This is a genomic window from Streptomyces sp. NPDC003038 (genome assembly GCF_040611115.1).
Classification (GTDB): domain Bacteria; phylum Actinomycetota; class Actinomycetes; order Streptomycetales; family Streptomycetaceae; genus Streptomyces.
Window position 1 is genome coordinate 57,672 of the sequence record NZ_JBEXNN010000003.1, and the last position, 115,343, is coordinate 173,014.

Here is a 115,343-nt window from a genome sequence, read left to right on the forward strand (position 1 = left end):
GCCAGGCGCTGCGCACCATGCCGCTCGCCGACCCGGCCGCGGACCGCGCGGCGGCCGCGCCCCGGACCGCGTTGGAAGCCCGGCTGGTGTCCGTCTGGGAGGAGGTCCTCGGGACCGCGCCGGTCGGGATCGACGACGACTTCTTCGGGCTGGGCGGCGACTCGCTGACCGCCGTGCGCCTGGCGGCAGCGTGCCGCTCCCGCCTGGGGCTCGCCGTACGCCAGCGGACCGTGTTCCAGGCGCACACGGTGGCGGCCCTGGCCGCGGCGATCGAGCGGGAGGACGCCGACCGCGCGCCGGCCGGCGGAGCAGGAGAGCCGGCCTTCCCGGCATGGCCTCGGGACGCTTCCGGGGGCGGCTCCCAGGGCCGGGTCTCGCCCGCCTCCTTCGCCCAGCAGCAGATGTGGCTCCTGCACAAGCTCGCCCCTGCTTCGCCCCGCTTCCACGAGCCGGTGGTCCTGCGGCTGACGGGGACGCTCGATCAGCAGGCCCTCCGTACGGCGCTGAGCGCCCTGCAGGCCCGCCACGGCGCCCTGCGCACCGTGTTCGCGACCGAGGACGGCCGTCCGGTCCAGGTGCTGCGGGAGCCGGATCCGCTCGGACCGGAGCTCGATGCCGTCGACCTCGAGGGCAGCCCCGACGACGAGGTGTCCGCCGCGGTGGCGGAGCTGGTCCGCAGGCCGTTCGACCTGGTCCACGGCCCCCTGATGCGGGCCGCCCTGATCCGCCGCGCCCCGGCCGAACACCTGTTGGTCCTGACCTTCCACCACATCGTCTTCGACGGCGCCTCGATGGAGATCCTGTACGACGAACTCGGCACCCTCTACGGGTCCGCGCTCGCCGGACGGCCGGCTCAGCTCCCCCCGGTGGCGGTGGAGTACGCCGACTTCGCACGGTGGCAGCAGCTCCAGGCGCACGGGCAGGGCTACGACGAGCAGTTGGCCTACTGGCGCAAACAGTTGTCCGGTGCCCCGGCGACCACCCGGCTCCCCTTCACCGGGCCCGGCGGAACGGCCCGTACCCGGCGGGGGGCATCCGTCGCGTTCGGCGTGCCGACCGCACTGACGGTGCGTCTGCGCCGGATCGCCTCGGGTGAGCAGGCCACCCTCTTCATGGTGCTGCTCAGCGCGTTCTACGAGCAGATCCACCGCGCCTCGGGCGCCCGCGACCTGGTGGTGGGCACCTTGACCTCGGGCCGGGACCGGCCAGAACTGGCCGACGTGGTAGGGATGTTCGTCAATACGGTGTGCCTGCGGACCGCCGTCGCGCCCGGGGCGCGGTTCCGGGACGTGCTGGCGGAGACGCGGCGCAGCGTCCAGGAGGCGCTGACCCATCAGGACGTACCGTTCGAGCGCATGGTCGAGGAGCTCAGGCCGGCGCGCGAAGCCGGCCACACCCTGCTGTTCCAGCTGCTGTTCACCTTCGGCAGCACGCCCTCACGGGCGCCCGAGATGCCGGGACTGCACACCGCCGTCGAGACGTGCGAGACCGGCACGGCCAAGTTCGATGTGGCGCTGGCCCTGGACGAAGACGGGCAGGGGGGTCTGACGGGCCGTCTGGAGTACGACCTCGACCTGTTCGACGCGCAGGGGGCCGAGGCGCTGGCGCAGGACTATCTGCGGCTGCTGGAGTCGGTCGCGGCGGACCCCGACCACCCGGTGGGTGACGCGTGAGGGCCCGGCCCGGCGTGATCCGCCGGACCGGCCCCGCTTCAGCCCGCCGGAGCGTCCAGGGGCAGGCGCCGCGTCAGGTGGTGCACCAGCGCGGCCTCGTGTTCGCGCAGGTAGAAGTGGCCGCCGGAGAAGGTCACGACCTCGGAGCCGGCCTCGGTCACCTCGGCCCAGGTGTCCAGTTCCGCGACCGGGCAGGCCGGGTCGTCCTCACCGCCGTACGCGGTGATCGGCACGGCGAGACGCACGGGCGGCCGGGCCGGGTCGTAACCGTCCAGCAGCGTGTAGTCCGCGCGGAGCGCGGGCAGCAGCAGTTCCCTCATCTCGGGGTGGTCGTAGACCTCGGCATCGGCTCCGGAGAGCCTGCGCACGAGCGCGACCAGCGCGTCGTCGTCCAGCGCCCGGGTGCCGCGACCGGCGTAACTGCGGTGGGGCGCGCCCCGGCCGGAGACCAGCAACTGCCGGACACAGTCGCCGGTTTCCTGCTGGATCCGGACCGCGACCTCGTACGCGACGGCGGAGCCCATGCTGTGCCCGAAGAACACCATCGGAGGTCCGAGGTAGGCCTTGAGGGCGATGGTGACCGCGTCCGCCAGCTCGGTCATGGATGTGAGGCAGGGTTCGGCGAATCGATTCTGCCGACCGGGATACTGCACGGCCAGCACCTCGACCCCGGCCGGCATCCGGGCGGGCCATCCGAAGTAGCTGTGGGCGGTGCCTCCCGCGTGCGGGAAGCACACCAGGCGCAGGCGGGGCCGGTCGACGGGGCGCCGCTGGAACCACGGGTCGGACGTGTCCAGCACCGGACGACGCGCCACAACCATGACCACTCCGTTTCCGGCCGCACCAACGCACCGCCCCCGGGGGACAGCTGCACGGCCACCTGTCCGATCAGCGGATTCACCCTACCAACCGGCGACTTTTCAGCTCAGCCGCACTTGTGGAGCACCTCATGACCATCGCGCCGTCCCCCGTCCCGATTCCCTGCACCGACATCGACCAGAGCCGGCTCTACGACCTCTACACGACGGTGCCGACCGCGGCCGAGTACGAGGAGACGATCCGGCTGGAGGAACGCTGGATCAACCCGCTCGCCGAGGGCTACCGCCGGACCGCCCCGCAGTTCGCCTCGCACACGGAGCTGCTGCGGGAGCTGTCGGCGTTCCTGTCCCGCGAGGGGATGACGGCCTCCGACAACCACCGCTTCCTCGCCGAGGAGGCGACGCTCGATCAGTTCAAGGTTGTGGTCGGCGAGTTCGCCAAGGACGGTCTCACCGAGTCCCTCAACCTCCTGCCCGTGGTTCCGCGGCTCCCGTACCGGGCCGGGATGGCGGTGTTCCGGGTGATGGTGGACGAACTGGGCTGCGGCAACGACGACATGGCCCACTCGGAGCTCTACCGCGAGCTGCTGCGGGAGCTGGAGATGCCCACGGACGTGGAGGCGTACCGCGAGGGCTACAGCCCGCAGAGCCACGCGTACGTCAACATGTTCCACTGGCTGGCCTCCCGCGCCCCCTCCCCGGAGTACTTCCTCGGCGGGTACGCCTACTTCGAGGCCAGTGTGCTGTACGGGTTCCGCAGCTTCGCCCAGGCGGCCCGTCGGCTCGGGCTCACCTCCGGGAAGTACTACACGGAGCACCTCTACATCGACACCTACCACAGCAAGCAGATGCGGGTGGCGATCCGGGAGACGGGCGCGGCCCGGGAACTCGACCTGGCGAAGGTGTGGGCGGGCGTCGAACTGACCAGTGCCATCGTCGGTGATGCGACCGAGACCGCGATCTCCCTGGCCCGGAAGGCGGGTTCGGCATGAGCGCGCCCATCTCTGCCGCGGAGCCGGACGGCTCCCCTTCCGTCCGGCAGGTGAGCGAGGACCTCGTCCTGGTGGCGATGGGAGGCCGGCGGCTGCTGGTCTCGGCCACCTGCCCCCACCGGCAGGGGCGGCTGCTCTTCGGCCACCTCGACGAGGACAGGATGCAGATCCGCTGTCCGCTGCACCACTCGTCCTTCGCTCTGGAGGACGGCCGCCGCGTGGCCGGTCCGGCCTGTGATGCGCTGCGGATCGTCGCGGAGCTCGGAGCCGGCGAGCCGGTCCCCTCCCCCGACCGGCTGCGGCTGCTGGAACGGGGTCCCGGTGCCGACGCCGAGTGAGGACCGGACCCTCACCGGCCGGTCGGCCGGTGAGCGTTCGGTCCGCCCGCTCCGGCCGGCCGGGGGCCGGTCAGCCCGTCGGAGCTTCGTCCTCCGCGGCCAGCTCCTTGGCGAGCACCTCACGAAGTTCCGTGTAGGTCGGGGCCAGCCGCCGCAGCCCCGCCTCGAGGGCGGCATCGTCCTCGGTGATCAGCGGGAGCTGCAGGGCACCGAGGATCCGGGCCTGCCGGGTCAGCACCTCGGCCGGGCCGGCGTATCCCAGCCCCGCCAGGCAGACGGCCGCGTCGGACAACCGCCGCGCCCCGGCCCGTACGGAGAACCGCGCCATCACGCCCCGGATGTCCTCGTCCAGCCCCTGGGCCACGAGATCGGCGAGACGCTCCAGACCGGCGCCGCCGCCGAGGGAGTCGGGGGACATCCCGGCGGCCCCGCTCTCGCACGCCTCCAGCAGCCGCACGGCACGGGGCAGCGAGGCGCGCAGTGCCTGCGCCGCCGAGGTGTCGCGGGTCCGCGTGAACCGGGAACGCAGGACAAACGGCCGTTCCACATAGTCGATTTCCTCGGCGCGCCATGCCGTCAGGAAGTCGGACATCGGCAGCGTCGCCCACGGGTGGCCGTGCGGATCGTGGAAGACGACGGTGTCCGCGTCGACCTCCACGACCAGGACGTAGTGGTCGGCGCCGACCGCGGTGCCGGACCCGGGCTCCTGCCACAGCAGGCCCATCTCCAACGGGCCCACCAGGACGGGCCCTTCAGCCACCGCTTCCCGGAGCCGGTCCTCCGCGTCGGCGGCCGTGTCGCCGTCACTGCGCAGGCACTCGAAGCCGAGCAGGTCGAGCGCCGCGGTGAGCCCGATCTCCGGATCCCAGCCGAACGGATCGAAGAACGGCAGGGTCCCATTGATGAGCTGGAAGCCGAAGGGTGACCCGGTGAGCACCTCCAGCACCCCCGAACCCGGCGAATCCGGGCCCAGAGCCATCGAGAGCGAATCGGAAAAGCAGTAAGGACCGGAGCCGGTGTAGGGGAACAACAGAACCTCATTACTCACGACGGGACTGCGGCAACGCACCCACTCTAAGTGCCTTTCGACGGGAGCCGCCCTAGCCGGGGGCCCTCCCGTCGCCCCCCAGTCAGCTCAGAGACACGCCCCCATCTGAAGGGACATGAACGTGCACGCTTTCATCATGGCCGGCGGCAAAGGCATCAGGCTCCGGCCGTACACCACGGCCCTGCCCAAACCGCTCGTTCCCATCGGCGACCAGCACGCGATCCTGGAGATCGTGATGCGCCAGCTGGCCGCTTCAGGATTCCGCAAGGTCACCCTCGCCATAGGGCACCTGGGCCACATCATCCGCGCCTACGTCGGCGACGGCACCCAGTGGGGGCTGGACGTCGAGTACGCGGTCGAGGAGAGTCCGCTCGGCACTCTCGGCCCCCTCGTGATGATGAAGGACCGACTTCCGGAGCACTTCCTCGTCATGAACGGCGACATCCTGACCTCGCTGGACTACCGGGCGGTCCTGACGACCCACCGCGCCGGGAACGCACCGCTGACCATCGCCACCCACCCGCGCCAGGTCAGCATCGACTTCGGGGTGCTGACAACCACCGACGGCCAGGTCACGGAGTTCCGGGAGAAGCCGAAGCTGGCCTACCAGGTGTCGATGGGGGTCTACGGCCTCAGCCGCGCGACGCTCGACCCGTACACCCCCGGCCTCCCGCTCGGTTTCGACGAGCTGGTCCTCGATCTCCTGGAGCGCGGCACACCCCCGACGTCGTACGAGTTCGACGGCTACTGGATGGACATCGGCCGCCCCGAGGAGTACGACCAGGCCAACACCGAGTTCCCGGCCTACCGGGACATGCTGCTGGGCAACTGAGCCACGCGCGCTCCGCGCCGGACGGCTCCACCTGCGGACTGCGGCTTTCCGGCCCGGCACACCGCCCCTCCCCCACACGACAGGGGTGGAGCGCCGGGCCCCTCGGCCGTCGGCCGTCCTCATCCGTGCCCGGCAGACCTCGCAGACAACGGCGGCAACGCCCGCACCGGCGCCGCCATCAGGCAGGACGTGGCCCGCTCAGATGCAGGGCGGCCGCCTGCCTCCGCTGGATCGAGCCGCTGCGCGAGCAGACCGGTGACAGCACCACCCGCCCTGACCGAGCCCGGTCTGCCCGTGTCACTCCGGATCGTTCCGGATGCCTTGCCCGACGCTCCCACCACTACTTTGTCGACGGCGTCCGCCAGTCCGACCACTCGGGAGCCCGGGGAGCAGTGATGCCGACGACCGCCACCACCGACCGGCCAACCGCCACCGTACTCAGGCATCAGGAGCGCGAGGTGCTCTCCGCGGTCGGCTGCGGCCTGCGGGACGACGAGATCGCCGCCGCCCTCGCCATCCCCGAGGACGCCGTGGCCGAACACCTCGCGCGGATCCTCGTGAAGCTCGGTCTGCGCGACCGGGCCGCCGCCATCGTCCACGCCTTCGACTGCGGCCTGGTCGTCCCCGGACGTGGCCCCCGTACGCGGCCGGTGAGGCCGGTGCTGCGGATTGCCGCCGGCCGAGCGGCCGGACCGAAGGTACAGATTTCCGTGCTCGGGCCGCTGCGGGCATGGCAGGACGGGCGGCCCCTGAACCTGGGGCATCTGCGCCAGCAGGCCGTACTGGCGGCGCTGACCCTGTGCGCGGGGCGGACGCGCAGCCAGCGGGAACTGCTCGACGGCGTATGGGGGTTGGAGCCGCCGCTCGGGAACGTGGTGCCGGTGTACATCTACCGATTGCGCAAGGCCCTGCGCATCGGGGACAGCCCGGACTCGGTCATTGAGCACGACCGGCGTGGATACCGGCTGGTCTCCGGCGCAGTCGACGTGGACGTGGCACGCCTGGAGGAACTGGTCACCGAGATCGGGACGGCGGATCGAGCAGGCGACCCGGCAGAGGCGATCCGCCTGTGTTCCCAGGCACTGGACCTGTTTCGCGGGGAGCTCCTGGCCGGCCTGCCCGGGCCGCTCGCCGAACTGGAACGGCTGCGGCTCACGGAGCGCAGGATCGCCATCGTGCAGCGGAAGTCGGAGTGCCGTCTGCGGCTGGGCCAGTGCTCCGAAGCAATCGCCGAGCTGTTCGCCTTGTCCGCCGCCCACCCCCTGAACGAGCCGGTAGCCGCGATGCTGATGCGCGCGCTGTACCGTAGCGGCCGACAGGCCGACGCGTTGACCGTGTTCGACCGCGCCCGCCGCCGTCTGGCCGACGACCTGGGGGTTTCTCCGAGCCGGATGCTGCGGCGGACGCACCAGATGATTCTGCGCGGGGACGAAGCGGGCCTCGGCCTCACCAGCGCCACCCAGTGACCGGACCGGCGCCGGGTCTGCGCGGCGTGGAAGAGAACGATGGCGCATCGATGAGGCGTTCTCACGGTGTCCCCAAGCGGCACGGACGCCTCACCACCTGCCAGCGGCCGGTTGGTCTTGGCCGATGACAGATGGCGAGGGACTCGGCTACGCACCCAGCCGACTGGTTCCCGTGACTACGCGGGGTACCAGGCGCCGTTGTACCACTGCTCGTTGGCGCTGGCGTTGTGGTGATCCATGTTGAAGTCCTCGGGGTAGTTCCTCACGTGATTGTTCGGGTAGGTCCAGATGCCGGCGGACTCGTCACAGACGTAGTCCCAGTGGCAGATCGTCTTGACCGGCACGTTGCCGAAGAACCTGTCGGCGCCGGCGAGCGGAGCACCGACGAAACCGCCGAACGGCACTGCTCCGCCGTTGGCTCCGGGAGGGCCCTGGCGCTTGGGGTCCGCGATGAGAATGGCGTTGACGTTGCCGAACGTCTGCCAGTTCTCCGTGACCCAGGTGTGTACCACCGCGGCACCCAAGGAGTACCCGCCCATCTTGACGTGCTGGCCCGGGCACGCGGCGCGTTGGTCGCGGACCAGCCGGTTCAGCTCATTGACGCCTGCCCGGGCGCTCGCACCGTTGGGAATTTGGGTGGGGTACCCGACGTGCTGCTGGATGTTGCCGTAGAAGCCGTCGTTGTTCCACGAGCTGCCCGTGCCACCGACGACGATCGTGTAGGTGCCCTCGCACGAAGCCGCTGCTTGCGCTGGGGACTCCTGTGCCACTGAAAGCCCGGCTGTCAGCAGAAGTCCGCCTAACGCAGCCGCGATCCTTTTTACTCGCATTCAATCCTCCCGATGTAGTTGGCCTACGCGTCCGCATTCCGTCGAGGTATGCGGTCGGCCGAGGTCACCAGACGACAGTGGCAGCGGTCGATGACATCTCGATGAAACCCGCAGGGCGGGGCAGAGTGAGCCCGCACGGTCACGTTCACCGAGTCCGGTCAGGAGGCGAAGGACCTTTCCAGCCTCGGAATCAGGTCCCGGAGATCCTGTTCCCAGCAGCCGGCGTTGTGGCCGCCGTTGCATTGGGTGCCCCAGGCGGAACCGTCGCCGTAGTTGACGTAGTAGTAGGGCATGCCCAGAGCGTCCATCCGGGCCTTGACGTTCTTGGCCGCACCTTCGAGCCAGAACTCCGCTTCGAGGGGCGAGCCGCCTCCGTTGCCCACATAGATGGAGACACCGACTCCGGCGAGTCTGTCCATGTGCTGTGACGGGTCGACCTGGTTCCACCGCCAGTCGACGTTGAAGACAGGGTAGGGCGAGCCGAACAGGGCGTCACTGTCCACAGCGGGCTTGTAGGGGGAGTCGTTGGGGTCACAGGCTCCGGATGCCGAGCCGCAGATCACTCCCGTCGCGTCGACGAGGGAGGCGACGACGGCCAGCCGTAGGTCCATGGAGTTGACCGACAGATCGATGTCTCCTGACAGGGAGGCGGTCTGGCTGAACAGGTCGGGACGGACCTGGGCGTAGTGGAAGGCCCCGAACCCACCCATGGAGACGCCGGCGACGGCCCTGGCCTTCTTGGTGGCGATGGTCCGCAGGTTGGCGTCGATGAACGGAATCACCTGCTTGAGGTGGAAGTTCTCCCAGTTCTGGGCACCGAGCTGAGTCTTCTGGTTGAGCCAGTTGGCATACCAGCCCCGAGCGCCGCCGTCCGGAATGACGGTGATCATCGAGTCCGACATGGTCAGCGCCGGATAAGTCTGCTGGACCGGGTCGTCAGGTGAACCGTGCAGGAAGTACAGCACCGGGTAACGTCGGCCGGGGTCGTCGTAGTAGCCGCTCGGCAGAATGATTTTGATGTGCTGCTCGCCCGCGACCTCGGGCGTGGTCACCGTGATGTAGAAGTTGGTGGGACTGCCTTTCGCCGTGTCGACCTGGGTCAGGCCGAATCCGTTCGCCATCGGTGGCGGCGCGGGGCCGTCAGCGGCCTGTGCCGAACCTGCCGGCGTAACCATGGCCACAGCGGCGACCATCCATGCCACCACCAGTCGCCACCCATTCGATGTCTTTATCACAGCCTGCCCCCTCGTGAGCGTATGCGTTGCGCAGCGCGGAACATATCGGGAAGCGATGAAATACCGGTGAATGAGCACGCCGGAGACCGTCATTGAGGTTCCTGCGTGCCCACACGTCAATCTCAGCCCAGGACCTTGACCTCCAATGCCGGTGAGGCCGCGATGTCATCCTCGGTGAACCGTTCGGTCACCCACTGGCCTGCCGAGAACAGCTTCGTCTGATCGGCGTAGTGCGGCGAATTCGGGTTGGCCGACTGGGAGTAGGCCAGTACGGAGGAGGCCTGTGGCGGGCCGTCGGCGGTGAACCGCACCTGCTGGATGAAACTCGACCCGAAGACGATGTCCAGCTTGCCGTCGACCTGGCCAGGAGTGATCACGTTCAGCACGCCCAGTTCGGAGATCGAGCCGTGGATCGGGATCTGTTCACCGCCACGGGTGATCTTCTGGATATCCGACAGTGGCGCGTTCAGCGGAATGCCCGCCTTGCGCAGGGCGAGAACCGCCCGGCCGAACGCGTCACGGACAGCGGAGCTTCCGGAGTCCAGCGAGTTGGGCGTGTGCACCGGGTCCTTGGGGTCGAAGGGAACCCGCCACGGCAGTTTCTCGATCCCCCGTCCACCGAGCAGGAAGGCCCAGTAGTTCGCGAAGAGCCAGGATCCCCGGCTGTTCGCTGTGTAATCGTGGTCCTTCCAGGCGGCCAGGATCGGACACGCCTCCCCCACGTTGACCAGATTGCCGTCCACCAGGACGAGGCCGAAGGGGACGCTCTGGCACATCGTCACCGTGGCGTTGAGGGCCAGGTCGGCCGCCCTGCTGTTGTCGGCGAACAGCAACTGCCCCATGCTCTCCGGCGTGAAGCCCTTGCCCGGCAAGCCGTCGGTGCCGTTGATCCGGTTCTGCGCGGTCAGGATCAACTCCTGGGTACGCAGCGATCGGGGCGCCGCGGTATCGCCCATCACCCTGGGGAAGGACAGCGGCTGCTCGGGATTGGCCAACCAGGCGCTGTCGTTGGCGTTGCCCACGAAGTCGGACCGGATCAGGCGTGGCTGCTCGTGTGGGTCCAGCAGCCCTGGCGCGACCGCGTCCGGGTCATTGGGCCAGTCGCACTCGCCGCGCTTGCCGTCGAGGATGGAGATCGGCGGCACGTTCGGCAGCCGTAGCGACTGGTTGAACAGCAGCTGACCGGTCTGGGTGAGGCACGACCGCGCGTGCTCGTCGGTGATGTTCGGGGTGGCCTGGATGTCCGCGTACAGCGCGTTGCCCTTGCGGTCGGAGGCGACGGTGTTGAAGAAGGGGACGCCTAGCGTGGTCTCCAGGATGTTGACCACGTCGTTGACGTCCTTGGCCTGATCGAGGTGGAACCATGTGTTCAACGCCCGCAGGTTGTCCATGTTCACGTCGCGTACCGCGTGCGCGCTGACCACCCAAGGCAAGGGGACGCCCTGCAGTGATGTGGTGATCGGGCCGTAACGGGTGGACCACAACGTCCTGGTGACCTTGCCGATGGAGCCGTCCGCGTTCAGCACGTCGACACCGACCTGCTGCGAGGTCATCCGCTGCCAGGTGCCGTCCACCAGGTACGTGGTCGGGTTCAGCGGATCCACCTGCACGTCGAACAGCTCGAACGGAGCTACCGTGGCGATCGTGTGGCTCCAGGCGACGTCGTTGTTGTGCCCGATGTTCACGGCGGGGAATCCGAGCAGGCTGGCCCCGGAGACATTGACTTCCCCCGGGATCGTCAGCTGGCTCTGCCACATGCGGTTCTTGCCCTGCCACGGAAAGTGCGGGTTGGCCAGCAGCATGCTGGTGCCGCCCGACACGCCCTGCGAACCGACCGCCAACGCGTTGCTGCCCATGCTCTGTTGACGGCTCGCAGCCATCGCGTCGCGGACTTTCGCCGCGGTATCCGCGGCTGAGGACGCCGGCGGCGCGGCGGCCGACGCCCCCGGGGGTGCGGCGTTCACCAGACCGTCCAGCAGCGCATCGGCGCTGCCCATGATGATCTCGGCGTGGGCGTGCCGGTAGACGTCCAGCTCCGTGATCGGGCGAACCCAGACGGCTCCGCGGCAGGCCGGGTCGGAGATGTTGTTCACGCCCGTCTCGGCCAGGTACCTGTTGTATCCCTGGACATAGCCGCGAATGGCGTTTTTGACGTCCGGCTCCGGCCCGTTGGGGGCGGGCTGGTCGAGCAGCCGCTCCACCACCCGGTTGTCCTTGATCCGCTGGAAGTACAGGTCGCTGTTGAGATTGGTGGTGGTGTTCTGGTGCTCGCCGGGGCTCGCCTTGCCCTCGGCCCCCAGATGGCGGGACCTCTGGGCGTTGACCATCAGATAGGTGTCCGCCAAGGTGCAGATGTTGTCCTTGGCCGCGGCGTATCCGTAGCCCGTGCCCAGTCCCTCCCAGTCGGAGGCGATGATGTGCGGGATTCCGTACTCGGTGTAACGGATCGTCGGCTTGTCCGGCCCCTGTTCGGCGGCAGGTGACCCGGTGGCCGGTGAGCCGGCAGCAGGTGAGCCGGTGGCCGCCATCGTGCTCATCACCGCCACCGCGGCCATGACCGCCATCGGCAGCCTCGCTCTGAATCTCCTCCGCGCCATCGAGCCGTCCTTCCCCTGTGCTACAGGCCTTGGTCTGAACGCGGCCACGCTAAGGAGGACCGATGAAATCCCGGTGATGCCGCCGGGCGCCGGCTCTGCCAGAGAGCTGAGCACTTCGACGAGTACGGGTACGAGTACGGGTCCACGGGTCTCCTCGTTCCGCCCCGTCGGCCGCCGTCGGCGCGGCCTCGACGTTCGCTGCCTCGACATCAGAGCGGCCCGACACGACGGCACCTGGTATGGCACACGTCACAGCTCCCGTCCTGTTGTGGTGTCTTGACCGACGGTCAGGTGATCATGGGGACGGGTCCGTGCGTTTGCTGATCAACCGCACGAAAGGGGGGACCTTCACTCGGGTGTGCCCCTGTGCCGTTCTCGGCCGCCCATCACGACTGAAGAAGGACCTTCATGACGACGAAATCGAGACTGCTCCGTGCGGCCGCCGCCCCGGCGCTGGCCGCCGCTCTCCTGGCGTCCACCGCCCCGTCCGCCTCGGCGGTCGACCCGCAGCCGGTCTACGGCGAGCTGGCGAGCAACGGCACGTTCGCCGCCGGCACCACCGGCTGGTGGTCCTACGGAGCCACCATGGCCTCCACCGGCGGGGCGATGGTCGCGACCGTCGGCGCCGGGACGGGCAACTTGTGGGACGCCATGGTCGGCCAGGACAACATCCGGCTCCGCCCCGGCGTCAAGTACACGCTGTCCTTCGACGCCAAGGCCTCCTCGGCCGCGAAGATGCGCGCGACCGCGCAGCTCGGGGACGCACCCCACACCGCGGCGCTGGACCGGACCCTCGACCTGACGACCGCTTCCAAGCGCTTCACCTGGACGTTCACCTCCGGGATCGACACCACGACCGGTGCGGTCACCTTCCAGTTCGGCGGCCAGCCGGTGAAGACGGACGTCGTCATCGACAACGTCTCGCTGACCACCTCCACCGCCCGCGAGGGCTTCTACGTCGACCCCGCCAACAACGCGGCGACCTGGGTCAAGAACAACCTGGGCGACGCCCGGGCCGCGAAGATAAAGGCCGCCATCGCGGACCACAACACCGTGAAGTGGTTCGGGGACTGGGACGCCGACGGCAACGCCGCGACCGGAATCCAGACCGAGGTGTCCAACTACGTCGGCGCCGCCGCGGCGCAGGGCCGCGTGCCGGTCCTGGTCGCCTACAACATCCCGGGCCGGGACTGCGGCGGAGCCTCCTCCGGCGGCGCCGGTTCCCCGGATCTGTACAAGGCGTGGATCAGCAAGGTCGCCCAGGGCATCGCGGGCCGCCCGGCGATCGTCGTACTGGAGCCGGACGCGGTGGCCCAGGCCTCCGACGACGCCTGCATGAAGGGCGCCGCCGAGCAGCGCTTCGACATGCTCTGGTACGCCACTCAGCACCTGCAGCAGCAGGGCAAGTTCGTGCAGACGTACCTGGACGCGGGCAACGCCACCTGGACGCTCGGCCCGGACCTGAGCGGCACGCAGGGCATCGGCCTCAAGAAGATGGCGTACCTGCTCAACCGCTCCGGTGTCTCCATGACCCGCGGCGTTTCGGTCAACGTGTCCAACTTCGACGACAGCGTCGTCTCCGACGACTACGCCAAGCGACTGACCGCCCAGCTCAAGACCGACTTCGGCCTGACCACCCGTTGGGTAGTCGACACGTCCCGCAACGGCAACGGCGGCTACGTCGTCCCGGGCTCGCCGAGCAGCGGCCACGTCGGGTTCTGCAACCCGCCCAAGCGCAAGCTGGGCGTGACCTCCCGTGCCGGTAGCGCCGGCGGGGCGGAATACCAGTTGTGGATCAAGAACCCGGGTGACTCGGACGGCAACTCCTCGCAGTGCCCGGCGGGCTCCCCGTCGGCCGGCACGTTCTCCCCGCAGCTGGCCGAGGCGCTGATCGACGGCCGCTGAGCGGTCGGCCGGCCACCCGGCCGTCTCGGGGCCGACGCCTGCGCCCTGTGCTGCCATTGCACCTCAGTGGAGGGCCGGTCGAGGCTGGAACGTCGGAGGGGCCCCGGTGCGGTACGGCACCGGGGCCCCGAACGACGTGGGGCACGCCGGCCAGGAGAGTCGACCGCGCCTTGCGCTCAGGCGTCGCCCTGGAGCCGGTCGCGCTGGATCCGGCAGGCCAGGGCGCGCCGCACGGAAGCTGACGCGGTGGCGGTGGCGGTTCCTCGGGTGAGGACCCGCGAAAATGACCTCCTCGTCGGTACGTCAGCGGTGGTCGGGGTCAGTTGGGGGTGATCCAGGTGCCCTTGGCGGGGTTCCAGTGGATCGTGGCGTTCTGGAACTGCTGGGCCTTGCCGCCGGCCTCGTCCATCTCATCGGTCACCGCATAGCCCAGGACCCGTTCGTGACCGGCCGAATGGAACGCCTCGTAGATCGCTCCGTGCACCACATGCGCACCCGTCTGCGGCGACCACAGGAACAACCCCCGCTCGAAGAACTGATAACGCCCCCGCGTCCCGTTCGGCGCCTGCGCACCCTCGGCCTCGTCCATCGTCGGAAAACCCCAACGACGCTCCGCATCCGTCGCCCAGAACGCGGTCAGGATGTCACCGTGAATCGCATGAGCCACATCCGGACGCCAGATGACGATCCCGTTCTGGAACCCCTGGAAGCGCCCGCCCAGCGAGGAGTCGCGCTCCCCCGACACCGGCCAGCCCAGCACGCCGCCCGGGCCGCCCATGCTGTCGTACTTCGCCCTGATCGCGCCGTACGGCATCAGGTCGTCGAGATGGTTGTACCGGCGGGGTGAGAACCCGCGGAGCCCGTCGCTCCACACCCGCTCCTCCGCCACCTGCCCGAAGTCGTACTCCTCGCGCACCACCGGCTGCGTGTGGGCCGGGTCCGCCCACCGGACGAACAGCGCCACATGGTCGGTGCCGCCCGAGTCACGCAACAGGGCGTCACCGGGCTGCAGGTCGTTCGCGGGGATGTCGGAGGTGACGTTCCACAGGTCCCAGGTGGTCAGGGACGAGTTCAGATGCCAGGCCATCGACACGAAGCCCGAGCAGTCCGGGCGATAGCAGCCGAACTGGTTGCGGTGACAGCCGCTCTGGCTGTACGGCACCCGCTCGGCGATCCACGACCATGCGCGGTCCATCACCTCGCCCCGCCCGATCGGCCCGCCCGGCTCCGACGCTCTCGCGGCCGGCGCCGCCGACATCGTGAGGGCGATGGCCGCCAGCATCAGTGTCAGCGCCCCGATCACACGCTGAAGGATCAGCGATCTCATGGCTGTCTCCCGGTCAGTTGGGGGTGATCCAGGTGCCCTTGGCGGGGTTCCAGTGGATCGTGGCGTTCTGGAACTGCTGGGCCTTGCCGCCGGCCTCGTCCACCTCATCGGTCACCGCATAGCCCAGGACCCGTTCATGACCGGCCGAATGGAACGCCTCGTAGATCGCTCCGTGCACCACATGCGCACCCGTCTGCGGCGACCACAGGAACAACCCCCGCTCGAAGAACTGATAACGCCCCCGCGTCCCGTTCGGCGCCTGCGCACCCTCGGCCTCGTCCATCGTCGGAAAACCCCAACGACGCTCCGCATCCGTCGCCCAGAACGCGGTCAGGATGTCACCGTGAATCGCATGAGCCACATCCGGACGCCAGATGACGATCCCGTGCTGGAACAGCTGGAAACGCCCGCCCAGCGACGCGTCCTCCTCGGCGCGGACCGGCCAGCCGAGCGCCCCGCCCGGACCGCCCAGGCCGTCGTACTTGGCCCCGATCGCGCCGTACGGCCGGAAGGCCTCGTCCCGCTGCGCCCGCGCGACGCCCTCCGCCTGGTCGTACCGGTCCGGATAGGCGGAGCGCTGCACGGCCTGGGCGAGCTGCCCGGGGGTGCTGCCCTCCATGTCGGGCTCCATCTGCTGGGCCACCTCGAAGAACTTGTTCGCCGCGTAGTCGACGTCGAGGATCTGATCGGGCGTGCCCCAGCCCTGCGAGGGCCGCTGCTGGAAGACGCCGAGCGAGTCCCGGTCCCCGCAATCCAGGTTGTTCATCCGGGACTCGACCCAGCCCGTCTCGAAGCCGGCGAGCATCACCTTGTCGGACACGCCCCGCCGCTGGCCGACCTCGTAGACTTTGCGTGTCACCGCGATGTCCCGCTCCGCAGGGACATGGCAGTACGTCTCGGCGGTCGCGGTGTGTCCGAGGGGACCGGGCACGTCGTTCGCGCTCTGAGCCCATGCCGGTCGTCCCAGGACGGACACCGCAGTCATGACGAGCAGGACCACTGTTCTGAATCTCGCGCGTCGTGCGGCTAAGCCATGCACAGGCTGCTCCTTCGCATCGGGGATCACCGTGTGGGTGAAGGGGTTTGCCGGAAGGGGGATCCGCCCACGGAGGTTTCAGAGCGCGGTCCGTGGACCAACGGTCCGCAAGGTAGTCGTGGGGGCGCCGGCCACGGCATCCGGAACGATCCGGAGTGACAGCGCTCGGTGGTCCCCGATGGGTCTCCTCCTGCTCCCTTGAGTCCCTTGACCTCCCGCCACCCGCCGGCCGCCTGAGCGCGCCGGCCGGGTCCGCCGTGACGAGCACGGTGCACGCCGTGCGGTGTCACACCCTGCGTGGCCGTCTCACCGTGCGGGTGTGGGACGCGGGCAGTCCGGGACCGCCGGGCGGTCCTTCGTGCGTACGGCGGGCAGCCAGGCCGTGGGCCGGGCGGAGCCCTGCGGCAGACGGACGCGGAACCACTCGGCGGACTGCGTGTCCGCCTCGTCGATGATGGGGGTCCCCTGGGGCAGCCGGCAGTCGACGGCGAGGACATCGCCGTGCCACACCCGTGTGGGTACGACGTTGTCGCTGGTGTAGAGCTGCAAGGGGTCGATCGCCAGGCCGAGACTGCACTTCGGATCCCGGTCCGCACGGTCCCTGCACCGCTGCTCGGCGTTGAACACCTGGATCCGGCCGGCAGCATCGGCCGGCGTGCCGGCCGATGCCGAGTCGCCGGGCGGGGCGGAGGCGCCGTCGCGCACGGCGTACGACCAGATCGCCGCGGACGCCCCGCACACCGCGACGGCCATGAGGACCGTGCGGGTCCTTCTTCGCCGACGTGCCGGTGGATGCCCGGCCGCATGGCCGGACGGACGGCCGGAAACGGTCTGCGCGACCTCTGCGGGGGCCTCGGGGGGCTCCGTTTCCGTGGCCTGCCGGGCGGTGATGCGCGCCAGCAGACTGTCGGCCGTGTGCGCGGCGCGCGCGGCGTGAGTCGGGGCCAGGCAGTCGGCGGCCAGCGCACGCCAGAACGGCGGTACCGCGTTGTCCATGCGCAGCAGTGCGCGCCCCTCGGCGTACTCCTGTGCCGCGGCACCGCGCGACCCGGGCGTGGCGCCGGGAAACGGTGAGGCGCCGGAGGCGAACACCTCGTGGATCATGATGCCGAGGGCCCAGATGTCGGCGCTCGGCCGGACCTGCACGCCGTGCTCGCCGAGCGGGGCCCTCCAGCGCTCGGGCGGGAGGTAGTCCAACGTGCCCATCGGGAGCGCGTACCCGTGGGTGCCGTGCGTGCCGGTCAGTTCTGTGGCCAGTCCGAAGTCGGAGAGCTTGACCGAACCGTCCGCCATGAGCAGGATGTTGTCCGGCTTGAGGTCGCCGTGCACCCAGCCACTGCGGTGCAGATGTACCAGGCCCTCGCAGATCTCGGTGAACAGCCGGGCGCCTTCGGCTTCCGTCGCTCCCGCGTCGAGCCGAGTCCGCAGACTGCACTCGGCCCGCTCCATGACCAGCACGATCGCCCCGTCCAGGAACGGGTGGTCCGGGTCGCTGAGCACGACGGAGTCCAGCAGGCGGATCAGCCTCGGGTGGCAGGACCGGCGGCCGAGCTCCACCTCACGCCGGGCGGTTTCCGCGACCTTGCGGGCCTGGCGCGGTGCGAGCTCGGCGGTGGGCAGGAACTTCAGCGCGACGTCTTCCGGCCCCGCCGTCCGGTCCGGACCGCTCGTGTGGTCGCCGGCCGGGCGTCCCGCATAGACCGTCGCCCAGCCTCCGGCCCCGATCGGCTCGGTGACCTCCCAGCCGCCGACGCGGTAGCCGCGCGGGAGCAGTTCGGTGCGATCACTTCCGGATGTGTCGGCCGGGCCGTGCACCGTCTCCTCCTCCGGTCCGCCGGCCGCACCGGTGCGTGCCGCCGCTTTCCGTAGGTCCGCGCCTCATCCGGCCGTCCGCTCCCGTGTGCCCGCCGCGGCCCGGGGCGGCAGCAGGGCGAGATGCTCCTCCCGTACGAGCCCGAACCGCAGCACGAGTCCCACGATCGTCTCCCGCTTGCCGTTGCGGCGGGCTTCTCTGCGGGGTCCGTGCTCCGCCGGAGCGCTGATCCGCATCTTCTCTTCGGCCAGGTAGTCGATGTGCGAGCTGACCGCCCGGGCCGTCAGCCGGCCGCAGGCGGCGTGGCCCCTGAGCCGCTCGACTATCTGGGGCGTGGTCGGCACCGCGACCGACGACTCGTCACGCAGCCGCGGTTCGCAGAGCGCGACCAGCACCAGGAAATAGATGGCCGTCTCGTCCATGGAGTACGCGGTGACGGTGCGGCTTCCCCACGGGCCTCCCACGCCGTCCGGGTCCAGGTAGACGTGGTCGGGCGCGAACACTTGGAAGGCGACCGTGGTGTTGCCGCGGGTGGGCAGCACGACCCGGGAGAACTCGAAGGGGATGGGCGCTCCGGCTCGTCGCGGCGGCACCCTCAGGTACTCCCCCGCTCCTTCCGGGTTCTCCACCAGATAGCTCTGGGTCGTACTGTGGTTGCTGAGCTGCCAATGGTCGTCCGTCACCCGGATCTCCCCCGCCAGCCGGGAGATCGCCGCGTCGACGAGGCGGAGTTCGACCGGCGTCGTCGCAGAGCCCCGCCCGAAACGCGCCACTTCCCCGGGGCCGAGCCGGAGCGTCACCGCCTCACCGCACGGCTCCCCTCCGACGTCGCCCGTGCCCTGCGGCAGATGGATCACTACCCCGCTCACTGCCCCCTCCTCGCCCCCGTGTCACCCGTCCCCCCGCACACTCGAACGTTACACATTCCGCCTCGGGGGCCACGGCTCGGCTTTGGCCGTTTTCGGAGCGGGCACCGCGGTCCGCCGCCGACGCGGACCGCCGGTGGATCGCGGACGGAACACCGGTCCCCGTGGGCGCGCGCACCGCGGGAGCCCCCTCCCGCTCGGAGCTGGCCGACGCCGCACCTGGCGGGAATCCGATCTCTCCCGTACGGAGCGCGGGCGGCGGGAGTCACGGCGATCGCGCTCGGCGTCCACCGGGGCGTCCGCCTCTCGCGACAGCCCTTAGCCGGGTCGGCGGGCCGGGGGTACCTATCAACTCACAGGTTCTGCGGCGGCCCCGGGCACGGTTTCCTCTTCCCCGTCGGTAAACGCCTTCGGGAAGGGGTCCTCCCATGTGGAGGAGATGGAAGGCCGTCGTCATGGTCGCCCGCGCGGGGACGGTCGAGAAGTCCGCCGTGGCCGCGCACGCGAACGAATCGGCTCGGGAGGGACGTACGGCCCGGTGGCGGGTGGAGCCGAACGCTCCCGCCGCCGGGCAGGCCAACGTGGCCCGTACCGGCGCCGGGGTGACGCCCGCGCGCAGCGACCCGGCGGCGCGGGGGCCCGCCGGGCCGCCGGGCCATCTGACGGGCAACGCCACGGGGGGCGTGACCACGCGATGCTGATCACCGCCCGGCGGACCTGGATCTCCGCCTCACTCGCCGCCTGCGGCGCGCTGCTGGCCGTGGCCGCCTGGACCGGGCTGCCGGCGGACGGCGCCCACCGGCAGCCCCCGGTGCGTGCGGCCGACACCGCCGAGCTGGACCTGCTCCACACCGCCGGACAGCTGCTCGTACAGGACTGCATGCGGGCGCAGGGGTTCTCGTACTGGCCCGTTCCGCGCCTGCCGCATCCCGACTTCCGGGAGTTCCCGTACGGGGTGGACGACGTGGCCTGGGCGCGCAGCCACGGGTACGGGCGCCAGATCGAGCGGCGCCTGGACGAGGAGGCGCGGTCCGGCCCGCGCGGGCAGTACGAAGACGGGCTCTCCCCGGAGCGCCGGGAGGCCATGGGCGTGGCCCTCGTGGGGCCCGAACCGAAGGGACTGGAGGTCAAGAGCCCCCTGGGCGGCACGCTGAGCCACAGCGACCGCGGCTGTATCACCGAATCGTGGCGGCGGCTCTACGGGGACGTGCGGCTCTGGTACCGGTCCAGCGAGACGGTGAACCAGCTCGCGGCGGTGCGCACGAGCCGCGTCAACCAGGACCCCGCTTTCCGCACGGCGCTGGCCGCGTGGAACGAGTGCGTCGGCCGGCGCGGCTTCCCGGCCGCCGGCCATCCGCTCCGGCAGCGCGAGGAGCAGCTGCGGCGGACCGGCGCGGCCGCCGAGGCCCAAGACGTCCCGATGGCCACCGCCGAGGCCGAGTGCGCCCGCTCGACCGGCCTCGCCGACACCGCGCAGGACCTGCACCGGCGCCATTCGGACCGTGTCCAGGCCGAGAACCGGGCCGCCTTCGACGCCATGCGGCGGATGCAGCTGGCGGCCCTGCCCACAGCTCGCGATGTGGTCGCCCGGCACTGACGGGAACTGACATCGCGTACCGCCGATCGGCGGTGAACCACGCACAGCACACTGGGAGGGAAAGAAATGAACAAGCTCAGGACGGTCCTCGCGGGCCTCGCGATCGCCGGTGCGACGGTGGTGGCGGTTCCGACCGCGGCGCAGGCCGACGGCGGCTGCGGCTACACGAACTTCTGCGCCTACTCGGACGACCACAACTACCTGTACCAGAACGCCGGCAACTCCTCTTCGTGGCCGTCCCAGGTCAAGAACAAGGTCGACTGGGTCCACAACAACGGTTCCGCCGGCGGCCGCGACGACGTCAACATCTACTGGGGTGACAACAACACCGGTGCCTACGCCTGCATCGGCTACGGCACCGCGTGGAACCTGCGCACCAACACCCACACGTTCAACTGGACCCGCAACGGCGACACGCGGGGCCATGGGGAGCGGGTCCACGACAACTCCGCCTCGCACCGGTGGGTGTACTCCTGCGGCAACGGCACCTGGTAGAGCACCACTCCAGTGGCGCACCGGCCCTCAGCACCGGTGCGCCATTGGCGCGTTCCCCCGTATTGATCGCGTACCGACAAGTGGTACCGTGCGCCCGGTAAACGGGCACTGGGGGAACGGGCATGACGGTCGTTGTGCATGTGCCGGCGGGCGTGGGAGCCGAGCCGGTCAGTCTTGAGCTGGGGCCAGGGGAGTCGGCGCGCTTCGGTCGCGGGGCGCCGGGCACACCCGTGGACCTGGTGCTCGACGACCCGGCGGTGCCGCGGCTGGCCGGCGAGATCCGGGCGACCGAGGACCACTGGCAGCTGAGCAACTTCAGCGCGACGCGAAGCTATCTCGTCGAGAACCCGGAGGGCGCGGGCGAGTACGTGCGCGTCGCGGCCCGCCGGATCGGCGCCCCCGTGCCGTTCGAGTTCGCCCGGGTCGTACTGCCGACGCGCGCCCCGCAGGGGATGTCTTTCCAGGTCTTCGCCCCCTCGCACAGTTACGGCGAGGCGGCCGACCTCGCCCGGCTCGGTGGGGCGGCGACCCTCGTGGCCTACTCCCTGGACGAGTCGGCCACGTACTTCCTGGTCCTGGTGGCCCTGTGCGAGCCCCGGCTGCGCGACCTGCCGGCCGCGGCCGTCCCCACCACCCCCCAGGTCACCGCGAGGCTGCGCCCGCACCCCGCCTGCCGGGAACTGACCGAGCAGGCCGTGAACTTCCACATCGACTACCTCGCGCGGAACAAGCTGCGGCTCAAGAGCAAGGACGACGACCCGGGGCGGAGGCTCGAAGGGCGGCGTGAGGCGCTGGTGTCGCTCGCACTGCGCTTCGGGCTCGTACGCGAGGACCACCTGGCCGTGCTGCCGCCCCGTTCGGCCGTCACGGGCGCGGGGGCGTCATGAACCCCGCCGGCCCGACGGAGGTACCCGCCGGCTACCGGGTGGGCGACTGGGAGGTCACCGAGCCGATCGCGGAGGGCAGCTGGGGCAGCGTGTACGCGGCCCGCCACCGCGGCCCCGCCGGGGCGGGGCGGCCCGCCGAGGCCGCCCTGAAGTTCCTCTCCACCGCGGGGCTCGCCCCGCGCCAGGCCCGGCAGCTGGCCGAGACGGCGCAGCGCGAGGTCGCGTTCAGCCGGGAGGCCTCACACCCGCACCTGATCCGCGTGTACGAGACGATCGAGGTCCGGGACAGTACCCATCCGGGACTCGACGGCGCCCTCGTCCTGGTGATGGAACGGGCCGAGCGCAGCCTGCTCGACCTCCTGCACGCCGCTGAGGGAACGGCGGCGGGCCCCGTGCCGGACGCCGGCACGCTGCTCACGCAGATGTGCGAGGCCCTCGTCCACCTGCACGCCTCCGGCTGGGTACACGGCGACCTCAAGCCGGGCAACGTCCTGCTGATGCCCGACGGATCGGTGCGCCTCGCGGACTTCGGGCTCGCCACCCGACTCGACGGAACCCACGGCTACGCACCGCCCATGGGCTCCCCCGACTACCTGCCGCCCGAGCGCAGCACGGAACCGCTCAGCGAGCGCGGCATCGCCATCCGGCCGAGCCTCGACGTCTGGGCCCTGGGCGTGACCGCCCACCAGGTGCTCACCGGCGGGCGGCTGCCGTTCCCGGGAGCCACGGCCGCCGCCCGCGCCGCCGCCCTGTACGAGTACGGCGCCGGTCGCGCGGAGCTGAGGCTCAGCCCGGAACTCCCGTACGACTGGCGCCCGATCGTCGAGGACTGCCTCAGCGTGGACCCGGCGCGCAGGGACCGCCACACCGTCCAGACCCTGCTGCCGCGGATCAGGGCGGCGGCCGCCTCCGACCCGGGCGCCCGCACCCCGCGGCGGCGGCGCCAAAGGCGCGTGCTCCTCGCGTCGGCGGGCGTGGTCACCGCCGCTGCCGGGGCGCTCGGTTACGCCTTCCTGTGGCCGCCCCCCTCGGAGCCCGCCAGTTCCCCGGGTGTCGTCATCCACGTGTTCAACGTGGAGAAGGGCTGCCTCGGCAACACCGAACGGCTTTCCAACTGCCGGCTGGGGCTGGCGCGTGACCCCTGGCTGCCCTACGTCCCGGACAACGTGGTCGCCAGGCGCGTCTGGCACGGCGACGCCCTGGTCGCCGACTGCGTGGCGTACGGCGCCACACGCGTCGCCGACGAGAACGGCGTCAGCTCGCCGAACTGGTACCGCGTCAGGGTCTCGGAGGACGGCGGGAACGACGAGTACGGCTGGCTGTCCGCGACGCGCACCCAGGACGTCCCGGCCGTCCCGGAGTGCAAGCGGCCGGCCCCGGGAGCCTCCCCGACCCCGGAACCGTCGCCTTCCGGCGGGTGAGCGAGGCCGCAGGGAGCCGGGACCGGCACCTTCGCCTCGCCGGTCACCCAGCGTGCGAGACGCTCCCGCATCTCCCACCGCTCCCGCCGCTACGGTGGACCAGGTCGGAGGGGAGGCCGCAGCCCCCGGCGTCACCGCATGCATGGCCCCGGCGAGCCGCGGGAAGAAGCATGCGCAGGACAGCAGCCGGCCGTCCTCCCTGGTGGGCACGGCCGTGCGCTGAGCGCCACGAGGCACATGGAGGGCGCCGTGAACTCGCCGGTACACCCCGACCCGGGCGACATCGCGTCTCCGCGACGCGGCGGCAGAGGGGCTCGGTCGGGCCCCTGGCAGGACTTCGAGGAGGTGCGGGAACAGATGAGCCGCCTCCTGGAGCAGGCCGGCCGGCGGGCGAAACGAGCCGCCGCGCGGGCGGCGCCGGATCTCGCCGACGGGCGGCCTCGGCAGTCGCCCGGCTGAGGGAAGGAGACGACCGTGGTGCTCGTGGCAGCGGATGTGCCCGGTGCGCCGTGCTGGCTCAGTCTGATGGCACGTGACCTGGAGGCTGCCGAGCGCTTCTACGGGGCGGTCCTTGGCTGGACCTTCCAGCGCGGCGCTTTCGCGCGGGCCTTCACCGTGGCCGAGCGGGACGGCGTACCCGTGGCCGGCATCGGGGCCATGGCCGTGGAGCTGGCCGTACCCGTCGCGTGGACGGTCTATTTCGCCGTCGAGGACGCCGACGCCGCCGTGGCCGGGATCCGCGCCCGCGGGGGCACCGTGGGGGTGGGCCCGGTCTCCTACCCGCCCCGCGGCCGGGCCGCCCTCGCGACCGACCCCGGGGGCGCGGCCTTCGCCGTCTGGGAGGGCGGGATCCTGTCCGAGTGGCGTGTCGGCGAGGGCGGCGAGGCACCCGCCTGGCTGGAGCTGCACACCAGGAACGCCTTCGACGCGGCCGTCTTCTACGGCGAGGTACTGCAGTGGGCGGCGGGGGACGCCGGGTGCTGCGAGGCCTCCTACGAGGAGGACCAGGTCGTTCTGCGGCGCGCCGGTGAAGCCGTCGCCCGCCTGAACAGCGGCCCGGTCGAGGCGGCAGCGGAAAAGCCGCAGCTGCGCCCCCGGTGGCTGGTGCACTTCAAGGTCCCCGACCTGGAACGGGCGAAGGCCGCGGCGGTCGCGCACGGTGGCAGCATCGCGCCGGGGGCCGAATGGGGCGCCCGGCAGCAGGTGACCGTGCGGGACCCCGAGGGAGGCCTGTTCACGCTCGACCAGTCGTCCGAAGCCGACGCCTGACGGCGGCACCCCGGTGTGGTGGCCCGTGCAGGGCACCACCCGACGCAGGCCGAGGCGCGGGCGCAGACCGAAGCCCGGACGCGGGCGCAGGACCCGGCGCGGACCCAGGCCCGAGGCGCAGGCCCGAGGTGCGGGCTGAGCGGGGTCGGCTCGCGCCCGCCTCGCGGCCTCACCCTCCGTCGTGGTGGCCCGGCCCTTCCCAGCGTCCGACCCCGGCTATGAGCAAGCCGGCGAGGTCACCGACCACCACATCGGCGCCGTGCGTGTACAGGCGCGCTGCCCGCTCATGACTGCCCTCGCGGTTGACGCCGGCCACCAGCGCGAATCCGCCGCGCCGTGCGGCCTCCACCCCGGACGGCGCCTCCTGCGCCACCGCCGCCTGCTCGGGCGGTACGTGCAACCTCCTTGCGCCCTCGACGAACAGCGCCGGCTGCGGCGTGCCCGCCCACCGCCCCCGAATCGTCTCCGCGCCGTCCACGACCGTGTCGAAGAGACCGTGGATCCCGGCCGTGACCAGCAGGTCCGTCGCATGCCGGGAGGCGGAGACGGCGGCGCACTTGACCCCCTGGGCGCGCAGGGCGGCCAGTACGGGCCGCACGTCCGGGAAGGCCCGGACCGGCCGCCGGCCGAGCGCGTCGAGGAACGCCTGCTCCTCGGCCGCGGCGATGGCCCACACCGTGCCGCGGCCCGGCTCGTCCTCCGGCCGGCCCTCGGGCAGGCGCAGGCCCCGGGAGTCGAGGAAGGCGGCCACCGCGTCGGACAGGGCTCTGCCGTCGACCAGGCTCACGTACTCCTTCACCGCGTCGAACGGGCGGCGCTGCCACGTGCTGGACCGGGACGCGGGGAGCGCTTCGAGGCAGGCGTCAAGGGCGGCCTTCCAGGCGGCGGCGTGGAGGCCCGCCGAGTCGGTCAGCACTCCGTCGGTGTCGAGGACGACCGCCCTCAGCCCGGAGGCGCCGGACGCGTCCCTCTTCGCCTCCGGCGCGGCCGACCGCGGCAGGTCACCCTCGTGCGCTGCAGGTCTCGTCATCGTGGGTCGTGTCCGGGCGGATGATGACGACGGGGCAGGAGGCGTGCAGGGCGCATTGCTGGCTGACCGATCCCAGCAGCAGGCGGGCGAAGCCTCCCCGCCCCCTGCTGCCCACCACCAGCAGCTCGGCGTCGGACGAGGCCGAGCAGTACTTTGGCGGCGTGCCCCCGCACCACGTGCTCGGTCAGCGGCACCTCGCCGACCTGGACGAGCACGCTCCGGATCTCGTCGGCCAGAGTCTGTCGGGCCTGCGCCTCGTCGAAGTCGGCGTCCACCGCGGGGGCGGACCAGCCCACGCCTCCGGGCACGTCGTAGGCCGCAACCGCGTCCACCGTCGCCCCCATGAGCCGTGCCTGGCGCACGGCCCACCGCAACGCCTCGTACGAGGCCGGCGACCCGTCCACGCCCACCACGACGCGGGAGGTGTGACCACCACTGGGATTCATGACTCTGTCCACTATGACGAAGGACTTACGACGCGCTTGCCCGCAGGAGCTCGGCTCCAAACCCGGAAAAACAGAGAACCGCCCCCGGCAATCAAGCCGGGGGCGGTTCCATTCACTTACCGCTATACGACTTCCATTTCGAAACCGTATAGCTCCCTTACATTTCTTGCCATTTCCTGGCCTCCGGTCCTGGGGATCATCGACTCCCACCACCTTCGCCCTCCAGGAACGGCGAACCCTCCATGGAGAATCTGCTTGAACTCATCGTCAAGCCGGTGGACCTCGGCCGTGAACCAGTCGGATTCCGGAGTAAGCCGCACCACCGGATCGTCGATTACGGACTGCAGGAAGCCCCGGATCGAGATCTCATCCCAATACTCGAACAGGGTCGCTTCATACCCGTCCCGGCAGTCCTCGACGAACTCTGACCACGCCTCGATCGCCCGATGCGGGGTGGCGGGGCTGCGACGCCCCGACCTTTCGAAAATCGCCCGATATCTGTCCAGGAAAAGCATGGAGTACCTCCACAGCAGCAGTCGATCATTTATCCTTCATGGTCCACCGACGGAAGTACGACAATCCCTCCTCCGGCCGGAAGAACGTCGAAATACTCCCCCCGGTATTGAGGTACCCATAATATCCGGTCGACGGATCAAATCGATGCATACCCCCAGCTGCGGTTCGAACGGTTATCGAACCGTCAGGGCCGTCCCCGTCCATGAAGTCCCGCGCGGCTTCCCGATAGGCTTTGCGCCCGCCCATGGTGTCAAACTCCGGCATGTCCACTTCATGCGCCCTGGGTTCGCGCTGCTTGCCCTTCTTGCGGCGCACGTCGACGCCCTTGACGTGCTTGGCGTAGTGATCGTTCATCGACTGGGTCGAATTGAAGTCCGGCCTCTTGTCGCAGTTGTGAACCAGGACCGGTGTGGCACCCGCCAGTGCGTAGTACGTGTGGTGGGTGGCAACCGTGAGGTTGTGAACCCGCTTCTGCTGAGTCCATGCCCTGACCGCGGTCACCTGCACCCGCGTACCGGAGGAAGTCTGCAGCCACTCGCCGGCCTTTAGCTCCGAAGCCGTGAGCCACTCGCCCAGGGCCGGAACCCAGAAGGGGTGGCCGTCGGTCGCGGTGACGGTCTCGGTGGCACTGCCCTTGTCGCCGTCCGTGTCGACGGTGACCTCCACCAGGTTCTTCTGGCCCTCACCGATGATCTTTGCGACCACCGGCTCTGCCGTGGTGGTACCGGTTTCCGCGTCAGTCGAGACGACCTCGTCGCCGATCGCCACTTCCTCGATCGGCTTCGTGGAGCCGTCCGCGAGCAGCACCTGTGTGCCCGGCACGAAGCTGTTGCAGGCCTCGCCCTTCTCGGGCTCCTTCTTCGCGGCCTTCTTCGGCTCCTCCGACTTCTTGGCCTTGCCGCCCTTGTCCGCCTTCTTGGCCTTGGCCGCGGACGCCTTGGCCTGCCTTGCGGCGGTCGCTGCCGCTTCGTCGGCCTTCTTGGCCGCGGCGGCTGCCGCCTCTTGCGCGGCTCTTCGGGCCGCCGCCGCCTCCTCCTCCAGTTTTCTCGCGCGTTCGGCGGCTTCCTCTATCTGGCGCTTCCACTCCGCCAGGTCCTCGGCGTACTTGGCCATCGCCTGCTGGTAGCGCTGGGCGCGCGCGATGATGTCCCGCGCGAGGGTCAGCTTGCTCATCCAGCTGTTGAAGGCGTCCCAGGCCCGGTCGAGGGCCTTCAGGATGCGCTTGGCGCGTCCCGCGAACGGAAGTGCCGCATCCAGCGCGAGGCTGGCGCATGCACCGAAGGAACCGCCGAGGCAGTCGCGGATGTCGTTGTAGCCGGAGGCGTCCTTCAGGATGCCCATGGCTATATCGAGCGCGACGTCCAGGGCGCTGCGGCCGTTGGCCCAGTTCGCCCAAGCCAGTTCGGCGTCGGTGAAGTCCTTGATGGGCATCACCGGCGGCGCGATCGACAGCCCGCTGGGGTCACTGAAGGTGACCGGCGAGTTGTTGGCGTAGGCGTACGGGTTCATCTGCTTCGGCTCGTTGTAGTCGACGATGGGGTCGACCGACATGAACCGTCCGGTGGCCGGGTCGTACTCGCGCGCGCCCAGGTGTACCAGGCCCGTCGAGTCGTCCATCTCCCCGCCGACGAAGCCCTTCTTACCGGGCCACACCGACGGAGCCGCACCGCGCGCCTCGCCGAAGGGAGTGAACTTGCGCCGCGTCACCGCTTGAGTAGAGGCGTCCACGGCGGTGGTCGCCGTGCCGTTGTTGTCACCCAGCAGGTAGGACGTGGAGATCACGCCGCCCTTGGCGGTGCGTACCATCGTCGGCCCGGCGGGGTGGGAGTAGTACCGGTTGCTCTCGAACGTGCCGGCGGTCGTGAGCTTGACCTCCGTGCCCGGCAGATAGAGCGTGGTGCCCGATGGGTCTCGCTTGATCAGGCGATTGCCCCCAGCGTCGTACAGGAACTCCGTCGACTTGGCGCCCTCGGTCACCTTGGCCAGGTGGCCCTCGAGGTCCCACTCCAGGGTCTGGGTGTTGCCCTGGATGGTCCGGGTCTGGGTGTTGCCGACCTCGTCGTAGGTGTACGACTCGGTCCGCGAGCCGCCGGGGCCCGAAGTGTCGACCTTGGTCAGCTGGTTGGCGGCAGGCTGGCCCGGAGTGCCGTAGCCGTAGCTGCGGATCACGTTCTTCGTGAGGTCACCGGTGGGTGAGTGCTGAACCTCCTTGGTACGGTTTCCGGCCGCGTCGAAGCTGTACGACGACCAGTACGGGTTCGGTCCGCCCACCTTCGGGGTGGAACCGGGCCCAGCGGCGCCCGGCTTGGCTGCGCAGTCGTCAGTGGCCGTCCACGCGTCGCTCATGCGGCGCAGATAGTCGTAGGCGAAGCACTGCGTGTCGGTGGTGCCGGTGGCTTCCGGACCCTCCTTGTCGGTGATCTTGAGGATGTTGCCGACGGTGTCGTAGTCGTACGACGTGTCGTTGATCCGGCCCGGCGCCGTTTCCCGGTCGTTGACCGTGCGGGTGATGCGGCGGGTCTGCTCGTCGTAGAAATTGGTGGTGTACAGCTGGGAACCGGCCGGTCCCGTTTGCGTGCGCAGCACGTCGCCCATCGGCGAGTAGTCGACCTTGGCCACGAACGACTTCCCCGCGACACCCATGATCGTGGGAAGCTCGTAGTGGTTGTACGTCATCGTGACGCGCTCACTGGGCAGTCCGCCCACCGCGGGCTGCGACGCCCATGCCGTCAGGCCGGTGTTGGGCCGGTAGCCTGCGGAGAAGCTGTACGTGCCGCCGAGCGCTCCCTCGGACGGCGGGACGGTCACCGTCGTGCCGGTAGGTCGGTACTCGGCGTCATAGCCGGTTACCGCCTGGGTGTAAGCGTTGCCGTTCACGTAGCGCGTCGAGGAGACCGGCAGGCCCAGGGCCCCCGGCAGGGTGTCGAACACCGTCTCGGTGAGCTTGGGGCCGGTGAGGGAACCTTCGTGAGCCGCCGTGACGCGGCCCAGCACGTCGTACGCGAACGCGAGCGTCTTGCCGCGCGCGTCGGAGACCGACTCCAGTCGATCGCCCTTGCCGTAGGCCTTGGTCGAGGTTCCCTTCTCCGGGTCCGAGCTCTTGATCTGGCGGCCGCGGATGTCGTACTCGAAGGACCAGGTGTCACCGGCCTCGCTGACGACCGACTGAAGCTGGCCGCGACGGTTGTAGCTGTAACGGGTCGTGTCGTACGCGCCCGTCGGCGAATCCGAGCGGAAGAAGCGCAGCTCGGTCTTGCGCCCCTGGCCGTCGAGGAACGCCTGCGTGGGCGTCTCTCCGGTCGGCGGGTCCACCGTGATGGAGTCGCCGCCGTATCGGCTGGTGGTGCGCGAGGTCTCCTCTCCGAACTTGCGGGAGATCTGAGCCGTCGACCGGCCGGAGCCGTCGTACTCGGTGAGGGTCGAGGCCGGGACCTCGTTGTCCTTCGGGCCCCACTGGACGCCGGAGGGAGCACCCGCCGTGTAGTAGGCGCCGTTGCTCTTCCAGACCTGGCCGAGGCTGTTGTAGAAGGTGTCGGAGATGATCCGGCCGCTGCCGAGCGCCTCCATCTGGGTCTGACGGATGCGCAGGCTGCTGTCGAAGATCTCGTAGTTGCTGCGGTAGGTGCCGTCGTCGAGCAGGCTCTTGGTCGAGATGACCACGGGCCCGTCGGGCCGGACGTCGTAACCGAATTCGGCATCCGGTGACTTGGTCGTCGGGTCACGGTCGGGCGACCACGCCTTGGCCAGTCGGCCCAGCGCGTCGTACTGCATGACGGTGCGGCGGCCGTTGGCGTCCTGCTTGGCGAGGATCGAGCCGCGCCCCCGGTCGGTCTCGACCGTCTCGGCGTGGCCGAGCGGGTTGGTCGTGACCACCTTGGTGACGAGTTGTCCCGCGGCCGGGGTGTAGTCGACCTTGGTGATCTTGCCGAAGACATCGGTCGTGGTCTTGGGACGGCCGTAGGCGTCGAAGGTCACCGAGCCGTCGGAGGTGTAGACCGGCAGGCCGTTGGTGTAGCCCGACAGCGACTCCGTACGGGTCACATTGCCGACCGCGTCGTAGAACAGCCTGGCGTCGGACATGACGTCTTCAGGACGCTTGAGGTCCGTCGCGTCGCATGCCTTGCCGACGCTCTCGATCCTCTTCTGCCGGCCGATGATCCACTGCGTCTCGTCCGAGTCGTACTCGAACCGGGTGCAGCTGTCGTCCTTCGGGTCGGCGACGTCACCGAGGTCCGAGACGTGCTGCGCGAGACCGCGCGTGTCGAAGGCGGTGTTCTGCGCCGTGCGCCGCCAGCCCCGGTTGTCCGACAGCAGGATGCGGGACGACACGTTCGTCGTACCCCGGACGTACGACTGCAGCGGCTCGATGCCCTCGCGGGCCCGGGTCGCCGTGGGGCCGTGCAGCCACGGTACGTAGGTGGTGGCCGCTTCGAGCTGGCCGCCTTCGCCGTTGTAGGCGAGTACCTCGCGGGTCTGGCCCGCGAAGAGGCGGTGGTCGGCGAGTTCCTTGCCCTCGGAGTCCTTGACCTTGACCGTGCGCTTGCCGCCCGAGGGTGCCAGGCGGGCGCCGTCCATGCCGCGGAAGAACAGCGTCTCCGTCATGGAGCGCTTGTCCGGAGCGGCGCCGATCAGCGTCCGTACCCGTTCGTAGCCGCGCCATTGCGACCACGTGCGGGTGTTCGGCCGCATCATCTCGGACTCGTCGTCGTACGCCCACGCGGGCGTACCCAGGTACTGGTACTCGGTGACCCGCGTCGGCGAGTTGCCGTTGCGGTCCTCCTCGGAGACCTGGTCGACGATGTGCTTGTGGAACCAGTCGGTGACGTAGAGCTTCTTCTCGCGCTCCGGGTCGTTCGGGTCCGGTATCTCGTTGATGACCGGGTAGCAGCGCAGGGTGTTCGCCTCGTGCGAGACGGGCATCACGCGCGGGTCGGCGGCCCGGCACTGCGGGTCGCGGTAGTGCACGTTGACCGTTGACCCGGTCTCGGTGTCGATCGCCTCGATGCGGTAGCGCAGGTACGGCGGCTTGCCGTCGCCCATGCCGTCCACACGGTTGGGGAGCTGCTTGCCGCGGAACTTCACCGGCGGCAGGGTGATCGGCGTACCGTTCTTGCCCGTGTGCTGGATGGCCGCGAGCCACAGCGGGTAGTCGGTGCCGTCGCCGGTCATCGGGAAGTCCTGGGTCAGCTTCCAGGTGTCCACCGGCTGGTGGGCGGTGCCGTTCCAGACCTTCGTGGTGACTTCGGTCAGCCGCTTGCGGGAGAAGAAGGTCGGGGTGAACCGCGCCTTGCATTCCTCGCCGGCCGCGCACAGCTGGTCCCCGGGGGTGTCCGGCCACATCTTGGCGATGTTCCAGTCGACCTCGGGCTTGAGCTTGTCCTCCGCGCAGTCGAACTCCGCCGTCTTCAGGCAGCGTTCCGCGACGGTGAAGTCCACCTCGGAGGGGGCGCTGGCGAAGAGGTTGTCCTTGCGCAGGCCGTAGGAGATGTGGTCGAGCCAGCCGGCGCGGTCGTAGGCGCGGTTGGTGGAACCACCGGCGATCTTGTAGTTCGAGCCGTAGTGGTTGACCTCCTTGTTGTACCAGTAGGTCATCGCGTTGCCGCGCGGGTCCACGACGTAGTCGAGGTTCCACCGGTAGACCTGGTCACAGACGGAGTTCGCGAAGTCCCCGGCCTTGAAGCAGTCCTCACCCGGGTGGTTGTCGTACACCGGCACCTTCAGGGCCGAGTTGGTCAGCGGCTTGCCCGCCGACCAGCCCGGCACCTTGTTCAGGCCGAAGTGGAACTGGATGCCCTGGGCGGTGGTCATCCGCCAGTGCTCGCCGGTCTTGTCGCCGTTGTCCGCGCCCGACAGCAGCTCCACGCGGGAGCCGTCGTCCTGCTGCGGACGCCACTTGCCCGTGGTGTCGTCGCGCACCAGCGCCGTCGATCCGCCGTTGAGGGACATCGTGACGGCGGAGACGCTGTGGCAGAGGTCGCCGGTGTCGTCCTTGGGGTTGTTGAACCCCGAGCCTTCCTTCTTGTCCTGGCTGCAGGGGACGAACGAGCGCTCGATGAAGTTCGAGGCCAGGTCCCAGCCGTCGCCGACCCAGGAGGTCTGCTGCGAGGAGGCCGAGGTACGGCCGTCGATCTGGGCGCTGGAGTAGCCGAGCGCCAGCGACGGGCTCGGACCGCCGAGGGAGGCCGGGATCTCCAGCGGGTACGACCAGGAGAAGTCACCGGCGGAGCCGCCGGCCTGCCATGAGCCCGTCGGGCTGAGCGACGTCGCCTTGAACGTGCCGTTGGCACCGTCCGCGGTCGGAGCGGCGGCCAGCACCATCGACGGCGCCGGGGTGGCCGAGGCCAGCATCATCGGCTGGGCCCCGCTCGGGGCCGACTTCGCGAACGATCCGGCCGGCGCCGCCGTCCGGGGCGCGGCGGGTGCCTCGACGGTCGCCGTCAGCCGGCCCGTCTGCGCGTCGTTCTTCGTGGTGACCGGGGTGCCGGTACGGCACTCCGGGCGCTCGGGGGTGGTCAGCGCACACGCCGGCAGGGCGGTGAAGCGCAGGCGCGAACCCCAACTGCCGCCATAGGCGTTCTTGAAGGCGTTGTAGTCGAGTTCGACCGACACGGGCGCGTTCGCGGAGCGGCTCGTGTCGGTCTGCTTGACGGAGAGCAGGAGGCCGCCGGGTATACCGGCCTTGTCCGCCGCCTTGCGGTCGAACAGGTCGACCTTGACCTTGACCTTGTCGCCCGCCGGAGCGTCCGCACCGGGCGCGCCCTGTGCGGCCTTGGCCTGCGGCTGCGCCTGGGACTTGGCCTGCGGGTTGGCCTGGGCGGCCGAGGCCACCCGTACGGGCAGCGCCCCCGCCTTGGCCCCGTTGTCGGCCGGAGCCGCCGGGCCCGTCGCGGGCGAGGCCAGCAGCGCGGACCGGTTGGCGGGGGAACCGGTGGAGGCCGGGGCAGGCACCTCGACCTCGGCCGAACCGGCCGCCGGCCAGGAGACCTTGGGTGGGGCGACCCACTTGTTGCGTTGGGACTCACCGGGGCCGGGGGCGGGCTTGCCGGTGACCGGCTTGCCTCCGACCTTCGTCAGTCGTTGAAGACCGGGCCGCTTCGAACCCTCGTCGGCGGCACTCGCGGGTGGCGAGTTCAGGACCGTGACGACGAGGGTGACGGCGAGTGCTGGAATCGGCCACCGCCAGGCGCGTCTGCGACGCGTGCTCCTAGCGTACCAATGGGTATTTAGCAAATGGGATCCCGTGAAATCTCACGCGTGAAATCAAGATACACGCTCTCGAACAACTCGGCCGAAAGTTAACAGTCAGGGTTCGACTTTCACGTGTCCGGATCGCGTGCGCGTTATTTTTACCGGATAAATGCGAGCAATACGGACATAAAGCAACGATAAAGCGGAGCTATTTGCTCCGGTTATTCATTTCACGGCCATTCCCCATGAGAAGCTCGGCCGGTCTGATCCAGAACCGACTTCAAGGAACACATCCGTGAGACCACCCTTGGCGCGGTACAGCGCCATTGATCCGCCCCGCCGCACCGCGTCCGTGCTGGTCACAGCCCTGGCGCTAACCGTGGGCCTCGTCGGGGTCGCTCCCGCCGCCGCGGCCGGACAGACCGATACCTCACCCGGGCGCGAAACCGCTGCCGTGCAGAGTGAGGCCAATAAAGCCACCTCCGAGGCGAAGCGGACCGGCAAGGCCGTCGAGATCGTCGGACGGCGCACCGAAACGGAAGACGTATGGGCCAATCCGGACGGGACGCTGACCGCCAATCGCGCTCTGGTTCCCATCCGGGTCCGCAAAAACGGAATACTCATTCCGGTCGACGCCACTCTTCAGCGAACGCAGGACGGCCGGCTGGCCCCGAAGGCGACGCAGATCGGCCTGGCCTTCTCCGGCGGTGGCGACGCGCCGCTCGCCGTCCTGTCGGAGAACGGCCGAGACGTTTCGCTGTCCTGGCCGCACCCCCTCCCCGAGCCCACGCTGGAAGGCAACAGCGCGGTGTACCCGGAGGTCCTTCCCGGTGTCGACCTGCGCGTCTCGGCCGGCGTCGACAGCTTCTCCCACGCTCTGATCGTCAAGACGCGTGAAGCCGCGGCCAACCCCGCGCTGAACAGCCTCGACTTCGGGCTGAAGGCCAAGGGGCTCACCGTACGCACCGAGTCCGACGGACAGTTGCGCGCCGTCGACCCGTCCGGCCAGACCGTCTTCGGCGCCGCGAAGCCGCAGATGTGGGACGCGGGTGGCGAGAAGGCGCAGGCCGCCCCCTCCGGCCCGGTGGAGAAGTCGCAGCGCTCCTTCAGCGCGGCCGCCACCGACACCGCCACCGCCTCGACCCCCGGGGCGGCGGTCGAGGGCATCACCGCCGGCGCCAAGCAGGCGGACCTCGGTGTCAAGCTCGCCGGGACGACGCTCACCCTGACCCCGGACCAGAACCTGCTCAGGGGCCCGGGGACCACGTACCCCGTCATCATCGACCCCACCTGGGACGCCTGGAAGCAAGCCTGGACGATCGCGTACAAGCACAACGCGTTCCCGTCCTCGGCGGGCACGAACTACTGGAACGGCGGCACCCTCAGCAAGGACGCCCGCGTCGGCTGCGCCAAGGACGCCGCCAACGGAAACGCCGTCATCTGCGCCAAGACCTTCTTCCAGGTCGGCATGAAGGACTACTGGGGCAAGCAGATCCTGGAGTCCACGCTCCGCATCAAGCAGAAGTCGGCGGGCTCCTGGAGCTGCAACTCCGGTGACGTCCAGGTCTGGGACACCGGCGCCATCACCACCGCCACGACGTGGAACGACCAGCCGTCGTGGAACCGCCTGGTCGACGCCACCGGTCAGTCCTACGGCGGGCGCAACTGCCCCGGCGACGGCGACCTGATCGAGATGAACGTGAAGTCGGCCGTCGCCACGGCCGCCCAGCGGCACTGGCCGAACTGGACCTTCGGTCTCAAGGCCGCCAAGGACACCGTCGACGTCTCCTGGCGCAAGTTCGACCCGAACAGCGCCCGGATCTCGATCAAGTTCAACACGACGCCCGACAAGCCCACGGAGCGCTCCACCGACCCGTCCGTGCCCTGCGCCGGCGGCGTGATCGGAACGACCGACCGGATCGTGCTGCGGGCCCGCGTCAGGGACAAGGAGGACACCACCCTCTACGCCGAGTTCCACTACTGGAAGGACGGCACGTCCCCGCCCGTGGTGACGAAGGTGAAGGCCACCAGCGGCAACATAGCCCAGCTGCCGATACCCGCCGCCGCGCTGAACGGCACGTACCGGTGGGACGTCCGCACCCATGACAACGTCGGTCCCGCGAGCGGCTGGGCCGGGCAGTGCGTGTTCACGATCGACCGGACCCGGCCCGACCGGACACCGTTGGTGAAGTCGGTGCAGTTCCCCGAGAACGAGGACGACCCGGCCAAGACGGGCTTCGCGCGCACGGAGGGAACCTTCAACCTGAGCGCCAACGGGGTGGCCGACGTCACCGCCTTCGAGTGGTGGACCGACTCCGACCCGAAGGTCAACAAGGTCGCTCCCACCACCGTGGGCGGCTCCAAGGACATCACGTACAAGCCGTCGACGGCCGGGCCGCAGCGCCTGTTCGTCCGCAGCCTCGACGCCTCCGGAAACCGCTCGAACCTCAAGGAATACCTCTTCTACGCCAAGCGCCTCGCGACCCGTGACAAGCACGGCGACCTCAACGGCGACGGCACAGTCGACATCTGGAGCATCGACCCGGGCGCGGGCACGCTGTGGATGCACCCGGGCAAGGGCGACGGCTCGTTCGACCTGTCCAGGCAGCTCGACCAGGGTTCCTTCGCCGACGCCTCGGGGCTGACGCACCGCGGCAGCTGGAACGAGGACTACTACGAGGACCTCCTCGTCCTTCGTCCGAGCCCGGACAACTCCCGCAAGAACCTGTACGTCTACCCGAACAAGGGTGACGGTGATCTGGAGAGCGCCGACGCCAACCGGATCGAACTCCAGGTGGGCAACACCGAGGTGGACGACCACTGGTCCAACGCGGACCAAGTGCTGGCCATCGGCAGCGTCAACGACGACACCGGCGACGGCCGGATCGACGACGCCGACCAGCCGGACCTCCTGGTGAAGACCGGCCAGCAGTTGTGGCTCTACCTCGGGTCCGCCATCGGGTTCCTCGACACGATCAGCGAGCCCATCCTGCTCGGCAACGCCGACTGGCAGAACATGACCGTGATGGCGCCGGGCGACCTCAACGGCGACCAGCTTCCCGAGATCTGGGCCCGCGACACGGTGACCGGCAAGGTCCACCAGTACACGAGCCGCCCGACCACCGCGGCCGGTTCGGTCACCGCGGCCGACCTGACCGTCTACGGCGACCCCGCCGTCCGCGCGTCCTCGATCGGGACCGGTTTCACCGGTGCGGCGTACCCGCACCTCACGACGAACGGCAACTTCGAGGCCGACGTCTTCCCCGACCTGTGGTCGCGTGACGGCAACGGCCGCATCACCGAGTTCCCCGGCCAGACCCTGGCCAACGGCACGGCCTTCGGCGCCGGCCGCCAGCTGGTCCTCGGCGGGACCTCCTGGTCCGAGTGCCAGTCCTTCACCTCGACCGCCACCGGCACGCACACCCTGTGCGGCCCGATCCTGGCCAAGTTCCTGGCCAAGGGCGGCACCAGCCTGGGCTACCCGACCACCGACGTCCTCGTACCGGCCGACGGCGTCGGCCGGTACGTGAACCTGCGCAGCGCCGGCCAGACCAGCGACAACGGCTCCATCTACTGGCACCCGAGCAGCGGGGCCTGGGTCGTTTGGGGAGCCATCCGCGCCAAGTGGCTCGCCCTCGGCGCTGAGAAGGGCATCATCGGATACCCGACCTCGGACGAGTCGCCGACCTTCGACGACGGCCGGTTCAACACCTTCTACTCCACGGCCGGGGGCAAGGGCGGCATCTTCTACTCGAAGGACACCGGGGCCTGGTCGGTCCACGGATCCGTCTACAACAAGTACGTCTCCATGGGCGGGCCGTCGAGCGCCCTCGGCTACCCCATCACCGACGAGACGAACGCTCCGGACGGCAACGGCCGCTTCAACCACTTCCGCAAGCGCTCCGACACCGCCGCCACCGGTTCCATCTACTGGTCCCGGGCCAACGGGTCGTGGTCGCTGCACGGTGCGATCCGCGCCAAGTGGGTCGCCCTGGGCGCCGAGAAGAGCGTTCTCGGCTACCCGGTGTCGGACGAGTACGAGGTCGCCGGCGGCCCCCGTACCGACTTCGAGAAGGGATACATCCGCCACAACAGGACGACGGGAGCCACCGTCGAGCACCAGCCCGGCGACCGCACCGCACACCTGCGCACCGATCTCGCGGGTGACTTCAACGGCGACGGCCGCTCCGACATGGCCACCGTCTACGACTACGGCGACAACACCACCGCCCTGTGGGTGCTCAACGCCCGCGCGGACGGCGGGTACGAGGAGCCGACCGTACGCTGGACGAGCGGCAAGGGCGGCTTCTCCTACGCCCGCTCCAAGTGGGTCGCCGGTGACTTCAACGGCGACGGCCGCGACGACATCGCCGCGATGTACGGCTACGCCGACGGCAGCAACGCCCTGTGGAGCTTCCTCTCCAACGCCACCGGCACGTTCACGCCGCTGAAGGGCCTCACCGCCGCCGCGGGCAACTTCGAGTGGGCCAGGGCGAAGCCCCTCGCGGGCGACTTCAACGGCGACAAGCGCGACGACATCGCCATGGTCTACGACTACGGCAACGGCGACGCCGGTGCCCACACGTGGACCGCCAAGGGCGACGGCTCCTTCAACTCGGCGCTCGCCAGCTGGCGTACGGGTACGGGCCACTGGTGGATCGACCACGCCACCTTCCGGGTCGGCGACATGAACGGTGACGGCCGCGACGACTTCCTGGCCCTGTACGGGTACACGGCGGGCGGCGTCGCCATGTGGACGGGCCTGTCGACGGCGAACGGCGGCTTCTCCGCCCCGGTGAAGTCCTGGACGCAGCCCGCGGGCGGCGCCTGGGAGTACGCCCGCATCAAGTTCACGGTCGGCGACTACAACGGTGACGGCCGTGCCGACGGCGCGCTGATGTACGACCACGCCGACGGCCACGCCTCGCTGTCCACCCTCCTCGGCAAGCCGGACGGCACGGTCGACAACGCGGTGCGCAGCTGGGACACCCCGGAGGGGTCGTGGTACGCCTCCAACGCGGGCATGCCCGTGTCCGGTGACTCCGACGGTGACGGACGGGACGACATCTCGTCCATGTACAACTACTACGTCGGATCGACGGGAGCGTTCACGTTCAAGAGCCGCCTCGACGGCGGATTCGACAACGGCTTCCTGAGCTGGCAGACCCTGCCCGGCACCTGGTGACCGGGCCGGCCCCCCGCCGGTGAACCCAGAGGCCCCGCACCTTTCCGAAAGGTGCGGGGCCTCTCTCGCACCTGCCTCACGCCAACGCTCCTGTCAACGTCTCCGGCGTGTCGGCCAGTTGTCCGGATTTCAGCTCGTTCGTGAGGAGCACGAGGACCGGCCCTTCGGGATGATTCGCCCCGCCGCCGCGTGCAACAAGGTGGTCGCGTAGACGACTCCTCCGAAAGGAACGGCTCTTCGTGCGCATGAAACCCTTCGCACCCCTGCTCGCCGCCGCCGGCCTCATCGCGACCACCGTGCCCCTGCTGTCCGCGACCCAGGCCTCCGCTGCCCCGGCGGCGGAGTACCTCCAGCAGAAGCCCTCCTGGCACCGTTGCAGTCCCGACCAGCCGGCCTCGTACGAGTGCGCCACCATCAAGGTCCCGCTCGACTACCGGCGTCCCGAGAGCCGCACGATCGACCTCGCCATATCCCGGATGAAGAGCGAGAACCCGGCCAAGCGGCACGGCGCCATGCTGCTCAACCCGGGCGGTCCGGGCGGCTCCGGGCTCGACCTCCCGCTGATGATGAACGAGTTGATGCCCAAGGACGTGCGCGAGCGGTACGACCTGATCGGCTTCGACCCGCGCGGCGTCGGGGCGAGCAGCCCGGTCACCTGCGGGCTGACCGACGCCGAGCAGGTCTCCGACCGGGCGTACCGGCCGGAGTCCTTCCCCTCCGACGTGGCGTGGGCGCGCACCGTCGCGGAGAAGTGCCGTGAGAAGGCCGGCGCGGTGCTGCCGCACATCACCACCCGCAACACGGCGCGCGATATGGACGCCATCCGCGCGGTGCTGGGCGAGCGGAAGATCTCGTACGTGGGTTACTCGTACGGGACCTACCTCGGCGCGGTGTACTCGCAGATGTTCCAGAATCGGACCGACCGCTTCGTGCTCGACAGCGGTGTGGACCCGCAGCGGATCTGGCGGGGCATGTTCCAGGTGTGGGCGACCGAGGCCGAGCCCGCCTTTGCCCGGTGGACGCGGTGGACGGCCGAGCGGTCGGGGGAGTTCCAGCTGGGTGAGACTCCGAAGGCGGTGTCCGACACGCTCTGGGGGCTGGTGGCGCGCGCCGACCGGGATCCCATCGAATGGGAGGGCCAGAAGATCACGGGCGATGACATCCGGGGCGCGCGGGCGCTGTTCTTCTACCCCGCGCAGGCCACCCCCGTCATCGTGGCGCTCAAGGCCGCGGCCGAGGGCAAGCCGCAGCCCGCCGGCTCCGCGGTACCGGACGTGAAGAAGCTGCTCGCCACCGGGCGCGCCGACGGGCCGGCCGCCGTACGGGGCGCCGGCCGGGCCGCCGAACCCGCCTCGGACAACGGCACCGCCGCCTTCTGGTCCGTGGTCTGCGGGGACACGGGCACCTGGCCCCGTTACACCGAGCAGTACGAGCGGGACGCGGCGAAGGACAAGGCCAAGTACCCGCTGTACGGCGACTTCGCGTCCAACATCAAGCCGTGCGCGTTCTGGCAGCGCCCGGTCGAGGCGGCCACGCCGATGAAGACCCGGGCCGATGTGCTGACCGTGCAGAACGAGTGGGACTCGCAGACCCCGCTCGTCAGCGGCCAGGGCCTGCACCGCGCGCTCAAGGGCTCGCGGATGGTGCTGGCGGCCGGCGGTGAGGGCCACGGCGTGTACCTCGTCGACTCCGCCTCCTGCGCCAACGCGCCCGTCAACGCGTACTTGACCACGGGCCGGCTGCCGGACAAGGACGTGACCTGCCAGACGCCGCCCGCGGCTGCGGAGCGCCGCGAGTCCCCGGCTCCGTCGCGGCCGCTGCCGTTCCCGGCCGGACCCGGACGGTTCTGACCCGGACGGTTCTGACCCGGACGGTTCTGACCCGGACGGTTCTGACCCGGCGCTCCGCGCCGCGCGACACCGTGCGCCTTCCGCGCATCGCTCCGTTCCCGGGCACCGTCCGCGTCATCTGGACGGTGCCCGGGTCGTGCCGTCGGGGGCCGCGTTCGCCTACCGGGTCACCGACAACGGATCCGCGCCGCCCGCCGGCTCGCCTGCCTCAGGGCTCCCGGGCCCGCTCCGTCCCGGAGCCCCGGCCCCCGCCGCCCGCAGCGGGGTCAGCAGACCGGCCCCGAGGATCAGCAGGCAGAAGGCCCCGGCGGCCACGCTGACCGCCGGTACGCCGTGCCGGGCGGCCAGGACCGTGAGCGCGGCCGCGCCCACGGGGCCCGACGCGTTGTGCACGGTCCAGAAGGCCGAGGTGACCCGGCCGAGCAGGTGGTCAGGGCGATGGCCCGCCACCCGCTCTCAGCCCAGCAGGGCGTAGACGGTGGAGGCCGTGGCGGCCGGCTCGTCCGCGCCCTCGGGGGTCAGCGTGATGTCCGCGAAGGCCATGCGCTTGCCGAGTTTGGTGACCTGTACGCGGATCAGTACGTCCGCGCCCACCACCGGCCGCTGGAAGCTCGCCGACTGCTGGACGGTGGTCATCGGTCCGTAGCCGCCGCGCGCCGCGGAGATCGCGATGACGGTGGCGGTGTCGGCGGCCGCCATCAAGGCCTGCCCGCACAGGCCGCCGCCGTCCCGGGCCAGCTCGCCGGACCAGGGCAGCCGCAACACGGCGTGCCGCTCGCCCGTCTCCTGGACGGTCAGGCCGAGGGCCAGCACCCAGGGGGCGAAGTGGTCGGCGAGGATCTTGTCTGCGTCTGCCGGTGTGAGCGTCACCCGAAGATTGTGGCGGCCCGGCCCGGACCGCCACAACTCCATTGACCCGTCGGGATCTTCGGTCAGAGGCCGGCGGCCAGTTCGGTGCCCTGGCGGATGGCCCGCTTGGCGTCGAGTTCGGCCGCCACATCGGCGCCGCCGATCAGGTGCGCCTCGACGCCGGCGGCGCGCAGCGCCTCGTACAGGTCGCGGCGCGGCTCCTGGCCGGTGCAGAGCACCACCGTGTCGGCGGGCACGAGCCGCTTCTCGCCGTCGACGGTGATGTGCAGGCCCTCGTCGTCGATGCGGTCGTACGCGGCCCCGGCGACGGAGACGACGCCGCGGTGCTTGAGCTCCGCGCGGTGGATCCAGCCGGTGGTGGTGCCGAGGCCGCCGCCGACCTTGGTGGCCTTGCGCTGGAGCAGGTGGACCTGGCGCGGCGGCGCCGGGCGGCTGGGGGCGGTGAGTCCGCCGGGCCCGGCGTACGCGGTGTCCACGCCCCAGTGGCGGAAGTAGACGGCGGGGTCCTGGGAGGCGCCTTCGCCGCTGTCGGTGAGGAACTCGGCGACGTCGAAGCCGATACCGCCGGCGCCGACGACGGCGACGCGCTCACCGACGGGGGCGCCGTCGCGCAGGACGTCGAGGTAGCTGACGACCTTGGCGTGGTCCACGCCGTCGATGTCGGGGGTGCGGGGGGTGACTCCGGTGGCGATGACGACCTCGTCGTAGCCGCTCAGGGCCTCCACGTCCGCGCGGGTGTTCAGGCGGACCTCCACGCCGCTTTCCACGAGCCGGTTGCCGTAGTAGCGGATGGTCTCCTCGAACTCCTCCTTGCCCGGGATGCGGCGGGCGATGTCGAGCTGGCCGCCGATGTGGCCGGAGGCCTCGAAGAGGGTGACGGCGTGACCGCGGCCGGCGGCGGAGACGGCGCAGGCGAGTCCGGCCGGGCCGGCGCCGACGACGGCGACGCGCTTCTTCAGCTGCGTGGGAGACAGGACGAGTTCGGTCTCGTGGCAGGCGCGCGGGTTGACCAGGCAGCTGGTGATCTTGCCGCTGAAGGTGTGGTCGAGGCAGGCCTGGTTGCAGCCGATGCAGGTGTTGATGGTCTCGGATCGGCCGGCCGCGGCCTTGGCGACGAAGTCGGCGTCGGCCAGGAAGGGGCGGGCCAGCGACACGAGGTCGGCGCGCCCGTCGGCGAGCACCTCCTCGGCGATCTCCGGAGTGTTGATCCGGTTGCTGGTGACGAGGGGAACGGACACCGCGCCCATCAGCCGCTTCGTGACCCAGGTGTACGCGCCGCGCGGGACGGAGGTGGCGATGGTGGGGATGCGCGCCTCGTGCCAGCCGATGCCCGTGTTGATGATGGTGGCGCCGGCCGCCTCGATCTCTTTGGCGAGGCGGACGACCTCGTCGAGGGTGGAGCCGCCGGGGATCAGGTCGAGCATGGAGAGGCGGTAGACGAGGATGAAGTTCTCGCCGACGGCCGCGCGGGTGCGCCGCACGATCTCCAGCGGGAAGCGCACGCGGTTCTCGTACGCCCCGCCCCAGCGGTCGGTGCGCCGGTTGGTGGCGGCGGCGATGAACTCGTTGATGAGGTAGCCCTCGGAGCCCATGATCTCGACGCCGTCGTAGCCGGCGAGCTTCGCGAGGCGGGCGGCGCGGACGAAGTCCTCGATGGTCCGCTCGACCTCGATGTCGGTGAGCTCGTGGGGGACGAAGGGGCTGATGGGTGCCTGGAGGGCGCTGGGGGCGACGAGGTCCTTGTGATAGGCGTAGCGGCCGAAGTGGAGGATCTGCATCGCGATCTTCCCGCCCTCGGCGTGCACGGCGTCGGTGATCACCCGGTGCTCGGCGGCCTCCTCCTCGGTGGTGAGGCGGGAGCCGCCCTCGAAGGGACGGCCCTGGTCGTTGGGGGCGATGCCGCCGGTGACGATGAGGCCGGCGCCGCCGCGGGCGCGCTCGGCGTAGAAGGCGGCCAGGCGCTCGAAGCCGCGCTCGTGCTCTTCGAGGCCGGTGTGCATCGATCCCATGATCACGCGGTTCGGCAGCGTGGTGAAGCCGAGGTCCAGGGGGCTCAGCAGGTGCGGGTACCGGCTCTGGGAACTCTGCGGACTCTGCGGACTCATCGGGGGCGGCCTCCTCGCACGGCGGGTGATGAACCTGTTCTAGCGAGGCCCGCCCGGTTTTGCAACTAAGTGCAAAACCGGGCGGGCGGCACTCCGGGCACGGAATCCCTTCCCCACGGGCCCGGCGCCGCCGGCCCTGTGGCGGAGTTCACGCCGCACGGCCCGGGGCGGCGGGCTGTGCACGGGCCCCTTCGAGCCCGATCGCGAAAACGGCGGTCACCGCCGCGGTCACCGCCGCGCCCTGCCGGAACGGCCACGGGCCGACCCGTCAGCCCCGGCGGAGGCGGACCGTGACGATCTGGAAGGGGCGCAGCGTGAGGGCGGCCGTGCCGGCCGGGGTCGGAGCGGCGACGGCGGCGCCCTCCAGGGGACGCTCCAGCAGGTCGCTCTCGACCACGGCGGGGAGCGGGAAGCTCGCGGCCAGGGTGGCCGTGGCGCGCCCGCCGCGGGACTCGTAGAGGCGGACGATCACATCGCCGCTGCGGTCTTCGGCGAGTTTGACCGCCTCGACGACCACCGCGTCGTTGTCCACGGCGACCAGCGGGGCGACGGGGCCCGCGCCGCTCAGGGTGCGCTCGGGCAGGTTCAGCCCGTGGCCCTCGCGGACCGCGTCCCCGATCCCGGCGCCGGGCGCGAGCGAGAAGCGCAGCGTGTGCGCCCCCTGGTCGGTCTCCGGGTCCGGGTAGCGCGGGGCCCGCAGGAGGGAGAGCCGGACCGTGGTGGTCTGGCCGCCGTCGGCCCGCATGTCGCGGGTCACGTCGTGCCCGTACGTGGAGTCGTTGAGCAGCGCCACACCCCAGCCGGGCTCCTCCGCGTGGATCCAGCGGTGGGCGCAGATCTCGAACTTGGCGGCTTCCCAGGAGGTGTTGGTGTGCGTGGCCCGGTACACGTGCCCGAACTGCGTCTCCGACGCGGTTCGTTCGGCCTTGACGTCCAGCGGGAAGGCGGCCTTGAGGAACTTCTCCGTCTCGTGCCAGTCCACGTCCGTGACGATGTCGACCCTCTTGGCACCCGCCCGCAGGGTGACGCGCTGGACGGCCTTGGAGCCGCCGAAGGAGCGCGTCACGCGCACGGTCACCGCGTCCGGGCCGCTCTCGGTGACCTCCATCGCGTCCAGGTCCACCAGATCCGTGACCTTGTTGCGGTAGAACGCGTCGATGTCCCAGGCGTCCCACATGTTCGGGAAGTCCGGGTGGATCTGGAGCAGGTTGGCCGCCGCGCCCGGCGCGACGGACTCGCGGCCCGCCTCCAGGTCGTACGCGGAGACGATCAGCCCGCGGCCGTCGATCACCACCCGCAGCCGCCCGTTGGCCAGGGTGTGCCCGCCGCCGCTCCGCTCCTCCAGCGTGACCGGCTGCCCGGCGGCGTCCGGCCGCCCCGCGCCGCCGGCCGGGACGCCGCGCCGGGCGTGCGGGGCGCAGTTGAAGACCAGCTCCTCGGCGCCCTCCCCCGCCAGCGCGCGCTGCGCGGCGAGGGTGATCCCCCGCAGCTCTTCGCGTACGGATCCGTACGTCGCGCGCGCCTCGCGGTGGACCCAGGCGATGGACGAACCCGGCAGGATGTCGTGGAACTGGTGCAGCAGCACCGTCTTCCAGATCCGCTCCAGGTCCTCGTACGGGTACGCGTACCCCGGCACCCTCACCGCCGCGGTGGCCGCCCACAGTTCCGCCTCGCGCAGCAGCGACTCGCTGCGTCGGTTGCCCTGCTTGGTCTTGGCCTGGGAGGTGTAGGTGCCGCGGTGCAGCTCCAGGTAGAGCTCGCCGGCCCAGACGGGCGCGTCCTCGTACTCGGCGTGGGCCTGCTCGAAGAAGGCGTCCGGCCGCTCGATCTCGACCCGCGGGGAGCCTTCGAGGTCCCGCTGGCGCGCTGCCCAGGCGAGCTGTTCGCGGGTGGGGCCGCCACCGCCGTCGCCCCAGCCGAAGGGGACGAGCGAGCGGGAACCACGGCCCTTCTCGCGGTAGTTGCGGGCGGCGTGTGCCAGCTGGGCGCCGCCGAGGTCGGAGTTGTAGGTGTCGACGGGCGGAAAGTGCGTGAAGACGCGGGTGCCGTCGATGCCCTCCCACCAGAAGGTGTGGTGGGGGAACTTGTTGACCTGGGACCAGGAGATCTTCTGGGTCAGGAACCACTTGGAGCCGGAGAGCTTGACGATCTGCGGCATCGCGGCGGTGTAGCCGAAGGAGTCGGGCAGCCAGACGTTGCGGGTCTCGATGCCGAACTCGTCCAGGAAGAACTTCTTGCCGTAGAGGAACTGGCGGGCCATCGCCTCGCCGCCGACCATGTTGGTGTCGGACTCCACCCACATGCCGCCGACCGGCACGAACTGCCCGTCCGCGACCTTCTTCTTGATCCGCTCGAAGAGCTCCGGCCGGTAGGTCTTGATCCAGTCGAGCTGCTGCGCCTGCGACATGGCGAAGACGAACTCGGGGTGCTCGTCCATGAGGTGGACCATGTTGGACGAGGTACGGGAGACCTTGCGCACCGTCTCGCGCAGCGGCCACAGCCACGCGGAGTCGATGTGGGCGTGCCCGACCGCGCTGATCCGGTGCGCGGAGGCGTTGGCGGGGGCGGCGAGCACACCGGTGAGACAGGCTCGGGCGGCGGCCGCCGTGCCGGGGACATCGCCGAGGTCCACCGCGTCGAGCGACGCGTCGACGGCGCGCAGGATCTCGTACCGCCGGGCGTCGGCCCCGTCGAGCTGGGTCATGAGGTCGTGGAGGACTTCGAGGTCCTGGACGAGCTCCCAGACCTCGGTCTCGAAGACGGTGAGGTCCATCCGGGCGAGCCGGTAGAGGGGCCCGTCGCCGCTGGTCTGCCGGTCGCCCTCGTACGTGGCCGAGTGGTCGACCAGGACCGGGTTGGACGCGGCCTCGACGTACCACTCGACGCGCTCGCCGCCCTCGGCGCGGTCGGCGACGCGCACCCAGTCGTTGTACGGGTTCAGCGCCTTGATCTCGCCGCCGTCGGCCCGGTGGACCAGGCCCTCGCACTGGAATCCGGGCATCATCCGGTCGAAGCCGAGGTCGAGCACGGCCTCCACCGTACGGCCCGCCCAGTCGGCCGGGACGGCGCCGGTGACCTTGAACCAGGTGGTGCCCCAGGCGGGCCCCCAGGCGTCGCCGATCGCACAGGGTTCGTAGACCGCGGCGAGGCCCTCGGAGACGGGAACGGGCTCGCCCGGGGCCTCCCACCGCTCGATGGTCAGCGGGACGTGGCGGGAGTGGACGGCGGGCTTGATGCGCTCCTTGAGGACCCGGCGGAGGCGGTGTTCGGCGATGCTGCGGTCATCGTGCATGACGGCTGCTCCAGGAGAGGCGAGGTCGAGAGGCGGGATCGAGAGGTGCGGTACGCGGATGGGCGGAGGGGTGGCGGAGCAAGGGTGCGGCACGTGGCTCAGGTCTTGACGGCTCCCTCGCCCACTCCCGTGAAGAAGAAACGCTGGAGGGCGAAGAAGAGGAGCATCATCGGGATGAGCGCGGCCATCGCACCGGCGGCGATGAGCCGCTGGTCGTTGACGGTGGTGGCGCCGGCCAGGGACTTCAGGCCGAGCTGCAGGGTGTAGTTGTCGCTGTCGGTGAGAACCAGCAGAGGCCAGAGGAAGTCGTCCCAGGCGCCCATGAAGCTGGTGATGCAGACGACGGCCAGGGCGCCTTTGGCGGCGGGGAGGAAGACGCGGGTGAAGCGGGTCCATTCGCCCGCGCCGTCGAGGACGGCCGCCTCCTCCACCTCCCGGGGTACGGCGAGGAACGCCGCCCGCATGATCATGACGTTGAGGACGGAGACCGCGCCGGGGAGCCAGACACCGATGAGGGTGTCGACCAGACCCATCTCGCGGACCGTGAGGAACATCGAGATCATCACGGATTCGAAGGGGAACATCAGGGTCGCCACCAGCACGGTGAAGACGGCCTTGCGGCCCTTCCAGGCGGCCCGGGAGAGGGCGTACCCGCCCATGGCCGCGAACAGCATGTTCGAGGTGATGGCGAGGGCCGCCACGATCAGGGTGTTGCCGACGTACTGGAGCAGCGGGAAGGACTCCGCGACCCGGACGTAGTTGTCGAGGGTCGGCTGTGAGGGCAGCACGCCGTCGTACACGTTCTCGGTGCGGCCCCGGATCGAGGTCAGGAACTGCCAGACGATCGGGCCCAGCATGACGACGAGCATCAGGACGAGCGTGGTGTACCGGCCGGCCAGGCCGATCCAGTACCGCCTGCGGTCGGCGCCGGCGCTCCCGTTCGCCTTGCTCCCGGGGGAGGAGGACGGGGTGCTCACCCCTCGTCTCCCTTCGAAAGGCGGTGGCCCAGCAGGCTGAACACCAGCGTCAGGAGGAACAGCAGGATGGAGATGGCGGAGGCGTAACCGGTTTCGCCGGAGAAGCCGAGGCCGGCCTGCCGGATGAGGAAGGGCAGGGTGCGCGCGCCGCCGCCGGGGCCTCCGCTCTCGCCGCCGAGGATGTAGATCTCGGTGAAGACGCGGAGTGCGGAGATGGCCGAAAGGGTGCCGACGAGCAGCATCATCGGCTTGACCTGGGGGACGGTGATGCTGAAGAAGCGGCGGACGGGGCCGGCACCGTCGATCGCGGCCGCCTCGTAGAGGGAGGCCGGCACGTTCCCGAGGGCCGCCAGGTAGAAGACCATGTAGTAGCCGAGGCCCTTCCACACGGTCACGATCATCGCGGAGACCAGCAGCATGGTGCTGTCGGTCAGGAACGGGATCGGCTCGGAGATGATGCTCAGTTTCTGGAAGACGGTGTTGACGACGCCGTCGCTGCGCAGCACCCACTGCCAGATGAGGCCGACGACCACGGCGGAGGCGATCACCGGGGTGTAGAAGGCGGAGCGGAAGAACCCGATGCCGGGGATCTTGGTCTGTACGAGGACGGCCAGGGCCAGCGGCATGAGGACCAGACACGGTACGACGACCACGAGGTACAGCACGCTGTTGCCGGTCGCGACCCAGAAGTCGGAATCCGCGAAGGCGCGGCTGTAGTTGTCGAAGCCGACGAAGGTGCCGCCGCGCAGGATCCGGGAGTCGGTGAAGGAGAGGATCACGGTGTTGACGAAGGGCCAGAGGCTGAACAGCATGACCATCACCAGGCCCGGAGCGAGGAAGAGGTAGGGGGTCCACCACTTGCGGTGGCGCAGTCCCGTATCGGCCTCCATGGCCTGCTTCGCCCGCCTGCCCTGCCTCGCCTGCTTGGCCTGCTCGGCCCGCTGCGGCCGGCCGGCCCGCTTCACCCGCTGAGCCCGGCCGGCCCGGTGGCCGGCCCGTTGTGCGTCCCGTGCTTCCCTCAAGCTGTCGGCGGTCACTTCTGGACCGCGTGGGCGAGCAGTTTGTTGGCCTCCTCCTCGGCCTTCTTCACCGCCGTCCGGGGATCCTGCTCACCCTTGATGGCCTTCTGCATCTCCCGTACGACGGCGTCGCCGACCTGGTTGGTCCACTGGACGGGGGTGTTGGCGTCGAGGGCCGCGGTCCTCAGCTGCTCGGCGCCGACCGCGCGGGCGACGGTCTCCGCGTCCTTCCCGTCGCCTCTGTCCGAGAAGTACGGGTCGGCGAGGCCCGCGGCGTTGGACGGGTAGATGGTGGCCTTCTTGGAGAACTCCACCTGGTTGGGACCGTTGGTGACCCACTTGGCGAACTCGGTCGCCGCGTCCAGGTGCTTGGTGTCCTTCTTGATGCCGAGCGACTGGGCGTAGATGCCTATGTGGCCGAGTTTCCCGGTGACGGCGCCCGCGACCTGGGTGCGGGCGTAGACCTGCGGGGCGTTCTGCTTGACGTCCTTCACGAAGCCGGGGGAACCGGGACCGAAGACGATCTTGCTGCCGCCGTAGAGCTGGTTGATGTCATCGGACTTGAGGAGGGACTCCTTGGGCATGGCGCCCTTGGCGTACAAGTCCTTCATCCGCTCGACCCACTCGACGGCCTTGTCGGTGTCGAAGGTGAACCGGTCCCGCTTGTCGTTCAGGATCGGGATGCCCATCTTCTGCCAGTCCCCGGGCAGCCTGCCTTTGGGGTCGGCCATGAAGGCGGAGTACTGGCCGCCGGACGTGGCGGCGATCTGCTCGGCGTAGTCGAAGAACTGCTCGACGCTGGTCGGCGGCTTGGCCGGATCCAGACCGGCCTTCTCGAAGAGCTCCTTGTTGTAGGTGAGGATCTCCGGGGTCACGTACCAGGGGTACGCGTACACGCCGTCACCCTTGCCCGCGAGCTTGAACTGCTCCCAGGCGCCGGGCACGTACTCCTCGGCCATGGCACCGTCGAGCTTGGCGACGTCGGCGAGCATGCCGCGGTCGCCGAGGAGCTGGAAGGAGTCGGTGGAGAGGTTGACGACGTCGGGGAGGGCCCCCGCCTGGGCGTCGGCGACGAGTTTCTCGTTGTAGCCGTCGCCCGGAATATCCTCCCATTTCACCTTGACCTCCGGGTACTTGTCCTCGAACGCGTCGATGACCCCCTGCACATAAGCCGTGAACGTGGGCTTCAGCTGAAGCGTGCGGAACGTGATATCTCCGGCCACCTTGCCCGTCCTCTCCGCCTCCTTCACGTCCCCGGCACCACCGCTCATCCCGCAGGCCGAGACGGAGAGGAGAGTGCCGGCCGCCAGCACGGTGACGGCAATACGGGTCAGGTTCCAACGAGTCATCGTCGCCGCCTCTGCAGAAGTCCGGCCGCATTGCCGGAGGGCGGTGACCACGGTCGTCCGAAATGCAGATCACGTCAATGAGCCGTAGGTCCCGGTGGCCGGTGGGGCGTCGGTCACGAATGCTTCAACCGGCTTGCGCACACGCGTAGATGGACTCATGACACCCCAACTGGCCTGGACTGATGCGCTTAAGTACAAAGCCGGTCGACGGTGGTATCGATTCGATAACGAAGCTGGCTCGACGTCAGGGGATTGACTTCTTATCGACGGTTCGCGAAGACTCGCACTAATGCGCTTTACCGGCCATGCCGCCAAACCGCTTTACCCCTCTTCACGGGACCCCTCCGCCCTCTGGCCTCCACCCCGGCCGACCGCGGCCATTCAAGATCATCAGAACGGTTCGTGTGAGGCGCCGGACCGGCGTCCGACGGCGTGAATTGGACAGCAGCCGATGTTCCGAACACGATGAGGGCTTGCAAGATCGCGGCAGCACGGGGGCAAACCGCTCAGAGCCCTGCGCCTCCACTCCGCGTCGTCCCGCTTCGTCCCCGTTCCATCCCTGGAGAGATTTCGCCATGAGCTTCGGCGACCCGAACAACCCGTACGGCCAGCAGCCCCCGCAAGGCCAGCCGGGCTACCCGCAGCAGGCGCCGCAGGGTGTGCCCCCGCAGTACGGCTATCCGCAGCAGGCGCCGCCGCCGTACGGCGCGTACCCGCCGGCGGGCATGCAGGGCGGCATGCCGGGGATGCCGGGCATGCCCGGCGCCGGACTGCCGCCGCTGGCGCACTGGGGCCAGCGCGTGGGCGCGTACCTGCTGGACTTCCTGATCATCGCCGGCCCGATGTACGCGCTGGGCTTCATCGACCTCGCCACCAGCGACAATCCGGACGAGCCCGGGTTCCTCTTCATCATCGGCGTGCTGTACGCCATCGCGATGGCCGTCTTCCAGCTCTACAAGGAGGGCAAGACCGGCCAGTCGACCGGCAAGAAGGTCCTCGGCATCAGCCTGCGCCGGGAGGCCGACGGCAGCACGCTCGGCTTCGGCATGGCGCTGGTCCGCAAGCTGGCCCACATCCTCGACGGCCTGCCCTGCTACATCGGCTGGCTGTGGCCGCTGTGGGACGAGAAGAAGCAGACCTTCGCCGACAAGGTGTGCAGCACCGTCGTCATCAAGGTCGACAAGGGCTGAGACGACCGCCCGGACCCGAGAGCGGCCACCTGGTGCATCACCTGCCGTCGCATCAGATCCGGACGACGAGCTTGCCCCGTGCGTGGCCTTCCCTCAGGTAGCGGATCGCGTCGGGGACCTCCGCCAGTGCGTACGTCCGGTCCACGACGGGTGTCACCGAGCCGGCCTCGATGAGTTCCGCGAGGGTCTGGAGATCGGCGTGGCGTTCCACGGAGGCGAGCCCGCACAGCCGTTGGGCGACGAACGGTGACAGCAGCAGCGCGCGCAACTGACGGTCGTTGCCACCGATCCACCGGCCGCCGCCCTCACCGCCGACGATGACGAGAGTCCCGCGGGCGGTGAGGGCGCGGCGGAGCCGGGGCAGGGGCCGGTTGCCCGCGATGTCGATGACGAGGTCGTACCGGCGGCTTCCGTTGGTGGGGTCCTCGCGCGTGTAGTCGAGGACCTCGTCGGCGCCGATCGCGCGGACCAGGTCCGTCTTGGCGGTGCTGCACACGCCGGTGACGTGGGCCCCGAAGGCCTTGGCGAGCTGCACGGCGTACGTGCCCACGCCGCCCGACGCCCCGAGGACGAGCACGGTCTGCCCGGCCCTGACCCGTCCGGCGTCGCGCAGGGCCTTGAGGGCGGTGCACGCGGAGACCGGAACGGCCGCCGCCTGCTCGAAGTCCAGGTTCCGCGGCTTCAGGGCGAGTCTGTCCTCCTTGGCGCAGGCGTATTCGGCGTACGACCCGTCGCAGCTGCCGTACACCTCGTCACCGGGCTGGAAGCGAGTGACGCCCGGGCCGACGGCCTCCACCTGCCCCGAGACGTCCATGCCCCGTACGCGCGCCTTGGGCGCCCGCAGTCCGAAGCCCGCGGCGCGGATGAGGTACGGCATGCCCGCCATGAGGTGCCAGACCCCTTGGTCGACGGCCGCCGCGCGGACCCGTACGAGCACCTCACCCCTGCCCGGGACCGGCCGGTCGATCTCTTCGAGCCGTAGGACGGAGGGCGGTCCGTACGTGTCGTGCAGCATGGCCTTCATGAGTCGTCTCCCTCGGTCGCGGGGTACTGGAACACGGCGTCGAGCGGCACGCCGAACACATGGGCGATCTGGAAGGCCTTTTCCAAGGAGGGCGAATAGCGGCCCTGCTCGATGGCGATGACGGTCTGACGGGTCACGCCGATGCGGCGGGCGAGTTCGGCCTGCGTCATCTCCCCGCGGGCGAAGCGCAGGGCCCGGATCGCGTTGGTGACCCTCGTCGGCTTCACCACGGGTGGAAGCCCAGCCGGTAAGCGACGAGCTTCGCCGTGGATCCGAGGATCGCCGACAGGACGAAGGCCAGATAGATCACGTTGGCGATCCAGAACTGGTCGGCCTCCGCCATCGCCAGGACGAGTCCGGCCACCCCGCCGATTACGACGAACGACTGCCCGATGTGCTCACCGAAGCGGCCGATCTCGCGGTCGCGCTGGTCCTTGGTCCGGGCGTCCTCGGGCGTGAGGGCCGCCGCGACGATGTGCAGCGTGATCGATGCCGCGATCGACGCGCCGACCGTCCACAGCAAGGCGGACACGTAGGGCTCCTGGGCGAGTGGCGCGTCACCGGGCCGGCCGAGAACGACGGCCAGGTACGTCGCGTACGACACGACCGTGACCACGATCATGATCCAGGCGCGTTTCTCTTCGAGTGCCACTCCAGCTCCCCATGTAAAGAAAATTCGACACTCTGGAGTGTCAAGCACTCCGGACATGATGTCAAGGATTCTGTACACGACGGTCCGTGATGCGGCCGGGTGCCGACGGGGCGGCCTTCAGGCCGCGGGGGCCACCAGGTCACCGGGGTCCGTGTTGGCCCCGCAGAGGACGACGGCGACCCGCGCGCCCAGCGGCCGCGGCGCACTCCGAAGTGCGGCCAGCGCGGTGGCGGCGCCGGGCTCGACCACGATCCGGTGCTCCTCCCACAGCGCGCGGCGGGCGGCCGTGATCGCCGCGTCGGGGACGAGGACGGAGCGCACGTGTTCCTCCCGCGCGGCGGCCAGCGCGTCCGCCGAGACCCGGGTGGCCCCGAGGGAGTCGGCGGCGACCGAGTCCACGGCCACGTCCACGAGACGACCGGCCTCCAGGGCCGCGTTCAGGGCGCGGCAGTTCTCCGGCTCGGCCGCGATCACCTCTACGCCGTACTCCCGCGCGGCGGTGGCGATCCCGGCGAACAGCCCGCCGCCGCCGACGGCGACGACCACGGCGTCCAGCCCGGGCAGCGCCGCCCGGATCTCCTCAAGCAAGGTCCCCGCACCCGCCGCGATGAGCGGGTGGTCGTAGGCGTGGCTGCTCAGGGCCCCGCTGCCGGCCGCGAACTCCTCGCAGGCGGCCAGGGCTTCGGCGTAGCGGTCGCCGACGAGCCGCACCTCGGCCCCGTATCCCCGCAGCCGTTCCACCTTCACGCGCGGGGCCGTGGCGGGCAGGAACACGGTCGCGGGCACGGACTGCGCGCGGGCCGCCCAGGCGCAGGCGAGGCCCGCGTTGCCACCGGAGGCGATGGTGACTCCGGCGGCCGGGAGGGTGCCCGCCTGGTGGTGCGCGGCGAGGAAGTTGCGGGCGCCGCGGGCCTTGAAGGAGCCGGTGTGCTGGAGGTACTCCAGCGCGTACCAGACGCCTTCCGCGGCGGGTGCTACGGCGACGGGCCGTATCGCGCCGGCGATCCGGTCGGCGGCCGCGCGCACCGCGGCGTGGTCGAGCTGCTGTTCCATGGTCGGACTGCCTTTCAGACGGCGGGCCGGGCGGCCTCGATCAGCTGGCGCAGGGCCCCGTAGTACACCTCGTGGTCGGTCAGGGGGGGCAGTACGTCGGCCAGTCCGCCGGAGAGCACGGGAAAGCGCTCCGGATCCAGTGCGGCCAGGGCCGCCCGCGAGGCGGCGGTGACTCCGGCCGGGTCGCGGTGGTCGACGAAGGCGGCGCTGCCGAGGGTGAGCAGGTACATGCGGCGGTAGGCGGTCATCGCCTCGGCGGCGGTCATCCCCGCGGCGACACCGTCGGCGAGCGCGGGCTCGACGAGCCGGGCGAGCAGCTGCCGGCCGAGCCAGGGCCGGCCGCCGCGCAGGATCAGCAGTCCGGGGTGGGCGGTGAGGAGCAGGTAGAGGGAGACGAACCGCCGCTCGGTGGCCTCGGCCCAGTCGGTACCGGCGGGGATCTCGGGCAGTTGCGCGGCCAGGTGCTCGGTGCACAGGTCCAGCAGGCCGGCGAGGTCGTTGCAGCGGCGCTGAACGGTCGCGTGGGAGACGTCGAGCCGCTCGGCGAGGGCGCGGAAGCTCAGCGCGCCCGGCCCTTCGTCATCGAGGATCCGCAGGGCGGTGACGGCGATCGCCTCGGGCGTCGCGCGGTTCAGGGCGGCTGATCTTCGGGGCATGCGATACAGCGTAACAGACGCCGTAAGAGCCAGTGTAAAAGTCACCGTAAGAGACGGTGGCACATACGTCGCATCACTTCTTCGCATGACATCGACTGCGGCCATATTGCTGGTCATTGAGCAACAACCGGCGACTTATGTTGACAGCGGGTAGTCACACCGCTGCACTGGGCGCACGATCGCCCCCTCGGTCCACCCGCCCCCACGTCAAGGAGACTCCGTGCCGCCTCGCCTGCGCGCCTCGCTCCCCTGCCTGACCGCGGCCGCCCTGCTCGCCCTCGCGCTCTCCCCCGCCGCCCCGGCGGCGGCCGACCCGACCGCGACCTCGGACACCCCGCTCGCGCTCACCCCTCCCATGGGCTGGAACAACTGGGCGCACTACATGTGCGACATCGACGAGGCCAAGGTCGTCGCGAACGCCGACGCGCTCGTCTCCACCGGGCTCGCCGCCAAGGGCTACGACACGGTGACCGTGGACGACTGCTGGATGACCAAGAGCCGCGACGCGCAAGGCGCTCTGGTGGTCGACACGGAGAAGTTCCCCCACGGCATGGCCTGGCTCGGCGACTACCTGCACGCCAAGGGCCTGAAGTTCGGCATCTACCAGGACGCCGGCCACCTCACCTGCGAGCGGTACCCGGGCAGTGGCGCCCCCGAGGGCGGCGGCGCGGACCACTACGCGCAGGACGCCCGGCAGTTCGCCGCCTGGAAGGTCGACTACGTCAAGATGGACGGCTGCAACGTGTGGGTGCCGGAGGGCAAGACGAAGGAGCAGGCGTACCGGGACGCGTACAACGCCGTCGCCCGGGCGCTGCGCGCCAGCGGCCGGGACATGGTGCTGTCCGCCTCGGCGCCGGCCTACTTCCAGCAGGGTGAATGGGGCAGCCCCGACTGGCACAAGGTGCTCGGCTGGGTCGGCGAGACCGGCCAGCTGTGGCGCGAGGGCCGCGACATCCAGGTGTACAAGCCGGCCGCTCCCGCCACCTCGCGCTGGAACTCGGTGATGGGCAACTACGGCTACAACCGCTGGCTCGGCCGGTACGCGGGCCCCGGCAACTGGAACGACCCCGACTTCCTCATCGCGGGCGCACCGGGGCTCACGGAGGCCGAGAGCCGCAGCCAGGTCGCCCTGTGGGCCATGATGGCGGCTCCGTTCATCCTCTCCTCCGAGGTCTCCGAGCTCACCCCCGCCGGGCTCGCCGCCCTCGGCAACACCGACCTGATCGAGCTGGACCAGGATCCGCTGGGCCGTCAGGGCGCGGTGGTCTCCTCCAACGCCACCTTCGAGATCCTGGTCCGGCCGCTCGCGAACGGCGACCGGGCGGTGGCCGTGCTCAACCGCTCGGGCAACACACGGGACATCTTCGTACCGCTCGCCGAGATCGGGCTGCCCTCCTGCACGGTCAGCGCGAAAGACCTGTGGAGCGGGGAACGCCACACGGTCACCGGCAGCTTGACGGGACTGCTGGCCCCCCACGACACGGCGGTCTGGCGGCTCACCCCGCAGGGCTGCGCCGACGCCGTGCCCACCGGGCAGATCACCGGCAACGGCGTCAAGTGCGCCGACGGCGCCAACACCACGGGCGTCGACGCGGTGGTGATGTCCACCTGTACCGGGGCTCCCGACCAGCGCTGGGTCCTCGGCGAGGACGCGAGCCTGCGCCTGGCCGGTCAGTGCCTGACAGGGAGCAGGAACGGCCGGGTGGAGCTGGCGGGTTGTTCGGCCTCGCCCGCACCCCAGACGGGGCAGAGCTGGACGCACCGCCGCGACGGCGCCCTGATCGAGAAGGCGAGCGGGCTGTGCCTGACGGCGCCCGCCGCGGCCGCGACCCCGGACGCACCGGCCGAACGGCTGCGGCTGATCGCCTGTGGCGACCACCGGGTCGACCAGGCCTGGTCCCTTCCGGTCTGACGGCGAACGGATGACGAACTCGATGCCGCGAAGCAGGCGCCGGCCGCTCCGCCCCGCACTCCCCCGCCCGCTTGCCCGGCCGTTCCCCCGACTTCTGCCCCGACTGCTGCCCCGTCCTGTCACCCTCGCGGCTCTTCCCGCCGCGCTGCTGACCCTGATCTGCGCCGCGTCGGCGCCGGGCGCGACCGCCCCGGCAGCAGGCTCGCCCGCGCGGGCCGACGTACAGCCGGACGGCGTACGGGCGGCCGCACCCCGCGCCCGCACCTTCGACCCCGCAGCCGCGCGGGCCTCCCTGAAGCGCCTGCTGCCACGGCACGCCGGGCAGTTCACGCTCGTGCCCGAACCGGCAGCCCGGGCCGACACCTTCACCGTCTCCGGTACGGCGGGCGCGATCACGGTGCGCGGGAGCACCGGCGCCACCCTGCTCACGGGCGTCGGCTGGTACCTCCAGCACATCGCCGGGGCCGACATCGGCTGGCCCGGTGACAGCCTCGGGATGCTGCCGGACAAGCTGCCGGGCGTCCCGGCCCCGGTCACCCGCAGCGCGCTCGTCCCGCACCGGTACGCGCTCAACGACACCGACGACGGATACTCGGGCCCCTACCGCTCCTTCGAGGAGCACCAGCGGCAGATCGACCTGCTCGCCCTGCACGGGGTCAACGAGGTGTTCGTGCAGGTCGGGACCGAGTACCCGTACTACCGCGCGCTCCAGGCCTTCGGCTACTCCGCCGAGGAGCTGCGGAAGTGGATCCCCGCCCCCGGTCACCAGAGCTGGTGGCTGCTGCAGAACCTGAGCGGTTTCGGCGGCCCGGTCTCCGAGCGGCTGATGCGGGAACGGGCCGCGCTGGGCGGGCGGATCGCCGAGCAGCTGCGCGGCCTCGGCATGACCCCGGTGCTGCCCGGCTACTTCGGCACCGTGCCCCCGGAGTTCGCCGCACGCAACCCGGGGGCGACGACGGTGCCCCAGGGCGAATGGGCGGGGTTCGACCGGCCGGACTGGCTGGACCCGGCCTCACCGGTGTTCGGAAAACTGGCCGCCGCCTACTACACCGAGCAGCGCGCGGTGTTCGGGGACAGCACGATGTACCGGATGAGCCCGCTGCACGAGGGCGGTCAGACCGGCACGGTCGATGTCAGCTCGGCCGCCCGCGCCATCCAGAAGGCGCTGCACGCCGCCCGCCCGGGCGCGCTGTGGGCCGTGCTGGGCTGGCAGGACGATCCGACCAAGGAACTGCTGGCCGGGGTGGACACCTCGAAGCTGCTGATCCTGGACGGGCTGTCGGACCGCTACAACCGTCTCGACCGCGAGGCCCGTTGGGGTGGCACCCCGTACGCCATGGGGACCATCTACAACTTCGGCGGGCACACCACGATCGGCGCGAACACCTCCGTGTGGATCGACCGCTTCGGCGCCTGGCGCGCCAAGAACGGCAGCGTGCTGAGGGGCATCGCCTACCTGCCGGAGGCCACCGGGACCAATCCGGCGGCCTTCGACCTCTTCACCGACCTGGCGTGGGAGCCCGGGCCGATCGACCAGCGGAAGTGGTTCGCCGATTTCGCGGCCCGCCGCTACGGCAAGCCCGACGCCGAGGCCGCCGCGGCCTGGGAGGAGCTGCGCAAGGGTCCGTACAGCACCTCCTCGGGGCTGTGGTCCGAGTCGCAGGACAGCCTCTTCACCGCCCGGCCGAGCCTGACCGCGACGGGAGCGGCGTACTGGAGCCCGAAGTCCATGCGCTACCCGGCCGATTCCGTGCGCCGGGCCCTGGACCACCTGCTCCGGGTGGATCCGCAGCTGCGCGGCTCCAGTGCCTACCGGTTCGACCTGGTGGACACGGCACGCCAGGCCCTCGCCAATCACGCGCGGGTGCTGCTGCCGAAGATCAAGGCGGCGTACGAGGCGAAGGACCTCCCCCGCTTCCGCGAGCTGACCGGCGAATGGCGCAGCGCGGAACGGCAGTTGGAGGCGGTCACCAGCTCCGATCCGAACTTCCTGCTGGGGAAGTGGCTCGGTGCGGCCCGGTCCTGGGGCGCCGACGAGGCCGAGCGGGACCGGTACGAGTACGACGCCCGCTCGATCCTGAGCGTATGGGGCCGCCGTGGCACCAGCGAGGGCGGTTTCCTGCACGACTACGCGAACCGCGAATGGGGCGGCCTGATCGAGGAGCTGTACGCCCGGCGGTGGGCGCTCTACTTCGCTTCGCTGGAAGAGGCCCTGGCAGGGGGAACCGCGCCGCGGGGGATCGACTGGCACACCGTCGAGGAGGAGTGGGCCCGGCGCACGACCCGGCATCCGCAGGAGCCGGCCGGGGATCCGTACGCGCTGGCCGTCGGGATCGCGGCGTTCCTGTCCTTGTCCCCGGGGGCCACCTCCGGCTGATCTACACGACGAAGGGCGTTGACGATCACTTCATACGGTGATCGTCACCCTCCCGTGGGAATCTCGGTACCCGTGCGAGGGAGAAGTCGCCTGGCGATGCTTCCCGCAGGGCGGACAGTCGGTTCACTGGGCGCGGAAACGATCAGGGGCGGCTGCCGGAGCGATCCGGCGGCCGCCCTTTCCGACGCCATGACGCCGACGCCATGACGGCATCAAGCCATCAGGAGTGCACCGAGCATGTCCCAGACCGATCAAGAACGGCTTGAGCGAGAACGGCTTGAGCGAGAACGGCTTGAGCGAGAACGCCCGGAGCAGGAGCGGCCTGCGCAGGAACGGCCTGAGCAGGAACGGCCCGGGCCGGACCGACCGGAGCCGGAACAGCCCGCGGCCCCCGGGCCCGCCACCGGATCGACCGCCGGGGGCCGCAGCCCCGCCGCGACGCTGGAGCTGCTGGCGCTCCTCGCCGCCGGGGCCGCCGATCTGGCCCTCGACCAGTTGCGGCAGACCGCCGACCGGGCGCAGGACCTGATGCGCCGATCCGACCTGCGGGAACTGCTCACGGAGGGGGTGGTGGAGCTGCGCAAGCGCGGGGAACTCGCCACTCGCCGGGCCGGCGCCGGTCCCGAAGGCGGTATCACCGAGAACTACTTGGAGACCATGGCCCGCCGGGCCGCGGAGAAGGCCGGCCGCCCCCGTGCATGACCACACCGGCTTCCAGGAGCGCATCGACGAGGTGCTGGTCCGGCTGGCCGACGAGGAGGAGCAGGCCCTGCTCGGCCTCAACACGGAACTCTCGCCGCTGTCCGAGCAGTTACGGCGCTCGCTCGCGCACGGGAAGCGCATCAGGGCCGCGTTCCTGTACTGGGGTTGGCGCGCGGCCGGGCAGCCCGACTGCGAGGGGGTGATCCGGGCCGCGGCCGCGATGGAGCTCGTGCACGCGGCGGCCTGCACCCACGACGACATCATCGACGACAGCCCGATGCGGCACGGGCAGCTCACCGCCCACGCCGCCTTCGCCTCGGCGGGCCGGCGCTCCACCGCGCTCGCGATGATCCTCGGCGATCTGCTGATGGGTTACGCGGGCCACGTGTTCACCACGTGCGGGCTGCCGGGTGCCTATCTCGCCAGGACCGTCCCACTGTGGTCCACGCTGCTGCGCGAGACGATGGCGGGCGAGTTCCTGGAGGTGCTGCGCACGGACGCGGGGCCGAACCGGGAGCCGCACGTGGCGGAGTCGCTGGAGGTGTGCCGCTACAAGACCGCGAAGTACACCGTGGAGCGGCCACTGCACCTCGGGGCGACCCTCGGCGGCGGCTCGCGCGCCCTGCTGGACGTCTTCTCCGCCTACGGGCTCCCCCTCGGCGAGGCCTTCCAGCTGCGCGACGACCTGCTGGGAACCTTCGGCGACCCCGCCAGAACCGGCAAGTCCAACCTGGACGACCTGCGGGACGGCAAGCCCACCGCCCTGCTCGCCCTCACCGTGGCGGCCGCCGACCCGGACGACCGGCGGCTGCTGGCCAAGCTGGTCGGAAATCCCGAGCTCGGCGCCGAAGAGGCGGAATCAGTACGGCAGTTGATGGAGCGGTGCGGGGCGAAGCAGGGAGTCGAGGACATGATCCGGGAGCGGATCGCCCGGGCCACCGGCGCGCTGGTCACCGTACCGATGCCGGCGGAGGCGCGCTCCGCGCTGCACGAGCTGGCCGGCGCGGCGGCCGACCGGTCGGTGTGACCGCGTCCATCGCCCCGCACGGCGATCCCGGCCGACGTGGAAGAAACCGACGAGAAGGACGAGAAGGACTGACGTGAACGCCACCAAGACCGCCACCAAGACCGGCGCCAAGGCCGGCGCCAAGCCCGGTGCCCCGCAACCGCGTTACGACGACGCCGCGCTCGACGCGCTGCTCGTCCAGGGCGATCCGCTCGCCGACGAGACCGTCGCCACGATGTTCCGCCGCGGGGAGATCGGCGACCTCAACACCCTGATGCGGTTCTTCACCACCACCGGGGACAAGCTCCCCGAGAAGCTGCCGGCCTCCGCCGCCGAGTACTTCGAGGCCACCGCCATGCCCCCCACCTGGGTGGACTGGGACATCATGGAGCAGGCCCGGCTGTTCTTCATGGACAACGCCGCGCACATCAACACCGGCCTCTCCTTCTCGGCGATGCCCACGACCTACGCCGTTCCCCGGCTGGCCCGGCTGCTCTCCTCGACGCACTCGCTGGCGTACCCCTCGCGCCGGATGGCCAACACCGGGCAGTTCGTCACCTACCTCATGCAGACCAACTCCTTCGCCGAGGGCAGCAAGTTCATCCCGGCCGCCCAGAAGGTGCGGCTGCTGCACGCCGCCGTGCGCCACCACCTGCGCGAGGGCGGCCACTGGGACCTCGAGCGGGACGGACTTCCCATCTGCCAGGAGGACATGATCGGGGGTCAGGTCTGCTTCTCCCTGCTCGTCCTGGACGCGATGCACCAGCTCGGCATCCACATGAGCGAGGACGGCGCTGAGGCCTACTTCTACGCCTGGCGGGTCGTCGGGGCCATGCTGGGCTGCGACATGTCAGCCGTCCCGGAGAACCTCACCGAGGCACGCGCCTACTGCGATCTCTACCTCCTGCGCAACCTCGGCCCCTCACCCGAAGGGGTCCGCCTGAACGCCCAGCTGCTGCGGATGTACGAGGACGTGGTCCCCGGCACGCTCTTCGACCCGATCGTGCCCGCCACGGTCCGCTACCTGGTCGGGGACACCATCGCCGACTGGCTGGAGATCCCGCGCAGCGGCTGGGACACGGCGGCGAAGGCCATCCCCGTCATCCTCGGGCTGCTGGAGACCGTCGAGGACAGCAGCCCGTACGCCGAGTGGGCGCTCGACAAGGCGGGCTCGCTGCTCTCCGGCTTCGAGCTGGCCACACTGACCCGCGGGCGGGTGATGCACCACGCCATCCCGGCGGAGCTGAAGACCGAGTACGGGGTGAAGCCGCCCCGCACCGGGCGCTGGGTGCCGCCGGCTCCGGTGCACTGACCAGGGGCGCGCTGCTGGGGTACGCGGCGGCCGGGGACGGGCCGGCCGGGCGCAGGTGGAACGGTGCCGGCCTTTCCCCGCCCCGCACGGCCTCGTAGAGTCGGCGTTACCGAAGGGGGCAGCTGGGGGCGATCAGGGCGGACGGTGACTCCGAATGACCCCTCCGAAGGCAGACCCGCAGCGCCGGCGGCACCTGCTCGGCGCCCTCAGCGGGATCGTCGCCGCATGCGCCGGGCTGGCTCTCGCCGAGCTGGCCACGGCGGCCGTCCGGCCGGAATCGTCCCCGGTCACCGCCGTCGGCGGGGCCGTGGTCGACGGTACGCCCGTGGCCCTCAAGGAGTGGGCGGTCCAGCAGTTCGGCACCGCCGACAAGCTGGTGCTGACCCTCGGCATCGTCGCCGTACTGGGCGCGGTCGCCGCCGGGACCGGGATGCTCGCCGTCCGCCGCCTCCCCGCCGGACTCGCGCTCGCCTGTGGCTTCGGGCTGGTCGGGGCGGCGGCCGCGCTCAGTCGGCCGCAGGCCGGCTGGCGGGACGCACTGCCCTCGCTGGTGGGCGCACTGGCGGCCTCCGGCGTGCTGCATCTGCTGGTCACCGCGGTGAACCGGCCCCGGCCGGCCGGGGCCCCGGCCGGCGCCGCCTGGGCGATGGACCGGCGCGGCTTCGGGCGGCTGGTCGCCGCCACCCTCGCGCTTTCGGCCGGGGCCGGGGTGGCCGGGCGGCGGCTGGGCGCCTTCGGATCGGCCGGGGCGACGGCCTCCCGGGAACGCTTCGTCCTTCCCCGGCCCGCCGTGCCCGCGCCGCCGGTACCAGCCGGAGCGGACCTGCGGCTGCCCGGGCTCTCGCCCTTCCTCACCCCCAACCGGGACTTCTACCGCGTGGACACCGCCCTCGTCGTCCCGCGCGTGGACGCGGACACCTGGCGGCTGCGCATCCACGGCGAGGGGGTCACCCGGCCCGTCACCCTCGACCTGCGGGAACTGCTCGCCCGCCCGCTGGTCGAGCACGACACCACCCTCACCTGCGTGTCCAACGAGGTCGGGGGCCCGTACGCGGGCAACGCGCGCTGGCTCGGCGTGCGCCTCGCCGATCTGCTCCGGGAGGCGGGGGTACGGCCGCCCTCCCAGGGCGGTCCGGCCGACCAGCTGGTGGCACGGTCGGTGGACGGGATGACGATCGGCACGCCCGTCGAGGCCGTCATGGACGGCCGGGAGGCGCTGCTGGCCGTCGGGATGAACGGCGAGCCGCTCCCCTTCGCGCACGGCTTCCCGGTACGGATGATCGTGCCGGGCCTGTACGGATACGTCTCAGCGTGCAAGTGGCTGCGGGAGCTGCGCCTGACGACCTTCGACGCCTACGACGCGTACTGGGTGCGCCGTTCGTGGGCGGCGCGGGCCCCGGTCAAGACCCAGTCGCGGATCGACACCCCCCGTGCGTCCACCGGCCTCGCCGCGGGCCGGGTCGCGGTGGCCGGGGTGGCCTGGGCGCAGCACCGGGGGATCTCCGGCGTCGAGATACGGGTCGACGGCGGCCCGTGGCAGGAGGCGCGGCTCGCGGCCACGGACGGCGATGACACCTGGCGCCAGTGGATGTGGCCGTGGGAGGCGACGCCCGGACGGCACACCCTGGAGGTCCGCGCCACGGACCGCACCGGCGCCGTCCAGACGGGCGAGCGCAGGGGGACCGTCCCCGACGGGGCGACCGGGTGGCACGCGGTGGTGGTACGCGTATCCCCTCCCGGCGCGGGGCGCACCGCAGGGGAGGACGACCTCCGCCACGGCGCCGGTGCCGCGGACTTCTCCCGTGGCCGGCGGGCCGCGGCGTAGAGTCGGGCCATGCCGGAGGGACAGCGGACACCGCGGGTACAGCAGACCGCCGAGGTGCGGCAGGCACCGGATGTACGGCAGACAGCGGATGTACGGCAGGCACCGGATGCGCGGCGGCCCCTCGTCGGCAAGGTCGCCCTCGTCGCCGGAGCCACGCGGGGAGCGGGCCGGGGCATCGCGGTCCAACTGGGCGCCCAGGGCGCGACCGTGTACGTGACGGGGCGCAGCACCCGCGGCAGGCGCTCGGAGTACGACCGGCCCGAGACGATCGAGGAGACCGCCGAGCTGGTCACGGCGGCGGGCGGCCGGGGCGTCGCGGTGGTCGCCGACCACCTGGAGCCCGGGCAGGTCGAGGCGCTGGTCCGGCGGATCGACACCGAGCAGGGGCTCCTGCACATCCTGGTCAACGACATCTGGGGCGGGGAGCTGCTCTTCGAGTGGGAGAGCACGGTCTGGGAGCACGACCTGGACAAGGGGCTGCGCCTGTTGCGGCTGGCGGTGGAGACCCACGCCGTCACGAGCCATTTCGCGCTGCCGCTGCTGCTGCGCGAGCCGGGCGGGCTGGTGGTGGAGATGACGGACGGCACCGCCGAGTACAACGCGACGCACTACCGGGTGTCGTTCTTCTACGACATCGCCAAGTCCTCCGTCCTTCGGATGGCTTTCGCCCTCGGGCACGAGCTGGGGCCGCGCGGGGCCACCGCGGTGGCGCTGACGCCCGGCTGGCTGCGCTCGGAGATGATGCTCGACCACTTCGGCGTGACGGAGGCGAACTGGCGGGACGCGCTGGCCACGGTTCCGCATTTCGGCATCTCCGAGACGCCCTCGTACGTCGGCCGGGCGGTCGCGGCGCTGGCCGCGGATCCTCGGGTGGCGCGCTGGAACGGGCAGTCCCTCTCCAGCGGACAGCTCGCCCGGGTCTACGGCTTCACGGATCTCGACGGCAGCAGGCCGGACGCCTGGCGGTACTTGGTCGAGGTCCAGGACCCGGACCGGCCGGCGGACGCCACCGGCTACCGCTGAGGCGCCCGGCTCTCGATGAGGCGGGCCAGCCCGTCCAGGACGCACCGGAGGCCGAACGCCCAGACGGTCTCGGGGTGGTAGCCGCCCACCGCGCTGCCGACGCGGTCGGCCAGGGGGTAGCGCTCGGGGTCCATGGCCCGCTCCAGCAGCGGCGCGCTGACCGCCCACCACTCCTCGTCGCTCTGCCTGCTGTTGTGCGCCGCGGCATCGGCCGCGGCCAGGGTGTTGGCGTGGACGAAGCCCAGGAGGTGGGTCAGGGCCGCGTCCATCTCGACGTCGGTGAGGCCGATGCCGTCGAAGGCGGCCAGCTCGTACTCGTATTTGGAGATCACTCCCGGGCCCAGCGGCGGGCGGGTGACTGACAGGTCTGCGATCCACGGATGACGCAGGATCAGGTCGCGGTTGTCCTCGGCGACCCGGGTGACCTTCACCTGCCAGGGCTCCCCGGCGCCGGCCTCCCTCCGCTCCATATGCCGGTAGGCCTCGTCCAGCATGAGGTCGAGCAGTTCGGCCTTGCCGGGAACGTACGTGTAGAGGGTCATCGGCGTCACCCCGAGGCGCTGGGCCAGCGCCCGCATGGTCAGCGCGGCCAGCCCCGCCTCGTCGGCGAGCGAGATCGCGGCTCCCACCACCGCGTCCACGCTGAGTCCCTGCCGGGGGCCGCGTCGCCCCTGGTCCGCCTCGTACCCGGGCTCTCGCCACAGAAGCTCCAGTGTGCGGACGGGATCGCCCGCCCCGCTCCGGTCCTTGGCCGCCATGCCGGCTCCTTCCAGCTCGCCCACTAATTCTCTACGCCGTATAGAGTACAGTGTAGAAAGTAAGCTCGAGACATCGCCACCGCGAGGAGTTCCCGTGCAGATCACCAGTACCGCCATATCACTGAACACGGAGCTGCGCGAGGAGCCCGTCGCCGCGGACAGCCATCAGCTCATCCAGGTCCGCGGAGCCCGGGAGAACAACCTCGCGGACATCTCCCTCGACATCCCCAAGCGCCGCCTCACCGTCTTCACGGGAGTCTCCGGCTCCGGGAAGTCCTCCCTCGTCTTCGGCACCATCGCCGCCGAGTCGCAGCGGATGATCAACGAGACGTACACCGCCTTCGTCCAGTCCTTCATGCCGAGCCTGGGCCGGCCGGACGTGGACGGGCTGCACAATCTGAGCGCCGCCATCGTGGTCGACCAGGAGCGGATGGGGGCCAACTCCCGCTCCACCGTGGGCACCGCCACCGACGCCTACACCATGCTGCGGATCATCTTCTCCCGGCTCGGCGCCCCGCACATCGGCACCTCCAGCGCCTTCAGCTTCAACACCCCGGACGGCATGTGCCCGCGCTGCGAGGGCATCGGCGAGGTGTCCGACATCGACGTGGACCAGCTGGTGGACCGGGACCGCTCCCTGAACGAGGGCGCGATCACCGTCCCGGGCTTCGCCGTGGACTCCTGGTACTGGCAGATCATGGCGAACTCCGGCTTCTACTCGCCCGACACGAAGCTGAAGGACTTCACCGAGCAGGAGTGGGCGGACTTCCTGCACAAGAGCCCGGTCAAGGTGAAGGTGGGGTCCAACAACTTTACCTACGAGGGCCTGATCACCAAGATCAGCCGCACGTACCTCGCCAAGGACCGCGAGTCCATGCAGTCCCACATCCGGGCCTTCGTGGACCGCGCCGTGGTCTTCACCGACTGCCCGGACTGCGGCGGCACCCGCCTCTCCGCCGCCGCACTCTCCTCGCGCATCGACGGGGTGAACATCGCCGAGTGCTCGGCGATGCAGATCAGCGACCTCGCCGCCTTCGTCCGCCGGATCGACGACCCCGGTGTGGCGCCGCTGCTCGCGAACCTGCGGGACCTGCTCGACTCCCTCGTGGAGATCGGCCTCGGCTACCTCAGCCTGGACCGCCCTTCGGCCACCCTCTCCGGCGGTGAGGCCCAGCGGGTCAAGATGGTCCGCCACCTCGGCTCCTCGCTCACGGATGTCACGTACGTCTTCGACGAGCCCACCACCGGCCTGCACCCGCACGACATCCAGCGCATGAACGACCTGCTGCTGCGGCTGCGCGACAAGGGCAACACGGTGCTGGTCGTGGAGCACAAGCCCGAGGTCATCTCGATCGCGGACCACGTCGTCGATCTCGGCCCGGGCGCCGGCACGGCCGGCGGGCAGATCTGCTACAGCGGTGACGTGGCGGGGCTGCGCACCTCCGGCACCCTCACCGGCCGTCACCTCGAACACCGGGCGCGGCTGCGGGAGTCGGTGCGCACTCCGCGCGGGCACCTGTCGGTCAAGGACGCCGATCTGCACAATCTCAAGGACGTCAGCGTGGACGTGCCGCTGGGGGTGCTGACGGTGGTGACGGGGGTCGCGGGCTCCGGGAAGAGTTCCCTGATCCACGGGTACCTGGCGGGGCGGGACGGCGTGGTGGTGGCCGACCAGTCGCCGATCCGCGGCTCACGCCGGTCCAACCCGGCGACGTACACCGGCCTGCTGAACCCGATCCGGACCGCCTTCGCCAAGGCCAACGGGGTCAAGGCGGCGCTCTTCAGCGCGAATTCGGAGGGCGCCTGCCCGAACTGCAACGGCATCGGGCTGGTCTACACGGACCTGGCGATGATGGCCGGGGTGGCCTCGGTGTGCGAGGAGTGCGAGGGCAAGCGGTTCACGCCCGAGGTGCTCACCTACCGGCTGCGCGGCAAGAACATCAGCGAGGTGCTGGACATGCCGGTGGCGCAGGCGTACGAGTTCTTCACCACCGGCCAGGCGCGGGCGATCTTGGGCCGACTCGCCGACGTGGGCCTCGGCTACCTGCGGCTCGGGCAACCCCTCAACACCCTGTCGGGCGGCGAACGCCAGCGGCTCAAGCTGGCCATCAGCATGGCGGAGAAGTCCTCGACGTACATCCTGGACGAGCCGACGACCGGCCTGCACATGGCCGATGTCGACAAGCTGCTCGCCCTGCTGGACCGGCTCGTCGACGACGGGAACTCGGTGATCGTCATCGAGCACCACCAAGCGGTGATGGCCCATGCCGACTGGCTGATCGACATCGGTCCCGGTGGCGGCCACGCCGGCGGCGAGGTCGTCTTCGAGGGCACTCCGGCAACGCTGGTGGCCGAAGTGGACACCCTGACGGCACGCCACCTCCGGGAGTACGTGGGCTCGTAGCGCCGGCGTTCGCGGTGTCCGGGCTCAGCCGCGACTGAGCCCGGACACCGGGATGTGCAGCTCGCGTTCGGCGCCGAGCGGGGCGAAGAACCGGTCCACGTCCGCGTCCGTGACGGCGGCCAAGTCCGGCGGGGACCAGCGCGGGTTCCGGTCCTTGTCGATGACCTGCGCCCGGATTCCCTCCACCAGGTCGGGGGAGCTCAGCGCATTGCAGGAGACCCGGAACTCCTGGGCCAGCACCCGCTCCAGCGAACCGAGCCCTGCGGCCCGGCGCACGGCGGCGAGGGTGACCTTGAGCGCGGTCGGCGACTTGCCGAGGATCATCTCGGCGGCCTCCTTCGCGGCCGGGTCGCCGTGGCCGAGCAGCCGCCCCACGATCTCCTCGACGGTGCCGGCCGCGTAACCGTGGTCGATCCAGGGCCGCTGCCCCGCGAGTTCACCCGGCCCGGGGGCGCCGGCATAGCCGGGCAGCACCTCGTGGACGGGGGCTTCGGCGAGCTCGCCGACGAGGTCCGCGAGCCGGCCGGCGGGCACGAAGTGGTCGGCGAGGCCGCACAGCAGCGCGTCGGCGGCGCCCACCCCGGCGCCGGTGAGGGCGAGGTGCGTACCGAGCAGGCCGGGGGCGCGGCCCAGCAGACGGGTCCCCCCGACGTCGGGGACGAAGCCGATACCGGTCTCGGGCATGGCGACGCGGGAGCGCTCGGTGACGATGCGGACGCTGCCGTGGGCCGAGACGCCGACGCCGCCGCCCATCACGATGCCGTCCATGAGGGCGATGTACGGCTTGGGGTAGCGGGCGATGCGGGCGTTGAGCCGGTACTCGTCGCGCCAGAAGTCCGCGGAGGCGGTGGTGCCGGCCCGGGCGTCGTCGTGGATGGCACGGATGTCCCCGCCCGCGCACAGGCCGCGCTCGCCGGCTCCGCGGATGAGGACCTGCCGGACGGCGGGGTCGTGCTCCCAGGCGGTCAGGGCCTCGGCGATCCGCAGCACCATGGGATGGGTGAGGGCGTTGAGGGCCTTGGGGCGGTTGAGGGTGATCACCCCCGTCCCGCCTTCGATGCCGAGCAGGACGGTCTCGTCTTCGGTCTTCACACCGATCAGTATGTGGGGTGGGGTATCGCGGCGCGTCGGGGCCCGAGGGAGGACGCTGTCGGCCAACCCGGGCGTAGCGTAGGCCGGTATGCGGAAGATCATTCTGATGATGTCGGTGTCTCTCGACGGATTCATCGAGGGTCCCGAGCGGCAGATCGACTGGCACCTCGTCGACGACGAGCTGCACCAGCACTTCAACGACGAACTCCGTTCGATGGGCGGTTTCCTCCACGGCCGTGTCACCTACGAACTGATGGCACGGTTCTGGCCGACGGCCGACGCCGATCCCGAGAGCCCGCCGCCGATGGCCGAGTTCGCGGGCATCTGGCGCTCGATGCCGAAGTACGTGTATTCGCGCACCCTGCGGGAGGCCGGCTGGAACTCCACGATCGTGCGGGACGTCGTTCCGGCGGAGGTCGCCGCGCTCAAAGCGTCCGAGGGTGGTGACCTGGTGCTGGGCGGAGCCGGTCTCGCCGCCGCGTTCCTGCGCCACGATTTGGTGGACGGCTACCGGATCTACGTACACCCCGTGCGCATCGGCCGCGGCACACCGCTCTTCCCGCCCTCCGACACCCGGACACCGCTGCGCCTCGAAGGCACCCGCGCCTTCGGCAACGGCGTGGTGCAGCTCCGGTACGGGCGCCCGTAGGCAGCCGCTGAGCCCCGCCGCTCCACGGGGCGGCGGAGATCACCGGTCGGGGCGTCACCGTCACCGGGGCGTCACCGTCACAGCCCCGGTGTCCTGACCGGTCCGCTCTCCCCCCGGTGCCGTACCGCAGACGGGACGGGCACTTCCAGCCAGACGCACTTGCCCTCCGGCAGCGGCTGGGAACCCCACTTCCGTGCCAGCCGTTCCACTATGAGCAGCCCGTGGCCGCCCGGCCGTCCCGGATCCGTCAGCGGTCGCGCCCGCACGGGCACCGGCGGTGCCGGGTTCCCGTCGGTCACCTCCACCCGCAGGCGGTCCTCGGTGCAGTCCAGCAGCAGCGAGCTGGGGCCGCCGCCGTGCAGGCACGCGTTGGCGACCACCTCCGACACCAGCAGGAGCACGTCGTCCACGGCCTGCCGGTCCGTCTCCTCCTCGGCCGGGAGCCAGTGCCAGGCGGTCAGGGCCCGGCGGGTGAAGTCACGGCTGCGCGTCACGACATCGGTGGTTCCGTCCAGCACCAGGTACCAGGTCCTGTCGGGTGACCCCCGCTGCTCCATGGCGCTCGAACTCCTCCGTGTCGACGAAGCGATCTCTCGAAGTACCGATATCTCGATGGAAGGACCGAAGTACCGAGTATCGAATACCGAAATACCAAGTACCGAAGTCCCGGGACGCCCGGCCACGGACGCGGCCGACGCACCGGCAGGTCCGGGCATCCGCCTGCTAGCCGACCGCCGGACCACTCCGCTGGCCCAGCGCTTCCGCCACATCGGCATGCACGGGGAACACCCCGTCCGCGCCGGTGATGTGGAACATCCGGGCGACCGATCCGCGCAGCCCCGCCAGCTCCAGGCTGCCGCCGGCCTCCTGGGCCGTGAGCCTGCTGTGCAGCAGCACGTTCAGCCCGGTGGAATCGCAGAATCCCAGCTCCGAGAGGTCCACCAGCAGCCGACCGCCCGGGGTGACCGCCGCGTCGAGGGCCTCCCGCAGGGGCTGTGCCGTGTCGTGATCGAGCTCCCCCGCCAGCTCCAGGACCACGGCACCGCCGTCCATGGTCCGTACCGCAACGGTGAAGCGCCCGCTGTCCGCACCCGGAACCATCCTGCATCACCCTTCCGTTCTGCCCAGGCACCTTCCCGATAGCGACGGGGATACGCCTGCGCAACGCATGATGTGCGGCTTCCGGGGCAGGCGCCCGGACGGAAGCCAGTCGAGACCATTGCCACTGGAGGCATCGACATGATCCCGCTCCTCCTCGTGCTCCTCCTCATCCTGGTCCTCTTCGGCGCCGGGTTCGCGGTGGAGGTGCTGTGGTACATCGCCATTGCCGTCCTGGTGCTCTGGCTCCTGGGCTTCCTGGTCCGCGGCACGGCAGGCGGCGGCGGACGGGCTCGCTGGTATCGCTGGTGAAACCGCCGCGACCGCGTCACGCACCGCAGCGAACGCACCTACGGAAGGACGCTCTCATGATGGACAAGGCGAAGGCCAAGGCCAAGCAGGTCAAGGGCAAGGTCAAGGAGAAGGCCGGAGACGCGACGGACAACCCGCGCATGAAGTCCGAAGGGACGACGGACAAGATGACCGGCAAGGTCCAGGAGACGGCCGCGAAGGCCGCCGAGCGGATGAAGCGCGACAAGCGCTGACCCGGCCCCCTGCCCCGACCGCCGTAACAGCCCCCGAGCGCCCGCCGCTCGGGGGCTGCAGTCTTATACCCGTGGGGGTATACGGAGGAACGACCGACCGAAGTAGTTGCACCCTGGGACTAAATGGTTCTAGAGTGCAACCATGTCCGGTCCTGCCGACGACGCTTCCACCGAAGCGTTCTCCGATGCCTTCGTCCGCTTCGTGCGGACCTTCGGGCTGCTCGACGCCGACCGCACCCCGTGCGGCGCGCCCATGTCCACCGCCGAGGCCCACGCACTGACCGTGCTGCGCCCCGGCCGGATGTCCCAGCGGGCGCTGGGCGAACGTCTGCGCCTGACCAAATCGACCACGAGCCGGCTCGTCGACCAGTTGATGACACGCGGCTGGGCCGACCGGGCGGCAGACCCCGCCGACGGGCGCGTGCAGCGCGTCGGGCTGACCGAACCAGGGCACAAGGTCGCCGCCGACGTGGCCCGCCGCCGCGCGGACCGGCTCTCCACCCTGCTCGACAAGGTGCCCGGGGACCAGCGCCCGGCCGTGATACGAGCACTCCGCCTCCTGGAGGAAGCAAGCCGTGAACTGTGAAGGAACCGATCCCGCAGGCGCGTTCGGCGCCAGCGGACCGACGCCGCCCCGGCCCGGGCGCACCGTGCCCTCGGCCGTCCTGCTTCTCGCCCTGCTGGTTTCCGGCTGCGGTGTGTCGGCGAAACCGGCCTCCGTGGAGTCCCGGCAGGAGCAGATCGCCCGCAACGGTGCATCGGTGATGCCGTTCGATCTGGAACGGACCACGCACCGCTTCACGCCGGCTGCCGACGGGCTGCTGGAGGAGGTGGTCAGCGACGCGCCCACGGACGCCGAGCAGATCCGCCTGATCCGCGAGCACCTGACACACGAGGCGCAGCGGTTCCGCCAGGGCGACTACGCCGACCCCGCCCGCATCCACGGCGCCGCCATGCCCGGACTCCAGGAACTGAGCGCGGGCGTGGCCAGGATCGAGATCACCTCCACCGAGCGGCCCGACGGCGCCGCCGTGCGGTTCCGCACGAGCGACGCCGCGCTCGTCAAGGCCCTCCACGCATGGGGAGCCGCGCAGACATCCGACCACGGGGCGCACGCCGATCAGTGACGGCGAAACCCGCCGGCAGGGGCAGGACCCGGCCCCGAGGCCGTACGACGAGCAACAGAGGAGCAGCAGATGGTCGCGCAGGAGAGTGACGGCCGGCTGGCAGGCGCGCAGCGCGAGCACTGGCAGAGCACCTACACGGCCCATCCCGCTCTCTACGGCGAGGAACCCTCCGCCCCCGCCGCTCACGCGGCCGGCGTGTTCCGTGCCGCCGGGGCGAAGGACGTCCTCGAGCTGGGCGCCGGGCACGGACGGGACGCCCTCTCCTTCGCCCGCCGGGGTTTCACCGTCACGGCCGCCGACTTCAGCCCCGCCGGGCTGGAACAGCTCGAGGAAGCCGCCACCGCCCAGGGCGTCGCCGGACGGGTCACCACCGTCGTCCACGACGTCCGTGAACCACTGCCGCTGCCGGAGGCCTGCGTCGACGCGGTCTTCGCCCACATGCTGTTGTGCATGGCCCTGTCCACGCAGGAGATCCGCACGCTGGTCGGAGAGATCCGCCGCGTCCTGCGGCCGGGCGGCACCTTCGTCTACACCGTCCGCCACACCGGCGACGCCCACTACGGCGCCGGCATCGACCACGGTGACGACATCTACGAACACGGGGGCTTCGCCGTGCACTTCTTCCCCCGCCACCTGGTCGACTCCCTGGCCGACGGCTGGACCCTCGCAGAGGTCCACGCGTTCGAGGAAGGCGATCTGCCCCGCCGCCTGTGGCGAGTCACCCAGACCCTGCCCTCACGGTGAGACCGCGCCGCACCCGCCGTCCCGCTCCCCTGGTCCGCCGACGAGAAGGGGCGGTACCCAACCCTGGGTTCGAGCGGTCGTTGCAATGCCCCAGGAGATGCGACGGACTTCGATGAGCCCCAAAACGATCAAGGGGCCGTTTCAGATTGCTCTGAAACGGCCCCTGATCTGCGACTCTTTCGAGTCGGGACGACAGGATTTGAACCTGCGACCCCTTGACCCCCAGTCAAGTGCGCTACCAAGCTGCGCCACGTCCCGCTGTGCCTTCGGTTGTGCTTTCGACTGGGCTTCCCCTGTCCCCGGCGGCACATGCAGAACATTACCCCACGCCGAGGGGTGTGCACGCACCGGTAATCGGCGACCGGCAGGATGAGGGGGTGAACGCACGGGATCGGGACGACGAGGGGCGGGCGCGGAGCGCACGGCCCAGGGACGGGCTGGGCCGGCCGCTGCCGTACGGGGTGAGCGGCGTCGAGCGGCAGCCCGAGGGGGTGGTGCGGTCGCCGGCGCAGACCGTGCGGGAGGCGCAGCGGCTGCTGGACGCCGGGATGCCCTTCCACGCGCACGAGGTGTTCGAGGACGCCTGGAAGTCCGGGCCGCCGGACGCGGCTCCGCTCTGGCGGGGGCTCGCGCAGCTGGCGGTCGGGCTGACGCACGCGGCGCGCGGGAACGCGGTCGGCGGGGCGCGGCTGCTGCTTCGGGGGGCCGTGGGGATCGAGGGCCTGACCGGGGACCCGTACGGGATCGACGTGCCCGGGCTGGTCGGCTGGGCCCGGGAGCTGGCCGGCCGGGTGGAGGCGGGCCAGTCCGTCGACGCGGCGCGCGAGGCGCCCCGGCTAGCCGGCGGCGGGCTGGAGTAGGTCCCAGCGGTTGCCGTACAGGTCTTGGAAGACGGCGACGGAGCCGTACGTCTCGTGGCGCGGCTCCTCCAGGAAGCGGACGCCCTCAGCCGTCATCCGGGCGTGGTCCCGGGCGAAGTCGTCGGTGTAGAGGAAGAAGCCGACCCGGCCGCCGGTCTGGTCGCCGACCCGGGAACGCTGGGCGTCGTCCTTGGCGCGCGCCAGGAGCAGCGCGCTCTCCGTGGCGCCGGGCGGGCGGACCACGACCCAGCGGGAACCGTCCGGGCGCGCGGTGTCCTCGGCGAGGTCGAAGCCGAGGGCGCGGGTGTAGAAGTCGATGGCCTCGTCGTAGTCGTGGACCACGAGGGCGGCGAGGGCGATGTGTGCGGACATGGGGGTCAGTCTTCCGCAGCCGTCAGCAGGACGACCTCCAGGGTGCGGGGGCCGTGGACGCCTTCCACCCGGTCGAGTTCGATGTCGCTGGTGGCGGAGGGGCCGGAGATCCAGGTCAGGGGCCGGGTGGGGTCGAGCCGGGACATGGCCAGGGGGACGGAGTCGACGACCTGGTCAGGGACCCGGACCACGCAGATGTGGTGGTCCGGGATGAGGGTGATGCGGCGCCGGCCCTGGTCGGGGCCGCCGTCCAGGACGATGGTGCCGGTCTCCGCGATGGCCAGGGCGCAGCCGGTGACCACGCTGTCCACGGCGTCCAGGTCGTACGGGGTGGACTCGGCGCGGTCGTGGACGCGGGTCGCGTCGGCCGCCGAGAGCCAGTACGGGGGCAGCCCGGGCGGGACGAGCACACTGCGAGCGCCCCGTTCGGCGAGGAGCCGCATGAGCAGGGGCGGGAGCCCCGTCTCGTCCGTGCGGTGGACCACGGCCCGGTACTCCGCGAGGTGGCCGGCGAGGAGGTCCGCGGTCTCGGCGGGTGTGCGCGTTCCGTGGACCCGGAGGTAGTCCCTCGGGATCTCCGGGCCCGGGCCGGGTTCGGGCACGGCCCGCCGGATGCGGGCCAGGATGCGGTCCTTGCCGCTCATCGGGTCGTGCCCCTCTCGCGGGTCCACCAGTCGCGGAACGACTGTGCGGGGAGCTGCGGCAGTTCGCGGCTGTCGGTCCAGGCCCGGCCGGGTCCGGGCAGTCGGCGCGGGCGCAGGCGGCGGGCCCGGGCCAGCAGGCGCTCCCCCGCGCGCAGGGCGACGGGGTGGTCCAGCAGCAGCCGGGCGGCGCGCATGGCGGCCCGTTCGGCGGCGTGGCCGTGGGCGGGGCGGATCCGTACGCGGATGCCCTCACGGGTCACCTGGCCGCCCTGGGCCACCCGTTCGCGCAGGTGGACGAGGACCTCGGGGATGTCGATGGCGACCGGGCAGACCTCGTAGCAGGCCCCGCACAGGGTGGAGGCGTAGGGCAGCGAGGCGTCGATCTCACTGGCGGTTCCCCGTAGTTGCGGGCTGAGGATGGCGCCGATGGGCCCCGGGTAGACGGAGCCGTAGGCGTGGCCGCCGGCGCGCTCGTAGACCGGGCAGACGTTGAGGCAGGCGGAGCAGCGGATGCAGCGCAGGGCCTGGCGGCCGGTTTCGTCGGCCAGGGTGTCGGTGCGGCCGTTGTCGAGGAGGACCAGGTGGAAGACGGACGGCCCGTCGCCGTCCGTCGTACCGGTCCACATCGTGGTGTACGGGTTCATCCGCTCGGCCGTCGAGGAGCGGGGCAGGGTCTGCAGGAAGATCTCCAGATCGCGGAAGGTCGGGATCACCTTCTCCACGCCCACGACCGAGATCAGGGTCTCGGGCAGGGTCAGGCACATCCGGCCGTTGCCCTCGGACTCGAAGACGACCATCGTGCCGGTTTCGGCGACCATGAAGTTGGCGCCGGACACGGCGACCCTGGCTCGCAGGAACTTCTCGCGCAGGTGCAGGCGGGCGGCTTCGGCCAGTTCCCGCGGGTCGTCTCCGAGGCCGTCGGGGGCGGGGCGACCCCAACGGCCCATCTCCGCCCGGAAGACGTCGCGGATCTCGGCCCGGTTGCGGTGGATGGCCGGGACCAGGATGTGGGAGGGCCGGTCGTGGCCGAGCTGGACGATGAGTTCGGCGAGGTCGGTTTCGTAGGCGGCGATCCCGGCCTCTTCCAGGGCTTCGTTGAGGCCGATCTCCTGGGTGGCCATCGACTTGACCTTCACCACCATGCGTTCACCTGTGGCCAGGACGAGATCCGTCACGATCCGGTTGGCCTCGGCGGCGTCGGCGGCCCAGTGGACGGTGCCGCCGGCCGCGGTGACCGAGGCCTCCAGTTCGAGGAGGTAGCGGTCGAGATGGCGCAGGGTGTGGTCCTTGACGGCCTTGCCCGCCTCGCGCAGCCGGTCCCAGTCCGCCAGTTCGGCGACCGCGCGGGCGCGTTTGTCGCGGATGGTGTGCGTGGCGTGCCGCAGATTGGCGCGGAGTACGTCGTCCCGTACGGCCTCCCGCGCTGCAACGGGAAACGCGGGCATGCCCAGAGGTGTGGCCGTCATCGCAGGGGTTCCTCCTCGGTCGCGGCCAGGATCTCGGCGAGGTGCAGGGTGCGCAGCGGGGCGCCGGCGCGCCGCAGCAGCCCGTCCAGGTGGGCGAGGCAGGAGTTGTCGGCGCCGCACAGCACCTCGGCGCCGGTGGCGGCCGCGTTGGCGATCTTGTCGGTGCCCATGGCGGCGGAGACGTCCGGGTTCTTGACGGCGAAGGTGCCGCCGAAGCCGCAGCACTCCTCGGCCCCGGGCAGCTCGACCAGGTCCAGGCCCTTGACGGCGGCCAGCAGCCGCCGTGGTCGCTCTCCCAGCGCGAGTTCCCGTAGACCGTGACAAGAAGGGTGATAAGTGACGGTGTGTGGGTAGTACGCGCCCACGTCGGTCACCCCGAGCACGTCGACCAGGAATTCGGTCAGTTCGTACACGCGCGGTGCCAGGGAGTCCGCCGCCTCGGCGAGCGCGGTGCCGAGGCCTTCCGCGGCCGTCTTGCGGCCGATGCGCGGGTAGTGCGCTCGGAGCATCGCGGCGCAGGACCCTGACGGGGTGACGACGTACTCGTACCCGGCGAAGGCCTCGGCCGTGCGCCGGAGGAGGGGTTCGGCCTCGCGCCGGTAGCCGGTGTTGTACTGCGGCTGGCCGCAGCAGCTCTGGCCCGCCGGGAAGTCCACCTCGACGCCCAGCCGCTCCAGGAGGCGTACGACGGCGATGCCCGTACGCGGGTACAGCGCGTCATTGACGCAGGTGACGAACAGGGCGACACGCATGACGGGCAGAATAGCCGGGTGAAGAAGTTCTCAGTGATCGGCATAGGCGCGGGCGACCCGGACCACCTGACCCTCCAGGCGGTCAAGGCGATCGGCGCGGCGGACGCATTCCTCATCCTGGAGAAGGGGGAGGAGAAGGCGGATCTGACCGGGCTGCGGCGCGCGATGCTCGATGCGCACGCCCGCCCCGGCCACCGGCTGGTGGAGGGCCGCGACCCGGACCGGGACCGGACCCCGGCCGACTACACCCCGACGGTGGACGGCTGGCGCAGCGCGCGGGCCGAGCTGTTCGAGCGGTTCATCGCGGAGGATCTGGCGGAGGGCGAGACCGGGGCGTTCCTGGTGTGGGGCGACCCCTCGCTGTACGACTCCACGCTCGCGATCCTCGACGAGGTGCTGGACCGGGGGCGGGTGGCCTTCGAGCACGAGGTCGTACCCGGCATCAGCAGCGTGTCGGCGCTGCTCGCACGCCACCGGACGAATCTGAACCGGGTCGGGCGGCCGGTCCAGATCACCACGGGGCGGCGGCTGGCCGAGGGCTGGCCCGAGGACGTGGACGACGTGGTGGTGATGCTGGACGCACGGCATGCCTTCACCGCCCACCTGGACCAGGACCTCTTCATCTACTGGGGGGCCTACGTCGGCACCCCCGACGAGATCCTGGTCGCGGGGAAGCTGTCGGAGGTCGCCGGGCGGATCGAGGAGTTGCGGACCGAGGCCCGGGCCCGCAAGGGCTGGATCATGGACACGTACCTGCTCAGGCGCGGCTGACGCCCCTAGGCCAGGTGGGCGGGGAGGGCCGCGGCGAGGCGCTCGTACTCTTCGGGCCGGTTGTAGATCTGCCCGCAGACCCGGATCCCACCGCCGCCCGGCCAGGGCCAGATCAGTACGCGGATCCGCGCCCGCGCCGCGAGCTCCTCGCGCAGGGCGCGGGCGCTCTGGGGGGTCTCCGCGACTCCGGGCGGCAGGCGCAGGGTACGCATGGCGAGGCCGTCGGTGTGCGGGAGCCGGGTGAGCCCGGGGATCTCGGCGAGCAGGTCCGCGCCGTGGGCGGCGAGGGCGCTGTTGTGGGCCCGTACCGCGGCCGCGTCGAGGCGGTCGAGGAAGTCCAGTCCTTCGGGGGCGGCGAGCCAGCCGGTGTAGTCGGCGGTGGCGCGGTACTCGACCGCGCGCGGGAAGCCGTGGTGGTCCTCCCAGGAGGGTACGAGCGGCCGGATCCGGTGGCGGTGGCGCGGCGCGACGGCGAGGATCGCGCTGCCGGGCGGGGCGTAGGCCCACTTGTGGAGGTTCCCGAACCAGAAGTCGGCGCGGCCCGCCAGGGGGTCGGCGAGCATGCCGGGGGCGTGGGCGCCGTCGACGACGGTGGTGACCCCGCGGGCGGCCAGGTCGGCGAGGAGCCGGGGGCTCGCGATGACGCGGGCGGTGGGCGAGCTGATGTGGTCGAGTACGGCCACCTTCGTACGGGGCCTCAGCGCGGCCAGCACGGTCTTCCGTACGGCGTCCTCGTCGGGCAGGTGCGGGTCCAGGGCGACGGTGGTGACGGGCGCGCGGCGGGCGGCGGCCGCGACGACGGTGCCGTAGCCGTGGTCGGTGACCAGGATTTCGTCGCCGTCGGCGAGCGGGACGGCGTCGAGGGCGAGACGGGCGCCTTCGGTGGCGTTGGAGACGAAGGCGATCCCGTCGGGGTCGGCGGCGAGGTGCGCGGCGATCCTGGCCCGGGCCTGGGCGAGCCGGTCGGGGACGGCGAGGAAGAAGGCGTCCGGATCGGCGTGGGCCTGGGCGCGGAGCGCGGCCTGGGTCTGCTGGACGAGGGTGGGTACCGCGCCGAAGGAGCCGTGGTTGAGGTGGGACACGGCGGGGTCGAGGCGGAAGAGCGCCTGCCCGCCGGGGAAGGCGGCAGGTGCGCCGGCCGTCGGGTGGGCGGGCTCGCGGGCGGATGACTCGGCGGGACCGTGCGCGGGCTCGCGGGCGGATGACTCGGCGGGGCTTTGCGGCTCGGACATCTCGGGTCCTCCGTCGATGCGGCGCGGCGGCTGTCGTCCGGATCATCCCCCGCCGTGGCCGTGCCGGCACTCCTTCCCCGCACACTCCCGGGCACGGGGTGCCGTTCCGGACGCCGAGACTCCGGGGCGCCCGGGCGCCGGGTCCTACGGCGTCCGCCCGCTCGTCGCCGCGTAGTACTGGAGGTCCTGCACCTCCACTGTGTGGTCCACGGGATACGGCAGCTCCACGCCCGCCGCCGTCTTCCCGCCCCGCAGCACCTCCGCCCTGCTGATGCCCGCCTTCAGCGGCAGCAGCTCGGAGTGGACGCCGGCCGGGGCCTCGTGCGTGTCCTTGGCGGATCCGACGGTCGTACGGACGGTCGCGGGCCGGGCGAGGAAGCTCAGCACCTCCACCGTGTCCCGGGGTGCGGCGCTGCCCTTGCGCAGCGACATCACCAGCGACTGGTCCCCCGTCGGGTCGGCGCCGGCGAACTGGGTGCGCGCCGTGAGGTACAGCGTGTCCCGGACGATCTTCGGCCAGCTGCCCGTCTTGAACCTCGTCAGGTAGTACGAGGTCAGGTCCAGGTAGGTGTGGCCGTTGTGCAGGGAGGGCGCGAACTGGCTGCCCTCCGAGTAGTCGTTCCACGTGGTGAGCTGCACCCAGTCGGCGCCGCCGTCGATGGCCTGGGTCCACGTGGAGCGCAGCGTCGCGGTGTTGCCGGCCTCGTCGTAGATGCCCTGGTTGGGCCGGGCGTCCTGGACCGACACCGGCTGCATCCAGATCTTGCCCATGCCGTGGGCCCGCTGGACGTCGCGCGTGGAGCTCTCCTGGCCGACGTAACTGCGGCTGCCCCACTCGGAGAACCCGTAACTGATGGGCGCGAACTCACCGCTGTGCGCGCCGAAGTCGAGGAAGAGCGGGACGAAGGCCGTACGGATGCCGTGCCGGGTCTTGAGGCTGTCGATGAACCCGGTCCACCAGGCGGCGTTCTTCGTCTCCGCCTTGAAGGGGGAGACGACGAGCCGGCCGTCGGGGAGCCGGTGCGCGGCCGGGGCCTTGCCGAGCGCCGCGACCGCGTCGGCGAGGACGCCCGGGTCGTCGGTCTTGAGGGAGGTCATGTCCGGCATCAGCATGACCTTGAAGTCCGGGTCCACCGAATAGGCCGCCTCCATCAGGAGGTTGGACCGCTCCCAGTTCTTGCCGGACAGGGAGAGCATGTCGAGCGTGAACCCGTCGATGCCCGCGGCGCGGGCGGTGCGCACCTCCTGCTGGAGGTTGGCGTACTCCCAGTTGCCGCCCTTGGGCGGGACGGGCAGCGGCCGGTCGCGCAGCAGGCCGCCGTACTTCTCGTGCTTGCCGCTCTCGCCGTCCGGGTTCAGGTAGTTGCGGGCGTAGTAGTCCTCGTCGGCGCTCGCGTTGTCGAGGGAGAGCGGGTACGGGGTGAAGTAGTGGGCGAACACCAGCTTCCGGCCCGCTTCGCCGGAGCGCAGGGCGGCCGGCTGGGGCAGGTCGAAGGGCAGGGCACCGGCGGGGCGGGCGGCTCCGGTGTCGAGGGGCGCCTGAGCAGTGGCCTGGCCCCCTGCCTTGCCGGTCGGGGCGGTCTTGCCCGGGTCCGGGGTTCCGGCCGGGCCGGAGGCGCCGGGTGCGGCCGCGGCACCCGGCTCGGTGGACCACGGCACGTCGGTGCCGGGAGCCGAACCGCCTTGCGGGGAGGCGGCCGTGAAGGGGTCCCAGGCGATGCCGGTGGCGGCGCAGACTCCGACGAGGAGGAAGCCGGAGATCAGGAGGGCCAGCAGCGGCCTGCGGCCGCGGAAGCGCGGTCGCCGCCGGTGCGAGGAAGGGCGCGCCGCTCGCCGCGCCGCCCGCTCCGCCAGCCGATCTGCCCGCCGGTCCGCTCTCATCCTGGCCCCTCCCGTGAATATGCCCCGAGGAGGGGCTGCACAGCAGTAGAGCCCAATACCGGCTTCCGGACAACCGTTCCCCGAGGGCGGGGCGGGGACATGTACGTCACAGGGACCACGGGAACTACGCCGGCCACACCGGCGGGGCTCCCGCGACGCCCGTGACCTCAGTGGCCCGCTCGGCGATGTCTACCCGATCATCGACACCTCGCCGGTACGCATCGGGCGGCAGCGAGCAGGAGCAGCCGCGGCGGACCGCCGCACGGGCTCAACGCGGGCACGGGCTCAACGCGGGCCCACGCGGGCCCCACACGTGCTCGACGCGGTTCAACACGGGCCCCACGCGGGCTCATGCCAGGGAAGCCACCGCCCTGCGCCCCCCGCGGTGCGCGGACGCCCTCGGCGGCTGCCGCACGGTCGCCGGGTACATCGCCTCGACCTGGCGGGCGGTGGACACCCGGGCGACGAGCTGCGCGCGGTCGGAGGCCGACAGTTCCACCTCGAACAGGTCCCCCAGCAGGTCCGGGAGTTCTTCCGGAGCGTAGCGGCGAGCCGTGGCCGTGCCGTCGGGGAGCGTGGTGGTGAGGATCGTACCGTCCAGGAACCGGTGCTCCCCCGCGCCCATCCGCTGCACGACCAGCCGGCCGGCGAACGGCGAGCGCGGGTGCGTGGACAGGAAGTGGTTGGCCACCAGCCAGTCCTGCGGGTAGCGCTGGTCGAGCGTGAAGGCGTGCAGGTCGAACCAGCCGTCGGCGCCCCTCGTCTGCATCGCGTAGACGGTGTCGCCCACCTCGGTCGCCGCCTGCCGCAGCCGGAACCCCCAGCCGTCACAGGTGTTCTCGCCGCCGTCCACCAGTTCCAGGGGCTCCAGCGGGTTGCGGCCGAAGCCGGGGTCGCAGACCCACACCTTGCCGGTCTCGGCCGTCTCGGCGGTCTCCACCCGCAGCATGGCGTGCGTGGCGGGACGGATGCCGTCGGAGCCGATCCGCACCCGTGAGGCCAGCCCGGTCACGCCGAAGCCGACGCGCTCCAGGGCCGCCGCGAGGAGCAGGCTGTGCTCGTAGCAGTAGCCGCCGCGACGCTGGTGTACCAGTTTGTCCTGAAGGTCCTGAAGGTCGAGGGAGAGCGGCCGGCCGAGTACGATCTCGACGACTTCGAAGGGGATGGCGGTGATGTGCGCCCGGGTCAGGGCCCGCAGGACGTCGAGCGTGGGCGTGAGTTCTCCGTCGTAGCCGATCCGCCGGAGGTACGCGTCCAGATCGAGGCGGCTGCCCTGCCAGGCCGTGGCGTCGTCGTTCTTCGTCATGGCGCTCATCGTGCATAGAGGAGCCGCCGGGACCGGACTCCCCCGACCGGAGAACGTCACATCCCCGGGGACATCGACGGGGACATCGACGGGGACGTCCCCGGGACATCCGCCGAACGCCCACGGAAAATCCGTCGCCTCGCGGACGGCCGGGGCGGGCCTCCGAATGTGCCGTACCCCTGGCCTTACGGCGCGAGTGGCGGATAATCGTCCTCACGCGGCTTGAACGAACCCTCTGCCGCGCTTGGCCACGCATGCAATGGGGGGCATCGTGCCGATGAGGGACTCGGAATCGTCGATCGGAACGCTGCCCGCCACGTCGGACGAGCTGTCCCGGTTACTCACCGCCGTCCGCCGGGGGCGGGTGCTGACCGTGACGGGCGGTTCCCGCGGGTCGCGGAGCCTGCTGGTGCGGGAGATCGCGCGCCGGCTCGCGTCGAACTTCTACGACGCGGCGGCCGTCATCGCCATGGAACCCGTCCAGGGGGTGTACGGAGTCCGCGAGTTGACGGCCGAGCTGGGCCGCCGTGCGCCGGACATGCCCTCGCATCCCTCCGGTACGGCCCGCGCGGTCTCGTGGCTGGCCGAACGGGACATGCTGCTCGTCCTGGACGGCACCGAGCAGCTCGGCCCGGACGCCCGGGCCTGGCTGCGGCACTTGCTCGCCGTGGCTCCCGGCGTGCGGATCCTCGCCGCCGGACCGTTCCCGCTGGCGTTCGAGCGGGAACGGGTCCACCGGCTCTGAGGCGCCCGCGCCGGGATGCCCGCCCGGCACCGGGCCGAGTCGCGCGGCCGCGCCCGGGTGCACCACCACGACAACCCACCATCACCGCGACAACAACACGCCAACACGCCAACACAAGGGTGCGGAAACGGCTCCGCCCCGGCCGGCGACTGCCGGACGGGGCGGAACGCGCAAGCGAGACGCGCGCGGGCTACATGCCTCAGCCCAGGATCGCGAGCGCCTTGTTGAAGGTCGCGGACGGGCGCATGGCCGCCTCGGCCTTGACGGCGTCGGGACGGAAGTACCCGCCGATGTCGACCGGGGAGCCCTGCACCGCGATCAGCTCGGCCACGATGGTCTGCTCCTGCTCGCCCAGCGCCGTGGCGAGCGCCTCGAAGGCGGTGGCCAGCTCGGCGTCCTCGGTCTGCCGGGCCAGCTCCTGCGCCCAGTACAGCGCGAGGTAGAAGTGGCTGCCGCGGTTGTCGATGCCGCCCAGCTTGCGGCTCGGCGACTTGTCCTCGTTGAGGAAGGTGCCGGTCGCGCGGTCCAGGGTGTCGGCCAGCACCTGGGCGCGGGCGTTGCCGGTGGTGGTCGCGAGGTGCTCGAAGCTGGCCGCCAGCGCGAAGAACTCGCCCAGGCTGTCCCAGCGCAGGTAGTTCTCCTTGACGAGCTGCTGGACGTGCTTCGGGGCGGAGCCGCCGGCGCCCGTCTCGAAGAGGCCGCCGCCGTTCATCAGCGGGACGATCGACAGCATCTTGGCGCTGGTGCCCAGCTCCAGGATCGGGAACAGGTCGGTCAGGTAGTCGCGCAGCACGTTGCCGGTGACCGAGATCGTGTTCTCGCCGCGGCGGATGCGCTCCAGGGAGAAGGCGGTGGCCTCGACCGGGGAGAGGATCTTGATGGTGAGACCGTCGGTGTCGTGGTCGGCCAGGTAGGTCTTCACCTTGGCGATCAGCTGCGCGTCGTGCGCGCGGCCCTCGTCGAGCCAGAAGACGGCCGGGTCGCCGGTGGCGCGGGCGCGGGTGACGGCGAGCTTGACCCAGTCGCGGATCGGCAGGTCCTTGGCCTGGCAGGCGCGGAAGATGTCGCCCTCGGCGACCTCCTGCTCCAGGACCACGTTGCCCTCGGCGTCGACGATGCGCACGGTGCCCGCGGCGGCGATCTCGAAGGTCTTGTCGTGGCTGCCGTACTCCTCGGCCGCCTGCGCCATCAGGCCGACGTTCGACACCGAGCCCATGGTGGACGGGTCGTACGCGCCGTTCGCGCGGCAGTCGTCGATGACGACCTGGTAGACACCGGCGTAGCTGCTGTCCGGCAGGACCGCGAGGGTGTCGGCCTCCTGGCCGTCCGGGCCCCACATGTGGCCGGAGGTGCGGATCATGGCCGGCATGGAGGCGTCGACGATGACGTCGCTCGGAACGTGCAGGTTGGTGATGCCCTTGTCGGAGTCGACCATCGCGAGGGCCGGGCCCTCGGCGAGCTCGGCCTCGAAGGAGGCCTTGATCTCGGCGCCGATGTGCGGGACTCCGTCCAGGCCCTTCAGGACGGCGCCGAGGCCGTCGTTCGGGGACAGACCGGCGGCGATGAGCACCTCGCCGTACTTCGCGAAGGTCTTCGGGAAGAAGGCGCGGACCACGTGGCCGAAGATGATCGGGTCGGAGACCTTCATCATCGTGGCCTTGAGGTGCACGGAGAAGAGCACGCCCTCGGCCTTGGCGCGGGCGATCTGCCGGGTGAGGAAGGCGTCGAGGGCGGCGGCGCGCAGGACGGCTGCGTCGACGACCTCACCGGCGAGGACGGGTACGGACTCGCGCAGGACGGTGGTGGCGCCGTCGGCCGCCACGTGCTCGATGCGCAGGGAGCCGGCCTCGGCGATGACGGTGGACTTCTCGGTGGAGCGGAAGTCGTCGGCGCCCATGGTGGCGACGTTCGTCTTCGACTCGGAGGTCCAGGCACCCATGCGGTGCGGGTGCGTCTTGGCGTAGTTCTTGACCGAGGCGGGGGCGCGGCGGTCGGAGTTGCCCTCGCGCAGGACCGGGTTGACGGCGCTGCCCTTGATCTTGTCGTAGCGGGCGCGCGCCTCGCGCTCCGCGTCGGTCTTCGGGTCGTCCGGGTAGTCCGGAAGGGCGTAGCCCTGGCCCTGGAGCTCGGCGATCGCGGCCTTGAGCTGCGGGATCGAAGCCGAGATGTTGGGCAGCTTGATGATGTTCGCGTCCGGGGTCTTCGCCAGCGCGCCCAGCTCGGCGAGGTCGTCGGCGATCCGCTGGCTCTCCTGGAGGTACTCGGGGAAGCTGGCGATGATCCGACCCGACAGGGAGATGTCACGGGTCTCGACATTCACTCCGGCCGTCGACGCGTACGCCTGGATCACAGGCAGGAACGAATACGTCGCCAGGGCCGGGGCCTCGTCAGTGTGCGTGTAGATGATGGTCGAGTCAGTCACCGGATGCTCCGCTCCACAGTCTGCGTCTCTCGTCTGCAACATTGCTCGACATCAAGATATCTCGTGATCGGCCCGGCCGGGACAGCCCCCTGCCGCAAGCTTGCCGAGACGCACGTCACCCGCCCCGGTCCGGCCGGCCCGGGAACGGCGAAAGCGCCGCAGCCGACGTGTTCCGTCGACTGCGGCGCTCAGCTGTGCGCGGGCCCTGCTCAGGCGTGAACGGCCTTGGGGTCCGGACCGTACTCGTTGGGCTGCTGCTGGCCGGCGGTGGCCATGAGGACGAGGATCCAGATGAAGCCGACGAACGGCACCAGGGAGACGAAGTACCACCAGCCGGACTTGCCCTGGTCATGCAGCCGGCGGACGGCAAGAGCGAGGTTCGGGATGAACGTCGCCAGGCCGTACAGACCGACGATCAGGAAGCCGGTGCCGAGGGCCGCATCGATGATCGCCAGCACGACGGTGACGGCCAGGTTGCACAGGAAGAACATCCAGAATTCCTGGCGGCGGGCGCGGCCGGAAAAGTCTGCGTACTTCTTCAGCACGTCGGTGTAGTAGTGCATGTTCCCCCCAAGGGACGGAAATCTGGGCCCGTCCTGCTGGAGCAAGCCGGGGCAGAACTTATGCGCCCTTTACGTCGCGGTCAAGCCAGTTCCCAAGACGCCAGATTGGCCACTTTCCTCTGCTTCCCGGCCTAAACACATCGGCACCGGGCCCCCCTTGAAACCCAGCGGTGACATGAGGTCACCTGAAGTGACCGAGCAGGAGGGCCGGGAGCCCTGGTGAGGGGCTCGGGAGCCCTGCCGTGTGCCGAATGTCCGTAACGTCCACGCCGTGCGCCCACTTGCCACCGGGTGGGGCCCGCTCCATCGGCTCCCGGATCGTTACCGCAATGCGACTGCGCAGGCCCCGCCCGGTCGTCCCGGACGCGCGGATCTCGCCCGGCACCGGCGTGGGGAAGACGCCGCGGCCGGGCACGGGAAGGGAGCTGCCTCTGGCAGCCACACGGGCACGGGCGACTCCAGTCGCACCGCGTTTTTTCAGAGCCAGCCGTTGCGCCGGAAGCCCCGGTGGATGACGAAGCAGGCGACTGCCATGACGGCGAGCGTGGCCGGGTACCCGTACGTCCAGCGCAGTTCGGGCATGTTGTCGAAGTTCATGCCGTAGACCCCGCAGACCATGGTCGGTACGGCGATGATGGCCGCCCACGCCGTGATCTTGCGCATGTCCTCGTTCTGGGCGACGGTCACCTGCGCGAGGTGGGCCTGGAGGATCGAGTCGAGGAGGTTGTCGTAGGCGCCGATCTGCTCGGTGACCCGCGTCAGATGATCGGCCACGTCCCGGAAGTAGGCGCGGATCTCCGGCGGGATCGCCGGTATCGGCTGCGTGGCCAGCTGCTGGAGCGGGCGGCTGAGTGGCGCCACCGCCCGCCGCAGTTCCAGGAGTTCGCGCTTGAGCTGGTAGATCCGGCCGGCGTCGCCCCGGCCGCCGTGCTCACTGAACACAGCGGTCTCGACGGCGTCGATGTCGTTCTGGACCATGTCCGTGACGGCCATGTAGTCGTCGACCACATGGTCGGCGATGGCGTGGAGAACCGCGCCGGGCCCTTTCGCCAACTGCTCCGGATTCGCTTCGAGCTCCTCGCGGACCGGGCCGAGGGTGCCGCGGCCGCCGTGCCGGATGGTGATGACGAAGTCGTCGCCGGTGAAGACCATCAACTCACCGGTCTCGACCACCTCGCTGGTCGCCGTGAGCTCCTCGTGCTCGACGTAGCGGACGGTCTTGAAGACGGAGAACAGTATGTCGTCGTAACGCTCCACCTTCGGGCGCTGGTGCGCGTGCACGGCGTCTTCGACGGCCAGGGGGTGGAGGCCGAACAGCTCGGCGAGCCCGGCCAGCTCCGACTGATCCGGCTCGTGCAGACCGATCCAGACGAAACCGCCGCCCGTCTTGCGGACCCGCCGCAGCGCGTCCTCGGCCTCCGCGCAGCCGTCCTGCCGTACACCGTCCTGGTAGACCAAGCAGTTGACGACCGCGCTGCCCAGTGGGGAGCGGAACGGGTGGCTGAGGTCGACGGTCCGCCGGTAGCCGCGGCGCACGGCCCGGCGCAGGCTGCTGAACATGGACACGACGTCCTCCCCTTCGGCGGATCACCGGCCAGTCTGCCACCGCCTCCGGCCCGGCCCGCCCGCGGGACCTGCGCCTCCCGACACGGACGCGGGTACCGACACGGACGCGGGTACCGACACGCAGGCGGGTGCCGACACGGAGGCGGGTGCCGACACGGAGGCAGGTGTCGACACTCCGGTCGACGCCGGCGCTCAGGTCGACGCCGGCGCTGTCACGGCCGGTCGATGAACACGCTCGTCGACTTCACCCGGGCCGTTGCCCGCGCGCCCACCTCGAGCCCGAGCTCCTCCACCGCCTCCCGCGTCAGCAGCGACACGATCCGGTGCGGCCCGGCCTGGATCTCCACCTGCGCGTCGACCGTACCGAGCTTCACTCCCGTGACGATCCCGGGGAAGGCGTTGCGCGCCGAGGTGTACGGGACCTCCTCGCCCTCCGCGTTCTCCTGCGCGGCCTCCACGCAGAAGGCCGCCAGGTCCGGCCCGTCCACGATCCGCCGCGTGCCCTCCCGGCGGGTGGGAAAGCGCTCGGCGTCCGCCCAGCGCCGGGCGGTGTCGACGCTGACGCCGAGCAGCCGCGCCGCTTGACCGATCGTGTAGGACTCCATGGCGTGAGCCTAGGGGAACCCGGACACCGGGCGGATCACCCCCGGGCCCGCGAGGAGCGGGCGGCTCCCGCACCGTGCCGACAGCGACGGCCTGGGCCAAACCCTGTGCGCCGGTGGCCACCGGAAGCCCGCCAAGTGTCCACGTGTCAACGCAGCGTCTCGCGGGCCGCCGCCGCGATCACGTCCGCCACCGTCGACAGCGCCGGCGAGTCCAGCTTCCACTGCTGCCAGTACAACGGCACGTCCATCGGCCGCCGCGGCGCCAGCAGGACCAGCTCCCCCGACCGCACCAACGGCCTGGCCTGCGGCTCCGGCACCAGCCCCCACCCCAGCCCCGCGACCACCGCATCGCGGAATCCCTCGGACGTGGGCACGTAGTGCCGTACCGCGGCCGCACCCACCCCTACCCCCTCCCCATCCCCCGCCCCGGTGGTGGTCCCGTCGCCCGCGCCCTCCTCCACCAGTGACCGTACGAACGCGTCCTGGAGGTCGTCCTTCCGGTCGAACACGATGGTCGGCGCCTTCCGCAGGTCCCGCCCCAGCGCACCGGTCAGGTGCAGGGCCGCGAAGCCCGGGCTCGCCACCGGCAGGTACCGCGCCAGCCCCAGCCTCCGTACGGTGCATCCGGCGACCGGGTCCGGCGAGGAGGTCACGGCCGCCATCACCTGCCCCTCCCGCAGCAACGCCGTCGTGTGCGACTCGTCCTCGCGGTGCAGCTCGAAGCAGACGGGAGGATCCTGCGGCACCCGGGTCAGCGCCGGCAGGAACCAGGTCGCCAGCGAGTCCGCGTTCACCGCGATCGGCAGGCGCACCGGACCCGCCTCCGCCGCCATGCCCAGCTCGGCCCGCGCGTCGCGCTCCAGCCGTGCCAGCTGACGCGCGAATCTGATCACCACCTGCCCCGATTCCGTGGCGCGCACCGGCTTCGTCCGCATCAGCAGCACCCGGCCCGTCCGCTGCTCCAGCGCCTTGACCCGCTGGCTCACCGCCGACGGGGTCACGTGCAGAGCGGCCGCCGCCGCGTCGAAGGTGCCCTCGTCCACCACAGCCAGCAGGGTCCGCACCTGGTCCAGAGGAAGCTCATCCATCACGAGCGCTAAGGGTACGTAAAAATCTTTAGCTGTACTGAAACAGCCACGCTGCTTACCGTCGACGTCATGACACACGGCATCATCACGGCGGGCCTCGCCGGTTTCGGAACCGGACTTTCCCTCATCATCGCCATCGGCGCGCAGAACGCCTTCGTCCTGCGGCAGGGCGTGCGCCGCCACGCGGTCCTCGCGGTGGTCGCCATCTGCGCCGTGTCGGACGCGCTCCTCATCGCCCTCGGCGTCGCCGGCGTCGGCGCCTTCGTCACCGCGTGGCCGGCCGCCCTGACCGTCGTCGGGCTGGCCGGGGGCGGGTTCCTGATCTGCTACGGAATCCTCGCCGCCCGCCGGGTGATGCGCCCGACGCCGGGCGCTGCCCTCACCGCCCAGGGCAGCGCTCCCGGGTCCGGCCGCCGGGCCGTACTGACCTGCCTGGCCATGACCTGGCTCAACCCGCACGTCTACCTGGACACCGTCCTGCTCCTCGGCTCCCTCGCCGCAGACCGCGGCGATCTGCGCTGGGCCTTCGGAGTCGGCGCGTGCCTGGCAAGCCTCACCTGGTTCAGCAGCCTGGGCTACGGGGCGAGGCTCCTCAGCGGACTCCTCGCCCGCCCTTCGGCCTGGCGGGTCCTGGACGGCTTCGTCGCGGCGACGATGGTCACGATGGGCGGCCTCCTGCTGGCTCGGGCCTGACACCTCCTCTCCGCGGCAGCCACAGCCCGCACCGGCCGCGAGGAGCGCACCTTGCAGTATGAAGAGCCAGCGGGCCCGCTGGCGGGACGTGGCGCTCAACCCCGACGACCGGTATCTGTCCGGGAGGGCGGATGGCACCATGCGCCTGTGGAGCTGGAGGGGGAACTGGCCGCCGGGGAGAGCGCGTGATGAAGCCGTACAACGACAGTGTGGCGGTTGTGCTGAGCCTGGCCCGGAACGAGGCGCGCGCCGGGCGGGCATCCCAAGTCAAGCCGGAGCACCTGCTGTTGGGGCTGGCCCAGCTGTGCCGCGAGGACCTGGGCGAGAAGCTCGAGGCGAGCAGGCTGGACCCGGTGCGCCGCGTCCTGATCGAGGCGAACGCCACGTTCGTGCGGCGCCGGTTCGGGCACGATCGCGAGGGCCAGCTCAGCGGACCGCTACGGGACCATCCGCACAGCGTGGTGCTCTTCGACGAGGTGGAGAAGGCGTATCCGGAGATCCTGGACATCCTTCTGCAGATCTTCGACGAGGGCCGGCTGACCGACTCGCGCGGGCGGCACGTCTCCTTCACCGAGTCGGTCGTCATCCTCACCTCCAACCTCGGGACGCGGCAAGCCGCCGAGCCCGCCAAGTCCCCACCCCTCGGCTTCGCCCCGCCGGGCCCGCCGGACGGCCCTGCCGCGGCCGGTCAGTCGGCCGCCGCCGAGCGGATACGCGCCGCGCTCACCGAGGGACTGCGACCCGAACTCCTGGGCCGCATCGGGCACGTTGTCGTCTTCGAGCCGCTCGACGAGGCGGCGCTGCGCCGCATCCTCGACAAGCTGCTCGACCGGGTCCGCGCCCGCCTCAAAGACCGGAGCATCACGATCGCGCCCACCGAGGCCGCGTACGAGCTGCTGCTCGCCCGCACCGCGGGGGCCCGCTCGGGCACCCGCGCCCTTGAGCAGGCGGTCGAGCAGGTGCTCGTCCAGCCGCTGGGGCGCGCCTTGCTGGCGGAGCTCTTCGCCGACGGAACGGCGGTGGTGATCGACGCTGTCGACGGGGCCCTCGCGTTCTCCGGATCCGCTCCACCTATGGAAGGGCAGGACACCGCACCATGACGCCCCCGGCCACTGTCACCCTGTCCCTCGTCAAGGGGCGGCTCGACCCGGCGCAGTACGTGTTCGACGAGCGCACCACCTGTGTCCTCGGCCGCAGTGCGGACTGTTCACCGCGACTGCCCGACGACGAGCACAACAGCACGGTCTCCCGTCACCACTGTCTGCTTGACATCAACCCTCCGGACATCCGCATCCGCGACTTCGGCAGCATGAACGGCACGTTCGTCAACGGCGAGAAGATCGGTCAGCGTGCCAAGGGCCAGACGCCGGAGGAAGGCGCAGCCCAGCAGTACCCCGAGCACGACCTGGCCGACGGGGACGAAATCCGGCTCGGGGGCACGGTGTTGCGGGTCGGCGTCCAGGCGCCCCGCACGCTGGCGCTCACCCACTGCGCCAAGTGCGGGCGTGAGGTCGGCAGCGAGATGTACGGCCGGTCCGGTGAGTTCCTGTGCGGGAACTGCCGGTCGCAGCCGTCCGCCATGGCCCGGCTCCTGCTCGACCTGGCCCACAGCGGGCGCCCCGACCTGGCCCCGATCGCCGGCTATACGCTGCTCCGGGAGCTGGGGCGGGGCGGAATGGGCGCGGTGTATCTGGCCCGGCACGCGTCGACCGGCGAGCAGGTGGCATTGAAGGTGATGCTGCCGAAGGTCGCCGCGAACGCCGACGCGCGCAGGCGCTTTCTGCGCGAGGCGGAGCTCACTGGGGCGCTGCGGCACCCGAACATCGCCGCCCTGTACGACTCGGGTTTCGCCGACGGCACCTTTTACTTCACCACCGAGTACTGCACCGGCGGCAGCCTGGACCTCTTGCTGCGGCAGCGGAACGGACGCCTGCCCGCAGCCGAGGCCGTCCGTATCGCCGTGCAGGTCCTCGAAGGGCTGGAACACGCCCACGGCCAGAACGTGGTGCACCGCGATCTGACCCCCTCCAACATTCTGCTCCAGGAGGACCTCGACGGTTCCACGACGGCCAAAGTGGCCGATTTCGGCATCGCCAAGGCCTTCGACCAGGCCGGCCTCAGCGGCCTGACCCGGACCGGATCGACCGCCGGCAAGCCGCACTTCATGCCGCGCCAGCAGGTCATCAACTTCAAGAGGGCCGCACCGGCCGTGGACGTGTGGGCTCTCGCGGCCTGCCTTTACCACGCGCTGACCGGCCACACCCCGCGGGACTTCCCCCGAGACAAGGACCCCTGGCAGATCGTCCTGCAGTCAGCGCCCGTGCCCGTCCAGCGGCGCGACCCGGGCATCGAGAGCCCGCTGGCCGCCGTCATCGACCAGGCGCTGACCGAACAGCCGGCCATCGGCTTCCAGAGCGCCGGCGAGCTGCGCCGCGCCCTGCTGCCGTATGCCGGCTGACCGGCGCGAATCGTGCTGGTGACGTAGCGGCGCCGGGTTGTCACGCGGTGGCCCGCGACCAGGAACGACCGGTAAATGGAAGGTTGTTGAGTAATGAGTGACCATGGTGTGGTTCATGGTGGGCGTGTTAATTTGCGCCTGTGGCTCATGCGACCTGGGAATCAAAGCCGATAACCTTCGACACCACCGGGTTCGAACACCTCGACGGAACCCGGTGGTTCGACCCGAACACGCGCGACGTCGTGGTGCTGAGCATGCAGCAGGCCCTACCGCGCAGCCCCGTGTGGCTGTACGAGATCGAGGTGCTGCGCCGGGAGCTCGCGCGGACCCACGCCGCTCGCGTGATACCAGGCCCGTCGCCCGCCATCGCACCGGCACCCACCGCGACACTGCTCGAAGCGGACGCCGTCTTGCTTGACGGCGCCATGGCGCTGTACACGCTGGTGGCCGAGAAGCTGCCCAAGTCCTCGACGGGGCGGCTGTTCCGGGCCTCGTTCGTGCTGGCCAAGGCGGACCGCACCGCCGTGCTGACCGGTCAGTTCGAGGAGTGGCAGATCAGCGGCATGCGCGAGTCGATGGTCCTCCTCAAGAGGGGCGCGCCCTCCAAGAAGGACGGCGGGCACCCGTACGACCCGCAGTTGCCGTACGAGCCGAGTGACGACCCCGCGTGGGACGCCCAGTTCCCCCACCATCCGCTGACGAAGGCGCGGGCCTGGGTCCGCACCGTGCGCGAAAGCGCCGTGGTGGCCCCGGAGTTCGCCGCGCTGCCCAGCCTCCGGGCCGGCTGACGTGCCGGTCGGGGAGCCGCTGACACCGGCGCTGTGGGAGGTCGGCGACGTCGTCACCGGTCAGTACGAGGTGACCGGCGTGCACACGGACGGCGGGATGGGCCTGGTCTACCGGGTGCGGCACCGGGAGTGGGACACGGACCTGGCCGTGAAGTGTCCCCGGCCAGAGTTGTTCCAAACCCCTGAGCAGCAGCGGCTGTTCGTCCACGAGGCCGAGACATGGGTGTCCATCGGGCTGCATCCGAACGTGTGCGGCTGCCATTACGTACGCGTTCTGGGCGGCATCCCGCGGGTGTTCGCCGAGTACGTGCCGGGCGGCAGTCTGCGGGACCGGATCCGTGACCGGCGGCTGTACGCGGGCGGTCCGGCACAGGCCCTCGCCCGCATCCTGGACCTGGCGATCCAGACCGCCTGGGGCCTGCAGCACGCCCATGAGCGCGGCCTCGTCCACCAGGACGTGAAGCCGGCCAATGTGCTGCTCGACACCGACGGGACCGCCAAGGTCACCGACTTCGGCATCGCCAGGGCGCGCACGGCCGGGGGCGGTGAGCTGGTGCCCGGCGGCGGGATGACCATGGCGTACGCCTCGCCCGAGCAGGCCGTGCGGGCGCCGCTGAGCCGTCGTACCGACATCTACAGCTTCGCGGTGTCGGTGTTCGAGATGTTCACCGGCGAGGTGACCTGGCTGATGGGCCCGGTGGTGGGCGAGGCGCTCGCGGCGTTCCGGACCGAGGGCCCGGGGCAGGGCCCACACGCGGAGGGGCTGCCCGCACTGCCGACTGCCGTCGCCGACCTGCTCGCTCGCTGCCTGTACGAGGATCCGGCGCGCAGGCCGGGGTCGATGGCCGAGGTCGCCGACGAACTCGTCGCCTTGTACCGGGAGCTGACGGGGCAGGTTTTTCCGAGACCCCAGCCGCGCGCCGCGGAGCTGCGCGCCGACGAACTCAACAACCGGGCCCTGTCCCTCCTCGACCTGGGCCGCACGACGGAGGCCGGTGAGACCTTCGAGGCGGCCCTCAAGGTCGATCCGCGCCACCCGGAAGCCACCTACAACGCGGGCCTGGCGCGCTGGAGGCAGGCCGCTGCCACCGACGAGGACCTGATCTCCGCACTCGAAGCCGCCCGCGCCGACGCGCAGGACGCCGAGCGGGTGCGCCCGCTCCTTGACGAGGTGCACCGGGAGCGGGGCGCGGTCGGCCCCGGCGGCGACCCCGAGGTCACGGCGGTGCCCTGGTACGAGTACGAGCGGTGGATGGACTCACCGTGGGGCAGGACCCCCCGGGCAGCCCCCGACATCGAGATCCGGCCGACCCGCGACGGACGCCTCGCGCTGACGGCCATCGACGGCACGGTCCGGCTCTGGGACCTGCACACCGGCCGCTGCCTGCGCGAACTCGACGGGATGCGGCACGGCGTGGACCTCAGCCCCGACGGACGACGGGCCGCGGGGGTCGGCTCGGACGGCCTGGTCCGGCTTTGGGACCTGGCCGACGGCCGCTGTCTGCGGACCTTCACCCCCTACTACCGCTCCGGTGACACCGCCGTGCGCTCGCCCCGGCTCCTTCCCGAGGCGGGCCTGGTCGTCGCGGGCACCAGCGACGGCACGGTTCTGGGCTGGGACCTCACGACCGGCCGGGCCCGCTACACGCTGGAGGGCCGTCACGGCGGGACGGTGGAGGCGACGGCCGACGGCCGGCTGCTGACCTTCCACGGCGCCGAGGGCGTGGTGTGCGTGCGCGACCCTGAGGGTGCCCGCGAGCAGACGGTCGTGCCCGTGAAGAGTGCGCTGGACGTCCCGGTCTGCCTCACCCCCGACGGACGCACCGCTGCTACCGCCCCCTTCAACGGTGCCATCCAGCTGTGGGCCCCGGGCAACGGTGAACGCATCCGCACCATCGAGGGCTCCGCCCACTGCCTGGACCTGAGCCACGACGGGGGGCTCCTCGCGGGCGGAGACCGGGAGGGCGCGGTCAGGCTGTGGGAGACCGCCACCGGACGTGCCCTGCGGACCTTCCGCGGACACCGGGGGCAGGTCGAGTCCGTGGTGTTCCTCGACGACGGGCGGCACCTGCTCTCGGCCGGGCGGGACGGCACGGCGCGCCGATGGCGGCTGCCCGAGCCGTACACGGCGGCGGTACGGCTCAGCCGACCCCGTCGGCACGCCGAACTGAGCAGCCTGGACCACAGGGTGGCGACCCTGGTCACGGCGGCGGAACAGGCACGGCGGACCGGCCGCAGCGCCGTCGCCCTCGACCTGCTCACCCAGGCCCGCGCCGTCCCCGGCCACGAGCGGGCCCCGCAGGCACTCGCCGCCTGGCGGGCCCTGGCCCGCGACCGGCGCGTCACCCGGACGGGGCTGCGCGCAGCCTGGCCGACGAGGGTCCTGGCGCGGTTCGAGTCCGGGGCGAACCTGGCGCTGTCGGCGGACGGCAGGACGGCGGCGGTCCGACTCGCCCACACCCTCCACGTCCTCGACGTGGAGTCCGGCGAGCGCGGGCCGGTGATCGAGGGCCTGCCGGACAGCCACGGAATGAACGTCCTCAAAGGCGTCCAGTTCACCGCCGATGGACGTACGGTGCTGACCGCGAACGCCGACGGCTCACTGGACGCCTGGTCCGTGGCCACCGGCACGCCTCAGGCCTCGCTCCGGCTCACCCTGGGCGCGGCCGCGGCCCGGTTCACCGCCGACGGGCGGCGCGCCCTGGTGTGGGGCGCCGACCATGGCGTACGCCTGTGGGACATGGAGAGCGGGGCATGTCTGCGGACCCTCGACGGGGACCACGGCTGGTCTCCGGAACTGTGGCTCGCCCCGGACGGCCGGACCGCTGCGACCTGCGGGGCAGGGGACACCGTTCAGCTGTGGGACCTGGACTCCGGCCGCTGCCTGCGGGTGCTGCGCGGCCACACCGTCCCGGTGGAGGCGATCTGCGTGGACACCGAGCGACGGCTGCTGCTGTCCTGTGGCGGCCAGGGCGACGGCCGGATCCGGCTGTGGGACGCCGAAACCGGTGCCTGCCTGCGGGTGTTCGACGAGCAGCCGGGCAACGCACGGGCCGTCCGGCTGACCCCCGACGGCCGTTTCGCGCTCTCCCGCGGCTCCGATGCGGCCCTGCGGCTGTGGGAGCTCGCCACCGGCCGCTGCCTGCGGGTTCTTGACGGTCCGCAGGAGGGTTTCCATGACGCCGTGTTCGCCCCGGACGGCTGCTCGGCGCTGGCCGCCGACGCCGAGGGGGCCGTTCAACTGTGGGAGCTCGACTGGGGGCTGGCGGTTCGCGCACCCACCGAGCCGTTCACCGACAACGAAGACGACGGAGACGACGAAAGGGGCCGCGGTGTCATTCGGCCGTAAGCGGGACCGGCACGCCGCCGAGGGCGCTGCCGGGGAACTGGAGTCGATGCTCCGGGCGATCGTGCAGATGACTGGCGATCCGCAGCTGGACACCTGGGACGTCCGCCAGAGCCGCGAGGCCCAGTCCGGCGACACCGACGCCATGATCCGGCTGGGCGTCTCGCTGCTCGACCAGGGCCGTACGGAGGAGGCCGCGCAGCAGTTCCGCCGCGCGGCGGAACTGGACAGCCCGCAGGCGATGTACAACCTCTCGGTAGTCCTCAAGAGGATGGGGCAGGAGGGCGAGGCCGTGCAGTGGCAACGGCGCGCAGCCGACCGCGGCTACGCCCACGCCATGACCCAGGAGGGCTTCAGCGCCGCCGAAGGCAACCGGATGGACGAGGCGAAGCGGTGGCTTCGCGGCGCGGCGGAACAGGGCGATGTGTTGGGGATGGCGGGGCTGGGGACGGTCCTGCTCGACGGTGGCCCCACGGCGGAAGCCGAGAAGTGGTTGCGCGCCGCAGCCGACAAGGGGAACCGGTCCGCCATGTACAACTTGGCCAGTCTGACGCAGCGGGCCGGGCGGGAGGCCGAAGCCGAACAGTGGTACCGGCGCGCCGCCGACCAGGGCCACCCCCAGGCCATGAACAACCTCGGCAACATCCTCCGGCACAGCGACCGTGCCGCGGACGCCGAGCAGTGGTACCGCCGCTCGGCGGAGGCGGGCGAGCCCATGGGCATGCTCAACCTCGGTGAGGTGCTTGAACGTTCGCGTCCGCAGGAAGCCGTGCAGTGGTACCAGCAGGCCGCCGCGAAGGGTTCGGCGAAGGCCGCGGCGCATCTGCGCCGTATGCAGTCGGGCGGGCGCGGCTGACGGGCGCCCGCGCGGACAGCGGCAGCGGCTTGACAGGGCACAGAAATGGGGGGACTCGACGATGTTCGTACGTGCATTCCAGGTGCCCGAAGTACGACGGCGGCTGCTCATCACTCTGCTCGCCATCACGCTGTTCCGGCTCGGACAGAACGTGCCCCTGCCCGGGGTCGACAGCACGGCACTGGCGGCGACCGATCCGGCCACCGGGCAACTGCCGGGGCTCCTCGACCTGCTCAGCGGCGGCGGACTGGCGAAGCTCTCGGTACTCGCGCTGGGGGTCTTGCCGGTCATCGCCGCGCACTACGTCGTGGGTCTCGGCGGCCTGCTGATCCCTCGCGTGCGGGCACTGGCGGAGGCGGACCAGGCCGCTCATGCCAGGCTCGCGCGCTACACCCGGTGCGTCGCCGTCCTGCTGAGCGTGGCGCTCGCCACCGTGGTGGTGAGGATGACGGCCGACGGCCGCCCCCCGCTCGCCGGCACCTCGACCGCTTCAGCGGATGCGAGCGTCCTGTACGGAACCGACGCTCTCGCGCAGATCACCATGGTGGTCTGCATGACGGGCGGCACCGCTGTGGTCATGTGGCTGAGCGGGATCATCACCGACCGTGGATTCGGTGAGGGCCTGTCGATTCTCCTTCTCGCCCAGGTCGCGGCGGTCTTTCCGGGGCAGGTGTGGAACGCGGCGCGGGAGCCGGGTGGCGGCCTGGCCGGCAAGTCGGCTCCGCTGGTCCTCCTGGTCGCCCTGGCGCTCGTCACAGCCCTGGTCATCACCGTCCGCCAGAGCGAGCGGCGGGTCCCGATCCAGTACTCCAAGCGAATGATCGGCCGCCGGTCGTACGGCGGCACCGCGACCTATGTCCCGGTCCGCGGCGGCCAAGGCGGGTTCGCGGTGATGATCCCCGCCTCCCTGCTGCTTCTGCTGCCCGCGCCGCCGGCTCCCTGGCTCCTGGCGGCGTACGTCCTGCTCGTTTTCGCGTACGCGTTCATCCGCGGGGGCATCGAGTTCAACGCCGACGAGGTCGCGGGCGACTTGCAGCGCAGTGGGGCATTCGTCCCGGGTGTCCGGCCGGGGCGGCCGACCGCCGAGTACCTCGCCTACGTTCAGACGCGGATCGTCCTGGCCGCCGCGCTCGGCATGACGGTGGTCGCGCTGATCCCGGTGGCGGCGCTCGCCCTGCCCGGCCTGCACGCGGATCAGGCCGTCTTCGGCGTCACCGCGTTGCTCATCGTCACGCGCGTCGTCCTCGACACCGTGCTGCCCACCGCCTGGCAGATCGAGTCCTGGCTGCTGAAGCCCGGCTACGAGCGGCGCTAGTGCCGAGGGCAGAGACCCGGCCGTCCTGAGGTGCCATGCCAGACCTGCGCGCCCCCCCCTCACGGGTCGTCCCTCGTGAACGCGGGCGGCGAGCGGCGGCTGGGCGTGGACGTGCTGCGCGGTGACTCACCTACCTAGTTGGAGGAATGAGGATTTTCGCAATGCCGGCGACGAGTCGCGTGCAAGGATGTCGCCCGTGACCAGATCGTCCTCCTCGCCTGTCGCCGAGGGCACGCCCCGCAACTACGGCCTGGGTCCCCGTGCTGCTGCCGTGCTCGTGTTCGGGTCGTCGGCCGCGGTCCTGGTGGTGGAGATCGTCGCTTTGCGGCTGCTGGCTCCCTACCTCGGCCTCACCCTCGAGACCAGCACCATGGTGATCGGCATCGCCCTCACCGCGATCGCCCTCGGCTCCTGGCTGGGTGGGCGCATCGCCGACCAGGTCAATCCACGCCGGCTCATCGGCCCCTCGCTCGGGGTGTCGGGAGCGGTCGTGGCGCTCACCCCCGCCGTGCTGCGCACGACTGCGGAGTGGGCACCAGCGATGCTCTTGTTGATCGCGTCGCTGACCATCCTCGTGCCGGGCGCGTTGCTCTCTGCGGTGACGCCGATCGTGACCAAGCTGCGTCTTACCAGCCTCGCCGAGACCGGAACGGTTGTCGGCCGGCTGTCCGGCGTCGGCACCGTCGGCGCCATCGTCGGCACGGTCCTCACCGGCTTCGTCCTCGTCGCGCGGTTGCCTGTCAGCGGCATCCTGATCGGCCTCGGAACACTGCTGGTGGTCGGCTCGGCGCTGGTTGAGTGGCGAACGCGCGGGTGGAGCAGCACCCCCGCCCTCACACTCGTGGTCGTTGCCGGCGGCCTCGCCACCATGGTCGCGCCCGGTGGCTGCGACACGGAGACCAGGTACCACTGCGCACGGGTCGTCGCAGACCCCGACCGGGGCAGCGGCCGCACACTCGTTCTGGACGGCGTGCGGCACTCCTACGTCGACATCGACGACCCGACCTTCCTCAAGTTTGGTTATGTGCGCGCCATCGCGTCGGTGGTCGATGCCGCCTTTCCCAAAAGTGAGCCACTTGCCGCCCACCACCTGGGCGGCGGCGGGCTCACTTTTCCCCGTTACCTCGCGGCCACGCGGCCCGGGACGCGCAGCCTTGTGTCCGAGATCGATAGCGGGGTCGTGCGCATCGACCGCGACCAACTGGGTCTGAGATCAGAAGGCGGTATCGACGTACGCGTCGAGGACGGCAGGCTCGGCCTGCGGCGACTGGACGCCGGCAGTCGTGACCTCGTCGTCGGCGACGCCTTCGGGGGCGTCAGCGTGCCTTGGCACCTCACTACGGTGGAAGCGATGACTGACGTACGGCGGGTGCTCAACGAAGACGGCCTGTACGTTGCCAACCTCATCGATCACGGCGGCCTGGCCTTCGCACGTGCCGAAGTAGCCACCCTCAGCGAAACCTTCGAGCACGTCGCCCTCGTCGGCAAACCCGCCGATATCGGCCTCGACCCGACCGCCACCCCCGAGGGCGGCAATCTGGTGGTGCTCGCCTCCAACCGACCAGTCGACCTCCGCGCGACCCAGGAGGCGCTGGACGCCCGGCAAACCGGCTGGAAGGTCGCCACCGGCGACGACCTCACCTCCTGGATCGGCGATGCTCAACCGCTCACCGACGACTACGCACCCGTCGACCAGCTCCTCCAGCCCTACAGCCCACGGAGCGGCCAGTGACAGGACACACAACCATCACCGCCGGCGTGCCGCTCACCGTGGTCTCCAAGACGCTGCGCCACTCCACTCTGTCGACGACCGCGAACCTGTACAGCCACCTCACCCAACAAGCAGCCCGCGAAGCCGTCGACCACGTTCTCAGCGGAACGAGCAGACCGCCAGCCAGTCGGGCCGGCTGTCGTGGCGGCGGCCACCGCGCGACCACATCCACGCCTCCGCCAAGCCCTCCACAAGCTCTCAGCGGAAGTCCGCCGCGTGGTCCACCGCCCACTCCTGGAAGGATCGGGCCGGGGTGCCCGTGATGCGCTCCACCTCATCGTTGACCGGCTCCGGATTGTCGAGCATCTCCGCCTGGGCCGGCAACACGGCCTCCACCAGCTCTGCCGGGTAGCCTGCGGCCTTCATCTGCTCGACGGCCTCCTCCAGTGACACCTCCTCGAACCGCACCGGTCGCCCGATCGCCTCGCTGATCAGCGCCACCTGCCGTTCCTGGGTGATCAGTTCGGGGCCGGTGATCAGGGGGCGGGCGCCGAGCAGGGCGTCGGTCGTCAGCGCCTGAACGGCGACCGCAGCCATGTCCGCCTCGTGGATCAGCGGACGGGCCAGCCTTGCCAGCGGCGCCCGTACCGCACCGGTAGTGCGGACCTCCTCCGCCCAGCCCAGCGTGTTGCTCGCGAACCCGGTGGGCCGCAGCGCCGTCCACTCCAGGCCCGATGCCTCGATGAGCCGCTCCAGCTCCGTGTGGAACATGGTGATCGCCTCGCCCGGCTCCTCCTCGCTCCCGACCCCGGCGGATGACAGGTACACCACCCGTCGGGCGCGCTTCCCGATCGCGTCGATCACGTCCGACGCGCCCTCGGCACTCAGAAACGGCCACACCAGGAAGACCGAATCGACACCCTCCAGAGCCGTGTCCAGCGACGCGGGATCACCGAGATCACCGCGTACCGCCTGCACACCCTCCGGGAAGTCCGCCTCGCCTCTCACCAACGCCCGCACGGGCACGCCCGCCGCGTGCAGTTGGGCCACCACCGCGCCGCCGACCTTTCCGGTCGCGCCGGTCACCAGAATCCTGGACTGTGTCATCGGAATCTCCTCGTCTCGCCGTTCGATGACACGACTCTCGTACATCAACCAAGGTTCAGGTCAAGCACCGGCCGGAGTGGCCGTCAGGTGCTGTGCCAACTCATGCTTGGAGATGGGTACGCCCCGGTCGGGGAGTTGGCGCCGTACGAGGAGACCTACCGGCTCTGTTACCTCCGCGGCCCGGGGGCATCATCGTCGGCCTGACCGAGCCGCTCGGCTGACGGCCCCGCACGCGCGCACTCTGCCTGGCCCGCGGACCTGCGCCGTCCGCGCGGCAGGAGGCCCCACCCGGCTCAGGCCCTCCGGAGCAGGCTCGCCTCGATTCTGGCGAGCAGGTCCGGGTGCCGGCCGTCGTCGAGGGTGAGGGCGTCGTGCGGGCGCAGGTAGGGCAGGTTGTCCCGGATGGGGTAGCCGCGCCGCAGGCGGGGGTTGTAGAGCAGTGCCTCCTCGGGGAGGTGAACGAGCGGGCCCTTGTCCACGGGGCAGGCGAGCAGGGGGATGAGATAGGGGTCGGGCTCAGTGGGTCGCGCCATGGCGGGGCTCTCCTTGGTGGGTCGGTACGGGGGCTGGTTCGTCGTGGCGCGGCAGCGTCAGCAGGACGAGGACGGCGAGCGCGGTCCCGCCGAGGCGAAGTGCGAGCCGGAGTGGCTCACTGGGCAGTTGTTCGTCGAAGACCACGGTGCCCGCGATGACGGTGAAGACGCTGGACACGGTGGTGGTGACCGGCACGATCACGGAGGCGCGGCAGCGCTGGAGTGCTGTCTGCGACAGGGCGAGGCCGGCCGCTCCGGTGGCGACGAGCAGCCAGGGATGGGGCCCGCGCAGGAGTTCGGGCAGAGCCGCCGCCACCGGACGGTCCGCGAGTGCGGCCGAGGTGCCCTTGATGGCGAGTGAGCTCACCCCGTACAGCAGTCCGAGGGCGACGCCGTACGGCACGCCGGAGCTGCGGCGGCGGTGCCGGCGGCCGGCTCGGCGCAGCGAGGCGAGGAAGAGCAGGAGCCCGAAGGTGAGGCAGGGAAGGCAGACGAGGAGCAGGGGCAGGACGGGGGCCGCCGCCCCCACCCGGTCGCCGTCGGCGGCTCCGTCACCGAGTGAGCCGACGACCGCGAGCAGAGCACACAGGATGACGGCGGTGGCCAGGAGTTCCCGGCGGCCGGGGCGTTCACCCAGGGCCACGGCGGAGAGCGCGATCAGGAGGACCGTCCCGGAGAGGAAGACCCCCTGGGCGGCCGCGATCGGCAGCAGTTGATAGACCTTCAGCTGTGCACCGAAGCCCAGGCCAAGCACGGTGAAGCCGAGCAGCCAGCCGGGGCTGGAGGCCAGGATCCGGAGCAGGTGCAGCGGGCGGCGCGGATCCAGCGCGGGGAGCGCGGCCAGCGCGCGCTTCTCCAGGACGAAGCCCGCACTGTAGAGGATGTTGGCCAGCAGGGCGACGGCGACGCCAAAGATCATCGGCGCCGGCCTTCCTCCGCAAGGGCGTCCAGGATCTCCGCGCAGCGCCGGGCGATCTCGGCGGCGGCGGGTTCGCCGAGCAGGCGGTGGCAGTGGCGGACGGCGAGGTGGAGTCGGCCGTTGAGGGTGAGGGCGCTGACGGAAAGTCCGCGGGGCATCCGGATGGGTGCCGAGAACCACAGGGCGTGGGCCCGGCCGCCGGGGCCGAAGTCGAGCGGGTGGGTGACCCGGCCGAGGTTGCTGACCAGCGCGGTGGACGTCCAGGGTGCGGCAGCCTGGCGCAGTGCCCTGGTCAGCGGGGCCTTGGCGCCGACGGGCAGCCACGGGGTGCTGACCAGGGTGGCGACGAGGCCGCCGCTGGTGACGGGGGCGGCCTTGGCGGCGCGGGTCTGTGCGCTGATCCGGGCCAGCAGCGTGGCGGCGGCCTCCGGGCCGGGGAGCGGTGCGTCGGTGCGGATGGTGGCCAGATGGTTGTGGTTGCCCATCGGGGCGCCGGGGGCGAGCGGGCCGTGCGGGCGGTCGTCGACGGGCATCGACAGGTGGATCGGGCCGGTCGGGTGGCCGTGCCGGTGGTTCCACTCGGCCAGGGTCAGCTGAACTGCCGTCAGGAGCATGTCGTTGACGGTCGGGTGGGGCAGGTTCGGGTCGGCCCCGGTCAGCCGGCCGGGGCCGGTCCCGGGGAGCGGCAGCACGCTGAGATGGACGCCGGTACCGCGGGCGGGGGCCGGGTCGCGGTTCGGGGCGGGTGCGATGCGGGCCGGGCGGCCGCCCCGGACGGGGAGCGGGACCGGTGCGGGGTATTGGTCGGCGCGCGCGCTGGGGGCGGCAGAACCGACAGAAGAAGCACCGGTGTAGTGGTCGGCGAGGTCGCAGAGCAGCCGCAGGCAGGTGCCGGCGTCGGCGAGGGTGTGCGCCGCGGTCAGCAGCACTGCGGTGCCGCCGCCGGGTTCGGGCGCGGTCTCCAGCCGCAGTGGTGGGCCGGCAGCCAGCGGGGGCGGCTCGGTCAGGGCGCGGTGGCGGGTGTGGCCGAGGTCGGCAGTGCGAGCCACGGCGGTGGGGCCGAGCGGAGCCGGCTCCCAGTGGTAACGGCGGTGCCACCAGCGGGAGTCGCTCTGCCGCACCTGGAGGCCGGGGTGGGCGGCCAGGGTCTGGGCGAAGGCGTCCCGGAGCCGGTCGATGTCGACGGTGCCGGGGAGGTGGACCTCCAGATGGACGGTGTCCGCGTCCAGGTGTTCCTGGAGCAGATGGCGTGAGTACTCGTCCATCGCGGGAAAGGGGACGCGCCCCTGCCGCCCGGACGGGGTCCGGGCGGCAGGGGCGGCGAGGGGCGGGCGGGTCACGGGGCCTCGGCCCGGTGCCGGGGCACGGAGGCCGGACGGTCCGCCGTAACCAGTGTGGCGGCGAGCGCCAGCAGCGCGAGCACCTCGGCGGCCGGGCCGAACGCCCCGCTCGGGGCTCCGATGACCGCCACCAGGCCGGCGCCGGCCATCGCCGTCCCGGCGAGGTACGGCAGCAGGCTCGGCTTGTGGAGCGCGATCGGGATCAGCGGCAGCGCGAGGAGCGCGAGCGGACCGCCGACGACCCCGAGGACCAGCAGCGGGAAGACCACACCCAGCAGCCACCGGGGTGCGTCGGCCGCTTCCCAGTCCTGCGGGCCGGGGGCATCCGGCCGGCCGCCCCGGCGCAGCAGGGCCGGCACCACGACCAGCCCGCCGAGCACCAGAAGGGCGAGAGCGCCGAGGACCAGCCCGATGTCGTACGTGGTGGCGGGTGTGTAGGAGAGCAATACGGTGCCGCCGGTGCCCGCCGGCACCACGTAGCCCTGCTGCCAGCCGTCGAGTCGGACGGACTGCAGCGGCTTGCCGTCCAGGGTGGCGCGCCAGCCGGAGTTGGCGTTCTCGTGCACCTGGAGGTAGGCGGTACTGCCCGCGCCGATCCGTACGCTGCGCTCGTCCCCGGACCAGGAGACGACATCCACCGTGCGGCGCTCGCCGGGATCGACGGCCGGGCCGGGGGTGCGGGCGGCGAGGGTGAGGTCGGTGACGGCCAGCGCCCCGTCGTCGGAGGCGGACACCCGGTGTTCGCCCTGACCGAGCGTCAGGGTCGGCCCGGGGGCCGGACACAGGGCCACGGTGACGGGGTACCGGTTCTGCAGGGCGGAGGCCGCGCCGGACACGGAGGTCTGGTGGGCGACTCCGTCCACGGTGACGACCGGGCCCTTGCCGCAGGGCAGGGTGAAGGTGGTGCCCTGGGTGTCCTGGCCGGCCGGACGGCTCGTCAGGTCGGCCAGTGCCGGGATGTGCACCTCGCTCAGGCCGACCGGCAGTTGGAGGTTCTGCCCGGCGAGCGGGTTGTGCACGACGACGGGGGCGGTGCCGGTGACCGTGATCGTCAGCTGATCGGTGGTCAGCGCGGCGAACCGGACCAGGCCGTTGGCGTCTGCCGCCGCGCTGACCGCGTCGGTCGGGGTGCTGAGCTGCACCTGGGTCGGGCGGGAGGAGAGGCCGCCGGCGGTACCGAGGACCAGGTGGTCGATGCTGCGGCTGCCCTGCCAGGTGAGCCGGATGGTGGGCTTGCCGCCCGCGATCCAGGCGGTGGTGAGATCGCCGTCGAGCAGGTTCCGGGGGCTGCCGGAGGTGGCGGAGTCGGCCTCGATGCCGATCCGTCCGGTGGCCCGGCCGGGGGCGACCTGGTCCAGCAGGGCGTCCAGGGCTGGGCCGGGGAGGGCGACGGCGCTGCCGGTGACGGTGAAGTCGCCCGCGGCGGTGGTGAGTCTCCGGTTGAGTCCGGTCTCGACAGTGCCCGACTGGGAGCCGCCGAGGTCGAGGGTGCGGTGCAGCGAGTAGCTGTCGGCCGAGGCGGCCGGGAGGGACAGTACGCGGGTGGCCTTGACGCCGGGGATCGAGATCTCCGAGAAGCCGGCCCCGCCCACGCCGGTGGTGGCGGTGACGGCGCCCTCGATCGTGACCCTGACCCAGGTGGTCGGGCCTGCCGGGGCGTTGACGGTCTGTGCTACGGCCTGCGGCTGCAGCACGCTGACCTCCGAGCCCCGCTCCGTGGTGATCCGGACCTTGGTGACGGTGGGCCGCAGCGAGCCGCCGGCGAGCGGGGTTACCTTGAGCGTGGCCGGGATGTCCACCGACCCGTTGAGGTCGATCCGCAGCCACTGCCCCACCGGGTCCGCGCTGCTGCCTTCGGCCCAGGCCGTGCCGGTGTTCCCGTCGAAGGCCCCGACCGGGTCGTACTGCGGCAGGGCGAACAGCCAGGAGCCGTAGGAGGATGCGGTGACCGACTTGGCGCCCTCGATCACCGAGGTGGTCTGCGCGGCGGCGGAACCGGCCGGGCCCGAGGGCAGGATCTGCCTCGGTGGGCCACCCGGGTCCTGGTCGGCGTCCGGCGGGTTGGTCCCGTTGGCCGTGTAGGTGTACGAGTTGTTGCCGTCCACCAGGCCGAAGAGCGTGTCGCTCCGGCGCTGCCCGTCGGCGGTGGCCCGCAGCGCGGGGCCGGCGTCGGCCGGCAGGGGGTCGCCGGACAGGACTACCGGGCGGTCCGTCACCGTGCCGTCGGCGGAGAGCTGGAGCAGCGACTCGGTGCCGCCGCTGACGACGGCGGTGTCGGCGACCGGGCGGGTGGCCACCCGGCCCGGTCGGGTGTCACGACCGGTGGGCGCGAAGATCTCCACCGCGTCGAACTGCCGGTACAGGCCCTGGACCTGGAGGGGGGTGCCGGGCGGGATCCGTCCGGAGGTCACCGGGGAGCCGAAGCCGGTCACCCGTTCGTAGCCGGAGGCCAGCAGGGTGGCGCGCACCGTCTGCGGCGGGATGTAACCGGCTTGCGCGGGGTCGAGGTCGTTGCGGACCACCAGGTAGTGCAGGCCGGAACGCTCCAGGAAGGCGCCGAGCCCCGGCACCCGGGTGCCGGTCGCCAGTGCCTCCTGGATCGCCTCCAGGTAGCGGCGCTCGCCGGCCTGGCCGAACGGCACGAAGTTGTACTGCGCCCACGGGGAGTCGGCCAGCACGTCGAGCGGCTCGTCGATGGTCGAGCCCCAGGTGTAGAGGCCGTGCGCGTCGGCGGGGACCACCAGGGCCCGGCTGTCGGGCGAGTTGGCGTCCAGGTACGCCGCGGTCTGCTTCCACTGGGCGGGCAGCGCCTTGAACGCGCCCGGCTGGACGACGTTGCCGTTCAGGTAGGGCAGCGCGAGGCCGGGCAGCACCACGAGTGCGACCAGTGCCGGGACCAGCCGGGGCCGGGTGGCCCGCCGGGCGAGCGGCCGGCCGCACAGGTGTGCCAGGCCCAGTGCCAGGGCCAGGGCCAGCCCGGTCTGGAACTTGTAGATGTTGCGCAGCGGCGCCAGCGCGCCGTCCAGCAGCTGCTGCACCGTGCCGTGGAAGGGCGCGCCGAAGGAGCCGCCGTACCCGGCGAGGGTGATCAGCGCGACCGTGCCGACGACCAGCAGCAACCAGCGCCGCTCTGGCAGGTCGCGGCGGGCGAGCCCCGCCAGGCCGAGTGCCGCGGCGAGCGCGGAGCAGGCGATGACCAGGATGTTCGCCGCGACGTCCCAGCCGGCGGGCAGCCAGGCCGACCCGAAGTGCAGGTAGGCCACCCAGTTCCCGGCCCCGCGCAGCAGCTCGGTGGCGGACATGGTGGCGGTGGTGGTGGACGCCTGCTCGATGTAGCGGAGGAAGTCGGCGCCGTACGAGTTGAGCAGCAGCAGCGGTACGGACCACCAGGCGGTGGCCAGCAGCACGCCGGGCACCCACCAGGCGATCAGCCGCCACTTGCGGCTGCCGCCGGGCCGGCTGAGCAGGTAGAGCCCGACCGGCAGCAGCGATGCCAGCACCGAGGTCGCGTTGACGCCGCCCATCAGCGGGATCACCAGCGCCGAGCGGAGTGCGGCGGCGCGTGCCGAGACGAACCGCGTGAGCGGCAGCAGCACCCAGGGCAGGATCGCGCCGGGAAGCGCGGCAGCCGAGGTGGAGCCGACCACGATGGTGAACACCGGCCACAGCGCGTAGCACGCCGCGCCGAGCAGCCGGCTGGGCCGGGTGCCGAAGCCGAGGCGCTCGGCGAGCCGGAGTGCGCCCCAGAAGGCGGCGGTCACCACCAGCGACAGCCACAGCCTCTCCGCCAGCCAGACCGGCAGCTGGAGCAGGTCGGTGATCAGGTAGTACGGCAGCATCGGGAAGGCATAGCCGACGTACTGGTTGGACAGGCCGCCGAAGCTGCCCTCGCTCTGCCAGAGCGTTCCCAGCGAACCTAGGAAGCCCACCGGGTCGAGCGCGACGGCGAGTTTGGTGTCGAAGGCGGTCCGCCCGGGCGCCGCGGCCAGGAAGGCGGACAGGATCAGCAGCCAGAAGGCGGCGAGCCAGCGGCGGCCGGTACGCGGCTCGGGGCGTGGCGCCGAGGGCGGCGCGGCGGGGAGCTGCAGCGTGGGGGCGCTCATTCGGAGGTTCTCCGCATCACCAGGAGAAGATTCCAGGACGCGATCTCGCGCAGGCCTGGAATACGGACGAGGGTCTCGGCCAGGAACGGCCAGTAGCGCGATCGTGCGGAGAGGACCTCGACGTCGCCGCGCGCGCGCACGTGACGCAGCACCGGGCCGATGTGCACCCGGTGGAGGTTCTCACCGAGGGTGTGTTTGGCGCTGTGCCCGGTGCGCCGCTGGTAGCGGCGCCGCGCCCGGTCGGCGCCGAACAGGTGCCAGGGCGAGGTCTCGTGGCCACCCCAGGGGGAGAACCAGTTGGTGTAGGAGACGTAAACCAGGCCGCCGGGGCGGGTGACCCGCACCATTTCGCTGATGAAGATCTCCGGGTCGGGCACGTGCTCCAGCACATTGGAGGAGAAGCAGACGTCGACGGCGCCGTCGGTCAGCGGTAGCCAGTACCCGTCCGCGACGACCGCGTGGTCGGGTGTGCGGCCGCCGCGCGAGTGCAGCTCGGCGAGGTCCGGTTCGAAGAGGTAGGCGTGCGCGCCCCGGGCTCGGAACTCCTCGGTGAAGTGGCCGGCGGCGCCGCCGACGTCGGCCACCAGCGCCCCGGCCAGCGGTGTGTACCGCTCGACCTGGTCTGCGGCGTCCTCGGCCAGCAGGGTGTAAAACCTCTCCGGGTCGCTCTGCTCGCTGCGGAAGGCGCGGAACAGGGCGAGGGAGCGGCGCAGGGACGGGTCTTTCACGGGCGCTCCGCCATGGTCAGGGCTGGGAGCTCGGCAGGGGCGTGCCCGGATCCGGTCGGCCTCGCGCGGTGCAGGGCCACCGCGTCGGCCGCGGCGGCCTGAAAGCGGTCGACGCTGCGGTCCCAGGTGAACTGCTCCGCGTGGCGCCGGGCCGCCGCGCCCATCGCGGCGCGGCGTTCGGCAGACAGGGCCAGCGCGCACCAAGCCGCGGCGAATCCGCTCTCTCCCTGGGCGAGCAGGCCCGTGCGGCCGTGGACGACGGAGTCCCGCAGGCCCGGGATGTCGAATCCCACCGCGGGCGTGCCCCGGACGGCGGCCTCGGTGACCACCAGGCCCCAGCCCTCCAGCGAGGACGGGTGCAGCAGCAGCCAGCTCCGGCAGAGCAGGCGGTGCTTCTCGGCCTCGTCGACCCGACCGGTGAAGACCACGCCGGACCCGGCCTGTGCTTCCAGACCGGCCCGCTCGGGGCCGTCGCCGACGATGACCAGCTTGCCGCCGGTGATCGGGCGGACCCGCTCCCACAGGCGCAGCAGCAGGTCGATCCGCTTGTACTCCACCAGTCTTCCGACGGCGGTGAACAGCGGTTCGCCCGATTCGGGGAGCAGTGGCGCGGGTGCCTCGACTCCGTTGGGAACGAGCTGGATGCGGTCGGCGGGTACGCCGATCCGCGTCATCGCCTCGGCGGTGGAGGGGGAGACCGCGACCATCAGGCTGCGGCGGTGGGTACGGGCCAGTGCGTGGTGCTCCAGCATCTTCCCGACCCGGGACACGGGGCCGGGCAGGCGCTGGTCCCAGAGTTCGGTGTGCACGTGGTTGACCAGGCACATCACCGGTCCCCGGTGCCACAGCGGCGCCAGGTAGGGGACGCCGTTGCACACCTCGACCAGCAGGTCGGTCTCGCCGACTCTGCGGCCGAACGCGCGCGGGGTGCGCAGGAAGTGGTCGTAGGTACCGCCGGAGGAGACCACGCGGTAGTTGCGGCCGACGGGTGGTTCCGGACCTCCGCAGAGCAGGGTGACCTCGTGGCCGCGGTCGGCCAGTCCGGAGGCCAGCCGGTCCACGAGCAGTTCCGAGCCGCCGGCGACGGGGTTGGCCAGGTCTCGCCAGGCAAGGACGGTGATCCGGCGGGGGACCCCCGGTGACGGCCTCGCCGCCGTGACGGCGGGAGGCGAGTGTGGGGACAGCTGATGTGCCATGGGAGCTCCTGGGAGGGGCGCGGTGCTCAAGGCAGTGAGAAGGCAGGGACGGGTCGGGGAGGGGACCGGGGGTGACCGGTGAGGGAGCAGACGCACGGGAGGGACCGGGGATGCGGCTGGCGGCGCGCGGGTGGCGCGCGCCGCCAGTCTGTGCTGTTACTACCGCCCGGTACTACTCACCAAATTGCTAAATTCTGCTCGACTTCGCGCGGAATGTTGGATTTCTCTGTCACTTCCGCAAGCGACGAGTGTCACCGCGACGAGCGACGGCGCAGCAGGAAGCCCGCCACCAGCAGACAGACCAGGCCCGCGGCCCCGGCGGCGATCGGGGCGGTGGTGCCCACCAGGTCGAGCTTGCGGGCGGCGGCCTGCGCGGTCCGGACCTGGCCGTCCCGGCTCTCCGCCGTCATGGTGAGATCCCCCCGCAGCAGGGTCAGCAGGTCAGGACCGTCGGCCGAGGTCCGCAGGGTCACCAGCGGCTGCGTACGGGCATCCATGACGGTGCCGGTGACCGGATCCACGACCACGCTGAACCCGCCGTTCGCGTAGTACCGGTCGGCGACGATCTGGCTGCGGTCCGACAGTCCGAGCAGTTTGCCGGGGACCTGCTGAGTCCCGACCTTGGTCGCGCCGAGCACGGTGCCGTAGCGGTAGCCGGTCCGGCCGTTCACGGTCGCGGTGCCCTGGTAGTCGAGGGTGATGGTGCCGCCCAGCGTGGAGTCCCAGTAGGCGTACGGGCGCTTGGCCAGGCCGAACGGGAACTTCAGGTACGCCTCGCCGGAGAAGACCGGGTTCTCGCCGTGCGAGTGCACGGGCAGATTGGTACTGCGGTCGGTCACCCAGCGCTCCACCGTCCACTGGACGGACTGCCGGGGGTCGTGGAGCGCGAGGGTAGCCGCGGTGTCGATCTGGGTGGAGATGTCCATCACCGCGCGGGTCGGGCCGCTCTGCTCGACGTTGCCCACCACGCGCCGGGTGAGCGTGAGGTCCTGGACGGGGCTCACCGCGACGACCTTGGTGTCGAAGACGGTGCCACTGCCGGTGAAGACGGTGGTGCTGTTGGTGTCGATCGGCGTCTTGCGCAGGCTCGGCAGTGCGTACCAGTGCAGCAACGGCGCCAGCACCAGGAGGAACGTCGCGATTCCGGTCAGCGCAAGGCCGGTGCGGGACAGGCGGCGGGGCGCCGGGGCGGGCTCGGGGAGTTCCCCGGCCGGCTGGTCGAGGATCTGCCCTGTGGGTACGGACACGATTACACTCCGTAAGGAATTGGGGGTCGGCACAGACCGTGCAGTGGCGAAATGCCGTGGTGCGACGAAAGGTCCCCAACGGCTGCCTGGTTGCGGCAGTCCCCGTGTACATCCCCTGAGCCGGGAACCGTAGGTCCCCCCTTGACGGATTGTCAACGGCAGGGCAAAACTGTCGGGGCACGGGACCGGGCCGGTGCGGATGGTGTCGCCTTGCAGTTCCGCCCCGCTCGCTCGGGGCCTCAGGAAGGGACACTCCGCGATCATGCGTACCCAACGCCCCGTTCTCGCCGTCGCCCTCACCGCCGCGACGGGTGCGATACTCGCCGTCGCCGCCGCGTTCGGCCTGGTCGCCGCCGCGACCGCCACTCCCGCCCGACCCGACGTGCCGCTGGTGTCCTTCACCGGCTGATCTCGGCGCACCCCCAGGGAGGCTGCCCGCATGGGCGTACAGACAGATCTCGCTCTGGTCGCCGCACTGCGGTCGGCCTCCGCGTGGAGCGCCGTCAGCGCCGCCGACACCGAGCGGTTCATCCGCCTCGCCTCCGCCGAGATCCCCACGCTCTCGGTCGAGGTGATGCGGCAGATCCACGCACAATTCCCGCAGATCGTGGAGATCTTCGACGACGACGGCATCTCAGGCGTCCTCACCCGGATCCGGCAGGCCCTCGGCCATTTCGTCGAGAGCGTCCGGGCGGCCGGCGGCCCGAGGATCGCAGGGGACGGCGTCGTGCGATTCCGCGAGGTCGCCGCCGCCCTCGACCGGCACGAGACCCTGCCCGGGGGGACGCTCGACTTCATGCGGGCGGTCTACCGCTTCGGCGCCCGGGTATCCTGGCGCCGGCTCACCGAGATCGCGGACGGAGTCGGGATCCCGCCCGCCGCGATGTACGAATTGGCCGAGGCCAGCTTCGACTACATCGAAGCCCTCGTCGTCGAGGCCGCCCAGTACCAGATCGGCAACGAGCCCCTGGCCGCCGGCGAACGGCTCCGCCGCCAGCGCCGCCTGGTGGAGCTACTGCTCGCGGACCAGTCCGCCGAACCCGAAGCGGCGGCCCGGTACGCCGCCAACATCGGCTGGCGGCTCCCCGAGACGGTCGCGGTCGCAGTCCTCAGCCGGAACGAGAAGGTACCCCTGCCACCGGCCCTCGGCACACCGATCCTGCTCGACTGGGAGAGCGAGCAGCCCCGGCTGATCGTCCCCGGCCCCGCCCAGGCCGGGCGGGCCGACGCGCTGCGCCAGGCACTCCCGGGCTGGACCGGCGCGCTGGGGCCGACCGTACCGCTGGCCCAAGCGGCGCGGTCGCTGCACTGGGCGCAGACGGCGGTCGGGCTCATCACGGCCGGGGCCCTGCCGTCCCCCGGCCTGCTCGACTGCACCGAGCACACCACGGCGCTGCTCCTGCTGCCCCCCACCGAACTGATCGACGACCTGGCCGCCGGCTGCCTCGCACCCCTGGCCGCCTGCACACCAGGCCACGCGGAACGGCTCGCGAACACGCTGCTGGCCTGGCTCCAGACCCGGGGCGGCGCGGCGGATGTGGCGGCACGGATCGGGGTGCACCCCCAGACGGTCCGTTACCGGATGCGCCAGCTGCGGGAGTTGTGGGGGGACGCGCTGGACGACCACGATCAGCGCTTCGCGCTGGAGCTGGTGCTCCGGGCCCGGAGGCTGCGCTCCGGCGGCGCCGCCTGACGCCGATGAACGGCTGCGCGACCTGGCGACCGGCCGACGCATGACAGGGCGTCAGGCGGCGCCGCCGGAGCCGGGCATCGCACGGCTGCCTGGCGGCGCCCGGACTACGCCAGGTGCGCGCCCGCACACTCCTCGGCGCGCGGACTACTACTCGGGGACAGGCTCGGTGACTGATGCCCCGTTTCCAGTCCCCGACCCAGTCAGTGCACCGGGATGATGTCGGGGGCGCCGAGCCGTACCGCGTCGGCGGTCTGGTCGTCCGGCTGCTGCTGGGCCTCGCGTTCGGCGGCCACCCGCTTCAGGTAGTGGTTGACCTCGCGGTCCCGGTGCGATTGGTCCCACCCCAGGTGAGGCCCCATCAGTTCCACGACGGTCTGCGCCGCGTCCACACCACGGTCCCAGGACTCGATGGAGATCCGGGTACGCCGGGCGAGCACGTCCTCCAGGTGACGGGCACCCTCATGGGTCACCGCGTAGACGGCCTCGACCCGCAGGTAATCGTCGGAGCTCGGCAACGGCTCGCCGAGCGAGGGGTCGGCTGCGACCATGGCGAGCAGCTCGTGCACCAGGGAGCCGTAGCGGTTCAACAGGTGCTCGATGCGGGCTACATGCAGCCCCGAGCGCTCGGCGAGGTTGTGCCGGGAGTTCCAAAGGGCCGGATAGCCGTCGGCACCGAGCAGCGGAACGCGTTGCGTGATGCAGTCGGGCACCTTCTCGTCCAGGCCGCGGGCCGCCTCGTCGACTGCGTCCTTGGCCATCACCCGGTAGGTCGTGTACTTGCCGCCGGCCACCACGACGAGCCCGGGTACCGGGTGTGCGACCAGGTGTTCCCGTGACAGTTTGCTGGTTTCTGCGGCCTCGCCGGACAGGAGGGGACGCAGACCGGCGTAGACGCCTTCGACGTCCTCCGGAACCAGAGGTGTGGCCAGGACGCTGTTGACGTGTTCCAGTAGGTAGGTGACGTCCTTGGAGCTGAGGGCGGGATGGGCCTTGTCGAGACTCCAGTCGGTGTCGGTGGTCCCGATGATCCAGTGTCGTCCCCAGGGGATGACGAACAGCACGCTCTTCTCGGTGCGGAGGATCAGCCCCGTGCGGGAGTTGATCCGGTCACGGGGGACCAGCAGGTGTACGCCCTTGGAGGCGCGGACGTGGAACTGGCCGCGCGTGCCGGCGAGGGCCTGGGTGTCGTCGGTCCACACGCCGGTCGCGTTGATGACCTGCTTGGCTCGCACCTCTGTCTCGTTGCCGGTCTCCAGATCCGTGACAGCGGCTCCCACCACCCGCTCGCCCTGCCGCAGGAAGCGGCTGACGCGGGTGCGGTTGGCGGCCAGCGCTCCGTAGGCGACGGCCGTGCGGGCGAGGAACATGGTGTGCCGGGCGTCGTCGACCTGGGCGTCCCAGTACTGGATGGCGCCGACCAGGGCGTCGGAGCGCAGCGCGGGCGCCTCGTGCAGGGCTCGGCGCTTGAGTAGGTGGCGGTGGTGGGGCAGACCTCTGGAGGTACCGGAGGCCGCAGCCATGGTGTCGTACAGCAGCACGCCGGCGCCGACGTACGGACGCTCCCAGATCCGGTGTTGCAGGGGGTAGAGGAACGGCACCGGACGCACCAGATGAGG

92 protein-coding genes, 1 tRNA gene and 1 pseudogene (2 of these 94 cut by a window edge) are annotated in these 115,343 nt (G+C 71.2%); 43 read left to right on the forward strand and 51 right to left on the reverse strand.

The window, feature by feature from the left end; genetic code table 11:
* Positions 1-1,673 carry the 3' portion of an amino acid adenylation domain-containing protein gene (locus ABZX75_RS05240; RefSeq protein ID WP_355408030.1) on the forward strand. The gene continues 1,579 nt to the left of window position 1, outside the view, so only the last 1,673 of its 3,252 coding nucleotides appear in the window; its start codon lies beyond the left edge, outside the window; the stop codon is at positions 1,671-1,673.
* 38 nt (positions 1,674-1,711) lie between these two features.
* Here ABZX75_RS05240 and ABZX75_RS05245 read toward each other — a convergent pair whose 3' ends face one another.
* The gene (locus ABZX75_RS05245; RefSeq protein WP_355408032.1) at positions 1,712-2,494 is read right to left on the reverse strand and encodes an alpha/beta fold hydrolase; all 783 of its coding nucleotides are present in this window, start codon (positions 2,492-2,494) and stop codon (positions 1,712-1,714) included.
* A gap of 128 nt (positions 2,495-2,622) precedes the next feature.
* On the opposite strand from ABZX75_RS05245, the gene ABZX75_RS05250 reads away from it, so the two are divergent.
* On the forward strand, positions 2,623-3,483 hold the full coding sequence (locus ABZX75_RS05250; RefSeq protein WP_355408034.1) for an iron-containing redox enzyme family protein: 861 nt from the start codon (positions 2,623-2,625) through the stop codon (positions 3,481-3,483).
* The gene (locus tag ABZX75_RS05255; RefSeq protein ID WP_355408036.1) at positions 3,480-3,821 is read left to right on the forward strand and encodes a Rieske (2Fe-2S) protein; all 342 of its coding nucleotides are present in this window, start codon (positions 3,480-3,482) and stop codon (positions 3,819-3,821) included. Before ABZX75_RS05250 ends, ABZX75_RS05255 begins: the two co-directional genes overlap by 4 nt.
* Positions 3,822-3,891: 70 nt before the next feature.
* On the opposite strand, the gene ABZX75_RS05260 is transcribed toward ABZX75_RS05255, so the two are convergent.
* Complete coding sequence (locus ABZX75_RS05260; protein WP_355408486.1) at positions 3,892-4,851, reverse strand: hypothetical protein; 960 nt, start codon at positions 4,849-4,851, stop codon at positions 3,892-3,894.
* A gap of 139 nt (positions 4,852-4,990) precedes the next feature.
* On the opposite strand from ABZX75_RS05260, the gene ABZX75_RS05265 reads away from it, so the two are divergent.
* Together ABZX75_RS05265 and ABZX75_RS05270 are read left to right on the forward strand one after the other, a co-directional pair.
* Positions 4,991-5,701, forward strand: a complete 711-nt coding sequence (locus ABZX75_RS05265) for a sugar phosphate nucleotidyltransferase (protein ID WP_355408488.1) — start codon at positions 4,991-4,993, stop codon at positions 5,699-5,701.
* 395 nt (positions 5,702-6,096) lie between these two features.
* A complete protein-coding gene (locus ABZX75_RS05270; protein ID WP_355408038.1) occupies positions 6,097-7,167 on the forward strand; it encodes a BTAD domain-containing putative transcriptional regulator in 1,071 nt (356 codons plus the stop codon).
* Positions 7,168-7,343: 176 nt separating this feature from the next.
* Here the strand turns inward: ABZX75_RS05270 and ABZX75_RS05275 are convergent, their stop codons facing one another.
* From ABZX75_RS05275 to ABZX75_RS05285, 3 genes are all read right to left on the reverse strand, one after another.
* Positions 7,344-7,997, reverse strand: a complete 654-nt coding sequence (locus ABZX75_RS05275) for a cutinase family protein (RefSeq protein WP_355408040.1) — start codon at positions 7,995-7,997, stop codon at positions 7,344-7,346.
* A 158-nt stretch (positions 7,998-8,155) separates the two neighbouring features.
* Positions 8,156-9,190, reverse strand: a complete 1,035-nt coding sequence (locus tag ABZX75_RS05280) for an alpha/beta hydrolase-fold protein (RefSeq protein ID WP_355408042.1) — start codon at positions 9,188-9,190, stop codon at positions 8,156-8,158.
* A gap of 164 nt (positions 9,191-9,354) precedes the next feature.
* A complete protein-coding gene (locus ABZX75_RS05285) occupies positions 9,355-11,829 on the reverse strand; it encodes a penicillin acylase family protein (protein ID WP_355408044.1) in 2,475 nt (824 codons plus the stop codon).
* Positions 11,830-12,237: 408 nt separating this feature from the next.
* On the opposite strand from ABZX75_RS05285, the gene ABZX75_RS05290 reads away from it, so the two are divergent.
* Positions 12,238-13,734 carry a glycoside hydrolase family 6 protein gene (locus tag ABZX75_RS05290; RefSeq protein ID WP_355408046.1) on the forward strand — a complete coding sequence of 499 codons (1,497 nt, stop codon included), beginning with the start codon at positions 12,238-12,240 and terminating at the stop codon, positions 13,732-13,734.
* 319 nt (positions 13,735-14,053) lie between these two features.
* Here ABZX75_RS05290 and ABZX75_RS05295 read toward each other — a convergent pair whose 3' ends face one another.
* The 4 genes from ABZX75_RS05295 to ABZX75_RS05310 all read right to left on the reverse strand — a co-directional run bounded on the left by ABZX75_RS05295 (position 14,054) and on the right by ABZX75_RS05310 (position 18,779).
* Positions 14,054-15,061, reverse strand: a complete 1,008-nt coding sequence (locus ABZX75_RS05295) for a hypothetical protein (protein ID WP_355408048.1) — start codon at positions 15,059-15,061, stop codon at positions 14,054-14,056.
* A gap of 13 nt (positions 15,062-15,074) precedes the next feature.
* Entirely contained in the window at positions 15,075-16,046 is a 972-nt protein-coding gene (locus ABZX75_RS05300) for a hypothetical protein (RefSeq protein ID WP_355408050.1), read from the reverse strand.
* A gap of 357 nt (positions 16,047-16,403) precedes the next feature.
* Positions 16,404-17,912: a serine/threonine-protein kinase gene (locus ABZX75_RS05305; RefSeq protein ID WP_355408052.1), complete on the reverse strand. Its 1,509-nt coding sequence runs from the start codon at positions 17,910-17,912 to the stop codon at positions 16,404-16,406.
* Positions 17,913-17,975: 63 nt separating this feature from the next.
* Positions 17,976-18,779 carry a serine/threonine protein kinase gene (locus tag ABZX75_RS05310; RefSeq protein WP_355408054.1) on the reverse strand — a complete coding sequence of 268 codons (804 nt, stop codon included), beginning with the start codon at positions 18,777-18,779 and terminating at the stop codon, positions 17,976-17,978.
* Positions 18,780-19,204: 425 nt separating this feature from the next.
* Between ABZX75_RS05310 and ABZX75_RS05315 the strand changes: the two genes are divergently transcribed.
* The 7 genes from ABZX75_RS05315 (at position 19,205) to ABZX75_RS05345 (ending at position 24,445) form a co-directional block, all read left to right on the forward strand.
* Entirely contained in the window at positions 19,205-19,477 is a 273-nt protein-coding gene (locus ABZX75_RS05315; RefSeq protein ID WP_355408056.1) for a hypothetical protein, read from the forward strand.
* Complete coding sequence (locus tag ABZX75_RS05320) at positions 19,471-20,373, forward strand: hypothetical protein (protein ID WP_355408058.1); 903 nt, start codon at positions 19,471-19,473, stop codon at positions 20,371-20,373. The genes ABZX75_RS05315 and ABZX75_RS05320 overlap by 7 nt, the downstream gene beginning before the upstream one ends.
* 66 nt (positions 20,374-20,439) lie before the next feature.
* Complete coding sequence (locus ABZX75_RS05325) at positions 20,440-20,868, forward strand: hypothetical protein (protein ID WP_355408060.1); 429 nt, start codon at positions 20,440-20,442, stop codon at positions 20,866-20,868.
* A 122-nt stretch (positions 20,869-20,990) separates the two neighbouring features.
* Complete coding sequence (locus ABZX75_RS05330) at positions 20,991-21,755, forward strand: serine/threonine protein kinase (protein ID WP_355408062.1); 765 nt, start codon at positions 20,991-20,993, stop codon at positions 21,753-21,755.
* On the forward strand, positions 21,752-23,176 hold the full coding sequence (locus ABZX75_RS05335; protein ID WP_355408064.1) for a serine/threonine-protein kinase: 1,425 nt from the start codon (positions 21,752-21,754) through the stop codon (positions 23,174-23,176). Before ABZX75_RS05330 ends, ABZX75_RS05335 begins: the two co-directional genes overlap by 4 nt.
* Before the next feature lie 249 nt (positions 23,177-23,425).
* Entirely contained in the window at positions 23,426-23,635 is a 210-nt protein-coding gene (locus ABZX75_RS05340; protein WP_355408066.1) for a hypothetical protein, read from the forward strand.
* Positions 23,636-23,650: 15 nt separating this feature from the next.
* Positions 23,651-24,445, forward strand: coding sequence for a VOC family protein (locus tag ABZX75_RS05345; protein ID WP_355408068.1), 795 nt, complete (start codon positions 23,651-23,653; stop codon positions 24,443-24,445).
* A 169-nt stretch (positions 24,446-24,614) separates the two neighbouring features.
* On the opposite strand, the gene ABZX75_RS05350 is transcribed toward ABZX75_RS05345, so the two are convergent.
* From ABZX75_RS05350 to ABZX75_RS05365, 4 genes and pseudogenes are all read right to left on the reverse strand, one after another.
* Entirely contained in the window at positions 24,615-25,475 is an 861-nt protein-coding gene (locus ABZX75_RS05350; protein WP_355408070.1) for an HAD family hydrolase, read from the reverse strand.
* A 76-nt stretch (positions 25,476-25,551) separates the two neighbouring features.
* Positions 25,552-25,921: pseudogene (locus tag ABZX75_RS05355) on the reverse strand (universal stress protein); the annotation flags it as partial.
* Positions 25,922-26,043: 122 nt separating this feature from the next.
* Positions 26,044-26,436: a hypothetical protein gene (locus tag ABZX75_RS05360; RefSeq protein WP_355408072.1), complete on the reverse strand. Its 393-nt coding sequence runs from the start codon at positions 26,434-26,436 to the stop codon at positions 26,044-26,046.
* Between the two features lie 25 nt (positions 26,437-26,461).
* A complete protein-coding gene (locus ABZX75_RS05365) occupies positions 26,462-33,667 on the reverse strand; it encodes an RHS repeat-associated core domain-containing protein (protein WP_355408074.1) in 7,206 nt (2,401 codons plus the stop codon).
* Between the two features lie 253 nt (positions 33,668-33,920).
* On the opposite strand from ABZX75_RS05365, the gene ABZX75_RS05370 reads away from it, so the two are divergent.
* Together ABZX75_RS05370 and ABZX75_RS05375 are read left to right on the forward strand one after the other, a co-directional pair.
* Positions 33,921-38,810 (forward strand): FG-GAP-like repeat-containing protein, encoded by a 4,890-nt coding sequence (locus ABZX75_RS05370; RefSeq protein ID WP_355408076.1) that lies wholly within the window; start codon positions 33,921-33,923, stop codon positions 38,808-38,810.
* A 245-nt stretch (positions 38,811-39,055) separates the two neighbouring features.
* A complete protein-coding gene (locus tag ABZX75_RS05375; RefSeq protein ID WP_355408490.1) occupies positions 39,056-40,660 on the forward strand; it encodes an alpha/beta hydrolase in 1,605 nt (534 codons plus the stop codon).
* A 159-nt stretch (positions 40,661-40,819) separates the two neighbouring features.
* On the opposite strand, the gene ABZX75_RS05380 is transcribed toward ABZX75_RS05375, so the two are convergent.
* The 7 genes from ABZX75_RS05380 to ABZX75_RS05410 form a co-directional block, all read right to left on the reverse strand.
* The gene (locus ABZX75_RS05380) at positions 40,820-41,110 is read right to left on the reverse strand and encodes a hypothetical protein (RefSeq protein ID WP_355408078.1); all 291 of its coding nucleotides are present in this window, start codon (positions 41,108-41,110) and stop codon (positions 40,820-40,822) included.
* Between the two features lie 6 nt (positions 41,111-41,116).
* Complete coding sequence (locus ABZX75_RS05385; RefSeq protein WP_355408080.1) at positions 41,117-41,530, reverse strand: PaaI family thioesterase; 414 nt, start codon at positions 41,528-41,530, stop codon at positions 41,117-41,119.
* A 62-nt stretch (positions 41,531-41,592) separates the two neighbouring features.
* A complete protein-coding gene (locus ABZX75_RS05390; protein WP_355408082.1) occupies positions 41,593-43,635 on the reverse strand; it encodes an NADPH-dependent 2,4-dienoyl-CoA reductase in 2,043 nt (680 codons plus the stop codon).
* 268 nt (positions 43,636-43,903) lie between these two features.
* Complete coding sequence (locus ABZX75_RS05395; RefSeq protein WP_355408084.1) at positions 43,904-46,927, reverse strand: glycoside hydrolase family 38 C-terminal domain-containing protein; 3,024 nt, start codon at positions 46,925-46,927, stop codon at positions 43,904-43,906.
* A gap of 98 nt (positions 46,928-47,025) precedes the next feature.
* Positions 47,026-47,904 carry a carbohydrate ABC transporter permease gene (locus ABZX75_RS05400; protein ID WP_355408086.1) on the reverse strand — a complete coding sequence of 293 codons (879 nt, stop codon included), beginning with the start codon at positions 47,902-47,904 and terminating at the stop codon, positions 47,026-47,028.
* The gene (locus tag ABZX75_RS05405; RefSeq protein ID WP_355408492.1) at positions 47,901-48,794 is read right to left on the reverse strand and encodes a sugar ABC transporter permease; all 894 of its coding nucleotides are present in this window, start codon (positions 48,792-48,794) and stop codon (positions 47,901-47,903) included. Before ABZX75_RS05405 ends, ABZX75_RS05400 begins: the two co-directional genes overlap by 4 nt.
* Positions 48,795-48,937: 143 nt before the next feature.
* Positions 48,938-50,272, reverse strand: a complete 1,335-nt coding sequence (locus ABZX75_RS05410) for a sugar ABC transporter substrate-binding protein (RefSeq protein WP_355408088.1) — start codon at positions 50,270-50,272, stop codon at positions 48,938-48,940.
* Between the two features lie 575 nt (positions 50,273-50,847).
* Between ABZX75_RS05410 and ABZX75_RS05415 the strand changes: the two genes are divergently transcribed.
* Positions 50,848-51,462 carry an RDD family protein gene (locus ABZX75_RS05415; RefSeq protein ID WP_355408090.1) on the forward strand — a complete coding sequence of 205 codons (615 nt, stop codon included), beginning with the start codon at positions 50,848-50,850 and terminating at the stop codon, positions 51,460-51,462.
* Between the two features lie 52 nt (positions 51,463-51,514).
* Here ABZX75_RS05415 and ABZX75_RS05420 read toward each other — a convergent pair whose 3' ends face one another.
* The 5 genes from ABZX75_RS05420 to ABZX75_RS05440 all read right to left on the reverse strand — a co-directional run bounded on the left by ABZX75_RS05420 (position 51,515) and on the right by ABZX75_RS05440 (position 54,847).
* The gene (locus ABZX75_RS05420; protein WP_355408092.1) at positions 51,515-52,486 is read right to left on the reverse strand and encodes an NAD(P)-dependent alcohol dehydrogenase; all 972 of its coding nucleotides are present in this window, start codon (positions 52,484-52,486) and stop codon (positions 51,515-51,517) included.
* Positions 52,483-52,716 carry a helix-turn-helix transcriptional regulator gene (locus ABZX75_RS05425; RefSeq protein ID WP_355408094.1) on the reverse strand — a complete coding sequence of 78 codons (234 nt, stop codon included), beginning with the start codon at positions 52,714-52,716 and terminating at the stop codon, positions 52,483-52,485. Before ABZX75_RS05425 ends, ABZX75_RS05420 begins: the two co-directional genes overlap by 4 nt.
* Positions 52,710-53,138, reverse strand: coding sequence for a hypothetical protein (locus tag ABZX75_RS05430; RefSeq protein WP_355408096.1), 429 nt, complete (start codon positions 53,136-53,138; stop codon positions 52,710-52,712). The genes ABZX75_RS05425 and ABZX75_RS05430 overlap by 7 nt, the downstream gene beginning before the upstream one ends.
* A gap of 117 nt (positions 53,139-53,255) precedes the next feature.
* Complete coding sequence (locus tag ABZX75_RS05435) at positions 53,256-54,191, reverse strand: serine/threonine dehydratase (RefSeq protein WP_355408098.1); 936 nt, start codon at positions 54,189-54,191, stop codon at positions 53,256-53,258.
* Between the two features lie 14 nt (positions 54,192-54,205).
* Complete coding sequence (locus ABZX75_RS05440; protein WP_355408100.1) at positions 54,206-54,847, reverse strand: TetR/AcrR family transcriptional regulator; 642 nt, start codon at positions 54,845-54,847, stop codon at positions 54,206-54,208.
* Between the two features lie 220 nt (positions 54,848-55,067).
* Here ABZX75_RS05440 and ABZX75_RS05445 point away from each other — a divergent pair, with 220 nt between their 5' ends.
* The 7 genes from ABZX75_RS05445 (at position 55,068) to ABZX75_RS05475 (ending at position 65,004) form a co-directional block, all read left to right on the forward strand.
* Positions 55,068-56,759, forward strand: a complete 1,692-nt coding sequence (locus ABZX75_RS05445; RefSeq protein WP_355408102.1) for an alpha-galactosidase — start codon at positions 55,068-55,070, stop codon at positions 56,757-56,759.
* Between the two features lie 22 nt (positions 56,760-56,781).
* Positions 56,782-59,136 (forward strand): alpha-N-acetylglucosaminidase, encoded by a 2,355-nt coding sequence (locus tag ABZX75_RS05450; protein ID WP_355408104.1) that lies wholly within the window; start codon positions 56,782-56,784, stop codon positions 59,134-59,136.
* Positions 59,137-59,373: 237 nt separating this feature from the next.
* Complete coding sequence (locus ABZX75_RS05455; RefSeq protein ID WP_355408106.1) at positions 59,374-59,838, forward strand: hypothetical protein; 465 nt, start codon at positions 59,374-59,376, stop codon at positions 59,836-59,838.
* Entirely contained in the window at positions 59,831-60,865 is a 1,035-nt protein-coding gene (locus ABZX75_RS05460; RefSeq protein ID WP_355408108.1) for a polyprenyl synthetase family protein, read from the forward strand. The genes ABZX75_RS05455 and ABZX75_RS05460 overlap by 8 nt, the downstream gene beginning before the upstream one ends.
* Positions 60,866-61,034: 169 nt before the next feature.
* Positions 61,035-62,156, forward strand: coding sequence for an oxygenase MpaB family protein (locus ABZX75_RS05465; protein ID WP_355408494.1), 1,122 nt, complete (start codon positions 61,035-61,037; stop codon positions 62,154-62,156).
* A gap of 154 nt (positions 62,157-62,310) precedes the next feature.
* Entirely contained in the window at positions 62,311-63,981 is a 1,671-nt protein-coding gene (locus ABZX75_RS05470; protein ID WP_355408109.1) for a molybdopterin-dependent oxidoreductase, read from the forward strand.
* A 9-nt stretch (positions 63,982-63,990) separates the two neighbouring features.
* On the forward strand, positions 63,991-65,004 hold the full coding sequence (locus ABZX75_RS05475; RefSeq protein ID WP_355408111.1) for an SDR family oxidoreductase: 1,014 nt from the start codon (positions 63,991-63,993) through the stop codon (positions 65,002-65,004).
* Here ABZX75_RS05475 and ABZX75_RS05480 read toward each other — a convergent pair.
* The gene (locus ABZX75_RS05480) at positions 64,995-65,762 is read right to left on the reverse strand and encodes a TetR/AcrR family transcriptional regulator C-terminal domain-containing protein (protein ID WP_355408113.1); all 768 of its coding nucleotides are present in this window, start codon (positions 65,760-65,762) and stop codon (positions 64,995-64,997) included. The two genes, ABZX75_RS05475 and ABZX75_RS05480, sit on opposite strands and share 10 nt — an antisense overlap.
* Before the next feature lie 133 nt (positions 65,763-65,895).
* Here ABZX75_RS05480 and ABZX75_RS05485 point away from each other — a divergent pair, with 133 nt between their 5' ends.
* A complete protein-coding gene (locus ABZX75_RS05485; RefSeq protein WP_355408496.1) occupies positions 65,896-68,166 on the forward strand; it encodes an excinuclease ABC subunit UvrA in 2,271 nt (756 codons plus the stop codon).
* Positions 68,167-68,190: 24 nt separating this feature from the next.
* Here the strand turns inward: ABZX75_RS05485 and ABZX75_RS05490 are convergent, their stop codons facing one another.
* The gene (locus tag ABZX75_RS05490; RefSeq protein WP_355408115.1) at positions 68,191-69,258 is read right to left on the reverse strand and encodes an enoyl-CoA hydratase/isomerase family protein; all 1,068 of its coding nucleotides are present in this window, start codon (positions 69,256-69,258) and stop codon (positions 68,191-68,193) included.
* An 88-nt stretch (positions 69,259-69,346) separates the two neighbouring features.
* Between ABZX75_RS05490 and ABZX75_RS05495 the strand changes: the two genes are divergently transcribed.
* Positions 69,347-69,907 carry a dihydrofolate reductase family protein gene (locus ABZX75_RS05495; protein WP_355408116.1) on the forward strand — a complete coding sequence of 187 codons (561 nt, stop codon included), beginning with the start codon at positions 69,347-69,349 and terminating at the stop codon, positions 69,905-69,907.
* Positions 69,908-69,984: 77 nt separating this feature from the next.
* Here the strand turns inward: ABZX75_RS05495 and ABZX75_RS05500 are convergent, their stop codons facing one another.
* Complete coding sequence (locus tag ABZX75_RS05500) at positions 69,985-70,464, reverse strand: ATP-binding protein (RefSeq protein WP_355408118.1); 480 nt, start codon at positions 70,462-70,464, stop codon at positions 69,985-69,987.
* A gap of 166 nt (positions 70,465-70,630) precedes the next feature.
* Complete coding sequence (locus ABZX75_RS05505; protein WP_355408120.1) at positions 70,631-71,008, reverse strand: STAS domain-containing protein; 378 nt, start codon at positions 71,006-71,008, stop codon at positions 70,631-70,633.
* 138 nt (positions 71,009-71,146) lie between these two features.
* Between ABZX75_RS05505 and ABZX75_RS05510 the strand changes: the two genes are divergently transcribed.
* The 5 genes from ABZX75_RS05510 (at position 71,147) to ABZX75_RS05530 (ending at position 73,421) form a co-directional block, all read left to right on the forward strand.
* On the forward strand, positions 71,147-71,317 hold the full coding sequence (locus ABZX75_RS05510; RefSeq protein WP_355408122.1) for a hydrophobic protein: 171 nt from the start codon (positions 71,147-71,149) through the stop codon (positions 71,315-71,317).
* Positions 71,318-71,373: 56 nt separating this feature from the next.
* Positions 71,374-71,550, forward strand: a complete 177-nt coding sequence (locus tag ABZX75_RS05515) for a CsbD family protein (RefSeq protein ID WP_355408124.1) — start codon at positions 71,374-71,376, stop codon at positions 71,548-71,550.
* A gap of 142 nt (positions 71,551-71,692) precedes the next feature.
* A complete protein-coding gene (locus ABZX75_RS05520; RefSeq protein WP_355408126.1) occupies positions 71,693-72,136 on the forward strand; it encodes a MarR family transcriptional regulator in 444 nt (147 codons plus the stop codon).
* On the forward strand, positions 72,126-72,677 hold the full coding sequence (locus tag ABZX75_RS05525) for an aspartate carbamoyltransferase (protein WP_355408127.1): 552 nt from the start codon (positions 72,126-72,128) through the stop codon (positions 72,675-72,677). The genes ABZX75_RS05520 and ABZX75_RS05525 overlap by 11 nt, the downstream gene beginning before the upstream one ends.
* A 69-nt stretch (positions 72,678-72,746) precedes the next feature.
* Positions 72,747-73,421: a class I SAM-dependent methyltransferase gene (locus ABZX75_RS05530; protein ID WP_355408129.1), complete on the forward strand. Its 675-nt coding sequence runs from the start codon at positions 72,747-72,749 to the stop codon at positions 73,419-73,421.
* 184 nt (positions 73,422-73,605) lie between these two features.
* Here ABZX75_RS05530 and ABZX75_RS05535 read toward each other — a convergent pair.
* A tRNA-Pro gene (locus ABZX75_RS05535) sits at positions 73,606-73,679 on the reverse strand.
* A gap of 119 nt (positions 73,680-73,798) precedes the next feature.
* Between ABZX75_RS05535 and ABZX75_RS05540 the strand changes: the two genes are divergently transcribed.
* Entirely contained in the window at positions 73,799-74,281 is a 483-nt protein-coding gene (locus ABZX75_RS05540) for a DUF309 domain-containing protein (protein WP_355408131.1), read from the forward strand.
* Here ABZX75_RS05540 and ABZX75_RS05545 read toward each other — a convergent pair.
* From ABZX75_RS05545 to ABZX75_RS05560, 4 genes are read right to left on the reverse strand one after another with little or no spacing between them, the layout of a single operon-like run.
* Positions 74,258-74,653, reverse strand: a complete 396-nt coding sequence (locus tag ABZX75_RS05545; RefSeq protein ID WP_355408133.1) for a VOC family protein — start codon at positions 74,651-74,653, stop codon at positions 74,258-74,260. The genes ABZX75_RS05540 and ABZX75_RS05545 overlap by 24 nt on opposite strands.
* Before the next feature lie 5 nt (positions 74,654-74,658).
* The gene (locus ABZX75_RS05550; protein WP_355408135.1) at positions 74,659-75,297 is read right to left on the reverse strand and encodes an LUD domain-containing protein; all 639 of its coding nucleotides are present in this window, start codon (positions 75,295-75,297) and stop codon (positions 74,659-74,661) included.
* The gene (locus ABZX75_RS05555; RefSeq protein ID WP_355408137.1) at positions 75,294-76,763 is read right to left on the reverse strand and encodes a lactate utilization protein B; all 1,470 of its coding nucleotides are present in this window, start codon (positions 76,761-76,763) and stop codon (positions 75,294-75,296) included. Before ABZX75_RS05555 ends, ABZX75_RS05550 begins: the two co-directional genes overlap by 4 nt.
* Positions 76,760-77,515 carry a (Fe-S)-binding protein gene (locus ABZX75_RS05560; protein WP_355408139.1) on the reverse strand — a complete coding sequence of 252 codons (756 nt, stop codon included), beginning with the start codon at positions 77,513-77,515 and terminating at the stop codon, positions 76,760-76,762. Before ABZX75_RS05560 ends, ABZX75_RS05555 begins: the two co-directional genes overlap by 4 nt.
* An 18-nt stretch (positions 77,516-77,533) precedes the next feature.
* Between ABZX75_RS05560 and cobF the strand changes: the two genes are divergently transcribed.
* Positions 77,534-78,286 carry a precorrin-6A synthase (deacetylating) gene (gene cobF, locus ABZX75_RS05565; protein ID WP_355408141.1) on the forward strand — a complete coding sequence of 251 codons (753 nt, stop codon included), beginning with the start codon at positions 77,534-77,536 and terminating at the stop codon, positions 78,284-78,286.
* A 5-nt stretch (positions 78,287-78,291) separates the two neighbouring features.
* Here cobF and ABZX75_RS05570 read toward each other — a convergent pair whose 3' ends face one another.
* The 3 genes from ABZX75_RS05570 to ABZX75_RS05580 form a co-directional block, all read right to left on the reverse strand.
* A complete protein-coding gene (locus tag ABZX75_RS05570) occupies positions 78,292-79,518 on the reverse strand; it encodes an aminotransferase class V-fold PLP-dependent enzyme (protein WP_355408143.1) in 1,227 nt (408 codons plus the stop codon).
* A 144-nt stretch (positions 79,519-79,662) separates the two neighbouring features.
* Complete coding sequence (locus tag ABZX75_RS05575; RefSeq protein WP_355408145.1) at positions 79,663-81,399, reverse strand: glycoside hydrolase family 71 protein; 1,737 nt, start codon at positions 81,397-81,399, stop codon at positions 79,663-79,665.
* A 349-nt stretch (positions 81,400-81,748) separates the two neighbouring features.
* Positions 81,749-82,705, reverse strand: a complete 957-nt coding sequence (locus ABZX75_RS05580; RefSeq protein WP_355408147.1) for an arylamine N-acetyltransferase — start codon at positions 82,703-82,705, stop codon at positions 81,749-81,751.
* Positions 82,706-82,982: 277 nt separating this feature from the next.
* On the opposite strand from ABZX75_RS05580, the gene ABZX75_RS05585 reads away from it, so the two are divergent.
* Positions 82,983-83,450: a hypothetical protein gene (locus ABZX75_RS05585; RefSeq protein WP_355408148.1), complete on the forward strand. Its 468-nt coding sequence runs from the start codon at positions 82,983-82,985 to the stop codon at positions 83,448-83,450.
* A 199-nt stretch (positions 83,451-83,649) separates the two neighbouring features.
* Here ABZX75_RS05585 and ABZX75_RS05590 read toward each other — a convergent pair whose 3' ends face one another.
* The 5 genes from ABZX75_RS05590 to ABZX75_RS05610 form a co-directional block, all read right to left on the reverse strand.
* On the reverse strand, positions 83,650-85,872 hold the full coding sequence (locus ABZX75_RS05590; RefSeq protein WP_355408150.1) for an NADP-dependent isocitrate dehydrogenase: 2,223 nt from the start codon (positions 85,870-85,872) through the stop codon (positions 83,650-83,652).
* A gap of 209 nt (positions 85,873-86,081) precedes the next feature.
* Complete coding sequence (locus tag ABZX75_RS05595; RefSeq protein ID WP_355408152.1) at positions 86,082-86,435, reverse strand: DUF805 domain-containing protein; 354 nt, start codon at positions 86,433-86,435, stop codon at positions 86,082-86,084.
* Positions 86,436-86,912: 477 nt separating this feature from the next.
* Complete coding sequence (corA, locus tag ABZX75_RS05600; protein WP_355408498.1) at positions 86,913-87,995, reverse strand: magnesium/cobalt transporter CorA; 1,083 nt, start codon at positions 87,993-87,995, stop codon at positions 86,913-86,915.
* A gap of 218 nt (positions 87,996-88,213) precedes the next feature.
* Positions 88,214-88,606: a TOBE domain-containing protein gene (locus ABZX75_RS05605; protein ID WP_355408154.1), complete on the reverse strand. Its 393-nt coding sequence runs from the start codon at positions 88,604-88,606 to the stop codon at positions 88,214-88,216.
* Positions 88,607-88,752: 146 nt separating this feature from the next.
* Complete coding sequence (locus ABZX75_RS05610) at positions 88,753-89,694, reverse strand: LysR family transcriptional regulator ArgP (RefSeq protein WP_355408156.1); 942 nt, start codon at positions 89,692-89,694, stop codon at positions 88,753-88,755.
* Positions 89,695-89,763: 69 nt separating this feature from the next.
* Between ABZX75_RS05610 and ABZX75_RS05615 the strand changes: the two genes are divergently transcribed.
* The 8 genes from ABZX75_RS05615 (at position 89,764) to ABZX75_RS05650 (ending at position 100,882) form a co-directional block, all read left to right on the forward strand.
* Positions 89,764-90,387 carry a LysE/ArgO family amino acid transporter gene (locus ABZX75_RS05615; RefSeq protein ID WP_355408158.1) on the forward strand — a complete coding sequence of 208 codons (624 nt, stop codon included), beginning with the start codon at positions 89,764-89,766 and terminating at the stop codon, positions 90,385-90,387.
* 188 nt (positions 90,388-90,575) lie between these two features.
* On the forward strand, positions 90,576-91,487 hold the full coding sequence (locus ABZX75_RS05620) for an AAA family ATPase (RefSeq protein WP_355408160.1): 912 nt from the start codon (positions 90,576-90,578) through the stop codon (positions 91,485-91,487).
* On the forward strand, positions 91,484-92,845 hold the full coding sequence (locus ABZX75_RS05625) for a protein kinase (RefSeq protein WP_355408162.1): 1,362 nt from the start codon (positions 91,484-91,486) through the stop codon (positions 92,843-92,845). The genes ABZX75_RS05620 and ABZX75_RS05625 overlap by 4 nt, the downstream gene beginning before the upstream one ends.
* Before the next feature lie 140 nt (positions 92,846-92,985).
* Entirely contained in the window at positions 92,986-93,633 is a 648-nt protein-coding gene (locus ABZX75_RS05630; RefSeq protein WP_355408164.1) for a hypothetical protein, read from the forward strand.
* Between the two features lies 1 nt (position 93,634).
* On the forward strand, positions 93,635-96,982 hold the full coding sequence (locus ABZX75_RS05635) for a protein kinase (protein WP_355408165.1): 3,348 nt from the start codon (positions 93,635-93,637) through the stop codon (positions 96,980-96,982).
* Positions 96,966-97,835, forward strand: a complete 870-nt coding sequence (locus ABZX75_RS05640) for a tetratricopeptide repeat protein (RefSeq protein WP_355408167.1) — start codon at positions 96,966-96,968, stop codon at positions 97,833-97,835. The genes ABZX75_RS05635 and ABZX75_RS05640 overlap by 17 nt, the downstream gene beginning before the upstream one ends.
* Before the next feature lie 61 nt (positions 97,836-97,896).
* Complete coding sequence (locus ABZX75_RS05645; RefSeq protein WP_355408169.1) at positions 97,897-99,150, forward strand: SecY family transport protein; 1,254 nt, start codon at positions 97,897-97,899, stop codon at positions 99,148-99,150.
* A gap of 196 nt (positions 99,151-99,346) precedes the next feature.
* Positions 99,347-100,882, forward strand: a complete 1,536-nt coding sequence (locus ABZX75_RS05650) for a fused MFS/spermidine synthase (protein WP_355408170.1) — start codon at positions 99,347-99,349, stop codon at positions 100,880-100,882.
* Between the two features lie 237 nt (positions 100,883-101,119).
* Here ABZX75_RS05650 and ABZX75_RS05655 read toward each other — a convergent pair whose 3' ends face one another.
* From ABZX75_RS05655 to ABZX75_RS05690, 8 genes are all read right to left on the reverse strand, one after another.
* Positions 101,120-101,968, reverse strand: coding sequence for an NAD(P)H-binding protein (locus tag ABZX75_RS05655; RefSeq protein ID WP_355408172.1), 849 nt, complete (start codon positions 101,966-101,968; stop codon positions 101,120-101,122).
* Positions 101,969-102,261: 293 nt separating this feature from the next.
* Positions 102,262-102,501, reverse strand: coding sequence for a Trm112 family protein (locus ABZX75_RS05660; protein WP_355408174.1), 240 nt, complete (start codon positions 102,499-102,501; stop codon positions 102,262-102,264).
* Entirely contained in the window at positions 102,485-103,420 is a 936-nt protein-coding gene (locus ABZX75_RS05665) for a hypothetical protein (protein ID WP_355408176.1), read from the reverse strand. Before ABZX75_RS05665 ends, ABZX75_RS05660 begins: the two co-directional genes overlap by 17 nt.
* Complete coding sequence (locus ABZX75_RS05670) at positions 103,417-104,685, reverse strand: condensation protein (RefSeq protein ID WP_355408178.1); 1,269 nt, start codon at positions 104,683-104,685, stop codon at positions 103,417-103,419. The genes ABZX75_RS05665 and ABZX75_RS05670 overlap by 4 nt, the downstream gene beginning before the upstream one ends.
* A 71-nt stretch (positions 104,686-104,756) precedes the next feature.
* Positions 104,757-108,863 (reverse strand): alpha-(1->3)-arabinofuranosyltransferase family protein, encoded by a 4,107-nt coding sequence (locus ABZX75_RS05675; protein ID WP_355408180.1) that lies wholly within the window; start codon positions 108,861-108,863, stop codon positions 104,757-104,759.
* Positions 108,860-109,591: a class I SAM-dependent methyltransferase gene (locus ABZX75_RS05680; protein WP_355408182.1), complete on the reverse strand. Its 732-nt coding sequence runs from the start codon at positions 109,589-109,591 to the stop codon at positions 108,860-108,862. Before ABZX75_RS05680 ends, ABZX75_RS05675 begins: the two co-directional genes overlap by 4 nt.
* Positions 109,588-110,787, reverse strand: a complete 1,200-nt coding sequence (locus ABZX75_RS05685; protein WP_355408184.1) for a glycosyltransferase family 4 protein — start codon at positions 110,785-110,787, stop codon at positions 109,588-109,590. The genes ABZX75_RS05680 and ABZX75_RS05685 overlap by 4 nt, the downstream gene beginning before the upstream one ends.
* Positions 110,788-111,038: 251 nt before the next feature.
* Complete coding sequence (locus ABZX75_RS05690) at positions 111,039-112,034, reverse strand: DUF3068 domain-containing protein (protein WP_355408186.1); 996 nt, start codon at positions 112,032-112,034, stop codon at positions 111,039-111,041.
* Between the two features lie 262 nt (positions 112,035-112,296).
* On the opposite strand from ABZX75_RS05690, the gene ABZX75_RS05695 reads away from it, so the two are divergent.
* Both ABZX75_RS05695 and ABZX75_RS05700 read left to right on the forward strand, forming a co-directional pair.
* The gene (locus tag ABZX75_RS05695) at positions 112,297-112,443 is read left to right on the forward strand and encodes a hypothetical protein (protein ID WP_355408188.1); all 147 of its coding nucleotides are present in this window, start codon (positions 112,297-112,299) and stop codon (positions 112,441-112,443) included.
* A 30-nt stretch (positions 112,444-112,473) separates the two neighbouring features.
* Positions 112,474-113,727, forward strand: a complete 1,254-nt coding sequence (locus tag ABZX75_RS05700) for a helix-turn-helix domain-containing protein (RefSeq protein WP_355408190.1) — start codon at positions 112,474-112,476, stop codon at positions 113,725-113,727.
* A 200-nt stretch (positions 113,728-113,927) separates the two neighbouring features.
* Here ABZX75_RS05700 and ABZX75_RS05705 read toward each other — a convergent pair whose 3' ends face one another.
* Positions 113,928-115,343: the 3' portion of a glycerol-3-phosphate dehydrogenase/oxidase gene (locus tag ABZX75_RS05705; protein WP_355408191.1), read on the reverse strand. The gene runs 297 nt beyond the window's last position; only the last 1,416 of its 1,713 coding nucleotides appear in the window; the start codon falls outside the window, past its right edge — the gene reads right to left on this strand; its stop codon occupies positions 113,928-113,930.

Excerpts from the sequence above, each read along its gene's own strand:
- ABZX75_RS05390 (WP_355408082.1), bottom strand. The coding sequence starts at position 43,635 with ATGAGTCCGCAGAGTCCGCAGAGTTCCCAGAGCCGGTACCCGCACCTG.
- corA (WP_355408498.1), bottom strand. The coding sequence starts at position 87,995 with ATGTTCAGCAGCCTGCGCCGGGCCGTGCGCCGCGGCTACCGGCGGACC.
- ABZX75_RS05660 (WP_355408174.1), bottom strand. The coding sequence starts at position 102,501 with ATGGCGCGACCCACTGAGCCCGACCCCTATCTCATCCCCCTGCTCGCC.
- ABZX75_RS05615 (WP_355408158.1), top strand. The coding sequence starts at position 89,764 with ATGACACACGGCATCATCACGGCGGGCCTCGCCGGTTTCGGAACCGGA.
- ABZX75_RS05420 (WP_355408092.1), bottom strand. The coding sequence starts at position 52,486 with ATGAAGGCCATGCTGCACGACACGTACGGACCGCCCTCCGTCCTACGG.
- ABZX75_RS05350 (WP_355408070.1), bottom strand. The coding sequence starts at position 25,475 with ATGACGAGACCTGCAGCGCACGAGGGTGACCTGCCGCGGTCGGCCGCG.
- ABZX75_RS05405 (WP_355408492.1), bottom strand. The coding sequence starts at position 48,794 with ATGGAGGCCGATACGGGACTGCGCCACCGCAAGTGGTGGACCCCCTAC.
- ABZX75_RS05555 (WP_355408137.1), bottom strand. The coding sequence starts at position 76,763 with ATGACGGCCACACCTCTGGGCATGCCCGCGTTTCCCGTTGCAGCGCGG.
- ABZX75_RS05655 (WP_355408172.1), bottom strand. The coding sequence starts at position 101,968 with ATGACACAGTCCAGGATTCTGGTGACCGGCGCGACCGGAAAGGTCGGC.
- ABZX75_RS05685 (WP_355408184.1), bottom strand. The coding sequence starts at position 110,787 with ATGGCACATCAGCTGTCCCCACACTCGCCTCCCGCCGTCACGGCGGCG.
- ABZX75_RS05625 (WP_355408162.1), top strand. The coding sequence starts at position 91,484 with ATGACGCCCCCGGCCACTGTCACCCTGTCCCTCGTCAAGGGGCGGCTC.
- ABZX75_RS05665 (WP_355408176.1), bottom strand. The coding sequence starts at position 103,420 with ATGATCTTTGGCGTCGCCGTCGCCCTGCTGGCCAACATCCTCTACAGT.
- ABZX75_RS05275 (WP_355408040.1), bottom strand. The coding sequence starts at position 7,997 with ATGCGAGTAAAAAGGATCGCGGCTGCGTTAGGCGGACTTCTGCTGACA.
- ABZX75_RS05645 (WP_355408169.1), top strand. The coding sequence starts at position 97,897 with ATGTTCGTACGTGCATTCCAGGTGCCCGAAGTACGACGGCGGCTGCTC.
- ABZX75_RS05580 (WP_355408147.1), bottom strand. The coding sequence starts at position 82,705 with ATGACGAAGAACGACGACGCCACGGCCTGGCAGGGCAGCCGCCTCGAT.
- ABZX75_RS05500 (WP_355408118.1), bottom strand. The coding sequence starts at position 70,464 with ATGGAGCAGCGGGGGTCACCCGACAGGACCTGGTACCTGGTGCTGGAC.
- ABZX75_RS05280 (WP_355408042.1), bottom strand. The coding sequence starts at position 9,190 with ATGGTCGCCGCTGTGGCCATGGTTACGCCGGCAGGTTCGGCACAGGCC.
- ABZX75_RS05410 (WP_355408088.1), bottom strand. The coding sequence starts at position 50,272 with ATGACTCGTTGGAACCTGACCCGTATTGCCGTCACCGTGCTGGCGGCC.
- ABZX75_RS05435 (WP_355408098.1), bottom strand. The coding sequence starts at position 54,191 with ATGGAACAGCAGCTCGACCACGCCGCGGTGCGCGCGGCCGCCGACCGG.
- ABZX75_RS05300 (WP_355408050.1), bottom strand. The coding sequence starts at position 16,046 with ATGACTGCGGTGTCCGTCCTGGGACGACCGGCATGGGCTCAGAGCGCG.
- ABZX75_RS05335 (WP_355408064.1), top strand. The coding sequence starts at position 21,752 with ATGAACCCCGCCGGCCCGACGGAGGTACCCGCCGGCTACCGGGTGGGC.
- ABZX75_RS05520 (WP_355408126.1), top strand. The coding sequence starts at position 71,693 with ATGTCCGGTCCTGCCGACGACGCTTCCACCGAAGCGTTCTCCGATGCC.
- ABZX75_RS05245 (WP_355408032.1), bottom strand. The coding sequence starts at position 2,494 with ATGGTTGTGGCGCGTCGTCCGGTGCTGGACACGTCCGACCCGTGGTTC.
- ABZX75_RS05415 (WP_355408090.1), top strand. The coding sequence starts at position 50,848 with ATGAGCTTCGGCGACCCGAACAACCCGTACGGCCAGCAGCCCCCGCAA.
- ABZX75_RS05360 (WP_355408072.1), bottom strand. The coding sequence starts at position 26,436 with ATGCTTTTCCTGGACAGATATCGGGCGATTTTCGAAAGGTCGGGGCGT.
- ABZX75_RS05375 (WP_355408490.1), top strand. The coding sequence starts at position 39,056 with ATGAAACCCTTCGCACCCCTGCTCGCCGCCGCCGGCCTCATCGCGACC.
- ABZX75_RS05505 (WP_355408120.1), bottom strand. The coding sequence starts at position 71,008 with ATGGTTCCGGGTGCGGACAGCGGGCGCTTCACCGTTGCGGTACGGACC.
- ABZX75_RS05550 (WP_355408135.1), bottom strand. The coding sequence starts at position 75,297 with ATGAGCGGCAAGGACCGCATCCTGGCCCGCATCCGGCGGGCCGTGCCC.
- ABZX75_RS05515 (WP_355408124.1), top strand. The coding sequence starts at position 71,374 with ATGATGGACAAGGCGAAGGCCAAGGCCAAGCAGGTCAAGGGCAAGGTC.
- ABZX75_RS05325 (WP_355408060.1), top strand. The coding sequence starts at position 20,440 with ATGAACAAGCTCAGGACGGTCCTCGCGGGCCTCGCGATCGCCGGTGCG.
- ABZX75_RS05510 (WP_355408122.1), top strand. The coding sequence starts at position 71,147 with ATGATCCCGCTCCTCCTCGTGCTCCTCCTCATCCTGGTCCTCTTCGGC.
- ABZX75_RS05575 (WP_355408145.1), bottom strand. The coding sequence starts at position 81,399 with ATGAGAGCGGACCGGCGGGCAGATCGGCTGGCGGAGCGGGCGGCGCGG.
- ABZX75_RS05610 (WP_355408156.1), bottom strand. The coding sequence starts at position 89,694 with ATGGATGAGCTTCCTCTGGACCAGGTGCGGACCCTGCTGGCTGTGGTG.
- ABZX75_RS05560 (WP_355408139.1), bottom strand. The coding sequence starts at position 77,515 with ATGCGTGTCGCCCTGTTCGTCACCTGCGTCAATGACGCGCTGTACCCG.
- ABZX75_RS05250 (WP_355408034.1), top strand. The coding sequence starts at position 2,623 with ATGACCATCGCGCCGTCCCCCGTCCCGATTCCCTGCACCGACATCGAC.
- ABZX75_RS05295 (WP_355408048.1), bottom strand. The coding sequence starts at position 15,061 with ATGAGATCGCTGATCCTTCAGCGTGTGATCGGGGCGCTGACACTGATG.
- ABZX75_RS05290 (WP_355408046.1), top strand. The coding sequence starts at position 12,238 with ATGACGACGAAATCGAGACTGCTCCGTGCGGCCGCCGCCCCGGCGCTG.
- ABZX75_RS05670 (WP_355408178.1), bottom strand. The coding sequence starts at position 104,685 with ATGGACGAGTACTCACGCCATCTGCTCCAGGAACACCTGGACGCGGAC.
- ABZX75_RS05455 (WP_355408106.1), top strand. The coding sequence starts at position 59,374 with ATGTCCCAGACCGATCAAGAACGGCTTGAGCGAGAACGGCTTGAGCGA.
- ABZX75_RS05585 (WP_355408148.1), top strand. The coding sequence starts at position 82,983 with ATGAGGGACTCGGAATCGTCGATCGGAACGCTGCCCGCCACGTCGGAC.
- ABZX75_RS05475 (WP_355408111.1), top strand. The coding sequence starts at position 63,991 with ATGCCGGAGGGACAGCGGACACCGCGGGTACAGCAGACCGCCGAGGTG.
- ABZX75_RS05255 (WP_355408036.1), top strand. The coding sequence starts at position 3,480 with ATGAGCGCGCCCATCTCTGCCGCGGAGCCGGACGGCTCCCCTTCCGTC.
- ABZX75_RS05480 (WP_355408113.1), bottom strand. The coding sequence starts at position 65,762 with ATGGCGGCCAAGGACCGGAGCGGGGCGGGCGATCCCGTCCGCACACTG.
- ABZX75_RS05700 (WP_355408190.1), top strand. The coding sequence starts at position 112,474 with ATGGGCGTACAGACAGATCTCGCTCTGGTCGCCGCACTGCGGTCGGCC.
- ABZX75_RS05320 (WP_355408058.1), top strand. The coding sequence starts at position 19,471 with ATGCTGATCACCGCCCGGCGGACCTGGATCTCCGCCTCACTCGCCGCC.
- ABZX75_RS05270 (WP_355408038.1), top strand. The coding sequence starts at position 6,097 with ATGCCGACGACCGCCACCACCGACCGGCCAACCGCCACCGTACTCAGG.
- ABZX75_RS05315 (WP_355408056.1), top strand. The coding sequence starts at position 19,205 with ATGTGGAGGAGATGGAAGGCCGTCGTCATGGTCGCCCGCGCGGGGACG.
- ABZX75_RS05695 (WP_355408188.1), top strand. The coding sequence starts at position 112,297 with ATGCGTACCCAACGCCCCGTTCTCGCCGTCGCCCTCACCGCCGCGACG.
- ABZX75_RS05675 (WP_355408180.1), bottom strand. The coding sequence starts at position 108,863 with ATGAGCGCCCCCACGCTGCAGCTCCCCGCCGCGCCGCCCTCGGCGCCA.
- ABZX75_RS05495 (WP_355408116.1), top strand. The coding sequence starts at position 69,347 with ATGCGGAAGATCATTCTGATGATGTCGGTGTCTCTCGACGGATTCATC.
- ABZX75_RS05595 (WP_355408152.1), bottom strand. The coding sequence starts at position 86,435 with ATGCACTACTACACCGACGTGCTGAAGAAGTACGCAGACTTTTCCGGC.
- ABZX75_RS05450 (WP_355408104.1), top strand. The coding sequence starts at position 56,782 with ATGCCGCGAAGCAGGCGCCGGCCGCTCCGCCCCGCACTCCCCCGCCCG.
- ABZX75_RS05605 (WP_355408154.1), bottom strand. The coding sequence starts at position 88,606 with ATGGAGTCCTACACGATCGGTCAAGCGGCGCGGCTGCTCGGCGTCAGC.
- ABZX75_RS05395 (WP_355408084.1), bottom strand. The coding sequence starts at position 46,927 with ATGCACGATGACCGCAGCATCGCCGAACACCGCCTCCGCCGGGTCCTC.
- ABZX75_RS05570 (WP_355408143.1), bottom strand. The coding sequence starts at position 79,518 with ATGTCCGAGCCGCAAAGCCCCGCCGAGTCATCCGCCCGCGAGCCCGCG.
- ABZX75_RS05285 (WP_355408044.1), bottom strand. The coding sequence starts at position 11,829 with ATGGCGCGGAGGAGATTCAGAGCGAGGCTGCCGATGGCGGTCATGGCC.
- ABZX75_RS05620 (WP_355408160.1), top strand. The coding sequence starts at position 90,576 with ATGAAGCCGTACAACGACAGTGTGGCGGTTGTGCTGAGCCTGGCCCGG.
- ABZX75_RS05470 (WP_355408109.1), top strand. The coding sequence starts at position 62,311 with ATGACCCCTCCGAAGGCAGACCCGCAGCGCCGGCGGCACCTGCTCGGC.
- ABZX75_RS05545 (WP_355408133.1), bottom strand. The coding sequence starts at position 74,653 with ATGTCCGCACACATCGCCCTCGCCGCCCTCGTGGTCCACGACTACGAC.
- ABZX75_RS05530 (WP_355408129.1), top strand. The coding sequence starts at position 72,747 with ATGGTCGCGCAGGAGAGTGACGGCCGGCTGGCAGGCGCGCAGCGCGAG.
- ABZX75_RS05330 (WP_355408062.1), top strand. The coding sequence starts at position 20,991 with ATGACGGTCGTTGTGCATGTGCCGGCGGGCGTGGGAGCCGAGCCGGTC.
- ABZX75_RS05440 (WP_355408100.1), bottom strand. The coding sequence starts at position 54,847 with ATGCCCCGAAGATCAGCCGCCCTGAACCGCGCGACGCCCGAGGCGATC.